This is a genomic window from Shimia sp. (assembly GCF_022448905.1).
In the GTDB taxonomy this organism is placed as follows: Bacteria; Pseudomonadota; Alphaproteobacteria; order Rhodobacterales; family Rhodobacteraceae; genus Shimia.
On record NZ_JAKVCW010000004.1, the window covers coordinates 56,435 to 169,115 of the forward strand.

Annotated in this window: 113 protein-coding genes, 3 tRNA genes and 1 other RNA gene (1 of these 117 only partly in view); 57 read left to right on the top strand and 60 right to left on the bottom strand. The window is 57.7% G+C overall.

Annotation, left to right across the window (positions count from 1 at the left end):
- From MK208_RS05345 to MK208_RS05365, 5 genes are all read left to right on the top strand, one after another.
- Nucleotides 1-146 carry the final stretch of an MBL fold metallo-hydrolase gene (locus MK208_RS05345; protein ID WP_294115231.1) on the top strand. 757 nt of this gene lie to the left of the window's left edge, so the window shows 146 of its 903 coding nt (coding positions 758-903); its start codon lies beyond the left edge, outside the window; it ends in the stop codon at nt 144-146.
- Nucleotides 147-257: 111 nt separating this feature from the next.
- Nucleotides 258-332 (top strand) — tRNA-Asn (locus MK208_RS05350).
- A 295-nt stretch (nt 333-627) separates the two neighbouring features.
- Nucleotides 628-1,470 (top strand): peptidylprolyl isomerase, encoded by an 843-nt coding sequence (locus tag MK208_RS05355; protein WP_294114671.1) that lies wholly within the window; start codon nt 628-630, stop codon nt 1,468-1,470.
- Nucleotides 1,467-2,477, top strand: coding sequence for a HupE/UreJ family protein (locus tag MK208_RS05360; protein WP_294114672.1), 1,011 nt, complete (start codon nt 1,467-1,469; stop codon nt 2,475-2,477). The genes MK208_RS05355 and MK208_RS05360 overlap by 4 nt, the downstream gene beginning before the upstream one ends.
- Nucleotides 2,478-2,550: 73 nt before the next feature.
- On the top strand, nt 2,551-3,516 hold the full coding sequence (locus MK208_RS05365) for a hypothetical protein (protein ID WP_294114673.1): 966 nt from the start codon (nt 2,551-2,553) through the stop codon (nt 3,514-3,516).
- A gap of 1 nt (nt 3,517) precedes the next feature.
- Here MK208_RS05365 and MK208_RS05370 read toward each other — a convergent pair.
- Nucleotides 3,518-3,607, bottom strand: a tRNA-Ser gene (locus MK208_RS05370).
- Nucleotides 3,608-3,713: 106 nt separating this feature from the next.
- Between MK208_RS05370 and MK208_RS05375 the strand changes: the two genes are divergently transcribed.
- The 9 genes from MK208_RS05375 to MK208_RS05415 all read left to right on the top strand — a co-directional run bounded on the left by MK208_RS05375 (nt 3,714) and on the right by MK208_RS05415 (nt 10,998).
- Complete coding sequence (locus MK208_RS05375) at nt 3,714-4,583, top strand: DUF2059 domain-containing protein (protein ID WP_294114674.1); 870 nt, start codon at nt 3,714-3,716, stop codon at nt 4,581-4,583.
- Nucleotides 4,584-4,789: 206 nt separating this feature from the next.
- Nucleotides 4,790-5,395 (top strand): 50S ribosomal protein L21, encoded by a 606-nt coding sequence (locus MK208_RS05380; protein ID WP_294114676.1) that lies wholly within the window; start codon nt 4,790-4,792, stop codon nt 5,393-5,395.
- A 22-nt stretch (nt 5,396-5,417) separates the two neighbouring features.
- On the top strand, nt 5,418-5,687 hold the full coding sequence (gene rpmA, locus MK208_RS05385) for a 50S ribosomal protein L27 (RefSeq protein ID WP_209062735.1): 270 nt from the start codon (nt 5,418-5,420) through the stop codon (nt 5,685-5,687).
- 84 nt (nt 5,688-5,771) lie between these two features.
- Nucleotides 5,772-6,365, top strand: a complete 594-nt coding sequence (locus tag MK208_RS05390; RefSeq protein ID WP_294114681.1) for a LysE family translocator — start codon at nt 5,772-5,774, stop codon at nt 6,363-6,365.
- 13 nt (nt 6,366-6,378) lie between these two features.
- Entirely contained in the window at nt 6,379-6,918 is a 540-nt protein-coding gene (locus MK208_RS05395; protein ID WP_294114683.1) for a GNAT family N-acetyltransferase, read from the top strand.
- 4 nt (nt 6,919-6,922) lie between these two features.
- Nucleotides 6,923-7,462, top strand: a complete 540-nt coding sequence (locus MK208_RS05400) for a GNAT family N-acetyltransferase (protein ID WP_294114685.1) — start codon at nt 6,923-6,925, stop codon at nt 7,460-7,462.
- 54 nt (nt 7,463-7,516) lie between these two features.
- Nucleotides 7,517-8,569: a GTPase ObgE gene (obgE, locus tag MK208_RS05405; protein ID WP_294114686.1), complete on the top strand. Its 1,053-nt coding sequence runs from the start codon at nt 7,517-7,519 to the stop codon at nt 8,567-8,569.
- Nucleotides 8,557-9,663 carry a glutamate 5-kinase gene (gene proB / locus MK208_RS05410; RefSeq protein WP_294114687.1) on the top strand — a complete coding sequence of 369 codons (1,107 nt, stop codon included), beginning with the start codon at nt 8,557-8,559 and terminating at the stop codon, nt 9,661-9,663. The genes obgE and proB overlap by 13 nt, the downstream gene beginning before the upstream one ends.
- Before the next feature lie 66 nt (nt 9,664-9,729).
- Nucleotides 9,730-10,998 (top strand): glutamate-5-semialdehyde dehydrogenase, encoded by a 1,269-nt coding sequence (locus MK208_RS05415; protein WP_294114688.1) that lies wholly within the window; start codon nt 9,730-9,732, stop codon nt 10,996-10,998.
- Nucleotides 10,999-11,069: 71 nt separating this feature from the next.
- Here MK208_RS05415 and MK208_RS05420 read toward each other — a convergent pair whose 3' ends face one another.
- Entirely contained in the window at nt 11,070-11,666 is a 597-nt protein-coding gene (locus MK208_RS05420; protein WP_294114692.1) for a histidine phosphotransferase family protein, read from the bottom strand.
- Nucleotides 11,667-11,695: 29 nt separating this feature from the next.
- Here MK208_RS05420 and MK208_RS05425 point away from each other — a divergent pair, with 29 nt between their 5' ends.
- From MK208_RS05425 to tsf, 5 genes are all read left to right on the top strand, one after another.
- A complete protein-coding gene (locus MK208_RS05425) occupies nt 11,696-11,890 on the top strand; it encodes a DUF3553 domain-containing protein (RefSeq protein WP_294114694.1) in 195 nt (64 codons plus the stop codon).
- Between the two features lie 122 nt (nt 11,891-12,012).
- Nucleotides 12,013-12,792, top strand: coding sequence for a GNAT family N-acyltransferase (locus tag MK208_RS05430; protein WP_294114697.1), 780 nt, complete (start codon nt 12,013-12,015; stop codon nt 12,790-12,792).
- Nucleotides 12,789-13,616, top strand: a complete 828-nt coding sequence (locus MK208_RS05435) for a lysophospholipid acyltransferase family protein (RefSeq protein ID WP_294114699.1) — start codon at nt 12,789-12,791, stop codon at nt 13,614-13,616. The genes MK208_RS05430 and MK208_RS05435 overlap by 4 nt, the downstream gene beginning before the upstream one ends.
- Before the next feature lie 202 nt (nt 13,617-13,818).
- The gene (gene rpsB / locus MK208_RS05440) at nt 13,819-14,589 is read left to right on the top strand and encodes a 30S ribosomal protein S2 (protein ID WP_294114700.1); all 771 of its coding nucleotides are present in this window, start codon (nt 13,819-13,821) and stop codon (nt 14,587-14,589) included.
- 80 nt (nt 14,590-14,669) lie between these two features.
- Entirely contained in the window at nt 14,670-15,545 is an 876-nt protein-coding gene (gene tsf / locus MK208_RS05445) for a translation elongation factor Ts (protein WP_294114702.1), read from the top strand.
- Nucleotides 15,546-15,678: 133 nt separating this feature from the next.
- On the opposite strand, the gene MK208_RS05450 is transcribed toward tsf, so the two are convergent.
- From MK208_RS05450 to MK208_RS05505, 12 genes are all read right to left on the bottom strand, one after another.
- The gene (locus MK208_RS05450; RefSeq protein ID WP_294114704.1) at nt 15,679-16,221 is read right to left on the bottom strand and encodes a hypothetical protein; all 543 of its coding nucleotides are present in this window, start codon (nt 16,219-16,221) and stop codon (nt 15,679-15,681) included.
- Nucleotides 16,222-16,543: 322 nt separating this feature from the next.
- The gene (locus MK208_RS05455) at nt 16,544-17,308 is read right to left on the bottom strand and encodes a LuxR family transcriptional regulator (RefSeq protein WP_294114706.1); all 765 of its coding nucleotides are present in this window, start codon (nt 17,306-17,308) and stop codon (nt 16,544-16,546) included.
- A 489-nt stretch (nt 17,309-17,797) separates the two neighbouring features.
- Nucleotides 17,798-18,487 carry a phosphate regulon transcriptional regulator PhoB gene (gene phoB / locus MK208_RS05460; RefSeq protein WP_294114708.1) on the bottom strand — a complete coding sequence of 230 codons (690 nt, stop codon included), beginning with the start codon at nt 18,485-18,487 and terminating at the stop codon, nt 17,798-17,800.
- Nucleotides 18,488-18,512: 25 nt separating this feature from the next.
- Nucleotides 18,513-19,208: a phosphate signaling complex protein PhoU gene (phoU, locus tag MK208_RS05465; protein ID WP_294114710.1), complete on the bottom strand. Its 696-nt coding sequence runs from the start codon at nt 19,206-19,208 to the stop codon at nt 18,513-18,515.
- Between the two features lie 11 nt (nt 19,209-19,219).
- Complete coding sequence (gene pstB, locus MK208_RS05470) at nt 19,220-20,017, bottom strand: phosphate ABC transporter ATP-binding protein PstB (RefSeq protein WP_294114712.1); 798 nt, start codon at nt 20,015-20,017, stop codon at nt 19,220-19,222.
- A gap of 16 nt (nt 20,018-20,033) precedes the next feature.
- The gene (pstA, locus tag MK208_RS05475; protein WP_294114713.1) at nt 20,034-21,383 is read right to left on the bottom strand and encodes a phosphate ABC transporter permease PstA; all 1,350 of its coding nucleotides are present in this window, start codon (nt 21,381-21,383) and stop codon (nt 20,034-20,036) included.
- Nucleotides 21,380-22,852 (bottom strand): phosphate ABC transporter permease subunit PstC, encoded by a 1,473-nt coding sequence (gene pstC / locus MK208_RS05480; protein WP_294114715.1) that lies wholly within the window; start codon nt 22,850-22,852, stop codon nt 21,380-21,382. Before pstC ends, pstA begins: the two co-directional genes overlap by 4 nt.
- Nucleotides 22,853-22,920: 68 nt before the next feature.
- Entirely contained in the window at nt 22,921-23,973 is a 1,053-nt protein-coding gene (locus MK208_RS05485; RefSeq protein ID WP_294114717.1) for a substrate-binding domain-containing protein, read from the bottom strand.
- Nucleotides 23,974-24,114: 141 nt separating this feature from the next.
- Nucleotides 24,115-25,191: an ATP-binding protein gene (locus MK208_RS05490; RefSeq protein WP_294114719.1), complete on the bottom strand. Its 1,077-nt coding sequence runs from the start codon at nt 25,189-25,191 to the stop codon at nt 24,115-24,117.
- A gap of 122 nt (nt 25,192-25,313) precedes the next feature.
- A complete protein-coding gene (locus MK208_RS05495) occupies nt 25,314-25,835 on the bottom strand; it encodes a gamma carbonic anhydrase family protein (RefSeq protein WP_294114721.1) in 522 nt (173 codons plus the stop codon).
- Nucleotides 25,835-26,476 carry a guanylate kinase gene (gene gmk / locus MK208_RS05500; protein WP_294114723.1) on the bottom strand — a complete coding sequence of 214 codons (642 nt, stop codon included), beginning with the start codon at nt 26,474-26,476 and terminating at the stop codon, nt 25,835-25,837. The genes MK208_RS05495 and gmk overlap by 1 nt, the downstream gene beginning before the upstream one ends.
- A gap of 4 nt (nt 26,477-26,480) precedes the next feature.
- A complete protein-coding gene (locus MK208_RS05505; protein ID WP_294114725.1) occupies nt 26,481-27,359 on the bottom strand; it encodes a YicC/YloC family endoribonuclease in 879 nt (292 codons plus the stop codon).
- A gap of 252 nt (nt 27,360-27,611) precedes the next feature.
- On the opposite strand from MK208_RS05505, the gene MK208_RS05510 reads away from it, so the two are divergent.
- The gene (locus MK208_RS05510; RefSeq protein ID WP_294114727.1) at nt 27,612-28,310 is read left to right on the top strand and encodes a PAS domain-containing protein; all 699 of its coding nucleotides are present in this window, start codon (nt 27,612-27,614) and stop codon (nt 28,308-28,310) included.
- Between the two features lie 143 nt (nt 28,311-28,453).
- Here the strand turns inward: MK208_RS05510 and MK208_RS05515 are convergent, their stop codons facing one another.
- The 14 genes from MK208_RS05515 to MK208_RS05580 form a co-directional block, all read right to left on the bottom strand.
- Nucleotides 28,454-29,173 carry an alanyl-tRNA editing protein gene (locus tag MK208_RS05515; protein ID WP_294114728.1) on the bottom strand — a complete coding sequence of 240 codons (720 nt, stop codon included), beginning with the start codon at nt 29,171-29,173 and terminating at the stop codon, nt 28,454-28,456.
- Complete coding sequence (locus MK208_RS05520; protein ID WP_294114730.1) at nt 29,170-31,605, bottom strand: DUF3772 domain-containing protein; 2,436 nt, start codon at nt 31,603-31,605, stop codon at nt 29,170-29,172. Before MK208_RS05520 ends, MK208_RS05515 begins: the two co-directional genes overlap by 4 nt.
- Before the next feature lie 14 nt (nt 31,606-31,619).
- The gene (locus MK208_RS05525; protein ID WP_294114732.1) at nt 31,620-32,657 is read right to left on the bottom strand and encodes a cysteine synthase A; all 1,038 of its coding nucleotides are present in this window, start codon (nt 32,655-32,657) and stop codon (nt 31,620-31,622) included.
- Between the two features lie 57 nt (nt 32,658-32,714).
- Complete coding sequence (locus tag MK208_RS05530; protein WP_294114733.1) at nt 32,715-33,839, bottom strand: NUDIX domain-containing protein; 1,125 nt, start codon at nt 33,837-33,839, stop codon at nt 32,715-32,717.
- 3 nt (nt 33,840-33,842) lie between these two features.
- The gene (locus MK208_RS05535) at nt 33,843-34,277 is read right to left on the bottom strand and encodes a TrgA family protein (protein ID WP_294114734.1); all 435 of its coding nucleotides are present in this window, start codon (nt 34,275-34,277) and stop codon (nt 33,843-33,845) included.
- Nucleotides 34,274-35,485, bottom strand: coding sequence for a cyclopropane-fatty-acyl-phospholipid synthase family protein (locus MK208_RS05540; protein ID WP_294114735.1), 1,212 nt, complete (start codon nt 35,483-35,485; stop codon nt 34,274-34,276). The genes MK208_RS05535 and MK208_RS05540 overlap by 4 nt, the downstream gene beginning before the upstream one ends.
- Nucleotides 35,486-35,548: 63 nt before the next feature.
- Nucleotides 35,549-36,958 (bottom strand): deoxyribodipyrimidine photo-lyase, encoded by a 1,410-nt coding sequence (locus MK208_RS05545; RefSeq protein WP_294114738.1) that lies wholly within the window; start codon nt 36,956-36,958, stop codon nt 35,549-35,551.
- Nucleotides 36,959-37,022: 64 nt separating this feature from the next.
- Nucleotides 37,023-38,243 carry an aminotransferase class V-fold PLP-dependent enzyme gene (locus MK208_RS05550; protein WP_294114740.1) on the bottom strand — a complete coding sequence of 407 codons (1,221 nt, stop codon included), beginning with the start codon at nt 38,241-38,243 and terminating at the stop codon, nt 37,023-37,025.
- An 83-nt stretch (nt 38,244-38,326) separates the two neighbouring features.
- Nucleotides 38,327-38,743: an HIT family protein gene (locus tag MK208_RS05555; RefSeq protein WP_294114742.1), complete on the bottom strand. Its 417-nt coding sequence runs from the start codon at nt 38,741-38,743 to the stop codon at nt 38,327-38,329.
- A gap of 76 nt (nt 38,744-38,819) precedes the next feature.
- Entirely contained in the window at nt 38,820-39,812 is a 993-nt protein-coding gene (gene acuI, locus MK208_RS05560; protein ID WP_294114744.1) for an acryloyl-CoA reductase, read from the bottom strand.
- Nucleotides 39,813-39,901: 89 nt separating this feature from the next.
- Nucleotides 39,902-41,005: a dimethylsulfoniopropionate demethylase gene (locus tag MK208_RS05565; RefSeq protein ID WP_294114747.1), complete on the bottom strand. Its 1,104-nt coding sequence runs from the start codon at nt 41,003-41,005 to the stop codon at nt 39,902-39,904.
- Nucleotides 40,996-41,517: a DinB family protein gene (locus tag MK208_RS05570; RefSeq protein ID WP_294114749.1), complete on the bottom strand. Its 522-nt coding sequence runs from the start codon at nt 41,515-41,517 to the stop codon at nt 40,996-40,998. The genes MK208_RS05565 and MK208_RS05570 overlap by 10 nt, the downstream gene beginning before the upstream one ends.
- 5 nt (nt 41,518-41,522) lie before the next feature.
- The gene (locus MK208_RS05575; protein WP_294115232.1) at nt 41,523-42,158 is read right to left on the bottom strand and encodes a DUF1326 domain-containing protein; all 636 of its coding nucleotides are present in this window, start codon (nt 42,156-42,158) and stop codon (nt 41,523-41,525) included.
- A gap of 80 nt (nt 42,159-42,238) precedes the next feature.
- On the bottom strand, nt 42,239-43,009 hold the full coding sequence (locus tag MK208_RS05580; RefSeq protein ID WP_294114751.1) for a DUF2182 domain-containing protein: 771 nt from the start codon (nt 43,007-43,009) through the stop codon (nt 42,239-42,241).
- An 80-nt stretch (nt 43,010-43,089) separates the two neighbouring features.
- On the opposite strand from MK208_RS05580, the gene MK208_RS05585 reads away from it, so the two are divergent.
- The 12 genes from MK208_RS05585 to MK208_RS05640 all read left to right on the top strand — a co-directional run bounded on the left by MK208_RS05585 (nt 43,090) and on the right by MK208_RS05640 (nt 51,000).
- On the top strand, nt 43,090-43,818 hold the full coding sequence (locus tag MK208_RS05585) for an FCD domain-containing protein (RefSeq protein ID WP_294114753.1): 729 nt from the start codon (nt 43,090-43,092) through the stop codon (nt 43,816-43,818).
- Between the two features lie 217 nt (nt 43,819-44,035).
- Entirely contained in the window at nt 44,036-44,401 is a 366-nt protein-coding gene (locus MK208_RS05590; protein WP_366010542.1) for a twin-arginine translocation pathway signal, read from the top strand.
- A gap of 10 nt (nt 44,402-44,411) precedes the next feature.
- Nucleotides 44,412-45,008 carry a ferric reductase gene (locus MK208_RS05595; RefSeq protein WP_294114755.1) on the top strand — a complete coding sequence of 199 codons (597 nt, stop codon included), beginning with the start codon at nt 44,412-44,414 and terminating at the stop codon, nt 45,006-45,008.
- Nucleotides 45,009-45,086: 78 nt separating this feature from the next.
- Complete coding sequence (locus MK208_RS05600) at nt 45,087-45,740, top strand: TenA family protein (RefSeq protein WP_294114757.1); 654 nt, start codon at nt 45,087-45,089, stop codon at nt 45,738-45,740.
- Between the two features lie 124 nt (nt 45,741-45,864).
- Nucleotides 45,865-46,214, top strand: a transfer-messenger RNA (tmRNA) gene (ssrA, locus tag MK208_RS05605).
- Between the two features lie 229 nt (nt 46,215-46,443).
- Nucleotides 46,444-46,875, top strand: coding sequence for a nuclear transport factor 2 family protein (locus MK208_RS05610; protein WP_294114759.1), 432 nt, complete (start codon nt 46,444-46,446; stop codon nt 46,873-46,875).
- 51 nt (nt 46,876-46,926) lie between these two features.
- On the top strand, nt 46,927-48,183 hold the full coding sequence (chrA, locus tag MK208_RS05615; protein ID WP_294114761.1) for a chromate efflux transporter: 1,257 nt from the start codon (nt 46,927-46,929) through the stop codon (nt 48,181-48,183).
- Nucleotides 48,184-48,263: 80 nt separating this feature from the next.
- Entirely contained in the window at nt 48,264-48,734 is a 471-nt protein-coding gene (locus MK208_RS05620) for a ClpXP protease specificity-enhancing factor SspB (protein ID WP_294114763.1), read from the top strand.
- 170 nt (nt 48,735-48,904) lie between these two features.
- The gene (fumC, locus tag MK208_RS05625; protein ID WP_294114764.1) at nt 48,905-50,299 is read left to right on the top strand and encodes a class II fumarate hydratase; all 1,395 of its coding nucleotides are present in this window, start codon (nt 48,905-48,907) and stop codon (nt 50,297-50,299) included.
- A 118-nt stretch (nt 50,300-50,417) separates the two neighbouring features.
- A complete protein-coding gene (locus MK208_RS05630) occupies nt 50,418-50,555 on the top strand; it encodes a hypothetical protein (RefSeq protein WP_294114767.1) in 138 nt (45 codons plus the stop codon).
- A gap of 47 nt (nt 50,556-50,602) precedes the next feature.
- A complete protein-coding gene (locus tag MK208_RS05635; RefSeq protein WP_294114769.1) occupies nt 50,603-50,773 on the top strand; it encodes a DUF4169 family protein in 171 nt (56 codons plus the stop codon).
- Nucleotides 50,770-51,000: a ribbon-helix-helix domain-containing protein gene (locus tag MK208_RS05640; protein WP_294114771.1), complete on the top strand. Its 231-nt coding sequence runs from the start codon at nt 50,770-50,772 to the stop codon at nt 50,998-51,000. Before MK208_RS05635 ends, MK208_RS05640 begins: the two co-directional genes overlap by 4 nt.
- Nucleotides 51,001-51,034: 34 nt before the next feature.
- Here MK208_RS05640 and MK208_RS05645 read toward each other — a convergent pair whose 3' ends face one another.
- Nucleotides 51,035-51,445 (bottom strand): SufE family protein, encoded by a 411-nt coding sequence (locus MK208_RS05645; RefSeq protein WP_294114773.1) that lies wholly within the window; start codon nt 51,443-51,445, stop codon nt 51,035-51,037.
- A gap of 148 nt (nt 51,446-51,593) precedes the next feature.
- Between MK208_RS05645 and MK208_RS05650 the strand changes: the two genes are divergently transcribed.
- A complete protein-coding gene (locus MK208_RS05650; RefSeq protein WP_294114775.1) occupies nt 51,594-52,097 on the top strand; it encodes a hypothetical protein in 504 nt (167 codons plus the stop codon).
- Between the two features lie 44 nt (nt 52,098-52,141).
- Here the strand turns inward: MK208_RS05650 and MK208_RS05655 are convergent.
- A tRNA-Ile gene (locus MK208_RS05655) sits at nt 52,142-52,218 on the bottom strand.
- A 35-nt stretch (nt 52,219-52,253) separates the two neighbouring features.
- On the bottom strand, nt 52,254-53,186 hold the full coding sequence (locus MK208_RS05660) for a LysR family transcriptional regulator (RefSeq protein ID WP_294114777.1): 933 nt from the start codon (nt 53,184-53,186) through the stop codon (nt 52,254-52,256).
- Nucleotides 53,187-53,318: 132 nt separating this feature from the next.
- Between MK208_RS05660 and MK208_RS05665 the strand changes: the two genes are divergently transcribed.
- From MK208_RS05665 to rnd, 4 genes are all read left to right on the top strand, one after another.
- Nucleotides 53,319-54,278 (top strand): MBL fold metallo-hydrolase, encoded by a 960-nt coding sequence (locus MK208_RS05665; RefSeq protein ID WP_294114780.1) that lies wholly within the window; start codon nt 53,319-53,321, stop codon nt 54,276-54,278.
- A 108-nt stretch (nt 54,279-54,386) separates the two neighbouring features.
- Nucleotides 54,387-55,436 carry a phosphoribosylformylglycinamidine cyclo-ligase gene (gene purM, locus MK208_RS05670; RefSeq protein ID WP_294114782.1) on the top strand — a complete coding sequence of 350 codons (1,050 nt, stop codon included), beginning with the start codon at nt 54,387-54,389 and terminating at the stop codon, nt 55,434-55,436.
- On the top strand, nt 55,433-56,026 hold the full coding sequence (purN, locus tag MK208_RS05675) for a phosphoribosylglycinamide formyltransferase (protein ID WP_294114785.1): 594 nt from the start codon (nt 55,433-55,435) through the stop codon (nt 56,024-56,026). Before purM ends, purN begins: the two co-directional genes overlap by 4 nt.
- Before the next feature lie 85 nt (nt 56,027-56,111).
- Nucleotides 56,112-57,269 (top strand): ribonuclease D, encoded by a 1,158-nt coding sequence (rnd, locus tag MK208_RS05680; protein ID WP_294114788.1) that lies wholly within the window; start codon nt 56,112-56,114, stop codon nt 57,267-57,269.
- Nucleotides 57,270-57,292: 23 nt separating this feature from the next.
- Here rnd and MK208_RS05685 read toward each other — a convergent pair whose 3' ends face one another.
- Both MK208_RS05685 and MK208_RS05690 read right to left on the bottom strand, forming a co-directional pair.
- Entirely contained in the window at nt 57,293-57,766 is a 474-nt protein-coding gene (locus MK208_RS05685; RefSeq protein WP_294114792.1) for a phage holin family protein, read from the bottom strand.
- A 10-nt stretch (nt 57,767-57,776) separates the two neighbouring features.
- The gene (locus tag MK208_RS05690) at nt 57,777-58,028 is read right to left on the bottom strand and encodes a hypothetical protein (protein ID WP_294114794.1); all 252 of its coding nucleotides are present in this window, start codon (nt 58,026-58,028) and stop codon (nt 57,777-57,779) included.
- 614 nt (nt 58,029-58,642) lie between these two features.
- On the opposite strand from MK208_RS05690, the gene MK208_RS05695 reads away from it, so the two are divergent.
- Nucleotides 58,643-58,972 carry a TfoX/Sxy family DNA transformation protein gene (locus MK208_RS05695; RefSeq protein ID WP_294114796.1) on the top strand — a complete coding sequence of 110 codons (330 nt, stop codon included), beginning with the start codon at nt 58,643-58,645 and terminating at the stop codon, nt 58,970-58,972.
- Between the two features lie 139 nt (nt 58,973-59,111).
- On the opposite strand, the gene ndk is transcribed toward MK208_RS05695, so the two are convergent.
- Nucleotides 59,112-59,534, bottom strand: a complete 423-nt coding sequence (gene ndk / locus MK208_RS05700) for a nucleoside-diphosphate kinase (RefSeq protein ID WP_294114797.1) — start codon at nt 59,532-59,534, stop codon at nt 59,112-59,114.
- 133 nt (nt 59,535-59,667) lie between these two features.
- Here ndk and MK208_RS05705 point away from each other — a divergent pair, with 133 nt between their 5' ends.
- The 3 genes from MK208_RS05705 to MK208_RS05715 are packed head-to-tail and all read left to right on the top strand — an operon-like array spanning nt 59,668 to nt 62,770.
- On the top strand, nt 59,668-61,518 hold the full coding sequence (locus MK208_RS05705) for an ABC-F family ATP-binding cassette domain-containing protein (protein ID WP_294114799.1): 1,851 nt from the start codon (nt 59,668-59,670) through the stop codon (nt 61,516-61,518).
- 42 nt (nt 61,519-61,560) lie between these two features.
- Nucleotides 61,561-62,184: a MarC family protein gene (locus MK208_RS05710; RefSeq protein ID WP_294114801.1), complete on the top strand. Its 624-nt coding sequence runs from the start codon at nt 61,561-61,563 to the stop codon at nt 62,182-62,184.
- Between the two features lie 4 nt (nt 62,185-62,188).
- Nucleotides 62,189-62,770: a TIGR02281 family clan AA aspartic protease gene (locus MK208_RS05715; protein ID WP_294114803.1), complete on the top strand. Its 582-nt coding sequence runs from the start codon at nt 62,189-62,191 to the stop codon at nt 62,768-62,770.
- A gap of 9 nt (nt 62,771-62,779) precedes the next feature.
- Here MK208_RS05715 and MK208_RS05720 read toward each other — a convergent pair whose 3' ends face one another.
- Nucleotides 62,780-63,247 (bottom strand): DNA polymerase III subunit chi, encoded by a 468-nt coding sequence (locus MK208_RS05720; RefSeq protein WP_294114805.1) that lies wholly within the window; start codon nt 63,245-63,247, stop codon nt 62,780-62,782.
- Between the two features lie 3 nt (nt 63,248-63,250).
- On the bottom strand, nt 63,251-64,717 hold the full coding sequence (locus MK208_RS05725) for a leucyl aminopeptidase (RefSeq protein WP_294114808.1): 1,467 nt from the start codon (nt 64,715-64,717) through the stop codon (nt 63,251-63,253).
- 143 nt (nt 64,718-64,860) lie between these two features.
- Between MK208_RS05725 and lptF the strand changes: the two genes are divergently transcribed.
- The 7 genes from lptF to MK208_RS05760 all read left to right on the top strand — a co-directional run bounded on the left by lptF (nt 64,861) and on the right by MK208_RS05760 (nt 73,657).
- The gene (lptF, locus tag MK208_RS05730) at nt 64,861-65,979 is read left to right on the top strand and encodes an LPS export ABC transporter permease LptF (RefSeq protein ID WP_294114809.1); all 1,119 of its coding nucleotides are present in this window, start codon (nt 64,861-64,863) and stop codon (nt 65,977-65,979) included.
- On the top strand, nt 65,976-67,073 hold the full coding sequence (lptG, locus tag MK208_RS05735; protein ID WP_294114811.1) for an LPS export ABC transporter permease LptG: 1,098 nt from the start codon (nt 65,976-65,978) through the stop codon (nt 67,071-67,073). Before lptF ends, lptG begins: the two co-directional genes overlap by 4 nt.
- On the top strand, nt 67,070-69,247 hold the full coding sequence (lptD, locus tag MK208_RS05740; RefSeq protein ID WP_294114813.1) for an LPS assembly protein LptD: 2,178 nt from the start codon (nt 67,070-67,072) through the stop codon (nt 69,245-69,247). Before lptG ends, lptD begins: the two co-directional genes overlap by 4 nt.
- A gap of 25 nt (nt 69,248-69,272) precedes the next feature.
- Nucleotides 69,273-70,517: a peptidylprolyl isomerase gene (locus MK208_RS05745; RefSeq protein WP_294114814.1), complete on the top strand. Its 1,245-nt coding sequence runs from the start codon at nt 69,273-69,275 to the stop codon at nt 70,515-70,517.
- Nucleotides 70,514-71,482, top strand: coding sequence for a 4-hydroxythreonine-4-phosphate dehydrogenase PdxA (pdxA, locus tag MK208_RS05750; RefSeq protein WP_294114815.1), 969 nt, complete (start codon nt 70,514-70,516; stop codon nt 71,480-71,482). Before MK208_RS05745 ends, pdxA begins: the two co-directional genes overlap by 4 nt.
- Before the next feature lie 75 nt (nt 71,483-71,557).
- Entirely contained in the window at nt 71,558-72,400 is an 843-nt protein-coding gene (gene rsmA / locus MK208_RS05755; protein ID WP_294114817.1) for a 16S rRNA (adenine(1518)-N(6)/adenine(1519)-N(6))-dimethyltransferase RsmA, read from the top strand.
- 408 nt (nt 72,401-72,808) lie between these two features.
- Nucleotides 72,809-73,657: a hypothetical protein gene (locus MK208_RS05760; protein ID WP_294114819.1), complete on the top strand. Its 849-nt coding sequence runs from the start codon at nt 72,809-72,811 to the stop codon at nt 73,655-73,657.
- Here the strand turns inward: MK208_RS05760 and MK208_RS05765 are convergent.
- The 4 genes from MK208_RS05765 to MK208_RS05780 are packed head-to-tail and all read right to left on the bottom strand — an operon-like array spanning nt 73,654 to nt 79,494.
- Nucleotides 73,654-74,496 carry a UPF0280 family protein gene (locus MK208_RS05765; RefSeq protein ID WP_294114820.1) on the bottom strand — a complete coding sequence of 281 codons (843 nt, stop codon included), beginning with the start codon at nt 74,494-74,496 and terminating at the stop codon, nt 73,654-73,656. The genes MK208_RS05760 and MK208_RS05765 overlap by 4 nt on opposite strands.
- Nucleotides 74,493-75,947, bottom strand: coding sequence for a 6-hydroxynicotinate reductase (locus MK208_RS05770; protein ID WP_294114822.1), 1,455 nt, complete (start codon nt 75,945-75,947; stop codon nt 74,493-74,495). Before MK208_RS05770 ends, MK208_RS05765 begins: the two co-directional genes overlap by 4 nt.
- Nucleotides 75,944-78,655: a molybdopterin cofactor-binding domain-containing protein gene (locus MK208_RS05775; RefSeq protein WP_294114824.1), complete on the bottom strand. Its 2,712-nt coding sequence runs from the start codon at nt 78,653-78,655 to the stop codon at nt 75,944-75,946. Before MK208_RS05775 ends, MK208_RS05770 begins: the two co-directional genes overlap by 4 nt.
- Nucleotides 78,652-79,494, bottom strand: a complete 843-nt coding sequence (locus MK208_RS05780; RefSeq protein WP_294114826.1) for an FAD binding domain-containing protein — start codon at nt 79,492-79,494, stop codon at nt 78,652-78,654. Before MK208_RS05780 ends, MK208_RS05775 begins: the two co-directional genes overlap by 4 nt.
- 122 nt (nt 79,495-79,616) lie before the next feature.
- On the opposite strand from MK208_RS05780, the gene MK208_RS05785 reads away from it, so the two are divergent.
- On the top strand, nt 79,617-80,066 hold the full coding sequence (locus tag MK208_RS05785) for a MarR family transcriptional regulator (RefSeq protein WP_294114828.1): 450 nt from the start codon (nt 79,617-79,619) through the stop codon (nt 80,064-80,066).
- A 79-nt stretch (nt 80,067-80,145) separates the two neighbouring features.
- On the opposite strand, the gene MK208_RS05790 is transcribed toward MK208_RS05785, so the two are convergent.
- From MK208_RS05790 to MK208_RS05815, 6 genes are all read right to left on the bottom strand, one after another.
- Complete coding sequence (locus MK208_RS05790; protein ID WP_294114829.1) at nt 80,146-80,841, bottom strand: ABC transporter ATP-binding protein; 696 nt, start codon at nt 80,839-80,841, stop codon at nt 80,146-80,148.
- Nucleotides 80,828-81,550, bottom strand: a complete 723-nt coding sequence (locus tag MK208_RS05795; RefSeq protein ID WP_294114831.1) for an ABC transporter ATP-binding protein — start codon at nt 81,548-81,550, stop codon at nt 80,828-80,830. The genes MK208_RS05790 and MK208_RS05795 overlap by 14 nt, the downstream gene beginning before the upstream one ends.
- Nucleotides 81,547-82,482, bottom strand: a complete 936-nt coding sequence (locus tag MK208_RS05800) for a branched-chain amino acid ABC transporter permease (RefSeq protein ID WP_294114833.1) — start codon at nt 82,480-82,482, stop codon at nt 81,547-81,549. Before MK208_RS05800 ends, MK208_RS05795 begins: the two co-directional genes overlap by 4 nt.
- An 8-nt stretch (nt 82,483-82,490) precedes the next feature.
- Nucleotides 82,491-83,417 (bottom strand): branched-chain amino acid ABC transporter permease, encoded by a 927-nt coding sequence (locus MK208_RS05805; protein ID WP_294114834.1) that lies wholly within the window; start codon nt 83,415-83,417, stop codon nt 82,491-82,493.
- 53 nt (nt 83,418-83,470) lie between these two features.
- Entirely contained in the window at nt 83,471-84,775 is a 1,305-nt protein-coding gene (locus MK208_RS05810; RefSeq protein ID WP_294114836.1) for an ABC transporter substrate-binding protein, read from the bottom strand.
- 107 nt (nt 84,776-84,882) lie between these two features.
- Nucleotides 84,883-86,304, bottom strand: coding sequence for a hypothetical protein (locus MK208_RS05815; protein WP_294114838.1), 1,422 nt, complete (start codon nt 86,302-86,304; stop codon nt 84,883-84,885).
- A gap of 40 nt (nt 86,305-86,344) precedes the next feature.
- Between MK208_RS05815 and MK208_RS05820 the strand changes: the two genes are divergently transcribed.
- The 3 genes from MK208_RS05820 to MK208_RS05830 are packed head-to-tail and all read left to right on the top strand — an operon-like array spanning nt 86,345 to nt 91,014.
- Nucleotides 86,345-87,130, top strand: coding sequence for a copper chaperone PCu(A)C (locus MK208_RS05820; protein WP_294114840.1), 786 nt, complete (start codon nt 86,345-86,347; stop codon nt 87,128-87,130).
- A 60-nt stretch (nt 87,131-87,190) separates the two neighbouring features.
- Nucleotides 87,191-89,254, top strand: a complete 2,064-nt coding sequence (locus tag MK208_RS05825; RefSeq protein ID WP_294114841.1) for a hydantoinase/oxoprolinase family protein — start codon at nt 87,191-87,193, stop codon at nt 89,252-89,254.
- Nucleotides 89,251-91,014 (top strand): hydantoinase B/oxoprolinase family protein, encoded by a 1,764-nt coding sequence (locus MK208_RS05830; protein ID WP_294114842.1) that lies wholly within the window; start codon nt 89,251-89,253, stop codon nt 91,012-91,014. The genes MK208_RS05825 and MK208_RS05830 overlap by 4 nt, the downstream gene beginning before the upstream one ends.
- Before the next feature lie 27 nt (nt 91,015-91,041).
- Here the strand turns inward: MK208_RS05830 and MK208_RS05835 are convergent, their stop codons facing one another.
- Nucleotides 91,042-92,256 (bottom strand): acyl-CoA dehydrogenase, encoded by a 1,215-nt coding sequence (locus MK208_RS05835; protein WP_294114844.1) that lies wholly within the window; start codon nt 92,254-92,256, stop codon nt 91,042-91,044.
- A 237-nt stretch (nt 92,257-92,493) separates the two neighbouring features.
- Between MK208_RS05835 and MK208_RS05840 the strand changes: the two genes are divergently transcribed.
- Both MK208_RS05840 and MK208_RS05845 read left to right on the top strand, forming a co-directional pair.
- Complete coding sequence (locus MK208_RS05840; protein ID WP_294114846.1) at nt 92,494-93,063, top strand: cupin domain-containing protein; 570 nt, start codon at nt 92,494-92,496, stop codon at nt 93,061-93,063.
- A 9-nt stretch (nt 93,064-93,072) separates the two neighbouring features.
- Nucleotides 93,073-94,185 (top strand): CaiB/BaiF CoA-transferase family protein, encoded by a 1,113-nt coding sequence (locus MK208_RS05845; RefSeq protein ID WP_294114847.1) that lies wholly within the window; start codon nt 93,073-93,075, stop codon nt 94,183-94,185.
- Here MK208_RS05845 and MK208_RS05850 read toward each other — a convergent pair.
- From MK208_RS05850 to purC, 12 genes are all read right to left on the bottom strand, one after another.
- Nucleotides 94,182-94,871 carry an ABC transporter ATP-binding protein gene (locus tag MK208_RS05850; protein ID WP_294114848.1) on the bottom strand — a complete coding sequence of 230 codons (690 nt, stop codon included), beginning with the start codon at nt 94,869-94,871 and terminating at the stop codon, nt 94,182-94,184. The genes MK208_RS05845 and MK208_RS05850 overlap by 4 nt on opposite strands.
- The gene (locus MK208_RS05855; protein WP_294114850.1) at nt 94,868-95,623 is read right to left on the bottom strand and encodes an ABC transporter ATP-binding protein; all 756 of its coding nucleotides are present in this window, start codon (nt 95,621-95,623) and stop codon (nt 94,868-94,870) included. The genes MK208_RS05850 and MK208_RS05855 overlap by 4 nt, the downstream gene beginning before the upstream one ends.
- Nucleotides 95,616-96,599 (bottom strand): branched-chain amino acid ABC transporter permease, encoded by a 984-nt coding sequence (locus MK208_RS05860; protein WP_294114852.1) that lies wholly within the window; start codon nt 96,597-96,599, stop codon nt 95,616-95,618. Before MK208_RS05860 ends, MK208_RS05855 begins: the two co-directional genes overlap by 8 nt.
- 1 nt (nt 96,600) lies before the next feature.
- Entirely contained in the window at nt 96,601-97,518 is a 918-nt protein-coding gene (locus MK208_RS05865; protein WP_294114855.1) for a branched-chain amino acid ABC transporter permease, read from the bottom strand.
- A gap of 150 nt (nt 97,519-97,668) precedes the next feature.
- The gene (locus MK208_RS05870) at nt 97,669-98,802 is read right to left on the bottom strand and encodes an ABC transporter substrate-binding protein (protein ID WP_294114857.1); all 1,134 of its coding nucleotides are present in this window, start codon (nt 98,800-98,802) and stop codon (nt 97,669-97,671) included.
- 299 nt (nt 98,803-99,101) lie between these two features.
- Entirely contained in the window at nt 99,102-102,410 is a 3,309-nt protein-coding gene (locus MK208_RS05875; RefSeq protein ID WP_294114858.1) for a ribonuclease E/G, read from the bottom strand.
- 446 nt (nt 102,411-102,856) lie between these two features.
- The gene (locus MK208_RS05880; protein WP_294114859.1) at nt 102,857-103,540 is read right to left on the bottom strand and encodes an HAD family phosphatase; all 684 of its coding nucleotides are present in this window, start codon (nt 103,538-103,540) and stop codon (nt 102,857-102,859) included.
- A gap of 116 nt (nt 103,541-103,656) precedes the next feature.
- The gene (locus MK208_RS05885; protein ID WP_294114860.1) at nt 103,657-104,991 is read right to left on the bottom strand and encodes a sigma-54 dependent transcriptional regulator; all 1,335 of its coding nucleotides are present in this window, start codon (nt 104,989-104,991) and stop codon (nt 103,657-103,659) included.
- Nucleotides 104,992-104,995: 4 nt separating this feature from the next.
- A complete protein-coding gene (locus tag MK208_RS05890) occupies nt 104,996-106,759 on the bottom strand; it encodes an ATP-binding protein (protein WP_294114862.1) in 1,764 nt (587 codons plus the stop codon).
- 36 nt (nt 106,760-106,795) lie between these two features.
- Nucleotides 106,796-107,464, bottom strand: a complete 669-nt coding sequence (purQ, locus tag MK208_RS05895; RefSeq protein WP_294114864.1) for a phosphoribosylformylglycinamidine synthase subunit PurQ — start codon at nt 107,462-107,464, stop codon at nt 106,796-106,798.
- On the bottom strand, nt 107,464-107,694 hold the full coding sequence (gene purS, locus MK208_RS05900; RefSeq protein WP_058240728.1) for a phosphoribosylformylglycinamidine synthase subunit PurS: 231 nt from the start codon (nt 107,692-107,694) through the stop codon (nt 107,464-107,466). The genes purQ and purS overlap by 1 nt, the downstream gene beginning before the upstream one ends.
- A 105-nt stretch (nt 107,695-107,799) precedes the next feature.
- Nucleotides 107,800-108,555 carry a phosphoribosylaminoimidazolesuccinocarboxamide synthase gene (purC, locus tag MK208_RS05905; protein ID WP_294114869.1) on the bottom strand — a complete coding sequence of 252 codons (756 nt, stop codon included), beginning with the start codon at nt 108,553-108,555 and terminating at the stop codon, nt 107,800-107,802.
- 156 nt (nt 108,556-108,711) lie between these two features.
- Between purC and MK208_RS05910 the strand changes: the two genes are divergently transcribed.
- From MK208_RS05910 to bmt, 3 genes are all read left to right on the top strand, one after another.
- Nucleotides 108,712-109,026 carry a DUF1476 domain-containing protein gene (locus tag MK208_RS05910; protein ID WP_294114871.1) on the top strand — a complete coding sequence of 105 codons (315 nt, stop codon included), beginning with the start codon at nt 108,712-108,714 and terminating at the stop codon, nt 109,024-109,026.
- Between the two features lie 163 nt (nt 109,027-109,189).
- A complete protein-coding gene (locus tag MK208_RS05915) occupies nt 109,190-111,079 on the top strand; it encodes a phosphatidylglycerol lysyltransferase domain-containing protein (RefSeq protein ID WP_294114872.1) in 1,890 nt (629 codons plus the stop codon).
- 94 nt (nt 111,080-111,173) lie between these two features.
- Complete coding sequence (bmt, locus tag MK208_RS05920) at nt 111,174-112,193, top strand: betaine--homocysteine S-methyltransferase (protein WP_294114874.1); 1,020 nt, start codon at nt 111,174-111,176, stop codon at nt 112,191-112,193.
- Between the two features lie 42 nt (nt 112,194-112,235).
- Here the strand turns inward: bmt and MK208_RS05925 are convergent, their stop codons facing one another.
- A complete protein-coding gene (locus MK208_RS05925) occupies nt 112,236-112,625 on the bottom strand; it encodes a thermonuclease family protein (protein ID WP_294114876.1) in 390 nt (129 codons plus the stop codon).
- Nucleotides 112,626-112,681 lie beyond the last annotated feature (56 nt).

Consider the following 112,681-nt stretch of genomic DNA (forward strand, 5'->3'; position numbering starts at 1 on the left):
CGGCCTCGATTTACAAAGACACACCCGCCGCTCTGCTGCCTGCCGCTACCCGGAACGTCTTTGCACACCTCGTTGATTTGCAAGGAAAAAGCCGAGTTTCGTCAACCGTAGAACTTAGCGCAGAGGCGATTTTTGAACTTCTCTAAAATTTTTTCGTCGAAATTCAAAAAACTTCGAAAAAGCCTCTGGACGTCCCCGAAAACCATAGTTATACCCCGCCACATCTTCAGAGACACACTCTGACAGACACAAAATGTTCCGGCGTAGCTCAGCGGTAGAGCAGTTGACTGTTAATCAATTGGTCGTAGGTTCGATCCCTACCGCCGGAGCCATAAAAAGCCTCTAACCTCAACGGGTTGGAGGCTTTTTTGCTTGTCGGGTTACGCAAAAACAGTTTCAACAATGTGGGTATTTGGCGTTCAGGATGTGCCTAAGGAGCGGGTCTCCGAACGTCTTGCAAGACCTCTGTACAGATCGCTTTGGTGCAGAGTACAGTCGTTATGTGAAGCTTGCCTGATGAGTTGAGGCGCAGACGGCACTTCTTTGAAAAACCTTGATTTTCATTGCATGCAGGTTTGAAGTTGCGCGAGAGTTTCTGCCGACCTGTCACAAATTAGAGACCTGAGCATGGCTTTATATAAAGAACCTTTTTTGCATTTCGCTGCCTTGGGCATTGCCATTTTTGTTTGGTTTTCCGTGCAGCAGCCTGCGGAAATCGCAGAACCTGAGGCAGATGAGATTGTGGTCTCCGAGCAGGTGTTTGCGGCTTTGGCGTCACGATTTCAGGCGCAAAAGCAACGTGATCCCACGTCGGACGAGGCACAGGCGTTGATGGATCAATATGTGCGGAGTGAAGTTCTGGTCCGGGAGGCGCGGGCGCTTGGCCTAGACAGTGGGGATGGGGTTGTGCGCAACCGTCTTGTTCAAAAAATGGCGTTTCTTATGACTTCTGCGGCGCAGTCGGCGGTGCCAGAAGACGCGGTTTTGCAGCAGCATTTGACCGACCATGCCGAGAAGTTTCAAACGCCGGCAATGGTGAGTTTTGAGCAGATTGGCCTGAAGCCTGGCACGCCTTCGGAAGAGATCGAGGATTTGCTGATTGGCTTGAATGCGGGTGAGGCACCACCTGAGGAAGGGCTGTCTTCGCTCTTGCAACGCTCCCTTTCCAACGCGGGGCTCAATCAAGTGGATGGCAGTTTGGGACGCGGTGTTTTTGCGCAACTGGAAGCCTTGCCTGTGGGGCAGTGGGCAGGTCCTGTAACCTCCGGGTACGGTCAGCATGTGGTTCGCGTGATTGATTATGTACCGCCGCAAACACCGGATCTGGCCGATGTGCGAGATCTGGTTCTGGCAGATTGGCGCAGCGCGCTCGCCAATGATTTGCGTGAGGCGCAGGAGGCCGCTCTCATGGAAGCCTACACGGTCTCGCGCCCCACTGTAGATACCTTGCAAAACTGGATTGGCCAATGATCCGACTGCGGCATTTTCTGTTTCTGGTCAGCTTGTTGCTGACTGTTGGCAAGGGTGGAGCGCATGAGCTCGATCCCGGGTATTTGGACATCCGCGAAGTCGACGGCGGCGTCTACACGATATTCTGGCGCAAGCCGGATGTGCGTGGTCTGCCCATGGATATTGACGCACAGCTACCGCCAAGCTGCACGCCCAACGTTGGTCCTGAGGTGGTGTCCGATGGGGCGGGCTGGCAAACCCAGTGGACGGCGCTGTGTCCGGCAGGGCTGCAAGGACAAGCGCTGGAGATTGCAGGATTGGATCGTCAGAACACCGACGTCCTGGTGCGCTTTCAACCTTTGGATGGCATCTCATCCACCACGCGCCTCACCGCAACACAGCCGCAGTTTGTGATCCCGCATGCCCAAACCAAACTGCAAGTGGGGTGGACCTACGCTGTGTTGGGCTTTGAGCACATACTGGAAGGGTGGGACCATCTTTTGTTTGTCTTTGCACTGGTCCTGTTGATCCGCAGTAAGTCCCGTCTGATCGGTGCAATCACAGCATTCACAGTGGCGCATAGCATCACGTTGGCGCTGGCCGCGCTGGGGCATGTGTCCATTCCAGGCCCGCCATTGGAGGCGATCATTGCTCTGTCTGTGGTGTTTCTGGCCATAGAAATTCTCAAACGAGACGATACAAAATCGCGGCTGTCAGAGCGTGCCCCTTGGATGGTGGCCTTTGCTTTTGGGCTTTTGCACGGCCTCGGTTTTGCCGGTGCTTTGCAGGATATCGGTCTGCCGGAGGTGGACATCGCTTTGGCTTTGCTGACCTTCAATCTTGGCGTTGAGGCCGGGCAATTGGCCTTTGTGGGCGTGATCCTGGTCACTATTGCCGTACTGAGGGTGCTGATGAAGTCGGTGGATTTGCTGTCTTACCAACTGGTCAGTCGCGCCAATCTGGTGGCAGGCTATGCCATTGGCAGTGTTGCCACATTCTGGTTGGCGGAACGGATTTATGGGTTTTAGCGGGCAGGCTTTGTCGGGTTTTAGGCGCTCTATATGTGCGGCAATTATTGCGGCGTTCACGGCGACACCTGCCGTGCCTTGCGCATTTCATGGCTATGAACCCAAGCCCACGTTGGTGGAGCGTTTAATCAACGCTGACCAAGTTGTGCTGGCGCGTCCAGGGGCTGCAACACCGTTCCGATTTGACGTCACAACGCAATTGCGCGGGGATGCGCCGTTGGGGGCTTTGCCATTTCTGGTCGACAGCACCACACGGCGATTGATGCGGCTAAAGCCACAGGCACATGTGCTCTTTGCCCGTGACGCAGACACCGAGGTCTGGCATCGCCTCGCCACTGTGGATGCGGAAATTGATCCGGTGATGCACGACATCTGGAGCGCGCTGCCGCACTGGCAGGACGACCCGGCCATGCGGGCAACCTACTTTTCCAAACTTTTAAACCATCCCGACAGGCGGTTACGCGAACTTGCGCTGAGGGAGCTTGATCTTGCGGCCTACGGCACGTTGCGCGAACTGGATATTGACGTCGACGCAACTGCGTTGCGGTCGCAACTTGATGTAATCACTGAGATGGATCTGCGCGCGATCCGCATTCTTTTGATGGGCTTTGCTGCACCTTCGGCGGATCTTTCTGCGTTTCTTAGAGACAGGATCACCAAGGGCGTGACGCATGACAGCGACATGTTAGGCGCCTATGCGCTGAGCTTGATTGCGCTTGAAGGGCAGGGCGGTCTGCGCTGGTTGGCGGACAGGCATCTTTCCAGCCCGCATAACACTTACAACACTCACAGTGCGATGGTGCAGGCGTTGGCCATGCACTTTGAAACCGGCGACTCCGCCTTGCGTGAAACGATCGAGGAAATTTTGTCGGTGCGGGTGCTTTTTGACCTAGACCTAGCATATGTTGTGTCGCTTCAGTTTTCTGCCATCGCCGCCAACGCGGGGCTGGAGGTTCCGGAGAGCGAACTGGACGAAGATCCCTCATTGGAAGCCCTCAAGGCGATTGAGGTCAGCAAGTTGATTCCATTGCAGAATTAAGTGGCGGAGAGACAGGGATTCGAACCCTGGGTCCCCGTGAAGGGACAACGGTTTTCGAGACCGCCCCGTTCGACCACTCCGGCACCTCTCCGTCCGATAGACCGTGGTCTTGGTGAGGGCGTCGTTTAATCGGGATTGTGATGTGGCGCAAGTGGGATTTGCATTGTTTTGTGCAACAAATGATTTAGCTTAACCCCATGCAAAAGACTTCTGCCCGCGTGGCCCCGTTTGATGTTCTGAAAAACCAGCTGCTCTTGTTGGTCCTGTCGGCTATGACCTGCCTGTTTGCGCTGGTCTCGATGGCGCAGGCGGCCGATCGCGCCAATGTCGAAGCTTTTTTGAAAGTCACCGGCTTTGATGTGGCGATTGACTCGATCGCATTGTCGGCAACCTCCGCGCCGGACCTTTTGGGGATGAACCAGGGGGACTTCGGCGCGCAATGGACCACTGTCGCGGAAGATGTGTTTGACACCAAACTAATGCAGAACCGGGCGCTGGATATCCTGGAGGCCACGCTGGAGGATGATCTTCTGGCGCATGCGGCGGCTTTCTATGCCTCGGATTTGGGCCAGCGTCTGGTGGAAGTAGAAAACAGCAGCCACATGGCGGACGATCAAGAAAAAGAACTGGTTGGTAATGCGATGCTGGCTGATCTGGAAGCCAAAGATGATCCGCGGATCGATCTGTTCCGCCGAATGAGTGTGGCGATAGACCCAAATGACATCGGCCCGAAGGCGATGACTGAAATTCAGGTGCGCTTCATTTTGGCTGCTTCTTACGCCGGGGTGATTGATTTGCGCACCGACGAGGACGGGCTGCGTGCGCTGCTGAATGAGAACGCCGAAGAGATGGCCGAAGTCATTGAAACCTCTTCGCTGGCCAATGCCGCATACACCTACCGGGATTTCACTCTGGAAGAACTGGTGGAGTATACAGAGGCATTGGAGCACCCCGACATGATGACCGTGTATGAGTTGATGAACGCGGTGCATTTTGAGGTCATGTCCAACCGCTTTGAGGCTCTGGCCTTGCGCATGGGCGACATTCAGCCAGTGCAGGACCTCTAAGGCGTCAGACGCCCTTAAAAAACGGGTTGACTTAAAAGGTTTTCCACAGGATAAGCGCGCATCCGGCGTGAAGTGTGCACTTTGCGCCTGATTTTATTGTAACACAGCCCCTAAAAGGGGCGCGCTGTTTGAGGTGGCATCTGCCAAAACGCCGGAGCTTACGGGCAAAGGGACCGAAGGACGCGACAAGATCGAAGGAATAGGACATGTTCGCAGTCCTGAAGACCGGCGGCAAACAGTATAAAGTACAGGCAGGCGACGTCCTGCGTGTCGAAAAACTGGCTGCAGACGCTGGCGAAAAGATTCAATTCAACGAAGTGCTGATGCTGGGGGGTGACTCCACCGTGGTTGGCGCACCTTTCGTTGAAGGCGCAGCCGTGCAGGCAGACGTGATCGACCAGATCAAAGGAGAAAAGCTGATCAAATTCGTGAAGCGTCGTCGTAAGCACAGCTCCAAGCGCACCGTGGGCCACCGTCAGAAACTGACACTGGTTCGCATCACCGACATTCTGGCCTCTGGCGCAGACAAATCCGGCGTAAAAGCCGCGATCGGTTCGGGTTCCGTTTCTGCGCCTGCAGAAGCCGCTCCAGCCAAGCCTGCGAAAACTGCTAAGAAAGCCGAAGCACCTGCCGCAGACGCAGCTGCAGACGATCTGACCGCCATCAACGGTGTTGGTCCGGCCGCTGCCAAAAAGCTGGTAGAAGCAGGCATCTCCACCTATGCTGCTCTGGCAGCGGTGGACGCAGAGACTTTCGAAGGCACCAAAGTGAAGCCTGAGTGGGTTGAACAAGCCAAAGAACTGGCGAAGTAAGAGACTATAGGAGACTAACGATATGGCACATAAAAAAGCTGGTGGTAGTTCCCGTAACGGTCGCGACTCCGCAGGTCGCCGTCTTGGCGTGAAGAAATACGGTGGCGAGAACGTCATCCCAGGCAACATCATCGTGCGTCAGCGCGGCACCAAGATGTGGCCGGGCGAAGGCGTTGGCATGGGCAAAGATCACACCATCTTTGCAACCGTCGACGGCAACGTGAAATTCCACAAAGGCCTCAAAGGCCGCACCTTTATTTCGGTTCTCCCGGTGGCGGAGGCCGCTGAATAAGCCGAACCCGTAAAGGTTATGAGACATACAGGGGGCCGGCTGACAAAGCCGGCCCTTTTTCTTTTTTGAGTTTTGAGATCCGACATGAGCGTCGCTGTGATCAGTTTTAGCGTTTTTGCCGCAAGTCAGGTGGGTACACCTGGACCTGCGAATATGGCGCTATTGGCCACCGGCGCGCGGTTTGGCTTTAAGGCAGCGCTGCCCTTTGTGGTTGGCGTGGCTTTGGGCAAACAGCTGATCATCTGGCCGATCGGGTTTGGTCTGATGGAACTGGCCGAGGCGGTGCCGGAAGTCTTTGCAGCGCTTAAGTGGATCAGCGCCGCGTACATTTGCTGGCTCGCCTGGAAAGTCGCCAATTTGCGGCTGTCCCCAGACAGTGGCGAGAGTGAACAGCCGCCCGGTTTTGCTGCCGGTCTGCTGGTGCACCCGCTCAATCCCAAAGCCTGGGCCATGATCGTGGCGGGTTTCACAAATTTTGTCACACCCGCGACACCTGCCTTGCAAGCGACAGCGACCATCGCCATCTGCCTATTGGCGGCACAGGTGGTTTTTCATCCGATCTGGACCTACGCCGGAGACCGGATCGCCCGCACTGTGGCTGGCAAGCCCGCGGAAAAATATTTGATGCGCACTTTGGCTGCTTTGACAGTGGCTTCAGTGCTTTATGTGGTTCTTTGAGGAGGAGACCGCGATGAAATTGGACACCATCGTCAATCAGCCTGTTATTGAAGCAGAGCGTTTTGTTTTGCGCCCGCTGCGCCGGTCTGACCAGGGGCTGATCGAGATGCACACCGCGGATCGGGAGTTGGCGCGACTGACCGCGTCGATCCCGCACCCTTTGCCGCCGGGCTATATCGAAGCCTTTATCAACCGCGCGCAATCCGACGGACGTGTTCAGGACGTTTGGGCCTTTGACGGTAGTGCGGATGGCCAACCTGAAGTCATGGGCCTGATCGGTTTGACCCGCATTGATGAGGGGCAGGTCGAGATCGCCTATTGGATCGGCAAAGCCTTCCGCAACACTGGGTTGGCCTCAGAAGCGGTCCGAGCGATGATTGCGGCCAACCCGCTCAACAGCACAACGATCTTTGCCTCAGTGTTTCAGGACAACCCGGCCTCGGCCCGCGTGCTCACCAACTGCGGGTTCCAGTACCTTGGCGACGCCGAAAGCTTCTCTCTGGCGCGTGATGCGACTGTTCCAACCTGGACGTATAGTTTGAAACTGGATTGATGCGATGGACATCAAAACACAGCGGCTGGTTCTGCGCCAACTCTGCCCAGACGACGCTGGTTGGATTACAGAAGAAATCGCCAAGCCTGAGGTTCACCAATGGCTGACCTCGGTGCCTTGTCCTTTTCAGCGCGCACATGCCCGGGAGTTTATTGCGAGTTTTGCTGCTGAACCCGGCGCACGCATCATCGTTGAAAACGGTCGTCGGATCGGCCTGGTGTCAGTAAAACCAACCTCGCAATCCGCTGGGGAAAATGAAACTAGCCCGGAACTTGGATATTGGCTGGTGCAATCGGCTTGGGCGCGCGGGATTATGACAGAAGCTTCTAGCGCGCTAATTGATTGGTACTTCCAAAACTTCGACCAATCCGTAGGGTCTGGTTGGGTTGAGGGCAACGCAAGGTCAGAACAGGTTTTAAGTAAACTGGGCTTTATTCCGACGGGAGAAACGCGCCCTGAACCGTCACCCTTCAAAGGCGCTGACGTGCCGGTCGTGCGCGCAGAGCTAACCAAAGCGGCCTGGGCCGCCCGACATCATCCTTGAGAACCTCGCAATTCCCCGTTATTCGGCTGGAAACGCAAACCGAAAGTGACCTCTATGAAATTCTTAGACCTTGCCAAAGTCTACATCCGTTCCGGCGGCGGCGGCGGGGGCTGTGTGTCCTTCCGGCGCGAGAAATACATCGAATACGGTGGCCCTGATGGCGGGGACGGCGGCAATGGCGGCTATGTCTGGGCTGAAGCGGTTGAAGGGCTCAATACCCTGATCGACTTCCGCTATCAGCAGCACTTCTTTGCCAAAAACGGTCAACCCGGCATGGGCAACCAGCGGACCGGCAAAACCGGGGATGACATCATCCTGCGCGTACCAGTAGGCACCGAAATCCTCGACGAAGACCAGGAAACCGTGATTGCCGACCTGACCGAAGTGGGGCAGCGCGTGTTGCTGGCAAAAGGCGGCAACGGTGGCTTTGGCAATCTGCACTTCAAGTCATCTACCAACCAGGCGCCACGCCGCGCCAACCCGGGTCAGCCGGGGGTGGAGCGCACCATTTGGCTGCGACTGAAGCTGATCGCAGACGTGGGCCTGCTTGGCCTGCCAAACGCAGGCAAATCCACGTTCCTGGCGGCCACCTCAAATGCACGACCCAAGATTGCGGATTATCCCTTCACCACTTTGCACCCCAACCTGGGTGTCGTGGGTGTGGATGGCGTTGAATTTGTGGTTGCCGACATTCCCGGCCTGATCGAAGGGGCCAGCGAGGGCAGGGGCCTTGGCGATCTGTTCCTTGGCCACGTCGAGCGTTGCGCCGTGCTTTTGCATCTGGTGGACGGTACCTCCGGCACGCTTTTCGAAGACTACAAAACCATCGTGCAGGAAATCACCAACTACGCCGACATTCTTGCGGACAAACCCCGGGTGACGGTGCTCAACAAGATCGACAGCCTGGACGCGGAAGAGCGGGAATTCCTCAAGGAAGAACTCGAGGCCGTGGCTGGTGGCGAGGTGATGCTCATGTCCGGTGCCAGCCATGAAGGCACCACAGAGGTTCTGCGGGCTTTGCGGGCGCAGATCGACGATGACCGCTTGCGCCAGAAGATTGAAGAGGCTGAAGAAGCCGAGGAGGAAGAGGCGCCGTGGCAACCCTAAGCACTGCAAAACGGGTTGTGATCAAAATCGGGTCGGCACTGCTGGTTGACCGGACTTCTGGACTATTGAAAGATGCGTGGCTGAAGGCCTTGGCCGAAGATGTCGCCATGCTCAAGGCGCGTGGCACCGATGTGGTTCTGGTGTCGTCCGGCTCCATCGCCTTGGGCCGCGGCGCGCTCAAACTGCCCAACGCGGATCTGTCTCTGGATCAATCCCAAGCCGCCGCCGCCGTGGGTCAAATCCGCCTTGCCCGCGCTTACGAAGAAGCGCTTGCGCCTTATGAGATAACCACCGCGCAGGTTCTGGTCACGTTGGAAGACAGCGCCAATCGCCGCCGATATCTCAACTCCCGCGCCACGCTGGACCAGCTCCTGACTTTGGGCGTTGTACCTATCGTGAATGAAAATGACACGGTGGCGACTGATGAAATCCGTTATGGAGACAACGATCGACTGGCTGCACAAATCGCACTGACCACCGGCGCAGATCACCTGATCCTGCTCTCGGATGTGGACGGGTTCTATTCCGACAACCCCATGACCAACCCCGACGCCAAGCGCTTTGAGGTGGTCGAGACAATCACGCCAGACATCGAAGACATGGCTGGCGAAGGCGTGTCTGGATTGTCCAAAGGCGGCATGATCACCAAGCTGATGGCGGCAAAAACCGCCACTGCGGGAGGTTGCGCCATGGCAATCACCGAAGGCTCTGCGCTGCGCCCCATTCAGGCACTCGAAGAGGGGGCCAATGCCACGTGGTTCCTCGCGCAAGGCACACCCCAACTGGCCCGCAAACGCTGGATCACCTCGATGAAGCCGCAAGGCACCCTTGTGGTGGACACTGGCGCAGCGAATGCTTTGACGTCCGGTAAGAGTCTCTTGCCCGCAGGTGTCACCACTGTGAATGGGGACTTCAGCCGCGGCGATCCAATTGAAATCCGCGATGCTTCCGGCCACCGTTTGGGGCAAGGGCTGGCTGCTTACTCTTCCCACGAGGCCGACAAAATCAAAGGCCGTCACAGCCGCGACATCGAGGCGCTTCTGGGATACCCAGGCCGCGCCGCGCTTATTCACAGGGACGACCTCGCCCTATAGGTTTCTTCTAACGACAAATATCCTCGCCGAAGGCGAATTTACCAACCCTAGCAAAGGACTGAGACGATGAAAGACATCGCAGACATCCCCGCCCTGATGGCCCAGATTGGCGAGAACGCCAAAGCGGCAAGCGCGGAGCTGGCCTTTGCCCCGCCGGAAACCAAACGCGCGGCGCTGGAAGCGGCGGCCGATGCCGTCTGGTCCCGCCGCAATGAGATCATCGAAGCCAATAAGAAAGACCTCGAATTCGGCCGCGACAAAGGCCTCTCGGATGCGATGATGGACCGTCTGATGCTGGACGAAGACCGTATCCAAGGCATCGTCACCGGTCTGCGGACAGTTGCGGCGCAAGATGATCCCGTTGGCGAAGTGCTGACCGAGTGGGACATGCCTTCGGGCCTCAACATCCGCCGCGTACGTACTCCGCTCGGTGTGGTTGGCGTGATTTATGAAAGCCGGCCAAACGTGACTGCCGACGCCGGCGCGCTCTGCCTGAAATCCGGCAACGCGGTGATCCTGCGCGGTGGCTCAGAGAGCTTCCACAGTTCCGGTGCCATCCACGCTTGCTTAGTCGACGGTCTCAAGTCTGTAGGACTGCCGGAAGAGTGCATCCAGCTTGTGCCCACCCGTGACCGTGCGGCTGTGCAGGAACTGCTGACCATGGTTGATACTGTGGATGTGATTGTGCCGCGCGGCGGCAAAGGCCTGGTGGGTCTGGTGCAGCGCGAAGCCCGCGTGCCAGTGTTTGCGCACCTCGAAGGCATTGTGCACATCTACATCGACAAAGATGCCGATCCGAAGAAGACCCTCGATGTGGTCCTCAATGCCAAAACCCGGCGCACTGGCATTTGCGGCGCAGCAGAGTGTCTTTTGATCCATCAGGACATTGTTGACGGCCTCGGCACCGAGGTGCTCACACTTCTGGCGAAAGCAGGCGTCATGCTGCATACGGACAGTGGTCTGCCAGTGGTCGAAGGCCGCACCACGCCCGCAACCGCGGACGATTGGGGTAAAGAATACCTCGACATGGATATCGCCGCCAAAGTGGTTTCGGATGTGGACGCGGCCATCGCGCACATCCGTCAATTTGGCTCCAACCACACCGACTGCATCCTGACCGAGAATGACGCCACCGCGTCGCGCTTCTTTGAGCGTCTGGATAGCGCCATCCTGATGCGCAACGCCTCCACGCAGTTTGCCGATGGCGGTGAGTTTGGCATGGGCGCGGAGATCGGGATTGCCACCGGCAAGATGCACGCCCGTGGCCCGGTGGGCGCAGCACAGCTGACAAGCTTTAAATATTTGGTGGAAGGCGACGGCTCGACCCGCGCTTAAGCGACAGGGAAATCAAAAAGAAAAGGGCGCCACCATCGGCGCCCTTTTTTGCTTTTTCTCCTGATGGCCGTTTAGAACGTCACTTCCAGACTCATGTCGGTGAGTTGCACCCCAAGGCTTCGGCCCAACAGCTTGGCCCCCTCTGGTAGCAGACCAAATTGAACCTGTGCTGGGACCAGATCGGCGGGCACCTCGCCCTTGCCAACCGGATCCCAAAGCGCCGTGTCCGCGCGCAGTTTTTCGCTTTCCGCCAAAAGCAACCACTTGTCGCCTTCTTTGGTCACGGTCACCGTGCCGCCAAAGGGCATCGAGGTGTCAAAACACATCAAGGTCAAAAACGCGAGGCGAAGTTCGGAGCGGGACACAGCACCCTCGACCTCCCAATAGGTGGACACGCGGGAGCTCGCAGCCAGGCCTTGAATGATCGACTGAATCTCGGCTTCGCCCACCATCTGCGCATCGCTTGGCTGTCCAAAGGCCACGCGGAACAAACGGATGCGGGCATTTGCGTTGCTCACGCTGTCAGAGATCATTTCCATTTCCGGGCCCTTGGCGTCGCCGGTTAACGCGATCAATTCCAAGCCGTTTCCAATCGCGCCAACGGGGCTGATCAGATCGTGGCAGATCCGCGACCCTACCAATGCTGCGAAATCCGTATTATGTGACATGCAACTTTCCTTTACTGCATGAGCGCCCGATGAGCGATCTTAACTCTGACCTCAACGCCTTCCTCGAACCTGGCATGTTGGTGACGCACCCAAATCAGCCCGAATGGGGCGTGGGGCAGGTTCAGTCCAACATTCGCGGCAAAATAACCGTGAACTTCCGAGAGGCTGGCAAAGTTGTAATCGATGGTACGCGTGTCCTGTTGATGCCAGCCACAGAGACGTAATTTGGTTAACAATTAGTGCACGAGTGGTGGAAATCGTCAACAGATCAGTTGCTTGGCAGGTGGTTGATTTCCGCCGATGTGCCCAATAAAACGCCTTCAAACAAAGAGGATACCGCCGCCTGATGAGCGCGCATACCCCGGATTTTAAGGTTAAGCTCGCTGAGACCGAGGCGGAGCTTCAAGCTGCACAGCGGCTGAGGTATCGTGTGTTTGTCGAGGAACTGGGCGGATCAGGCCCGCTGGTGGATCACGGGGCACGGCTGGAGAAAGACCAGTTTGATCCGTATTTTGACCACCTGATCCTGAAGGATCTGGCTCTCTCGGTGAACCCAATGGATCAGGTTGTCGGCGTATATCGTGTCCTGCGTGATGATGCAGCGGCTAACCTTGGCCGGTTTTACTCTGAGGATGAATATGACCTCAGCGTTTTGAAGTCTTCTGGCCGTAAGCTTCTGGAACTGGGGCGCTCCTGTCTGCATGGAGACTATCGTGGCGGGGCGGCCATGTTTCACCTCTGGAACGCGCTTGCTGGCTACGTGGCGGAACATGACATCGAAGTGCTGTTTGGCGTGGCGAGCTTTCATGGCACCGACGTGGCTGCCTTGGCGCAACCTTTATCGCTGCTGCACAACCGCCACCTTGCACCGGAGGACATCCGCCCCCGTGCCCAGGCGGATGTGTTCCAGGCCATGGACCTCGTACCTGAGGATCACATCGATCGCCGCGCGGCCATGTTGGCTGTGCCGCCGCTCATCAAAGCTTATCTGCGCCTGGGCGGTTTTGTGGGTGAGGGTGCCTACCTCGACCATGCCTTTAACACCACGGATGTTTGTCTCATTCTGGATACCGCCCGCATGAACGAGAAAAACCGCGCGCTTTATACCAAGGAGCGCAATCTGTGAGCGTTTGGGAAAGTGAAGAGGGCTATCCGGAGCCGTTGAAGCTGGGATTTTGCGGCGTTCTGCGCGCCATTCTGCGCGGACTTCCTTTGGCGCTCCTCGTGTTTGGGTGTCTGCTGCTTCTGCTGCTCCTTCGCCTGGTCGAAAAGCCTCTGTTTGGCCTACGTCGCCCCTGGACGCCCTTCATCACCCAGTTTGTTTGCCGAAACGCCTTCCGCTTAATGGGCATTCGCTTTGCCGTTCAAGGCACGCCGATCCGAGACCGTGGCGCTGTTGTGGCCAACCATTCCTCGTGGTTGGACATCTTTTCGTTAAACGCGGCGCAGCAGGTGTATTTCGTGTCCAAGGCCGAAGTGGCCAAGTGGCCCGGTATCGGCTGGTTGGCCAAAGCCACCGGCACTGTGTTCATCCGTCGTGACCGCCGCGAGGCCCGTGCGCAAAAACAGATCTTCGAAGACCGCCTTCTGGCTGGTCATCAGTTGCTGTTCTTCCCCGAGGGCACAAGCAGCGACAGCTTGCGGGTTTTACCATTTAAAACAACGCTCTTTGAAGCGTTCTTTGATCCGCGCTTAAAGGATTTTATGCTGATCCAACCGGTCACGGTGCACTATCAGGCGCCCAAAGGCGAAGAGGCGCGTTTCTATGGCTGGTGGGGTGATATGGACTTTGCGCCGCATCTTTTGTCCACCTTGGCCGCCCCACGTCAGGGGCGCATCGACGTGATTTATCACCCGCCTTTGAAGGTTGCAGATTACACCAACCGCAAGGCGCTGGCCAAATCGGCGGAGGACCAAATCCGCACAACGCTGAAAGAGCGCTTTGAATAATCGGTGTCGCCCTGCATTTAATGGGCGATACCCCCTTGCGCGCGGCCATTTCCTGCTGTAAACGCGCGCCATTCAAACCCGCAGGCGGGGTTTGGGTCGGGCAGGGGAGACATCCCTGCCAATCCGCCGGTTGGAGCTTCCTTATCTAAGGGCGCTCTCACTTCTCCCCGCCAAGGCGTAAACCGGAAAAGGAAATACAAGCATGGCTCTTCCTGAGTTCTCCATGCGCCAGCTGCTGGAAGCAGGCGTACACTTTGGTCACCAAACACAGCGCTGGAACCCGCGCATGGGCCCGTTCATCTACGGCTCCCGCAACGGCATCCACATCATGGACCTGACCCAGACCGTTCCTATGTTGGACCAGGCTCTGACAGCCGTACGTGACACTGTTGCAAAAGGCGGCCGCGTTCTCTTCGTTGGCACCAAGCGTCAGGCCGCAGCGCCTATCGCAGACGCTGCAGAGAAATCTGCACAGTACTTCATGAACCACCGCTGGCTCGGCGGCACACTGACCAACTGGAAAACCGTGTCCCAGTCCATCAACCGTCTGAAAGAGATCGACGAGAAACTGGCATCCGGCGCAGAAGGCCTGACCAAAAAAGAGCGTCTGGGCATCGAGCGGGACCAGGAGAAGCTGCAAGCGTCCCTCGGCGGTATCCGCGACATGGGCGGCGTTCCTGACCTGCTGTTCGTCATCGACGTGAAAAAAGAAGCACTGGCCATCGCCGAAGCCAACAAACTGGGTATCCCAGTTGTGGCTGTGGTTGACACCAACTGCTCCCCTGACGGCGTTGACTACATCATCCCAGGCAACGACGACGCATCCCGCGCGATCTCCCTGTACTGCGACCTCGCAGCACGTGCGGCGCTGGACGGCATGACCGCACAGCTGGGCGCCGCAGGCGTGGATCTGGGCGAGTTCGAAGCTCCGGTTGAAGAAGCCGTGGCCGAAGAAGCTGCCGCAGAAGCGTAAGCTTCCGCCGTTACACATTTGACATGGGGGCAGGGTACACCCGCCCCCACATTCCCAATTTCTGACGAGGAGAGCCAAAGATGGCGATCACAGCAGCAATGGTTAAAGAACTGCGCGAGATGACCGGCGCAGGCATGATGGACGCGAAAAAAGCGTTGACCGAAACCAACGGCGACCAGGAAGCAGCAATCGATTGGCTGCGCACCAAAGGTCTGGCGAAAGCGGCCAAAAAATCTGGCCGTACCGCAGCCGAAGGTCTGGTGGCCGTGAAGGTTGAAGGTGGCAATGGTGTTGCCGTTGAGGTGAACTCCGAAACCGACTTCGTTGGCAAAAACGCTGACTTCCAGTCCATGGTTGCCAACATCGCAGGCGCAGCCATCAACGTGTCCGACGTTGACGCGCTGAAAGCGGCTGATCTGGGCGGTAAGACCGTTGAAGAAACCGTGACCGACGCCGTTGCCACCATCGGTGAGAACATGTCCGTACGCCGCATGGCGACTGTCGAAGGCGACGTTGTGACCTCCTACGTGCACAACCCAGCAACCGACGGCATGGGCAAAATCGGTGTTCTCGTGGCGCTGAAAGGCGGCGACGAAGCATTTGGTAAGCAGGTTGCCATGCACATCGCAGCGGCCAACCCACAGGCTCTGGGCGAAGACGACCTGGACCCAGCGGTTGTTGAAAAAGAGAAAAACGTTCAGATCGAGATCGCACGTGAATCCGGCAAGCCGGAGCAGGTGATCGAGAAGATGATCGTGGGCCGCATGAAGAAATTCATGGCCGAAGTCACCCTGCTGGGCCAGAACTTCGTAATCAACCCAGATCTGACCGTTGCCGCCGCAGCGAAAGAAGCTGGCGCTGAAATCGTTGGTTACGTCCGCATGGAAGTGGGCGAAGGCATCGAGAAGAAAGAAGAAGACTTCGCAGCAGAAGTGGCCAAAGCCGCTCAGGGCTAAGCCCACCTGTACAAGTTTAGAGAGGGCCGCTCCAATTTGGGGCGGCCTTTTTTTGTGGGGAGGGGCATACGCTCACCCCGACGGTCGCAAAGGGTTGGGGAAGCGTCAGTACGACAAAGGTGTGTTCATATCTTTATCTTCTGGAGTTACGAACAGGGTGAGGGCTCTTACCACCTAAAAGTTCTGGATAGAAAACCGCACAACCACAACTTTCGAATGTAGACACAACTGGGTCTTGAAGCCGTGCGCCAAGGTCTTCCAGATTTGCAGTAAACTCGGCCCATGAATATACCAGAGCGGACATGTTCATTTCGACAAGCGCTGCTTCAATGGGGCCAGGGTCAGCTGCAAAATGTCCTTGAGAGTCCAATTCTATGTGGTCGCAAAATCGCTTATCTTTACCAAAGCAAGCCCCCCTATAGATGACGTTTATCGATCGGCCTGATTGGCAAAATTCCATTTTGAATCCGGCAGAGACCGTAGCGGTATGACCGTCCATGGTGGAGTGTCTTGACATGACCACGCCGTTGCCAAGGTCACGATGACCGGAGACGGAATAGTTGGCTGTGGCGCTGGGATCTCTCAGCATGTTGAGACGGTCAACGCAAGGCATTGCGAAAGTAAGCTGTGCCATAAAAGTCAACGCGAGCATTGCGGCAAATACTATGAAACTCATGGTCGTTACGCTTTCGTCAAATGCTAGGCGATTGGCAATTCGCCACAAAAAACGGCGTCACCAGGAGATGACGCCGTTCCTTTTCTCCGGCCTCCAAAACATGGGGATGGGGAGGCCACCGAAAAATGTCAGATCCTGGCCGAAATAAACCGATCGCCGACACCGGGTTGATTACCGGTCGACCTAGAGAGCTTCGATATTGCGAAGGTCAAAGTCGATATGTTCCAAAGGCCAAAGCCACCACTCACGGAACAATGTCATTTTGACATTCTGACATTTAACCAACAAGTCAGGATTACCATACTAGTGACGCTATTATGCGTCAGTTGTGCCCTTCAAGCAAGTAAATTTGCTTTAGGAAGGAGGCCTTCAGCAAAGCCTGGGCCGTGGTTTCCACATTCATCGCATCCCGAGCAAGACGCAAGTGTTTTTCTACCGTTGCTGGTGTGCGCCCAATCAGCAGCGCAATATCCTGAATGGTTTTGCCATCTCCAACCCATTCCAGAACCTCTCTTTGACGCTTGGTCAGCTCGCGTTCAGGGTTGGTGTAGGGTAGGGACTGGATCTTCAGATGTGCCACGTTGTTGATCAATGTGATTTCCCGGCCGCGTTTTTCCCAAAGCACATCAAGGGCTTCCTGGGTCACATCAGCCCGCGCGCCTAAAGAGATTGCGCCTTTGGTGCGCGAGGAAACGGTCGGAAAACTCACGGTATAGCCGGCCTCCAGCCCATAGGCCCGGTTAAACTCGAACACCTCGCGCTGCTTTTCGGTCAACTCGTCCGCGTCATAAGCTTCCCGAGCCCGGCGCCAGCTTTGGGCGCCGGTGTTCTCCAAAGTCCATTTCATCATCGGTCCGTTGAAGTACAAACCACCACCAATGAACTGATCGAGATAGTTGCGGTCATAAGTCGACAAAATGAAGAAGTCCGCAACATCGCCCAGCGACATGCCACTCCGGTAGTTGGTGTAGCCGTAAATGATCTTATCGAAGCCAAAGGTTTCTAGTTTAGCACAGTGTAAATCCCAAAGCGCTTCAAGGCTCGTTTGATTCATTACCTCTTCGATATAGTCGATCGTGTCGTTCATTTTGACCTTCTTTTACACATAACGCGGGGCTGCTCAGCCACGTGAGGCAGATCCGATACAGAACTTATTGTGGGGTTTTAACGCACAGCTCATCCCCATGAACTTGACTAAGACGTTAGTTAAACACGTGTGAGATGTCTATAGGTACGACCGTTGTCTTTTTCCGGTAGGTCCGTGGACTTAATGTGCGCGCTTTATGTGTGTTTTTCGGGATCGAGTATTTGGGGGGGGGATTTTCGGGGTTAGGCTAAGTTGTGCTTTGGCATATGTTCAAGCAAGGGTTTTGAGCGTTACGTCTGCGACCAAAGTTGCATCACGTCACAGCACTATAATTTACATAATACCTATTATGCGATTAAGCTATTTGAGCTTGAAGGACGCAAAATTTGTCTTAAGCGCCCTTCCTGAGCATGGTATTTCGTCTAAGTCGCGAACCTTGATAGATTAAATTTTTAGGTAGTTAGCGGTTTTACCTGATGCGCAGTTTGTCTAGCCCAACGCATATCCGGCGCCGCGGACCGTGCGCAGTGGATCCTCGCCGCCATGTACACACAGTGCTTTGCGCAAACGACCGATGTGCACATCAACCGTCCGGCTGTCGACATAGATGTCCCGGCCCCACACGCGGTCCAAAAGTTGCTCCCGGCTCCACACGCGCCCAGGCTTTTCCATGAAGGTCGCCAGCAAGCGGAATTCAGTTGGACCAAGCCGTAGCGCCTCCTCATTGCGGGTCACCCGATGGGTTTCCGCATCAAGGATAATGTCCTCATAAGTCAGCGTCTGCCCAACAGACGAAGGTCGCACACGCCGTAGCTGGTTACGTACCCGTGCCATTAACTCCATCACCGAGTACGGTTTCACCACATAGTCGTCCGCACCGGTTTCCAGTCCGCGGACGCGGTCCACCTCTTCAGAGCGCGCAGACAACATAATCACGGGGATGTTCTGCGTTTCCGAGCGTGTCTTCAGGCGTCGACAAATCTCAATGCCTGATGTGCCTGGCAGCATCCAGTCGAGCACAATGATGTCCGGCTGTACCTCTTGCACCATCAAGAGCGCGGTATCGCCATCGGCCGCGGCTTCCACGTCAAAACCTTCTGCCTGCAAGTTGTAGCTCAGCACCTCACGCTGCGCTGGTTCATCTTCAACGACGAGAACGGTGGGATGATCTTTTGCCATCTGCTTTATCCTCTAAAGGCTCCTGTTACGCGTCCAGCCGGGTGGCTTTGGGACGGGCTTCTTCCGGCATGCTGCCGGTCACCAGATAGATCACCTGCTCGGCAATCGCGGTCACGTGATCCCCCATGCGTTCGGTGTTTTTTGCCATAAAATGCAGGTGCATACAGGGTGTGATGTAGCGCGGATCTTCCATCATGAAGGTCAGGAATTCGCGGAACAAAGCGTTGTACATTTGGTCGACGCTCTCGTCGCGCTCGAGCACATCGCGCGCCAAATCCACGTCGCGCTGAATAAACGCATCCAGCACGTCTTTTAGCATCAGCTGCACCTCATGCGCCATGCGTTTCAGTGACCCATTGGCGCCCTCAACCTGCTCCATATGCACCAGAACAGAAGTCCGCTTGGCCATGTTTTTTGCATAGTCGCCGATGCGCTCCAAGTTGCCGGCAATCTTCATCACCGACAGCACTACACGCAAATCCACCGCCGCAGGCGCGCGCAGTGCGATCAGGTTGGCGCAGCGCTCGTTGATCAATTCTTCAAGCCCATCAATGGCTTTGTCAGCCGCCCTCACCTGCGCCGCGAGCTCTTCATCGCGGGTGGACATGGCGTTGGCGGCTTCGCCAATGGCAGCCTCCACAAGCCCGCCCATTTTCATCACATGGGCCTGAATGCCTTCCAGATCACGGTCAAAGGCGGACACAATATGTTGGTCGTTCATGGTCTCTCTCCTTAGCCGATCCGGCCAGTGATGTAGCTTTCTGTGCGCTCATCTTTGGGGTTGGTGAAAATCTGGGAGGTGTCGCCATATTCCACCAGATTGCCGAGGTGGAAGAAGGCTGTCTTCTGGCTCACACGTGCGGCCTGCTGCATGGAGTGGGTCACAATCACCACAGAATACTGATCACGCAGCTCGTCGATCAGTTCTTCGACCTGGGCTGTGGCAATCGGGTCCAGCGCCGAACATGGCTCATCCATCAACAGCACTTCCGGCTCGGTTGCCACGGCGCGGGCAATACACAGACGCTGTTGCTGACCACCGGACAGACCGGTGCCTGGCGCGTGTAACCGGTCTTTCACTTCGTTCCAGATCGCACCACGGCGCAGGGATTTCTCCACGATTTCATCCAATTCGGCTTTGTTCTTTGCCAAGCCATGGATGCGCGGACCGTAAGCGATGTTGTCATAGATTGACTTCGGAAATGGGTTTGGCTTCTGGAACACCATGCCCACTTTGGCGCGCAACTGCACCGGATCGACGCGTTTGTCGTAGATGTCTTCGCCGTCAATTTTGATGTCACCTTCAACGCGACATACATCAATTGTGTCGTTCATCCGGTTGATACAGCGCAAAAAAGTCGACTTGCCACACCCTGATGGACCAATGAAAGCGGTCACGGCTTTGGCATCAATATCCACGTTCACGTCTTTAATCGCGTGGGTGTCGCCATAATACACCTGCACATTGCGGGCGGAGATTTTGGTTTCGGTCTGGTTCACGTCGGTCCCCAGTTTTTCAGTGTCATACATGAGAGAGTTCCTTCGCTTACCAACGGCGTTCAAACCGGCGGCGCAGGAGTACTGCAAGAGTGTTCATAGAGATGAGGAAGATCAAGAGAATGATGATCCCGCCCCAAGCGCGTTCATAGAATGCCGGGTCTGCCCGCTTGGCCCATTCGTAGATCTGGGCGGGCATGGCCGAGTTTGGCGAGAGCAAACCTTCGCCCACAGTCTCCGGCATGTTGGAGGCGATGAAGCCAATCATCCCGATCAACAGCAGTGGCGCGGTTTCGCCCAAGGCTTGCGCCAAACCAATGATCGTGCCGGTCAGGATGCCCGGCGCCGCCAGTGGCAGCACGTGGTGGAACACTGCCTGCATTTTGGAGGCCCCTACCCCCAGCGCCGCATCGCGGATGCTTGGCGGTACCGCTTTCAGTGCTGCCCGGGTCGAGATGATGATGGTCGGCAAGGTCATCAGCGTCAGTACCAGTCCGCCGACCAGCGGCGCGGATTGCGGCAGGTGCATATAGTTGATGAAAACTGCCAGACCCAGAATACCAAACACGATGGACGGCACAGCTGCGAGGTTGGAGATGTTCACCTCGATGATGTCGGTGATCCAGTTCTTAGGCGCAAACTCCTCAAGATAGATCGACGCCGCCACACCAATTGGCAACGCCAGCACCAGCACCACCAGCATCATGAAGAAGCTGCCCACCATAGCTACGCCAATACCTGCGGCCTCTGGGCGCTGGTCAGACGCGTCAGCACCAATGATGAAGTCGATGTTGAAGGTTTTCTTCAATGCGCCAACTTCGATCAGCTGATCCACAAGGTCGAGCTGTGCCGGCGTGATGTTCTTGTCGTTGGCAATACTGTCCCGTGTCACCCGGCCTTTCATGTAGCCGTCCACGCGGCTGTTGGCGAGGAAGCGGAACTCGATGGTCTGACCAATCTTGTCCGGATTGGCGATCACATAGTTGCGCAGCTGGCTCGCGGCGGATTTGGACAGGATCTTCGTCATGTCTTTGGACTTGAGATCGGTCTCAATACCATTGGCCTCCACTGTTTTTTCAAAGGCGGATTTGATCAATGGTGCGTAGCCGAAGGTGGTGACCTTCTTGATCTTTTCCAGATCACGTTCGCCAGACTTGTCCAGCTTGCTTTCCAGCAGCTCGACTTCCATGGACACAAAGGTTTGCGTAAACGCACCAGTGCCTTTGGACAGGATGGTGTAGAGCAGCGTCACCAGCATCAACAGGCCAATGCCAATCGCAATCATGCCGTAGAGCTTGAAGCGGCCTTCGGCGGCATTGCGACGCTTGGTGCGTGCATCCAGTGTGTGCAGCGAGCCTTGGGGCGCAACGGCGCCTGTGTTTTGCGTCGCGTCGGTCATTCGTATTGCTCCCGATATTTGCGCACGATGTAGAGCGCCAGCACATTGAGGCCGAGGGTCAGAACAAAGAGGGTCAGGCCAAGGGCAAAGGCCACCAGCGTTTCTGGGCTGGCGAAGTCACCATCCCCGGTTAGCTGGCTGACGATCCGGGTGGTGATAGTGGTCATGCTTTCAAACGGGTTGAGGCTGAACTTGGCAATCGCCCCTGCCCCCATCACCACAATCATGGTTTCGCCAATCGCGCGGGAGGCCGCCAACAGGATCGCGCCAACGATGCCTGGTAGGGCCGCCGGGATCACCACCTGGCGGATGGTTTCGCTCGACGTGGCGCCGAGGCCAAGGGAGCCATCGCGCATCGCCTGAGGCACCGCGTTGATGATGTCATCAGACAGCGAACTCACAAAGGGGATCAGCATGATGCCCATGACCACGCCCGCGGTTAGCACAGAGGTCGCACCTGACATCCAGTCCACGCCCAAGGAGCCGGACTGACCAAACAGGTTCACCAACATTGGCCCCACGGTCAGCAGCGCAAACAGACCATATACAATGGTTGGGATGCCGGCGAGGATCTCCAGAAGTGGCTTGGCAAAGGCACGGGTCTTGGGGCCAGCATATTCGGACAGATAAATCGCCGCAAACAAGCCGATCGGCACCGCCACCAAAAGCGCAATGAAAGAGATATAGAGTGTGCCCCACAGCAGCGGCAGGATCGACAGCTCACTGTCTCCGCGGAAGTTTGGCGCCCAGGTGGTGCCAAAGAAGAAGTCACGCCAGTTGTGCAGACCAAAGAAGTTGATGGTCTCAAACAACATCGACAGCACAATGCCCACGGTGGTCAGGATCGCCAACGAGGCCGCCGCCATAAGCAAGGCCAGAACCGCGCGTTCCACCACGTTCCGCGCACGATAGTCGGGATTGGTTTTGCTGAAGGAAATGCCAAAGCCAATCACGGCCAGCGCCAGAACGATCAGGGTGCGCATTGTGTTGCCGGTCACGGCGGCGCTGCGATAGGACTTCGCCGCTGCCAAAACCTCGGGACGCACATCTTGGCCTAAGGCCACGCCCAACTCACCTAAACGCGCCCGCACATCCACAACGGTGGCGTCCATGGCGTCGACTTCAGCCAAGCTCATCGCTCCCCCTGCAATCGCGGTGTTCAGCCCGTCCGCCACGCGGCGCACATCCGACATCACCAGGTTCAGGTTGGAGCCTTCCGGGATCATTTCCGGTGCAATCATGCCAGACACAGACCGCTCAATCAGCGTCGGCTGCGCCAACAACCACACCAGCAACACCGCCAGCGCAGGCACCGCCACGCTCAGCGCGACATTGGTGCCGTAGTAGATCGGCAAGCTGTGCAGAGCGCGGACATCGCCCCCCGCCAATTTCAAAACACGTATCCGTCCAATAAAATACCCCGCCGCGGCGAGGGCGAGGACCAATAGGACAAGCCAGGAAAGTGGCATCTGTGGGCGCCTTTGTTCAGGAAAAACTGAGCGGCACGAACCGTCGCGCCGCCCGATCTAGGGAGTGATTACATGTTGGAGCCGAGCACGGCTTCATCTGCAACAGCGTTCTGGGTGTCGGCCAGCTCTGGGTCGGACACCAGACCATACTCGGCCAGAGGACCGTCTTCGCCCGCGATCTCGTCCGCGATGAAGAACTCAGCGTATTCTTTCAGGCCGGGGATCACGCCGATGTGCGCTTTCTTCACGTAGAAGTACAGCGGACGGGACACTGGGTACTCACCGGTTGCGATGCTCTCGGTGGATGGCACGATGCCGGACATGGTCGCAACCTGCAGCTTGTCTGTGTTGTTCTCATAGAACGCCAGACCAAAGACGCCGATGCCGTCTTTGTTGCTTTCGATGCGTGCCAGGGTCTCGGTGTAGTCGCCGTCGATGTCCACAGACACACCGTCGGTGCGCAGGGAGATACAGGCTTTTTCAGCCGCTTTGTGCTTGGCTTTGTCGGTGTCACCTTCGGCCGCTGCCAGCAGCACATCAAACGCGCCAGTGGCTTCACAGCCTGCCAGGATCACGTTGTCTTCAAACACTTCACGGGTGCCGTGCTTGGTGCCCGGGATGAAGGCTTGCAGCGCTTGTGCCGGGAAGTTCGCGTTCACGTCGGCCCAGGTTTTGTTTGGGTTGGCAACCATCTGACCGTCCACGAGGATTTCGTTGGACAGCGCCAGGAACCAGTCGCTTGGGGTGTATTCAAAACCGTTGCCGTTGATGTCGGAGGCAAACACGATGCCATCATAGCCGATGCGTACTTCGATGATGTCGGTCACACCGGCTTCGGCACAGGCTTTGATCTCTTTGTCTTTGATCTTGCGGGAGGCGTTCGCCACGTCGATGGTGTTTTCGCCAACACCTTCACAGAAACGCTTCAAACCAGCAGAAGATCCACCGGATTCAACAACCGGGGTTGGGAAGTCAAAATTTTCACCAAAAGCTTCCGCAACAATGGATGCGTAAGGCAAAACGGTGGAAGAACCGGCGACCTGTACTTGGTCACGCGCGGCGGCAGAAGTGGCGGCAACGGCCGCGATGGCCAGAGCAGAGGCAGTCAGTTTGACGGACATAAGTGTAACTCCATTTGATCCAGACTGTTCGTCGACAGTCTCGAGCGACGATCTAAAGTGCCTGGTCAAAGCTTTTGTGACGCGTATGTAACAGCCGTGTGACAAATCGCGTTTTTTGTGACGCCCAAGTAAAAAGATGTCCTAGGCGGCAGGGAGTACCACACTGAAAACACTGCCTTTTCCTAAAGTGCTCTCAATCTTCAATCGGCCGCGATGGCGGTTAATGATATGTTTTACAATTGCGAGTCCCAGCCCCGTGCCGCCCATTTCCCGAGATCTGTGAGAATCGATTCTGTAAAACCGCTCGGTCAGGCGCGCGATGTGAATGCTGTCGATGCCGGGACCGTTGTCTTTCACCGAGACCATCCATCCGTCGCCGCGTAAGCCAGCTTGCGATTGCACTTGCGTGAGGCTGACCGCCACCTGCGTGCCCTGCCCGCCATATTTTAGCGCGTTCTCCACCAGATTGGTGATGACCTGCAAGAGCTGGTCCGGATCGCCCGGCACCACAACGGGGGAATCTGCATCCTGGTAAGTCACGGCGCTCTGGTTGCTCTCCGCCAGCGGCGACAGGTTGCGGATCACTGCGCGGAGGATCTGGTCCAGATCGACTGGATCGGTGGGCCGCATGCGTGACACCTCTTCCACACGGCTTAAAGACAGCAAGTCTCCGACCAATCGGTTCATCCGGCTGGCCTCTTCAGACATGATGCCCAAGAAGCGCTCCGTCGCGGCGCTGTCGCCCCGCGCAGGTCCCTGCAGAGTTTCCACGAACCCTAGGATGGCCGTCAGCGGTGTACGCAGCTCATGGCTGACATTGGCAACGAAATCCCGGCGCATCTGATCAAGCTGCTGGACCTCAGTGACATCCTGAAAACAGATCATCACCCCTTTGGTGCGCATGCTCGGCGCGACCAGTCTCCCACCAGAAGCTGCCACCAAATCCACCGGTGACACGTTGACGTCAAAACGGTGCTCCTGCGGCCCATCGTTATGCGCGTAAATCGCCCGATGGCTTCTGCCATCTTTCAAACAGGCATCCACGGCGCTATTTAGACTGGGCTGGCGGAACACCAAAATCAGCGGCCGGTCATCATCCGCATGGGGGTTGAGCTTCACCGCCGCCTCGTTGCCAGCCAGTATGCGGGCCTCCGCGTCAACCAGCACCGCCGGCAGCGGCACAGCCTCTAGGTAGCTCTTGTAAAAATCATGCGGCATGGCCCCGCTCCCGTCCGTTCCGTCTTGCGCTGCCCGGCAAGGGGCACATCAACCCCACGGCTCAAACCGTTTTACTGTAACAGTTTTATGACAGATCAGTTTCGGCAGGGCAAAATCGGCCGTCAAACTTCGCGCAGACCGGCTTTGAAGCGTTTGGCGTTGTCCTGATAGTGCTTTGCCGACATCGTCAGACCGGTAATCGCAGCCTCATCTAACTGACGCACGACCTTGCCCGGCGCGCCCATCACCAGACTGCCGTCCGGGATTTCCTTGCCTTCTGTGATCAACGCTCCTGCGCCTATCAAGCAGTTTTTCCCAATCTTCGCGCCATTGAGCACCGTGGCGCCCATGCCAATCAGGCTGTTGTCACCAATGGTGCAGCCATGCAGCATCGCCTTATGGCCAATTGTACAGTTCTTACCGATCCTCAAAGGATACCCGGGATCGGTGTGCATCACTGTGTTTTCCTGCACGTTGGAGCCTGCGCCCACCGTGATGGTCTCATTGTCGCCGCGCAGCGTGCTGCCAAACCAGACGGAGGTGTCCGCCTCGAGCACCACATTGCCAATCACATTGGCATCCGGGGCAACCCAGCTGCTGTCGTCCAGCTTTGGCGCAACACCGTCCAACTCATACATCGGCATTAGGACATCTCCTGAAATTCGTTCTGCAACCCGTTCACATGGCCTTGCAAGGCGGGCTGTTGCTCGCGGCGCATACGTTCCGCCGCAATAATGGTCTTCAACTGTGCCTCTGTGGCGTCCAGATCGTCGTTCACCAGCACATAGTCATAGGAATGCCAGTGGCTGATCTCGTCCCAGCTTTTTTGCATCCGCTTATCGATCACGTCTTCACTGTCCTGCGCCCGGCTCACCAAACGGCGGTGCAGCTCTTTGATGGAGGGCGGCAGAATAAAGATCGAGAGCGCGTGTTTGCCCAAATCAGAATTGCGGATCTGTGCCTCGCCCTGCCAGTCCACGTCAAACAACACGTCATTGCCGTTTTCAATTGTCTCGCGCACCGGACCGGCCGGGGAGCCATAGAAATTACCAAACACGTGGGCGTGCTCCAGCATTTCGCCGTCAGCCACCTGCGCTTTAAACTCGTCTTCTGAGAGAAAGTAATACTCGCGCCCATGTTCCTCACCGGGACGCGGTGACCGTGTGGTGGCAGAAATCGAGAAACTCAAACCCGGGTCCCATTCCATCAACCGCAGCGCGAGCGTTGATTTCCCCGCGCCAGAGGGAGAAGACAGAATGATGAGCAGGCCACGTCGCTGTGTCATGTGATTATTCCACGTTTTGAACTTGCTCTCTCATCTGGTCGATCACGGCCTTGAGGTCCAGCCCAATCCGCGTCAAATCCACCGACTGTGCCTTGGAACACAGCGTATTGGCCTCGCGGTTGAATTCTTGCATCAGAAAGTCGAGCTTACGCCCCACGGGGCTACCTTGCGCCAAAAGCTCCTTTGCCGCCTGCACATGCGCCCGCAGCCGATCCAACTCTTCCATCACATCAGATTTCACCGCCAAAACAGCCAGCTCTTGCGCCAAGCGGCTTTCGTCCAGCCCGTCGGCATTCTCCAGAACTCGCGCCAAATTGGCTTTCAGTGTGTCCGCCGCCTCTTCACGCCGGGCTTCGGCTGCTTCCGCGGCCTGCTGGGTCAAGTCAGACACCTGTTCCAACTGATCGGCCAACACCGCTTCCAGCGCCTGCCCTTCTTTGGCACGCATGTCTTTGAAGCTGGCAATCAGCTCCGGCAGTTGCGCGGTGATCGCCGCCAACAACGCCTTGCTGTCGGTTTCCTCGACCGCCTGCTCCATCACACCGCGTTGCGACAGTAGGTCACTGGCCTTGGACGGGGCCAGCGAAATGCCTTTGTCCATGGCCCGTTCTTCCACTGCTTGGAGTGCGGACAGCACCGCCTCCAATTGCGCGGCGTTTACCGCCAGCGCTCCGGTTTCGTCATCGCGATTGACCCGCAGCGACAGGTTCACCGATCCGCGCGCCATACCTTTGGACAATGCCCCACGCACCGCAGGTTCCAGCCCCTCGATCCAATCCGGTACGCGCAGGCGCAGATCCAGCCCTTTGGCGTTCACACTGCGCAGGTCCCAGGTCCAGCTGTGCCCCTGCCCTTCCCCCTTTAGGCTTGCGTATCCGGTCATCGACTCCAGCACGGGCCGTCCTCCTGCAATTTCAGTTGCGTGACAGCTAAATCTATTCCTGGGCGAAGAGCAACGTTAACGGCGCAACCGGTTAACCATTGAAATCATTTTTTATCGCAAATCCGCTAAAATGTGAGATAACTGATTTACAAGTTGTTTATGACTTTGAGCAAACGGCCCAAAGAGACCGGCTCAAAGACGGACTGTAAGGTACGAAGATCAGATGCAGAAGTTTTTCCTGGGGGGAAGAGCATGAGAATTTTTGGTGACGGAAAATCCAGCGCGGCAAAGGTGCACAGCATCGCCGTAATGCAGGATGTTAAAGCTTACTGGGACGGTCTTCGCGACGGGCACCCGGTGCCCTACCGCAGCGACGTGGACCCACGCCAAATTCAGAAAGTGCTCAAGCACGCGTTCATTCTTGCACGCATCGCACCGGGCATGGCGCGCTTGCGGGTCTCTTGCAACACGCTCACCGATGTGATGGGCATGGACATGCGCGGCATGCCCATGTCCGCGCTGATCAACGAAGCGTCCCGCGACAGCTTTGGTCAAGCATTGGAAAAAGTCTTTGCGGCACCGGCGATTGGCCGTCTGGAAATGAGCACCACCCGGGGTTTCCGCCGCAACGGTCTCAACGCCGAAATGATGCTCCTGCCGCTGCGCTCTGACAGTGGCGAAGTGAACCGTATTCTGGGCGCAATCACCGTAGACGGCGATCTGGGCCGCGCGCCTCAGCGGTTTGATCTGGAAGGCAGCTTCCTGCGCCGGATCGACATGCCAAGCGCCAAAGTTTCCTCGGATGCCGTGGCCGCGCCACAGCCTCAGAAAGTTGAAATCACAACGCCGGCTGGGATGCAGCCCGCGCAAGAGCACGCCAAAACACCGGCCGCGCCGCGCCTCGTCCCCACCCGGCACCCCCATCTTCGGGTGGTTGTGTCAGACGGCTAGAAGAAATCTGGTCTCACAAAGAAGGCGGGGTCTATTGGTCATGGCACCCCGCCTTTTTTTGTGCCTGCACATTACGTAAAGCAAAAGCCGCAGCCTTTTGGCCTGCGGCTTTTCTGTTTTCTCAACCTAATAGCGAAGCGCGGTCAGGCATCCAGATGCAGATACACCCGCCGGTTCTGCTTGCCCTTCTTCTCGATTTTGCCAATCCGCACCCGGCCAATTTCGCCGGTGCTGGCCACATGTGTACCGCCGCAGGGTTGCAAATCTACCTGCTCGTCCTCGGTGCCAATCCGCACCAACCGGATTTTTCCGGCGCCTTTGGGCGGGGCCACGGACATGGTTTTCACCAATCCCGGATTGGCTTCCAGTTCCGCATCGGTGATCCAGTCTTCGGTGACGGCCAAGTCGCGATCAATCAGCGCGTTGAGCGCATCACTCAGCGCCTGTTTGTCCTCCGGTGCTTCCGGCATATCAAAATCCAACCGGCCTTTTTCCGCGCCAATGGACCCGCCTGTCACCGGCAATGGAATAACCACGGACAACAGATGCAGCGCGGTATGCACCCGCATGTGTCGGTGACGCCGCCCCCAATCCAACACCTGTTTCACATCCGTGCCAATTGGCGGCAGTTCCTCCGGTGCAGACGGCACCAAGGCAATTGCGCCATCCAGCGTTTTCACAGTGGTGGCAATTTCGGTACTGTGTCCGTCCCATTTCAACACGCCACTGTCGCCCGGCTGTCCACCGCTGGTGGCATAAAACAAAGGCGCGTCCAGCAGGATGCCGCCTTCCGGCGTGTGTCCAATCACCACGCCAACCGCTTCTTTCTGATAGGCGTCTTCCAAAAACAACAGTTTGCTCATCGGCCGTCTCCGTCCCCATCTCCGTCCGCGCCGTCCATGTCATCCAGGTCCGGCGGTGTTGGTGTTGCGCTTACGGGTGTAGAACTCTGCGCCACAGGCTTAGCAGGTTTATTTGCCGCCGGAGCTTCGCCGCGCAACGTTTCAGGATTGCGCAGCCAAATATCCCGTTGGGCAAAGGGTATCTCGATGCCCTCTTCCACAAATCGACGCGCAATCTCGTGATTCAAATCACTCTTCACCGTCAGCATCCAGTTCACATCGCGCAGGATCGCGCGGATTTCAAAGTTCAGTGAATCCGCACCAAACCCTTGAAACACCACTGCAGGCGCCGGATTGGCCAATACCATTGGGTGCGCCTCGGCAATCTCACGCAATATTCCTTCCACCCAGCGGGTGTCCGTGCCGTAGGCCACCCCAACCGGTACAATCACCCGCCCAACGGTATTGCCGCGGGTATAGTTGGTCACAGTGCCGGAAATCAGGTCGCTGTTTGGGATCACCACATCCGTGCGATCAAAAGTTTCGATCCGTGTCGAGCGCACCGAAATGTCGCGCACATAGCCCATCTGCCCATTCACATCGATCCAGTCACCCTCGCTCACAGGGCGTTCAATCAACAGGATGATGCCGCTCACAAAGTTGGAGACGATGTTTTGCAGGCCAAAACCAATCCCAACAGACAGCGCCCCGGCAAAGAGCGCGATGTTACCAAGATTGATCCCCGCAACTGTCAAGGCGATCAGCGCCGCAAGGAAGATGCCGATGTACCCCGCGCCAGAAACCACCGCAGTTTGCCCGCCTGCATCCAGTCGCGTCTTTGGCAAAATGTTGTCGCGTAAAAAGCTCTGGGACAGCCGGGTCACCGCATGGCCAAAGGCGTAGACCACAATCAGCAGTAGGATGTTTTCCGGCGATAAGATCAGATCGCCAAACTGCAAGCCATCCGAGATATTGCGCCAGATTTGCTGCAAGTCCGAAACCTGCGCGCCCCAGCACATCAGGAACACAGGCAGCGACAGGATCACGATGCCAATGCCCGCCAGAACGGCGGCCAACGGGCTTTCGTCGTCGTCACGCCCATTCAGGGCAGAGAAAATCTTTTGAATGACCCGCTGCGCGACCAGCAGGAAAGCCACCAGAAATACAGTGCGCGTGCTGGAAAACACCAGATAGCTCGCGCCACGGGTCAGGCCGATGGTCGCCAATACGCCCCCGATCAGCGACACCAGAACCGTGTAGCGCCCAAGGAGTGAGATCAATTGACCTATCGCGGTCAGCGGTCCGTCCTCTTCGGCCCGCATCGATCCTGCGTGGCTCGAAACCAATCTACCTAGCAAGCCAAGGAAGTATGCCGCGACCACGGTGGTGACAAAGAACACCACTGCTTCGGTGCCGCGCGTCCAGCTCTCATAGCGGGCGAGCTCCACAAACAGCGAACTCAGTGCCAGCATGGCGCCCAGCACCGTGCTCGCTCGCCGCCCCTTACGCTTTTCCGCTTCGGTTAGGTTGACCAGCAACAGCGGCCGCTCATTGCGTGAAAACACCCGTTCTCCCAGCCAGCGTGCGGTCAGCAGCTCAAAGGTCATCAGCGGCAAAATGGAAAGCACCACATCGCCACGCAGCCCGGGCAAGTCGGTGGCGTAGACTGCTTTGGAAAATGCAAACACGCCCAACATTGGCAAAACAACCTGACCGTAGGACAGGCAGAACACCGCGATCCAGCGTGTCGCCGACAGGTGCACACGGTCGCGGATCATGCTCTGCAGCGCCCTTTCGGTCCAGCGCATGCCCCGCGTCAGAAGGACAAAGGCAATCGCGAGAAAAAACAGCATACGCGGTAACGATTTACGCAACTCATTGCGCTGTTTTTCATGCACCCAGCCGGTTTGGAACTCCAACGCTATCAAACGGAAAGAGTCGCTCAACTCGCGGGCGGCTGGCCACCAAAGGTCTGGATTGAGTGGAAACGGGCCCGGCTCCAGCAGGATTTGCGTCTGCCGTTCTCTCAGTAATACATCGATGGACCGGATCAGTTCCTGTGCCTCGGTCAGCGCCAGTTCCGCGCGCCGAACGGGGGCTTTAGCCTCTGACAACGACAACTCCAATTGTCGCCGTTCCTCAGCCACATCCTCAGCCTCACCGCCTTCCGGCACCGGCCCCAGGCGCTCCAACTGTGCCTCAAGCGTGGTGACGGATATCCGAGACCGTGAACTCTCGTCACTGAACTCTTCGCTCCACAACGACAGCTGATCGCGCAGCGTGTCCATCGCCGCTTCAGAGGCGCGATCATTGTCGATGGCTTCGGCAGCGCGGTCCGCGACCCGCCGCCATTCACCATAATCAGGCGGCAAAGCGCCTTGCGCCCAAACTGCGGTTACCCAAACGGTCAGAACCGTGACCGCAACACTCAGAAACCTAATCAGTGGGCGCATGGTGTGAGGCTGCCTTATATGTCTTCAAATACACCCGGAATGCTGCTTGGGCCTTTGTTGCCCAGCCATGCCGGGGTCGGCAGGCCTTTTTCCTTAAGGAACTCCGGGTTGAACAGTTTGGACTGATAGCGCGTGCCGTAATCACAAAGGATGGTAACAATGGTGTGGCCCGGACCCATTTCCTTGGCCATGCGCACGGCACCCCCAATGTTCACACCAGACGACCCACCGAGACACAGGCCTTCATTCTCCAGCAGGTCAAACACATAAGGCAGCGCTTCTTCATCTGAGATTTGATAGCTCATGTCCGGTGTGAAACCTTCAAGGTTGGCGGTGATGCGCCCTTGACCAATGCCTTCGGTGATGGAGCCACCTTCGGATTTCAGCTCACCGTTGGTGTAGAAGTTGTACAGCGCCGCGCCCAGTGGGTCCGCAAGACCAATTTTCACGCCCTTGGGCTGCAGGGCTTCGGCGACGCCCGCCAAGGTGCCACCCGACCCCACTGCACAGGTGAAGCCATCCACTTTGCCTTCGGTCTGCGTCCAGATTTCCGGGCCGGTGGTCTCAACGTGGCTCTGACGGTTGGCGACATTGTCAAATTGGTTGGCCCAGATCGCGCCATTTGGCTCGGTCTTCGCCAGCTCTGCTGCCAAACGACCGGAATAGCGCACGTAGTTGTTGGGGTTTTTGTAAGGCGCCGCAGGCACCTGCACCAATTCAGCACCCGCCAGACGTAGCATGTCTTTCTTTTCCTGCGATTGCGTCTCAGGGATCACAATCACGGTTTTGAACCCCATGGACGCGCCCACCAGTGCAAGGCCAATCCCGGTGTTGCCAGCGGTGCCTTCGACAATGGTGCCACCCGGCTTCAGATCCCCGCGCGCAATTGCGTCTTTGATGATGTAAAGCGCGGCACGGTCCTTGACCGATTGGCCGGGGTTCATGAACTCCGCCTTGCCATAAATCTCACACCCGGTCTCGTCGCTGACTTTGTTCAGGCGGATCAAAGGGGTGTTGCCAATCGCTTGGGCCAGATCACGGGCGATATGCATGTTGCGCGGTCCTTTATAGATGTCTGAAATCCTGTGTAGGCAAGGCGCGGGGCAAACTCAAGCAATCCCGCGCAGCCTGTCGCGATGTCGCGCCAACCACAGCGCGGCCAGTACCAACGGCGCATTCACAATTTGTTTCCTGTCCACCATCTGCATCAACGCGTCAAAGCTGTAGACGTAAGAGCGAATGTCCTCTGCCTCCTGCTCCAACCCGGAGACCCCTTCCACATCATCTGGCAGGTCGGCCAACCCAACGAAAATATTGAAGTATTCCGTGCTGCACCCAGGGGATGCATAACAGTTGGCCACCTCATGTAACTCCGCGAGTTCCAGTCCGGCTTCCTCTTGCGCCTCCCGCCTGGCACAGCTTTCCGGGCTTTCTTCCGCATCCAGTCGGCCTGCGATGGGCTCCAATTGCCAAGGCAAATCATCGCCACGCGCAAACGGTCCGGGGCGGAACTGTTCGATCAACAAAACGCGATCTCGCACCGGATCATAAGGCAGCAAAATCACCGCATCGGTGGCGACAAATACTGCGCGCTTCACTTTCTCACTTTGTGATCCGTCGTACCGTCGGAAGGTCAGGCCATACTCCTCCAGCGTAAAGTACTCCGCATAGGGTCTCGACAGCGACACATCGCCTACATCCCCCGCCGTCATGCCGCTTGGACTCACCGCATCATTGCGCCGTTTGGCCTGCATCTTTGCCGTGGCCCGCGCTTTGATCAGAGGCAACATCCAATCCACTTTGGCCCGCGACCGTTGTCCAAAGTAACTCATTTCCTCAACGGCGCGCAGCACCGTGACTTCGCCAAAACGTGCCGCCCAATTGTCCAACGACCATGGCCCGTCAGGAACCCAACCTGCGTTGTCACTTTTGAACACGCGAGCCGGGTGCTCGGTCCCGTCAACGGTGACGGAAACATCCGTCAAATCATAGTCATAGCTGCCTTCATAAAACCGCAGCCGCTCAACTTCCGTATCGCTCAAGTCGCCAATGAACAGCCCTTCGGCCTGCCCACCCGAGGGCTTCAAGATCGGAAAATCCTGCCCTTTCACAGCAAACACATCATGTTTGGAAAGACACCCTGTGCGCAGGTCCAGCGACTCCTGATCTTTGCCAAGCACAGCCGCCAGCAGAGGCACGTGTCGCAACGTGCCGTACACAAATACATTTGTCATGGATTATCCCCAGTTACGCGCGGCGTAGTTTGTAAAAATGCCACTGATCACGGCGCCCATGAGCAAAGTGATCAGAACGCTGGGGTGCAGCAGATAGAGCCCATACTCCAACGCCACCGTCACGGCGCGTTCCATCGCTTCCACGGGCTCGTCCAGGCGTCGACGCATGGCCAGCCGGAACATTTCGATCAGCCCAAACAGCACCAATCCCCAAAATACCAACGCCGCCACGCCCACCAGGCCAAGCTCCAAAGAGCGGCTGCGCCCCGCGCGCCGCCCCATTACGCGCCAGCCGACAACCAAGCCTACTCCAGCGCTTATCAAAGTCATGTTGCCGAAGTTTGACCCCTCCGGCATTTGTGGTTTCACAAATTCTGCCACCAGCCCACCAATAATGGCGAGGCAGGAGGCAGCTACTAGCTTATTTGATGAGATCATGTACCAGGCTTTGCGATCGTGATTTGTGTCACGTCGCAGCTTCCACTGCGAAACGCCGCAGCACAAGAGGTCAGATAAAAATTCCACATACGGCGGAAGCGCTCATCAAAGCCCATGCCCTGAATCCGGTCCCAATGATCGTTAAACGTCTCATGCCATCGACGCAGAGTCTGGCTGTAGCTTTGACCAAACTCAATGGAGCCCGCCACGGTAAGGCCGGCCTTCTTGACCTCTTCACGCAAGGCGGTTGGACTCGGCAACATGCCGCCCGGGAAGATGTACTTCTGAATGAAATCAACACCTTTGCGATACTGCTCAAACCGTTGTTCGGTCAGCGTGATAATCTGAAGTGTGGCCTTCCCACCGGGTTTCAACCGGTCGCGCACCGATTCAAAATAGACCGGCCAGTATTTCTCGCCCACCGCCTCGAACATCTCGATGCTGGCAATCCCGTCGTAGGTCGCAGTTTCGTCGCGATAGTCCTGAAGCTTGAAGTCGACCATGTGAGAAAGCCCAGCCTTTTCAATTCGTTCTTCGGCGTACTTCAACTGCTCTTCGGAAATCGTCAATCCGGTGACTTTCAAACCCCGCTCCTTGGCGGCGTATTCGGCAAACCCACCCCAGCCACAGCCAATTTCCAGCACATGATCGCCGGGTTTCACCCCCATCTGGTCCACCATGCTGGCGTATTTGGCGGTCTGCGCATCCTCCATGCTTTCCTGACCGGTCTCAAAAATGGCGGAGGAGTAGGTCATCGTGTCATCGAGCCACAGCCCGTAAAACTCGTTGCCCAGGTCATAATGATAGCTAATGTTTTTCTTGGCCTGCGCTTTGGTGTTGGTGTTCATCCAATGGCGCAGCCGTTCAAAGGCGCGCACAAAAAACATGCCGGGAAACCCGTCGCGCAGTGTGTCATTGTCAGTGCGCAGGAAATCACAGAAGGCTTGCAAATCCGGGCTGCTCCACCAGCCTTCCAAATAGGCTTCACAAAACCCAAGCTCGCCTTCCCGCATCAGGCGGGCAAAAGTGTCGTCATTGTGCACGTGCATCTCACACACCGGCCCGGGTTTTGGTCCTTCCGCCCGGAACTTGCGCCCGTCTTGCATGACAAAATCAATTCGCCCGTGGTTGATCTTCTGCGCGGTTTCAAACACCGCGGCAAAATACCGTGGCAGGTTTGCTTCCCCTTTGGTCGATGTCAGGTACATAGTGTCCCCCTCTTCCCTGTGTGCCCTAAATGCTAAGCGCGACCAGCGCCTTACGGCAAGTTTTTATTGTGATTTGAAGGTTTCATAGGCTTTGAGCGCGGCGTCTCGCCCTGCGCTCAAAGCCACGATTGGTGCTGCGAGCGGTGTTTCAAACACCGGCAGCCAACTGCGCGGGATTGCCTGCATAAATGCCTGCGCCCCCTCTGATTGCGGATCCAGCCAGTACCGACGGTAATCCCTATCACCGTCAAATTTCTCGGCCTGCGTGTCCGGATTGAAGATGCGGAAATACGGCGCTGCATCGGGGCCGCACCCGGCCACCCATTGCCAGCCCATGGCATTAGACGCCGGATCCCAATCCACCAGACAGTCTGCAAACCAGGCAAGCCCCAAACGCCAGTGCATCCTCAGGTGTTTGGTTAGGTAGCTCGCCACAATCATGCGTGCCCGATTGTGCATCTTGCCGGTCACATAGAGTTCCCGCATGGCAGCATCGACCACCTCGATACCCGTGCGCCCCTGGCACCAAGCGAAAAAGAACGGGTCGCTGGCGTTTTCATGCCAATGAAACAGCGCCCAGTCTTCCCGCCAGTTCTTTTTGTCCATGTCCGGATAGTGCCACAACAAATGCCAGGCAAACTCGCGCCAAACCACTTCCTTCAGGAAATGCTCCGCACCAGCAGCCCCTTCCTGCATGCGCCGCCGCCCGCCGTGCCACATCTGCGCGGGGCTGATCTCACCAAAGGTCAGCGCATCGGACAGGTCCGACGTCGCAGCCTCGCCAAGAAAATCCCTCTGCGCCTTATAGCCATCGGCTTTGGTTTCCAGAAAGCACGCCAGCTTCGCTTGTGCGGCCTCTTCGCCCGCTTGCACCTGTCCGGCGACAACCTCAAACCCAGACCTCATATCTACACCCAGCTGCCAGTCTTCCAGCGCATCGCTCTCTGGCCATTGCGTCGGCGCGACCAACTTAGGGACTGGCAAGCACGGGGCCACGTCCCGATGCCGCACGGCTTTCCAAAACGGCGTATACACCCGATACGGCCCGCCCTGCCCGGTCTTCACGGACCACGGCTCAAATAGCAACGCGCCGATGAAACTCTCCGCTTTTAGCCCAGCGTCCTTGGCTGCCACTTTCACCTCAGTGTCACGTTCAACCGACGCCGGATCATAGGCCCGGCTCCAAAAGATCGCATCCGCACCACTCTCCGTAGCCAGCTCCTGCAACACCGGCCAGGCTGCACCTCGCCGCAGGACAAGGCGCATCCCCCGCGCCTCAAGATCCTGCGACAAGGCTCTCAGCGACAGCAGCAAACGCAGTTTTGCCGCCGCACCGAGGCTTTCAAATATGGGATCGAGCACAAACACCGGCAAGACGGGCCCGCGTGCTGCGGCCGCTGTCAAAGCGGCATGATCACAAAGCCGCAAATCACGGCGAAACCACAAAATGGTCAGGGATTCAGGTGTTGTCATTAGGTTGCCCAAGCCCCGCCTTCAGTGTCCTTTCAAACACTTACGGCGCCGCGTGGGCCATGGATCACAAAACTGCGTCGAGCGCAGCGATCAATTTCTGCACTTCGTTTTCGCTGGTGTAATGCACAAAGCTCACCCTCAAAACACCGTGATCGGTATCAACATGCATGCCCTCAAGCGCGCGGTTGGCGTAAAAATCGCCACCGCCCGCCATCACGCCGTGGCCGGCCAGTTGCGCAGCCAGGGCCTCACCCGGCGCATTGGCCACCAAAGCCACCGTCGGCGCCCGTTTGGCCGCGTCTGTCGGCCCGATCAGCCGCACCGAGTTCTTGGAAGCAGCGTAGTCCAACACCGGCTGCAGAAGCTTTACTTCATGGTCCCGCATCAGGTCATGCACCGCCGCACCGGTGGCCACAGGCGTTTCCCCCATGATCCCGTGATGGGCCGCCAAAGCCTCAATATAGTCTACCATACCCGCGCTGGCCGCAACTTGTGCATGATCCGGCCCCGCCGGTGTGAACCGCTTATACAGGCTGTCGCCGTTGAAATAGTGCCCTTGGTTGGGCAGCATGGTCCCGATATTGCGCCGGATCACCATGATGCCCTGATGTGGGCCATAGGTTTTGTAGGCGGAGAACAGATAGATATCCGCCCCCATGCCGCCCACATCCGGCAGTCCATGCGGGGCATAGCTCACGCCATCAACGCAAACAAACGCCCCCGCCGCATGGGCCAATGCGGTGATCTTGGCCACCGGATTGATCTCACCAACAACGTTGGAGCAATGCGGAAAACACACCAGGCGCACCCGATCATCCAGCAGCTCCATCAGCTTTTCAGGATCGAGATGACCGGTTTCTGGATCAATCTTCCATTCGCGGATCTCAATGCCGTCTTCTGCCAACCGCCGCCACGGGCCAGAGTTGGCCTCATGATCCTGATTGGTCACAATGATCGCATCCCCCGGGTCCATCCACTGCCGAAACGCCTGCGCCAAAACATAGGTATTTTGCGTGGTTGACGGCCCAAAGGAGACCTCCTCCGTCTCCACCCCCATGAGGGCTGCCAGACGCGCACGGGCTTCGTCCATTTCCGCCCCGCCAAGTTCGGAGGCCCGATACGGCGCATAGGGCTGCACCTTGCGCTCGCGGTAAAACCGGGTCAGTCGGTCAATCACCTGTGAGGAGGTATAGCTGCCACCCGCATTTTCAAAAAACGCTTGTCCCTCAAGCGATTGTTCTGAAAACGCCGGAAACTGGCTGCGTACAAAATCTACGTCAAGCATCGGATACCTCCCCTGAATTGACCCGCACCAAACCGCCGTTTCCCGGCGGGGTCAAGCCGGGAAACAGGCGCACGCCGCGACGTTTACGCCAGCGCCGCGCGGATTTTGTCAGCCTGCGCTTTGAGCACGGCAAAATCCGCCATCGTGCCCGGTGGGCGCAGCTTCACCCCCTCGTGGCGCGGCAACACGTGGTAATGCAGGTGAAACACCTCCTGCCCCCCGGCTGCCTCGTTGAACTGCTGCACGGTCACGCCTTCAGCGCCAAAGGCCTGCATCACCGCATGGCCCATCTTTTGCACAGTCTTCAAACAGGCAGTCAGCTGTTCTGGTGTGGCGTCCAGCATGTTGCGGCAGGGTGATTTCGGAATGATCAGACAATGCCCATCCGCGCGCGGCATGATGTCCATAAACACATAGGTGTCGTCATCCTCATAAAGCTTCTCGCTCGGGATTTCGCCCCGCAGGATTTTTGCAAAAATATTGTCGTTGTCATAGTTCATGGCGCACCACCTCCTTCAGACATGCAAAAGGCGGGCAAGTTGCCTCACCCGCCTGTTTCACAGTGTTTTCGCGCTGTTAGGCGTTCACGTCAACCACAACGCGGCCCTGCACCTGACCTTGCAGAATGTCAGCGCCCAATTGCGGCAGATCAGACAAGGTGGCCGGTTTGACCATCGCCTCGAGCTTGTCCATCGGTAGGTCTTTGGCAATCCGCTCCCAGGCGCGCAGGCGGTTGTCATAGGGCTGCATCACGGAGTCGATGCCCAAAAGGTTCACACCGCGCAGCAGGAATGGGATCACCGTTGCGGGCAGCGCTGCCCCACCGGCCAAACCCACAGCCGCCACAGAGCCCCCGTACTTCATCTGACCCAGCACCCGCGCCAACATCGCACCACCTACGGCATCCACACAACCCGCCCAGGTCTCGCTTTCCAGTGGACGCTTCACGGTCTCATTGAGCTCTTCTCGCGCCACGATCTGCGTTGCGCCCAGCGATTTGATGTAATCGCCGCTCTCGGGACGCCCGGTCACACCGGCCACTTCATAACCAAGGTTTGCCAGGATCGCGACCGCCACAGAGCCTACACCGCCCGCGGCACCAGTCACCAGAACCGGACCATTGCCGGGCTTCAACCCGTGATCTTCCAGCGCCATCACCGACAGCATCGACGTGAAACCAGCAGTCCCAACAGCCATCGCCTGCTGCGGGGACAGTCCTTCCGGCAATGGCACCAGCCAATCCGCCTTCACCCGCGCCTTCTGGCCATAGCCGCCCCAATGCGCCTCACCCACGCGCCAGCCGGTCAGCACAACTTTGTCGCCGGGCTTGTAGCGGTCATCATCAGAGGCCTCGACGGTGCCAGCAAAGTCGATCCCGGGCACATGCGGATACTTGCGCACCAAACCGCCGCCCTTGGCCGACAGGCACAGCCCGTCTTTGTAGTTCACCGTGGAGTACTCCACTGCCACCGTGACCTCTGCGTTGGGCAGGTCGTCCAGCGTCAAATCCTTGATCGACGCGCTTGCCAAACCTTCGTCGTTTTGGTCCATCACCAGTGCTTTGAACATCTCATTTCTCCTCTCGCGCCAGGCCGCCGCCCAGCTTTCTCATTCCCAAAATATCCTCGCCGAAGGCGGTCCAGCCTCGGCCACCTCCGCTATTGCCAGAAGGCCTCATAAACCGTTGCAGGCCGCACCCCATCCGGTGTCACCACATCCACCTCGGTGCCGGATTTCCAATGGGTCATCCGCACCATGCCGATCGCCACATTGGTGGTGAAATCCGGCGACCAGGCCGCACTGCTCACATTGCCCACGTGATCGTCGCCATCCATGATCGGCCACAGCTGATCACAAGGCGGCACCGAAGCGTCATGGATTTCAATAGGCCGGATCTGACGTACCGGCCCTTCCTGCGCCACGCGCAGCAAGGCATCCCGGCCAACACAACCAATCGCGGTGTTGGTGTTGCAAAACCGGCCCAAGCCACATTCATGTGGCGTGTTGTCATCGGTCATGTCGTTGCCATAACTCAACAACCCACCTTCGATCCGCTCAATCAGGTTGGGGCACCCTGCATAGACATCGAGGTCTTTGCCCGCTTCCATGAGGGCATTCCAAAGCGGCATGCCGATGTCGCTGCCCTCGACGTAGATTTCAAATCCACCCTGTTTGGAATAGCCAGACCGCGCCACCACAAGGCTACGCCCCTGAAACTCAAACCAGCCAAAGCGGAAGAACCGCACATCGCGCACTTTCTCTCCAAACACCCGCGCCATCAGATCGTCCGCCTTCGGACCCTGCACCGCAAGCGGACTGACGTCTGGCTCATCCACCAGCACATCCAGTCGATAGCCATAGGCGATGCCTTTGACCCACAACAGCAAATCGCTGTCGGCAATCGAAATCCACCACCGATCTTCGGCGAGTTTCACCGCCACCGGATCGTTCAACATGCCACCGGTCTCATCCACGATCGGCACGTAATAGCACTGCCCCGGCAACATGCCGCGCAGATCGCGCGGCGTCAGCATCTGCATCAGCTTGCTCGCATCCGGCCCCCGCACTTCCACTTGGCGCTCGACTGCCACATCCCAAACCTGCACAGCCGTTTTGAGGTGGCGGTAATCCTCTTCCACAGAGCGAAACACCGTCGGCAGCAACATGCGGTTATAGACCGTGTAAGCTTTCACACCGGCCGCCTCGACGCCGTCCGAGAACGGCGTGCGCCGCAGCCGCCGTGATGGGGAAATCAGAGCCATGAAACCTCCTCAGGCATCAAAACCAAATCCGTGTCTTCTGTGTTGCGATCATAGCCGGTTAGCATGGTATGCACTTGGCCGCGGTGGTGGGTCTGGTGGTTGAACAGATGCACCACACACAGCGCCATCGGCTTGTGCATGTCCTTTTTCAGCATCTGCGCATGCCAGCTCAAATCCCCACTCAAGCTTTCGGCGGTAACACTTTCTGCCCACTGCACAATTCTCTGATCCATGCGGGTGCGTTCCTGCGCCCAGATCGCAAACGTCGGGCACAGCTCCGCATGTTCAGTTGCCGGCTTGGACGGCCCATCCCCGCCGTCCAAGCGGCTCATCCACAGGGCATCACCCCAGAGGATGTGATTGATTGTCGCCATGACCGAGCCAAAAAACGCACCGTGATCGGCCCGCAATTCCGCCTCGGTCAGGGTTTCACACGCCGCACGCATCGTCTGGTTTTGCCAGGCGTTATACTTGGCCATCATCTGGCAGTATTCCGGCGTGATCATCGACATGGCCGTTACCGAGGTCCGTGCCAGTCGATCTGGCAGATCTCAGCAGAGCGCCCGCCAAAATCCCAAACCCGGCCAAAGGCACGCACGCGGCCTTTGGAGGCTGTCGCCACCGTGATGTCTGGCCCCATCCAGTATTTTGTGTTGGAGATCACAATCTCCTCATCTTTGTTTTTGCCTTCAACCGGATAGACCACACCCTCGATCTTCTTGCCGACGGTGATGTGGCGGGTTTTGCCGTCCTCGGACGTGTCATAAGACACAGGCTGACGCTCCACGCCAATGATCTCTCCCACCAGAACCTGGAACAGACCGGTGGTGCCTTTGGCTTTGCCGCTGAAGATATCCACCAGCGCGTTGTAAGCCTCGGGGCTGGCGCGATCATCAATGAACAGCGCCACTTTCCAGTTGCCACGGCTCATCATGCCCGGGATCTCGATCAACAGACCGATGTTCAACCCGGACAGGTCGACGTCGCCATACTGACCTTCGTCAATCCGCACACCGCCCCAGGTCTGACAATGGCCCTCTGTGGGTGGATGCAGGCCGAGGCTCACCACGCAGGGGCAGAACACCGTACAGTTACAGTTGAGGATCAGCTCCCCTTTGATGGTCCACGGAATGGTGCCCAGTCCGGATTTCATCGCGTCCGGATGGCGGTTGTCGATCTTGGCGGGCGCTTGAATGCGATCCGATGCCATAATGAGTCCTCCTTAAGTGTGCTTCACAAGGCGCCCGCCGCCACATAGGCCGCGCTGCACAACAGCACGAGCCCCAGCGGCTTTGTCACCCAACGCCCGACGTCGGGCAGTTTCTCAAAAATCATGATCAGCGTGGCCAGCCCCATGAAGGCGATGTTCATCACGCCGCCCACAAAGGCCAACTGCATCAACGCCCAGCAGCAGCCCAGACAAATCAGCCCCAAGCGTAGTCCGTTTTTCCAAGGCCCCTCGTCCCAATGCTGCATAAAAAACGTCATTGGCATGCGGCACTTGGACAGGCAGGCCTCCTTCATGGGGGAGAATTGATACAGTCCCGCTACCACCAACAAGAACGCGGAGAAAAACGCCGACCGGCTTTCCCCCAATGCGCCCAGCAGTCCCGCCTGAAACAACACCATCTGCAGCCCTGCGGCCAGTATGGAAAACCCGATCCACACCGCCAGATAGCCGCCCACCAGCGCAGAAAACTTCGCGCCTGGCGCTTGGCGCGCCAGATCATCGTAGGTGGCAAAGGCTGGCAAAGCCGTTGGGGCCATCATCGCGGCGCTCATCACGATCCACATCAGCAACACGCGAGCAAAGCCGCTGGCATCCGGCGTGATCGTGCACAGGCTGACCCAAAAATCCGCACCATAAATCGCGTTAAGCTCCCGCATTTCTGCTGGAATAGCCATCAGGAACAGCACAGCCCACGCGGCCAGAATACTGCCAAACAAGGCGAGCCAATGGGACCCGGTCATGGAACGAATGCGATCTGCGATCATCGTCGACATTCCTCCTCTTGCCGCGACTCACTTCTTGGGACTAAAATGTCAGACAATTAAACGCGCAGCAAACACTAAATGTCAGACAATTGAAAATAGACCCCAAGAACAAAGCCGACCTCTCCGCACAAATCGCCAAAGCCATCCGCGATGCGATTATCTCCGGTGACATGATTGTCGACGAACGCCTGCCCTCGGAATCTGAGCTGGCTGACCAATTTGACGTCTCTCGCCCCACCGTGCGCGAGGCGCTCAAACGCCTGGCGGCGCAGAACCTGATCCGCACCCAACGCGGCGCCACCGGCGGGGCCTTTGTGCGGCGCCTGTCATATGATGAGGCTTACGCGCAGCAAATCACAACCAGCACGCTTCTGCTGTCTATGAACGCAGTGGATTTTGAAACCGCCTGCGAAGCCCGCTTTGCCTTGGAGCGCGCTTGCGCGCCCTTGTCGGCCCAACGCCGCACACCAGATCATCTCGCCACGATGCGCGCGGAAATCCACCGCCAGGCGCAGCCGGGCCTCTCCGACGAGCGCTTCTGTGACAGTGACGTGGCCTTTCACCGCGCGCTTGTGGATGGCGCCAACAACCCGGTCCTGTCTTACCAACTCGCCGGCGCCGTGGAAGCCATGCAGCCCCTGATGAATATGATCACCTTCACACAGCGCAACCGCGATGTGATCATCGGCCTGCACACCCGCATTGCCGACGCCTTGGAAATGCAAAACAGCGCGGACGCCGATGAGGCCCTAGCGGAACTCACGGCTTACACGCTCACGCTGGGTGAAGAGGCCATGGAGGCCCGCGCACGGCGATAAACGCATGGGCACTCACAAACATGTGCACTGAAAATCTCAACGCCTGTGGCACACTGCGGCAAGGACCACCACCCCAGCCGTGCCACAGGAGTTTGCCATGTACACGCCCTACTACAATCGCCGCTGTTTTTTGATTGGTGCTGGTCTATCCACTGCTCTGGTCGCCTCGGGGATGTCTTCACCTGCTCTCGCACAGTCTTTGAAACCAACTCAAACGATGCGGGGCGGTTCAAACAACTACCGTCCAAACGCGCCTTTTGTCGAAAAGCTTGGTGATGGGTTTCATATTTCCGGCAAAGTCCGTCTGGCGGGTCAAGGCCAACCCATTCAAAATGCCCGTATCCAAATCTGGGCGGCAACCACGATTGGCGGAGAACGCGAACCGCGCAACCATGGATCCGTTCTCACTCAGGCAGACGGGTCCTATCATCTGGAAATGCACCAGATTGTGCCAAACTTTGGCCAACCGCACGCACATCTTGCCTATGATGACGGCACCTTCAAAACGGTCTTTCTGCGCCCTTTTATGCCAAGTGCACGAGACACATCGCTAAACGTCGACTTTGTCCTCACGCGGGCATGATCTTCCCATAATGGCCAAGACAGCTTTGATCTGGAGTGCGTTGGTCCTTGCTTTGCTGTTGCCTTTGGTGATCGCAGCGCAAAGCCCGTATCTTGAATATAGAGAGTCGACATACATTGCGGCCGGGTTTGCTGGCATACTTGGACTCATACTGTTCCTTTTGCAGCCGCTGCTCGCAGGCGGCCATATTCCTGGGCTCAGGCCTCGCACCGCACGTATTTGGCATCGCGCCACAGGCAGCGTCATCGTTCTCGCGGTGGTGGCACATGTCGGCGGCCTTTACCTGACAAGCCCACCGGATACGCTTGACGCGCTGCTCCTCGTCTCCCCGACACCGTTTTCTCTTTACGGAGTCGTTGCGCTCTGGGGCATGATCATCACGACCGTCCTAGTTATGTTACGGCGCCACTTGCCCTTGCGTTTTCTGCATTGGGCTATTCTTCACAATGTGCTTGCTGAGATCATTGTTATTTCAACCGTCGTGCATGCACTGCTGATCGAAGGCACCATGGGATCGGTCAGCAAATGGATAACATGCCTCGCTGTAGTCGGGACGACGCTTTGGGTCGTCTGGGACATGCGCGTGGTTCGCCGCTGGCGTAGGTAATAAACCTGCTTGCACCCAACACGGGATGCGGGTTTTCTCCGCCCAAACGGTTTCAAAGCCGCTCAACAGGAGACTCACATGCGCCCGACCGACCATCTGCGCACCCTTGCGGGTGACGATTGGACCGCCGCCACCACGCACCCGTTCTGTACCGAACTGGCAGAGGGCACCCTGCCCCTGGAAAAAATGCGCTGGTATCTGGCGCAGGACTATCAGTTTGTCGGCAACTTTGTGCGCCTGCTCGCCAGCGCCATTGCCCATGCACCCACTTTGGCCGACTCGGTCCCCGCCGCACAATTTCTGGCGCTCGTGACCGGTCCGGAAAACACCTACTTCTTGCGCTCCTTTGAGGCACTCGACATGAGTGACGCAGAGCAAAACGCGCCACCTGCCCCGCCCACCGAAGGCTTCAACGCGTTGATGGCCGAAGCCGCCGCCTCAGGTCGTTATGAGTTGATGCTCGCCGTGTTGGTTGTGGCCGAATGGGTCTACTTAAGCTGGGCCACCCCCGTGCACCCACCCAAAGACGAGCTGCCATTCTATTTTGCTGAATGGATCACGCTGCATGCTGGCGAAGGCTTTGAAGGTGTCGTGGAATACCTGCGCTCTCAACTGGACGCCGTGTGGCCAACTCTGTCCACTAAGGCGCAAAGTGAAGTGGAAGCGCTCTTCCTGCGGGCCGTGAAGCTGGAACGGGATTTCTGGGACGCCTCCTACGCGGATCATAGTTAACGCAGCTTAACCTTTGGGGGCGCAACGCACGGTCCGGTAACCTCAGCCGGGCCGTCAGATACCCCACCTCCGCGATACAGTCGCTATACAGACAATTTACAGACGTGCCAAAAACCGGTTAACGGCGCTTGCACCCCCCGCGCAACACCACTATCTATGGGGTGTTCCCTGGGGAACTATGGACATAAACGCGCTTGTAATAAACGGATCGGACCCGGGGGCGGTACCCGGCGTCTCCACCAAACATCCTTCATTTGGGGATCATGGGGACGAAATAGGATCGACGGACGTCTAAAGAAGTTAGCTTTGTCTCGGCTGTCTGCCACCGTTATCGGCGAAAACTGTACAATTGCAAATGACAATCGTGCTCCGGTAGCAGTCGCTGCGTAAGCAGTGCCTAACACCGAAATCTAAGTCCTGACGCTAGCTGCCTCAGGCGGGGTCCGCAGGAACCTGGCAACAGAATCCTGCACTTTTCCACCCAAACTTATTAAATTAACCGAGTCGCTTATTGGGTGTGGAAGGCGTTAATTTTTCAACGAAAAATGGTTAATTTGAGGCTCGGCATTAATACTTCGGCGTCAAAATTGCTTTATTTGTTAAAAATCGCAATTTCGCCACGATTTGACCTTTCTTTTTAACCTTTCGCTTACTCTTTGGACCGTAGCGTCTGCTTTGGGGATACAACTGGAAGGCACTCAAAATGTCTGTAGATAAACAGCAAGTAATCGAAGATTGGTTCCGGCGTGTTTGGGTAGAAGCCGATATGGACGCCATCGACGAGATGTTCCGTCCTGATAGTAAAGCCGAAGGCGTTTTGCCGGGCTTTGATGTGGGTCCGGACGATTTCCGGGAAATGGCAAGCATGTATCTGGCCTTGGTCGAAGATCCTATTGTCTGTGTGGAGAAGGTCATGGTGGACGGCGATTGGGCCGCAGCCCTCTGGACCATGAGCATTCTCAACCCGGTCAGCGGCGATCGCATCACCGGCTTTGGTCAACTCTTTGTGCGTTTTGAAGGCGCGCTCATGGTAGAAGCTTATAATAACTTTGATTTGGTTGCCTTTTTCGAGAAAATGGGCTTCCTCCCGGAGCAGACCATGGCCATGTGTCTGACTGGGCAAAAGGTCGCCTAAAGCCACCAAAAACACCTTGCATCCGAGGTATCGTGCGCTAGCCATAGAGCCATGACGCAGATGCCCTCTTTCTCCGACTTACTGCGCGTCTTCGGACGCATCGGCCTCCTGTCTTTTGGCGGCCCCGCAGCACAAATCGGATTGATGCACCAGGAGCTTGTCGACCGCTCGGGGTGGCTGAAAGAGAAAGAATTTCTCGGCGCCCTGTCTTTCTGTATGCTTTTACCTGGCCCTGAAGCCATGCAACTCGCCACATTCTGTGGCTGGAAGTTGCGCGGCACGCTCGGCGGCGTTATCGCTGGCAGCCTGTTTGTGCTGCCCGGTGCCGCTTTGATCTTCTCTTTGGTTGCAGGCTACGCCGCTTTTGGCGACCTCCCATTGGTCGCCTCAGCCTTTCTTGGCGTCAAAGCCGCGGTTGTGGCGATCATCGTGCAAGCTTTGTTAGGTTTGTCGCGCAAGGTACTGACAAATAGAACAAACGCGGCAGTTGCACTGGCAAGCTTCGCCGCGTTGTATTCAGCGATCCTGCCCTTTCCGGCCGTCATTGTCCTGGCTGCGGCTTTGGGATTTGTTTTGTCCCGGCAGTCAGCAACACCGGACTTAGACACCAGCCGAAACCACGTTGCAAACCCGTGGAGGCAAACTGTCACCGCTGTCGTTGTTTGGGGGCTGCTTTGGCTGGCTCCCGTGGTCTTTGCAGTGTCTGCCGGTGGTTTCCTCAAAGACATTGCGCTGTTCTTTTCGCAACTGGCCGTGGTCACGTTTGGCGGCGCTTACGCTGTGCTGGCCTATATGGTGCAAGCTGTGGTGCAGGACTTCGGCTGGCTCACCACCGATCAAATGATGGATGCGCTTGGCTTGGCCGAAACCACCCCTGGCCCGTTGATCCTCGTCACCCAGTTTGTCGCCACGCTGGCTGGCCAACTTCAGGGCGGGGCCAGTCTTGCGCTGACCGCTGGCCTGCTGGCGCTGTGGTGCACCTTTATCCCCTGTTTTCTTTGGATTTTTGCCGGCGCGCCGCACGTCTCTCGGATTTTGTCTAACCCACGCCTCAGCTCTGCACTCACCCTGATTTCCGCCGCCGTACTGGGTGTGATTGCCAACTTGAGCCTGTGGTTCACACTCAACCTCCTGTTTGCCGAAACCACTTCAAGCCCCATCGGCGCCCTGCCCGTCCTGGCCAGTTTTGATCCCATCGCCGGTGTCCTGACCGTCGCGGCAATCTTTGCGATGCTGAAGCTGCGCCTGCCACTTCTTGTTGTGCTAGCGCTCTCAACCGTCGTCGCGATGACAATTGGTCTGCTTTAGGCCAACTTTTTGCGCTGGATCATCTTTCGTTTCCCGCGCAATGGTCTATTGTCAACATAACAGACTATCGGAGCACTGCCATGTCCGGGACCATCGACTACGGAAATCTCATGCATCGCGCGATGCGCAGCTTGATTCAGACGGTTTTGGCCGATGTTCAACAGAACGGCCTGCCCGGCGAGCACCATTTCTTCATCACTTTTGACACCCAGCACCCGGACGTTGAAATTGCGGAATGGCTGTCGGACCGCTACCCCGGCGAAATGACTGTGGTGATGCAGCACTGGTATGACAATCTGACCGTCACAGACGAAGGCTTCGCGGTGACGTTGAACTTCGGCGACGCGCCAGAACCTCTTTATATTCCTTACAATTCTATCAAGACCTTTGTGGACCCCTCGGTGGAATTTGGCCTGCGGTTTGAAACCCAGGACGAGGACGAAGCCGAAGACGTGCTTGATGAGCTGCCTGAGGAAATCAACCTCGAAGAGATCGTCGAAGAGCCTCGAAAGGACGCCGAAGTGGTGTCTCTGGACAGCTTCCGTAAGTGATCCTTTTGGCCATACGTGCCGCATTTTGGACTTCACGCCTACCTGGACACAAAACCTCGGCAAAAAGGGCCGATTTGCCGCGCCTTGTTAGCGGTATCCCACGGTATACAGTATTGCACTTTGCCCCACTTCCGGTATGACACTCCTGACATTTTTTACCGGAGGTCGTCATGGCAGATACCCGTACTGAAACCGACAGCTTTGGCCCACTAGAGGTCCCTTCCGACAAGTATTGGGGCGCACAGACCCAGCGCTCGATCATGAACTTCCCAATTGGTTGGGAAAAGCAGCCCGTCGCCATCGTGCGCGCGCTTGGCGTGATCAAGCAGGCTTGCGCCATGCAGAACAAAGCCACCGGCAAGATGGACGCGAAAATCGCGGACGCCGTCATTCAGGCTGCGTCCGAAGTTGTTGCCGGTAAGTTTGACGACAACTTCCCATTGGTGGTTTGGCAAACCGGCTCCGGTACCCAGTCCAACATGAACTCCAACGAGGTGATCGCAAACCGCGCAATCGAAATCCTCGGCGGTATGATTGGCTCCAAAGACCCAGTGCACCCTAACGATCACTGCAACATGGGCCAGTCCTCCAACGACACCTTCCCAACCGCCATGCACATCGCCGCCGCGATGACAGTGCGCGACGTACTTCTGCCGGGCTTGAACAAGCTGGCAGAGGGTCTGGAAGCAAAGTCCGAAGAGTTCAAAGACATCATCAAGATCGGCCGGACCCACACCCAGGATGCGACCCCGCTAACTTTGGGCCAGGAATTCGGTGGTTATGCACACCAGATCCGTCAGGGCATCGCCCGTGTCGAGGCAGCTCTGCCAGGTATCTATGAACTGGCACAAGGTGGCACCGCGGTGGGCACCGGCCTGAACACCCAACCGGGTTGGGGTGAAGCCGTGGCAGGTCATATGGCCGAGATCACCGGCCTGCCCTTCGTCACTGCGCCAAACAAATTCGAAGCGCTTGCAGCGCATGACGCCATGGTCTTCATGTCCGGCGCTTTGGCCACTGTAGCGGGCGCGATGTACAAAATCGCCAACGACATCCGCTTCCTGGGCTCCGGCCCGCGCTCCGGTTTGGGCGAATTGATCCTGCCGGAAAACGAGCCAGGCTCCTCGATCATGCCAGGCAAAGTGAACCCAACCCAGGCCGAAGCGATGACCCAAGTCGCCGCCCACGTCATGGGCAACAACGCCGCCATGACCTTTGCTGGCTCTCAAGGGCACTTCGAGCTGAACGTCTACAACCCGATGATGTCCTACAACCTGCTGCAATCCATGCAGCTTTTGGGCGATGTGGCGGACAGCTTCACTGAGCGTATGCTAAACGGCATCAAAGCCAACGAGCCACGCATCGACAAGCTGATGAAAGAAAGCCTGATGCTGGTGACAGCTTTGGCCCCAACCATTGGCTATGACAACGCGACCACCGTGGCCAAGACCGCCCACAAAAACGGCACCACGCTGAAGGAAGAAGCCATCGCGCTTGGCTTTGTCGATGAAGCGACTTTTGATGCGGTTGTGCGCCCAGAGCAGATGATTGGCCCCAAAGACTGATCTCTGACAGCAAAAACAATTCAAAGGCGGCTCAACCCTGAGCCGCCTTTACTTTTTTCGACGGAAAAATCATGGCCAAGCGTTTGAAATTCAACAACAGCCACCCTAGGTAACTGCCATGAAAAAACAGAGCATCCGTCCCCTCCACCTGATCCTCATCCTGATTATGGGTGGACTGTCCCTGGCCACGACGCCGGTGTTCGCCATGGTGATTGACGAGATCACCACCTGCGAGGCCGAGGCCATCTTCTCTTAAACATGGACTGTCTGGGCAATCTCACGTTTTGCAAGTAACCTGCAGACATGAGTGTGGTGAATCTCAACAAGTTCCGCAAAGCCAAAGCCCGCGCTGACGAAAAAGCGCAGGCAGATCAAAACGCCGTGAAATTTGGCCGAACCAAAGCTCAGAAAAAACTGGAAGGTTCGCAGGCAGAGAAAACCCGCCGGGATCTGGACGGAAAAGAACGCGAATGAGCCGGCCAATCAAGCGCTCTCTCACGCTGCGTGGTCACCGCACTAGCGTGTCCTTAGAGGATGATTTCTGGCGCGCCTTTCGCGACATTGCGGAAGAAAAAAACATCCCAATCAATGCGCTTGCCGCGCAAATCGATGCGGAGCGCGATCTGGACGCCGGGCTTGCCACGGCGATACGCCTCTACGTTCTCGCCTATTTCCGCGGCCAAGCTTCAGTCGGTTCCTAAAAAACACCCGCCGGAGCACTGCCCAAAAGGTGTTTTAAGCGGCCTCTGTGGCGACCAGACGAATCCGCTGGATCATCGCCCGCAAACCGTTAGAGCGCTGTGACGACAGATGTTCGTTGAGTCCCAACCGCTCCAATTCGGCTCGTGCATCGACGGCAATTACCTCGGCAAGGCTCAAGCCGTTGTAAAGCTTGCGCAACACCGCAATCAGCCCGCTGACAATCATTGCGTCGCTGGCGCCGTCAAAGTGGAACACGCCGCCCTCAATGGTCGGATGCAACCACACCTGACTGGCACAACCATCCACCTTGGTCGCAGGCACCCGCAGCGCCTCATCCAGCACCGGCATGTCTTTACCCTGCTCGATCACATAGCGATAGCGGTCTTCCCAATCCTCGATGAACTCAAAGTCCTCGACGATATCTTCAAAGGCCTCGGCTGCCATGGTGGGATCACTCCTACAACTTCAAACGGTGCCTTCTCACCTATGCCGCACAATCAAAAAGGTCCAGCCCCTCACCCCCAGCCGCATCAGAAGCTTTTCAAGGCGATACGAATAGGTTAACCCATGGGGCAAAGAATGAGGCCTATCGATGCGCACACCTGTCGTACTTTTGTTGACCGCCACTCTGGCGTTGTCCGCCTGTCAATCGCGCTGGAACCCAGCCAACTGGTGGGACACCGACGGGGCAGCTGCCGCTGCGGATGTGAACCCCCTGATTCCTGAACAAACCGAAGACGGCCGGTCGTTCTTCACTACCCAGGAAGAGCAGGATTATCGTGGCCTACCAATCGATAAGGTGACTTCTGTCGAAGTGCACCGCGTCACTGAAGGGCGCCTGATCATGGCGATAGGCGTTTCTTCAGTACATGGCACGTCAGACGTGCGTTTGATTCTGCCTGAAACCGGCGCGTTGGATGGCGGTGTGCTGACGCTGGAGCTCTTGGGGCGCCCGCCAATTGAACCCGTAGTTGGTGGGTCCGACCAAACCCGTGAAGTGACCACAGCTGTGGTCCTGACCGATCAGGAAATGGCAGGCGTGCGCACCGTTCGCGTTAAGGCCTTGACCAACAGCATCGACCGACGCGCACGCTAAGTTTGCAATCCAAGCTTCTGAAACTGAATGATTTTGGCGGATTTTGGTAGGCCCGGCAGGACTTGAACCCGCAACCAAAGCGTTATGAGCGCTCTGCTCTAACCAATTGAGCTACAGGCCCGCCAAGTGCTTGGTTATGAAATGCCGCCGGTGTCGTCAAGCGGTCAGTTTGTCTGCCACCAGTTTGATATCCGTTTGGCGGCGCAGCGCAGCCAATTTGTCGACAAACGCATTGATCACCAAATCTATTTTTGAGCCCGGTATGGTCTTGGTTGGCGAAATCGCAAAAACGTCTTTACTCGGTGCTTGATACTCGGGAAGCACCACTTCGTAGACCCCTTCGTCCAGTTCCTTTTGTATCAGCATGCGCGCCGCGCGGGTGTAGCCCATTCCTGTGGCCACGGCCTTTAGTATGATTTCAGGATCATCCGCAGTAAATCCCACGCGAATGGGTGCCTGATAGGATTGTCCCTCATGCCTAACATCAAAAAAGCCAGCTGTCTTGTCCTCGTGGTGCTGGATAAACTTCAAACGCTTCATATCGTCCGGCGTTTCCGGGCGACCGTGTTTGTCTAAGTAACTTGGTGTGGCAAAAAACACTGTCTCTAAAGACGCGATCTTGCGTCCAAATCCAGAGGTGTCGCCCAAGCGCCCGGCACGAATGGCAAGGTCATAGCCTTCGCGCACCACGTCCACCAAGCGATCTTCCATACGCAGAACGATGTCTAAATCCGGATGCGCTTTGCCGAGTTCAATCAGCACTGGCCCAAACACCACACGCCCCAGAAAATTACCTGTGTTGATCCGTATGGTGCCGGCCACATCGCCGTCTAATGCCTCCAATTCGGCCAACATCAACTCGTAGCGTTCTAAAAGCTTTTGTGCATGCTCCTGCACCAACACTCCCGCGCGCGTGGCAGACACCCCTTGAGGAGAGCGATGCAAGAGCTGTTGCCCAATGTGGGTTTCCAACTGGCGAATTTGCTGACTGGCGGCAGATTGCGAAATGCCGCGCTGCTGCCCCGCACCAGAGAGGCTGCCCTCCGCAAGCGCACTCACAAAGGTCTCCATTAGTCCCATCCGGTCCATGCTATAAGCGCTCCTTATGTCCTGTATCACCATCACATCGGTACTGCGGCCTAATTATCAAGCCTAGATATCCGAAACCAGCACAGTCTGGCTCAAAAATTTGCTTCAGGGATATTGGAGACCCTTATGTCTATGACCCGTAGAAACTTCCTGTTCACCGCGGCCGCAGCCCCTGCCGTTGCTGCTGTCCCCGCGCCAGTCGCGGCCTCGAAAACCATTGAAAAACCGTTCCAGGGCACGTATCGCTTCACCGTGGGGGATGCAACAGTGACCGCATTGCTCGACGGATATCTGGACGCAGCTCCGGCAATGATTCCCGGTTTTGATGAGGCTAATGTCAGCGCTGCGCTGGAAAAATCTCAGCAGAAACTCTACCCGGGCGGCGTGCGCATTCCGGTCAATGCGTTTATGGTGGAAGTTGGCGGGCGTCGCGTTTTGATCGATGCGGGAACCAGCTCTTTTCTTGGCGAAACTCTGGGTGATCTTAACAAGGCCCTGAACGCAATCAACGTCAGTGCCGACTCCATTGATATGGTCGCGCTGACCCACATTCACCCGGATCATTCCGGCGGGTTGATTGACGCCAAGGGTCAGGCTGTTTTCGCCAATGCGCAGATCGCAGTTGGGCAAACTGAATATGGCTTCTGGCATGACGATGCGATTATGGCGAGCGTGCCGGAAAGCTCGCGCGGGTTCTTCCAAATTGCCCGTAACACGGTCGCACCCTATGCGGACCGGATGATCCTCCACAACGGCGAACTGGACATCTTGCCAGGCCTGACCAGCTTGCCTTTGCCTGGCCATACACCCGGTCACGCAGGGTATCTGCTGCAGTCCAGCAACGAGCAGCTCCTGTTCTGGGGCGATCTGGTTCATATGACCGCGCTGCAGTTTGACAACCCGAACCTCACCATCGCCTTTGACACCGACGCTGCTCAAACGGTGGACACCCGTCTTGGCATGTTTGATCGGGCCGTAGCTGATAACCTGTTGGTTACGGGCTCACACCTCGATTTCCCGGGCCTCGGTAAGGTGCGCAAATCCGCAGACGGCTATGCGTATCAGCCTGCCCCATGGCAATACGGCGCGTGATGCTGCACTTGCAACGCCTGTTGACGCAGGCGGTGCATTCCCCTGTTCCAATCGCCGAGCCAATGCAGTAAGGACCACGCCAAGCATCGGATTGTAAGGACATACCCCATGAGCGACGGCAAAAACGGCATCACCTACGCGGATGCAGGTGTGGACATTGACGCAGGCAACGCATTGGTGGAGCGCATCAAACCCGCCGCCAAACGTACCACACGCTCCGGCGTGATGGCAGGTCTGGGTGGCTTTGGCGCCTTGTTTGATCTCAAGGACGCGGGCTACACCGATCCAATCCTCGTCGGCGCCACTGACGGCGTGGGCACCAAGCTGCGCATTGCCATCGACACCGGCAACGTGGACGGCGTCGGCATCGACCTCGTGGCCATGTGTGTGAATGATCTAGTCTGCCAAGGTGCTGAACCCCTCTTCTTCCTCGACTATTTTGCCACCGGAAAACTGGAAACCGAAACCGCCGCTCGGATCATCGAAGGCATCGCCGAAGGCTGTTACCAATCCGGCTGTGCCCTGATCGGCGGCGAAACCGCCGAAATGCCCGGCATGTATGAGGCAGGCGATTTTGACCTCGCAGGTTTCTCTGTGGGCGCCATGGAGCGCGGCGCAGACCTTCCAGCAGGTGTGAAAGAAGGCGACGTCCTTCTGGGGCTGGCCTCCAACGGTGTACACTCCAACGGCTACAGCCTCGTACGCAAGCTGGTCGAAGTTTCTGGTCTGAAGTGGAACGACACCTGCCCGTGGGACGACAGTCAAACTCTCGGCGCGGCGCTTCTGGCCCCGACTCGTCTGTATGTGAAGCAATGTCTCGCGGCGGTCCGCGCGGGTGGCGTGCACGCATTGGCCCACATCACCGGTGGTGGCCTGACCGAAAACCTCCCCCGTGTGCTGCCGGAAGGCCTGTCCGGCAACATCGATCTCGACGCCTGGGAACTGCCTCCCGTGTTCCAATGGCTCGCCAAGACCGGCGGAATGGAAGAGGCCGAAATTCTCAAAACCTTCAACTGTGGCGTTGGCATGATCCTGTCGGTTGAAGCCGACCAAGCAGAGGCCCTCACCGCGCTGCTGAAAGAGCAAGGCGAGACCGTCTACACGCTCGGCACTGTGCAAGCCGGTGGAGGCGTTTCCTACACAGGGTCCCTCCTGTGAAGAAACGCGTCGCGATTTTCATTTCGGGCGGCGGCTCCAACATGGTCCGCCTGCTCGAAGACATGGCATTGCCCGGCCACGCCGCCGAACCCGTTTTGGTGCTGGCCAACAGCGCCGACGCGGGTGGCTTGGCCAAAGCTGAAGCCATGGGCGTGAAAACCGTGTCAGTCGATCACCGCCCCTTCAAAGGCGACCGTCCAGCGTTTGAGGCCGCGCTTCAGGCGGAACTCGACAAAGTCCAACCGGACATCCTGTGCCTCGCTGGCTTTATGCGTGTTCTAACAGAAGGCTTTGTGGCGCCGTGGGAAGGCCGGATGCTCAACATCCACCCGTCGCTACTGCCGAAATACAAAGGTCTGCACACCCATGCTCGGGCATTGGAAGCTGGCGACAAAGAGCATGGCTGCACGGTGCACCTCGTCACTCCTGCACTGGATGACGGTCCAATCCTTGGCCAAGCCCGCGTGCCGGTTGAGGCTGGCGACACGCCTGACGACCTGGCCGCGCGCGTTTTGGTACAGGAACACAAACTCTACCCAGCGGTTCTGCGCCAATTTGCGGCAGGAAATACCACACCGATCACTCTTTAAGAGTGGATCAATTGCTTTCCTCTACGTTTGTGCGTAGTGCTGTTATCCACAGCTTTACAGAACACACTAAGAAGACACGCTGCATATGAAAACCCTCACGACGACCGAAGAGCTCGCGCAATTCTGTGAAATGGCGCGCAAAGAGCCTTATGTGACCATCGACACGGAATTCCTGCGCGAGCGTACCTACTATTCCAAACTCTGCTTGGTGCAGATGGCGATGCCCGGCGATGGCACGGATAACGCTGTGCTGGTCGATCCGCTGGTAGACGGCATGTCGCTGGAGCCGATGTATGAGCTCTTCCGCGACACCAATGTTGTGAAAGTGTTCCACGCGGCCCGTCAGGATTTGGAGATCTTCTTTGTCGAAGCGGGTGTGTTCCCAGATCCTCTATTTGACACACAAGTTGCCGCCATGGTCTGCGGCTTTGGCGAGCAAGCAGGTTACGAGACTTTGGTGCGCAAAATTGCCAAGCAGAGCCTGGACAAAAGTTCCCGCTTCACCGACTGGTCCCGCCGTCCGCTGACCGATGCGCAGAAAACCTACGCCATTGGCGACGTGACCCACCTGCGCAAAATTTACGAGTTTCTTTCCGCCAAACTGGCTGAAACCGGCCGCGCGCATTGGGTAGAGGAAGAGCTACAGCTTCTGACCCGCCCGGAGACCTACATCATCGATCCGGAGAATGCCTGGAAGCGCGTGAAAACCCGCACCACATCGCCAAAATTCCTCGCCATCGTGCGCGAGTTGGCGAAATTCCGCGAAGCCCACGCCCAAAGCCGCAACATCCCGCGCAACCGGGTGTTCAAGGATGATGCTCTGGTTGAACTGGCCTCAACCAAACCAGCCAACATGAATGATTTGGGGCGCTCTCGCTTGCTGTTGCGCGAGGCGCGCAAAGGTGAGATTGCCGATGGTATTCTTGCAGCCATCAAAGCTGGCAAAGAGTGTCCGCAGGATCAGATGCCGCGCCTGCCAAAGCGTGACGACAAGGTGCAGGTGAACCCGGCCCTGGCTGATCTTTTGCGTGTTCTGCTGAAAGCCAAAACCGAAAGCTCTAGCGTTGCACCCAAACTGATCGCCTCTTCCGCCGATCTGGATGCGCTCGCATCCGGCAGCCGCGACGTGCAGGCCCTGCATGGTTGGCGGCACGAGGTTTTTGGCGCAGATGCCCTACGTCTCTGTGAAGGCAAAGTGGCTCTCGCGGCCAAAGGCAACCACGTCAAAATCGTCGCCTTGTAAGCCAGTCCGCAAACGCGGTTGGCTCACTCCTTGGATTTCATGGATTTGACAACCGCCTTGGCGATTCCAGCGGCAACACCTGGCGCGATCCCGCCCAGCGGATTGGCTGCCATGGCCTTCACCGCGTCCACCGCCGATTTTGCCTCATCCGCCGCCTGACGCACCTCCGCTTCCAGGTCCTCAATCGCCATGTCACGTACTTCCGTGACCGCTGTGATGTCTTCCTCGACGCCGGACTTGGACGATGCCAAAGACACAAACAAGCCTGCGAGCACAAAGTTCACCACGCCGACAATCAAGGCTGCTGCAGCCGGTGTCATCACCTCTTCCAGCGTAAAGAATCCGGCCACGTTCAACATCACCAGCCCAATGCCCGCCACAACCAGCGCCATCACCATCAAACCGGTCTGACGTCGCAACACCGCCAGATGCCGCTGCGCGATCAATCTTTCGGACCGCAGGATGATGGAGATATTGCGCGAAATTCGATTGCTCATTGTCCTGCTCCTATTTCATCCGGCCAATCAGGTAGCCCGCGGCAAAAGCCCCCAGCGCAAACATCAAAGGCTGCTTGTGCGGAAACTCTTCCAACTCGGATAGGATCTCTCCGATGTCCGCTTCCAAACTTGGCGACTCGTCATCCATCTCTGGCTCTGCAACCACCTCAGAGGTTTCCTTGACTTGAGCCGCAGCATCCCGCGCCGCGAGCTCCGCCCGCAACTGCTTCAGCTCCGCTTCCAATTCCGCTTTTGTGGCCATCTTGCCGGTCCAATCTGTTGCTGAGGCATTTTAAAACTCTGCCCAATTACAGGGCTCCACGAGGTGGAAATGCCAACAAATCTCTTCAAATCACGTTGGTTTAACAAAGCCATCAACGCGATCTATGTGCAAGAGAAACAACCTTTAGCCTCCTGTATTCTTCACATAGACCGTGGGAACTTTGGGAGCGCGAAATCAGGAGTTAGGCGTAACCATTTGAGTACAAGCCAAAAATCCCCCCCCACAACTCACCTCAAGCCGCTTTCAAACCCGTACAAACCCAAATCACCTTTGCCTCAACTCTTAACCGATCCGCACAAAAACGCCCCATTTCCGGCATCACCGCTGCACCTTGATCCTTAAAATCATTCTTACATGTGCTGGCGATCTCCACGTTTGGGAAAGGGAGGTGTGCTGCATGACATCAAAGGAGGCATACCATGTCACAGTCCAAGAAAGACCAGCCACGTAAGCCGGAAAAACAGTCCAAACCGGCGCCAAGCAACACGCCAATCTTCAGCGATTGGGCAATGATCTAAACACGCCGCAATTTGCAGTTTAAATGCTGTGGGCATCGCTTGCCCCTGCCTGACCCTGCGGTCTAATGTGCCGCCATGTCAGAGCCAATTTCCAGCATTCGCAACCTGGGCCCAGCCTATGAAGAGGCCTGCGCCCGCGCCGGTATTTTTACTGCGGAAGAAGTCCGCACACTGGGCGCGGATGAAACCTACGCCCGTCTGCTCAAGACCGGCACAAAACCGCATTTCATTGGCTATTATGTTCTGGTGATGGGTCTGCAAGGCCGTCCGTGGAACGATTGCAAGGGCAAAGAAAAAGACGCCCTGCGCAAACGCTTTGACGCGCTCAAGGCCAAGTCCCATGACAAAGGTCGTTCAGACCTTGAGGCGGCGTTGAACATGATTGGCGTGATCGAAAAACGCTAAGCCTAAACCCCGCCTTCTCCTTCCCCAAATATCCCGGGGAGTGTGAGGGGCTGGCCCCTCACTCAACATCGCCACAAAAGAAAAACGCGAGAGGTTGCCCTCCCGCGTTTCCATGTCGTTCTCGGTAAAACCGGTAGGCTTAGCCCACCAGCTCCAGACCGGAGAAGAAGTATGCGATTTCAACCGCTGCGGTTTCTGGTGCGTCAGAACCGTGTACAGAGTTTTCGCCAACAGATTCTGCGAACTCGGCGCGGATGGTGCCGGCTGCCGCGTCTGCTGGGTTGGTTGCGCCCATAACTTCGCGGTTTTTCGCGATCGCGCCTTCACCTTCCAGAACCTGTGCAACGATTGGCGCAGACGCCATGAATTCGCACAGTTCGTCGTAGAATGGACGCTCAGCGTGTACCGCATAGAAAACGCCCGCTTGCTCTTTGGTCAGGTGGATGCGCTTCTGTGCAACGATGCGCAGGCCAGCTTCTTCGAACTTGGCGTTGATTGCGCCGGTCAGGTTGCGGCGGGTGGCATCAGGTTTGATGATCGAGAAGGTGCGTTCCAGAGCCATGTCTGTATCTCCATTAAAGTGAGGGCCAGACACCACGTCTGGCCAGCATTCGAATTGGCGCTCCGATACCACGGGTTTGCGGACTTGAAAAGCGATGATTGACGCCGTCGCAATACTGCGCCAAACCCGCCCCATGCTTAAGATTTCAGACATCTCCTATTCCGTCGAAGGCCGCCCCTTGTTTGAGGGCGCTTCCGCAACCATTCCCACAGGCCACAAAGTGGGTTTGATTGGCCGCAATGGCGCAGGCAAAACCACACTTTTTCGCCTGATCCGTGGAGAGTTGTCCTTGGAAGGCGGCGGCATCACCCTGCCCCAGCGCGCCCGCATCGGCGGCGTTGCGCAGGAGGTACCCTCCAACGACGTTTCGCTGATCGACACGGTTCTGGCGGCCGACACCGAACGGGCGGCCTTGCTGGCCGAGTCTGAAACCGCCACTGATTCCAATCGCATCGCGGAGATCCAGACCCGTCTGAGCGACATCGACGCCTGGAGTGCCGAGGCCCGCGCCGCCTCCATCCTCAAAGGCCTGGGCTTTGACCATGAGGATCAACAACTGCCCTGCTCTGCCTATTCCGGCGGCTGGCGCATGCGCGTGGCTCTGGCGGCAGTACTGTTCTCACAGCCGGATTACCTGCTGCTGGACGAACCCACCAACTACCTCGACCTCGAGGGCGCGCTGTGGCTGGAGAACTATCTGGTCAAATACCCGCACACCGTGCTGATCATCTCGCATGACCGCGAGTTGCTCAACCGCTCCGTCGGCGCGATCCTGCATTTGGATGAGCGCAAGCTGGCCTACTACACCGGCACCTACGATCAGTTTGCCAAACAACGCGCGGAGCAGCGTGCAGTGCAGGCCGCGGCGGCCAAGAAACAACAGGCGCAACGCGAGCACTTGCAAGCCTTTGTGGATCGTTTCAAGGCCAAGGCGTCCAAAGCCAAACAGGCCCAAAGCCGTGTAAAGATGTTGGAGAAAATGACACCGATCACCGCGCCTGAAGATGCGGCCCGTGTGGTGTTCACTTTTCCCAAGCCCGAAGAGCTGTCGCCACCCATCATCGCCATCGAAGGTGGCTCGACCGGCTATGGTGATACGGTGGTGCTCGATAAACTGAACCTGCGCATTGACCAAGACGACCGCATCGCCTTGTTGGGCAAAAACGGTCAGGGTAAGTCGACGCTGGCGAAGCTGCTGTCCAGCCGCTTGGAACCGATGAGCGGCAAGTTCACAACCTCCTCCAAACTGCGCATCGGCTTCTTTGCCCAGCACCAGGTGGATGAGCTCTACGTCGACGAAACCCCGATCCAGCACCTGATGCGGGAACGCCCCGCTGAAGGTCAGGCCCGTTTGCGGGCACGTCTGGCAGGGTTCGGCCTTGGCGCGGCGCATGCGGAAACCGAAGTGGGTCGCCTGTCCGGAGGTCAGAAAGCGCGCCTGTCGCTCCTGCTGGCCACCTTGGATGCGCCGCATCTTTTGATCCTCGACGAACCCACCAACCACCTCGACATCGAAAGCCGTGAAGCGCTGGTCGAGGCCCTCACCGCCTATTCCGGTGCCGTGATTTTGGTCAGCCACGACATGCACCTGCTGACTTTGGTGGCGGATCGCCTGTGGCTGGTCAAAGACGGAACGGTGAAGCCGTATGAAGAAGACCTACAGGCCTACCGAAAGCTGCTGCTCACCGCCGACAAGCCAGTCAGTTCCAAGCCAAAAGCCAAGCCAACCCCCAAACGCGCCAGCCGAGATGACATCCTCGCGCTGCGGGCGGAGGTGCGCAAATCCGAACAGCGCGTCGAGAAGCTCAATGATATGGCGGACAAGCTGGCCAAGAAGCTGGCCGATCCGACGCTCTACGAAGACGAGAAGCTCGGCGAGATGGAAGTTTGGCAAAAGAAATACGCCGAAGTCCGGGATGCCCAGGACCGCGCCGAAGATCTTTGGATGAAGGCACTGGAAAAGCTGGAAAAAGCAGAAGCCTGAGCGTAGCGTTTGTTTCACCACTGACTGGAGCTAAAAACCACCATGGACAGCGCCGCCTTCATCACGGCTTTTGTAACGCTTTTTGTGATCATCGACCCTATCGGGCTGTTCCCGATCTTTGTGTCCCTCACTCAGGGTGTACCGCAACGGGAACGCCGCAAAATCGCCATCCGCGCTTGTGTGACTGCTTTTGTCATCCTGTCGATCTTTGCCTTTTTGGGCGAAGCGGTGCTTGGCGGCATCGGCATTTCCATGCCTGCCTTCCGCATTGCTGGCGGCATTTTGTTGTTCCTGACCGCGTTGGACATGCTGTTTGAACGCCGCACCAAACGCCGCGAAGATCAGGCGGAAGAAGCCGAGGAAGACTATCCAGATCCATCGATTTTCCCGCTCGCCATTCCGCTGCTGTCCGGTCCCGGCGCCATCACATCGGTCATTCTGCTCGCGGGCCAAGACACCGGCATTCAGACCACTCTCTCGGTCCTCGCCGTGGCGGCGCTCGTCTTGGCCATTGTCTTCACACTGTTCCTGACAGCCAGCGCGTTGGAGCGCCTGTTGGGCCGCACAGGCATCACTGTCATCACCCGCTTGCTGGGCATGTTGCTGGCGGCCCTGGCGGTGCAGTTCATTCTGGACGGGCTCAAAAACTTCGGATTTGCAGGCTAACCCCATGGAAGACGTCTCCTTCGGAAACCTCGCCTACCTGCTGCTTTTGCTGGTTATGGTTTTGATCTGGACCATAGGCTCCGGTCGCATCAACCTTGGCCAAACGTTGCGTTACGGCGCCATTTGGGCGCTGATCTTTCTCGGCGCCATCGCCGCAGTTGGCATGTGGGAAGACATCCGCAGCACCGTTACCCCCACTCAGGTGGTTTTGGCCGACGAAGGCCGCATCGAAATCCCACGTAGCAATGACGGCCACTACTATGCCACACTGTCCGTGAACGGTGCGGAGGTGAATTTTGTAGTCGACACCGGTGCCACTGACGTGGTTCTGACCCAAGCGGATGCCCGCCGCGCCGGTCTGGACCCAGACAACCTGCCCTACTTTGGCCGCGCCATGACCGCCAATGGCGAAGTGCGCATCGCGCCGGTGCGGTTGGAGGAAGTGGCTTTGGGGGACTACGTCGACACAAATGTCCGGGCCAGCGTCAACGAGGGTGAGATGGGTCAGTCACTCCTGGGCATGAGCTATCTCCAACTCTTCGATCAGATCACCATCACCGGCAGCAAGCTTATTCTGACACGTTAAGGTTGACGCCTAACCGCCTCCGGATTCAGCTTTTTTCTGCCAATTACCAGTCTCTTCGGACCAGTATTGCGCCGCACAGCCCGCATCGGTCAGTGCCTTCCACTGACCCCGCGCATGTTGCACCGCCTCTGGGTCGTGCCCGTCAAACAGGATGCAAACCCGCTCCACCGCATTGACCTCTTCTGCGCTCACATCGGCGCCGTCCACGCTCATCACGCAGCCAATAGCATCCGGGATCTCCGGCGACGTGGTCAATAACACCGGCTGCAATGCATCATGCGGCCCGCCCGCCAAACCATGGGCCAGAAAACTTGTGTCCCCCAAAGCCCACAGTTTCTGATCCAGCCAATCCATCCGGCCTTCGTCGCGCCCTCGAACGACAATCTTCCACCCGGCCCCGCGCGCCTTTTCCAAAAGACGCGGCAGGGTGACCTCCATGGAATTCTGGGTCAGATGGTAGAAATAGGCCGCGCCCAAGGCTTAACCCTCAAACTTATCCGCAACCAAGCGGCTCAGTGCGCTCACGCCCCAACCGGTGGCCCCTGCTGGCGCCAGCGCAGTTTCAGCTTTCACGCTGGCCACCCCGGCGATGTCGAGGTGAATCCACGGCGTGCCGTCCTGCACAAACCGCTGCAGGAACTCGGCGGCAGTAATCGATCCCGCCGGACGGCCGCCAACGTTTTTCACATCTGCAATCCGCGACTTCAGCTGTTTGGCATAGCCTTTGCCCAGCGGCATCCGCCACGCGCCTTCGCCCTCGGCTTCTGCGGCCTTCAGGAACCCGTTGCACAGCGCGTCGTCATTGGAAAACACGCCAGCGTTTTCATGCCCCAAGCCAATGATGATCGCGCCGGTCAGCGTGGCCAAATCGATCATACCGGCTGGCTTAAACCGCTCTTGCGCGTAGTGCATCACGTCACACAGCACCAAACGCCCCTCAGCATCGGTGTTGATCACCTCAATGGTGTCACCTTTCATAGAGGTCACCACATCGCCAGGACGGGTTGCGCGGCCAGATGGCATGTTTTCCACCAGCCCAACCAGGCCCACTACATTGGCCTTTGCCTTGCGCAGTGCCAGAGCTTTCATGGCGCCTGCCACAACGCCTGCGCCGCCCATGTCCATTGTCATGTCTTCCATGCCTGCGGCCGGCTTCAGAGAAATACCGCCGGTGTCAAACACCACGCCTTTGCCCACCAGTGCCAACGGCGCCGCGTCTTTTTCGCCGCCGTTCCACTGCATCACCGCAACCTTGGATGGGCTCTCAGAGCCTTCCCCAACGGACAACAGCGCGCCCATGCCCAACTCTTTGAGCTTGTCTTCTTCCAGAACCTCAACCTCAAGACCAATGTCTTTCAGCGCAACCAGACGATTGGCAAACTCTGTTGTGGTCAGAACATTTGCCGGCTCGTTCACAAGGTCACGGGTAAAGAAAGTGCCTTCCGCAACGGCCAACAAAGGTGCAGCGGCCGCTTCCACCTCGTCCGGCTTGCTCACCATCATGGTCACAGCACGCGCGTCCTCTTTGGCGTCTGCAGTTTTGTGATCATCAAAGCCATAATCGCGCATGGCGATGCCAAAAGCGATTTCTGCCGCTTTCGGGTTCGTGCCTGCGAGAACAGTCAGCGCGGCATTGCCACGGACCTTCCCAAGACCCGCACCAGCTTTGCGGGCGTCCTCGACGGAACAACGACGCGGCAGGATCACAACGTCCACAGCCTCAGCCGCTACGCCCGCCGGATAGGACAAGCTGAACACAGTGCCGAGGCTGGCGTCTTCGGCCTTGTCCTCCCGCAGACGCTCTACGGCGCCACGGGTCAAGCGGTTCAGGCGTCGCGCGCCCTGATCCAGATTGCCTTCTGCCGGTACAAAGACCGCAATGCGCCCTTCCACACTGCCAATTTCATCCAGTTTGGTCTCTTCAAAAGAAATCGTCACAGGGCGCATCACATACCTCCAAAATCGCGTTTTGAAACACCTAACGCGCGCCTTCTCGCTTGACCAGAGCACATCGCCAGATAGCAGTTTCGCCACCCGGATATTTCCCCTAAAGTGCCGCTCAATAATAAGGTTCGGGGGATTCTTAGCAGGTGAGCAGATTCGACAGATATATCCTGTCGCAACTCCTGACTCTGTTCGGTTTTTTTGCGCTGATCCTTGTGTCCGTCTACTGGGTCAATCGTGCGGTGTCGCTGTTTGATCAACTGATTGCCAGCGGCCAAAATGTCTCCGTCTTTCTGGAATTGTCGGTCCTGACGCTACCCAACGTGATCCGTTTGGTGCTGCCCATCGCTGTGTTTGCCGGCACGGTCTATGTGACCAACCGCTTGTCGAGCGAAAGTGAACTGACTGTCATGCAGGCGACCGGCTTCAGCCCCTGGCGCCTTGCGCGCCCTGTCGCAATTTTCGGCGTAATCACCGCCCTGATGCTGTCCGCCCTGACCCATTTTCTGGTACCGACAAGCAATGCCGAGTTGAGTAAGCGGCAAAAAGAAATCACTGAAAATGTGACCGCCCGCCTGCTGACCGATGGCACCTTCCTGCATCCCGCAGATGGCGTGACGTTCTACATCCGTGAAATCACCCCAAACGGTGTGCTCAAGGACGTGTTTCTGGCCGACCACCGGTCCGAAGGTCGTTCCACCTCATACACCGCGTCCGACGCCTATCTGGTGCAGGATGAAAGCGGCCCTAAGCTCGTTATGGTTGATGGGTTGGCGCAACTGCACCGGCACGACACTGACACGCTGATGACCACTAACTTTGCTGACTTTTCCTATGACATCAGTTCCCTGATTGATCCGGGGTCTGCACCGCGGGTTTCAGCTAAGCACTTTCCGTCTTGGGAAATCATCGGAAACAAGGAAGCCATTGCACAGGAAACGGGAGAGAGTATCGGAGGCATTACCGAGGATTTACATGATCGGTTTGCGATGCCGCTCTCCACGATAAGTTTCGCCTTGATTGGCTTTGCCATGTTGCTGGCTGGCGGGTTCAGCCGTTTTGGGGTGTGGCGACAAATTATCGCCGCCTTTGTCATTATTGTCATTCTGGAAGCCATGAAAAACGCCATTGCCGATCCGGTCCGCGCCAACCCGGAGCTTTGGCCATTGATGTATGTGCCAAGTTCTCTTGGCTTCGTAATTGCTGGTATTCTGCTTTACCTCTCCGCCAACCCTATTCGGTGGCGCCGGAGGGCTGCAACATGACCGTGCACATTTACTTCGCACGTAAGTTCCTCTGGATTTTCATTGGCATCTGCACTGTGTTCTTTGTGTTGACCGTGTTGGTCGACATGATGGAGCAAATCCGCCGCTATGATGTGGAAACCGTAGGTTTTGGCAAAGTCCTGAACCTCACCTTGCTCCGCACGCCGGAAAGCCTCTACCAACTCATGCCACTGATTGTGATCCTCGCCACGATCGCGCTGTTCATCAATCTCTCCCGAAGCTCTGAACTGGTTGTGGTCCGCGCCGCCGGGCGCTCCGGCATTGTTTCGGTGCTCTCGCCCACCACAGTCTCCTTGATCATCGGCCTTTTATCCGTGACCACGCTCAACCCCATCGTGGCCGCCACCTCTGTGCAATATGAGCTGCAAAGCGACATGCTGAAATCCGGCGGCCGCAGCGCATTGTCACTGTCGGATGAGGGCATTTGGTTGCGTCAGGGCGGCGAAGCGGGCCATGCAGTAATTCACGCCGGTAGCACCAACGCCGATGCCTCTGTCTTTCTCGACATCACCATTGTCACCTACGCGCTGGAAGGCGGACCGCAAAAACGCATTGAAGCTGATTCCGCCCGTTTGGTGGAAGGCGGCTGGGAACTGTCCAACGTGCGGTCTTGGCCGCTAGTTGTCGGCATCAATGAAGGCGCAGAACCGACACGTGAAGACGCGGTGACTTTCCCAAGCACCCTGACCGCAGATCGCATCCGCGAGCGCTTCGGCACGCCGTCCTCCATCTCGATCTGGAAACTCCCGGCGTTTATCGAGGAACTCAACGACTCCGGCTTCTCTGCGCGCCGCCATCAGGTCTGGCTGCAAATGGAACTGGCCCAACCGCTCTTCCTGATGGCCATGGTTCTGGTGGCCTCTGCCTTCACCATGCGCCACACCCGTTTTGGCAGCACCGGCATCGCCGTGCTGACCTCGGTGTTGATTGGCTTTAGCCTGCATTTCATCCGAAACTTCGCCCAGATCCTCGGAGAAAACGGTCAAATCCCAGTGATGCTCGCCGCTTGGGCGCCGCCGATTGCAAGTGTGCTGTTGGCTCTTGGCCTGCTGTTGCATATGGAGGACGGATGACGATCTCTCCGCGCTTCCTGTGCCCCGTTTTGGCCGCAACGGCCCTCATTTTGGGACAGCCTTCAGAAGCCCCTGCCCAATCCGCACAGCCATCAGGCGCCACACAGCAAGCCGCAAAAAAGGAACCACAAAACGTGGTTCTTGTGGCGGATTCGGTCAACCTGACGGCCGACGGCCTGCTGATCGCCCGCGGCAATGTCGAGGCGCTGACAGATGACGTACGCCTGATCGCCAAGGAAATCACCTACAACGACAAGACCGGTGAAATTTCTTTGGTTGGCCCGATCCGCATCACCCAGGGCGAGTCCATATCCGTGGTCGCCGATGCTGCCGAGTTGGACGCCGAACTTCGCAATGGTCTCATCCACAGCGCCCGCGTGGTCATGGCGGATCAGGTGCAACTGGCCGCCGCCCGCTTAACACGGGTTGAAGGTCGCTACAGCGTGCTTGACAAAACCACTGTAAGCTCTTGCCACGTTTGTGAGAATGGCGAACCTCCCCTGTGGCGCATCCGCGCCCGTCGCGTGGTGCACGACCAACTCGAAAAACAACTCTACTTTGACCACGCGAGCGTGCTCGTGCGGGACGTGCCCGTGTTCTACTTCCCGCATTTGCGCATGCCGGACCCAACGTTGGACCGGGCGCAAGGCTTTTTGATCCCGGAATTCAACCACTCAAGTCTGCTGAGTTACGGCGTGAAAGTGCCGTATTTCATCCCTTGGGGCACCGATCGCGACTTAGTGCTCTCGCCCTATCTGTCCTCCAAAACCCGCACTATGGAGTTCCGCTACCGTCAGGCCTTTGAACGCGGCGGCATCCAGCTCGACGGCGCCATTTCGGACGACGACATCAGAACCGACATCATCCGTGGCTATGTCTTTGCCGAGGGCCTGTTCCAATTGGGGCAGGACTACAAACTGACGTTTGATCTAAAGGCGGTGTCAGATGACACCTATCTAACAGACTATGATTATTCGGATGAAGACCGCCTCAACAGCGACATCACCATCGCCCGCGCCAGCCGGACGGAAAACACCCGCTTTGCCGCCTACCACTACCAAACGTTGCGCGAAGATGAGGACAACGACGAAATCCCGTTCCTTGTACTTAAGGCGGAAACCGAACGTCGGTATCTCAACATATGGGGCGGCGAGTTGCGCACCAGCGTTGAAGCGCACGCTCACCAGCGCCGCTCTACAAAAGATGGTGACGCGGGACGGGACGTCGGCCGGGCCAATGCAAATGTACAATGGCTTGGCGACTGGACCCTAGGCAATGGACTGCGCACAGGTGTTACAGGCGCAGTGGCATTTGACGCCTATCGTACCGAAAACGACAGTTCGGTAAGCACCTTTGACAGCGGATTTGCGCCCTCTGTCGCGGCTTATATGCGCTATCCAATGATCAAATCCGGTCAGGACGGCGCAAGCTACATTCTTGAGCCGGTGGCACAGGTGGCGTGGACCGGCGGCGACATGCTGGATGTCGCCAATGACGAGAGCACCCATGTGGAATTTGATGAAGGCAATCTCCTGTCTTTATCCCGGTTCCCGTCCTATGATCGGCGCGAGCGTGGGCTGTCATCAGCTCTAGGCATGAACTGGTCCCGCGTCAGCGCCACCGGATGGCGGGGCAACCTGACATTTGGCCAGGTTTTCCGTCAGGAGGTGCAACCGGACTTTTCCAAGAGCTCAGGCCTATCCGGCACCTCATCCGATCTTCTGATCGCCGGACAACTTAGCAACCAAAGCGGATTGCTGTTTACGGGACGTGCGTTGCTGGACAACCAGGGAGATCTGGACAAAGTCGGGGCGCGTCTGGGATGGACCAACGACCGTCTGTGGCTGGACGCCAGCTACATCTGGCTGCAAAAAGACCTCGCAGAATCCCGCGACAAGGACATCTCCGACATGAAATTTGATGGTAGTTACCGCATCAACCGCCACTGGACCGGTATGATGGATTGGCAGTTTGACGCCGTCAGTGGCGAAACGTCCGAGGCCGGTCTTGGCCTAGAATACCGCAACGAATGTCTACGCGTTGAGCTTTCGCTCTCGCGCCGGTTCTCAACATCCTCTACCGTGCAATCGAGCACCAAAGTGGGCTTCAACGTGGCCCTGCTTGGATTTTCGGTCAATTCAAACGATAAGAGCTACGACCGCAAATGCGGCTGACCTACAGGAAGACGACGTAAAGATGATGCCACGCAAGATGATCCGCTCCGTATTTCGCGCCTGTGCCAGCACCGCCGCCGCTTGTGCCACGATAGGCACCGCAGCGTTGCCTACCGCCGCTCAAAATGCCTTTAGCCCAGCAATTTTTGTAAATGACTCGGTGGTCACCCACTACGAAATCGAACAACGTGCCCGCCTGCTTCTGATCATGAGCGCCCCAGGCGATCCCCTGGAACTCGCGCGCGAGCAATTGATCGAGGATCGCCTCAAAGGGCAAGCCGCGCGCCAGGCTGGAATCGTGGCCTCTGAAGAAGGCGTGACCGCTGGGCTGGAAAACTTCGCCAAACGCGTGAACATGAAACCTGAAGATATGATCAAGGCGCTCGCGGCGGAAGGTATTTATGAGGAGGCGCTGCGCGACTTCATTACCTCACAAATTGAATGGGGTGGCGTCGTGCAATCTCGCTTTGGCGCCAACGCCGAAGTCAGCGAAGAAGAAATCGACCGCGCCATTGCTCAAAATAGTGGTCAAGGCGGCGTCCGCGTTCTGCTCTCCGAAATCATCATTCCAGTCACTCCGCAAACCCGTCCGCAAGTGGACAGTCTGGCATTACAAATTTCGGAACTCGATAGCTTTTCAGAGTTCGAAGCGGCTGCGCGGATCTATTCTGCTTCGGGTACCAAGGACCAAGGTGGACATGTCGACTGGATGAATGTCACCAACCTTCCAGCCCCGCTTCGACCCGTGGTAACATCTCTTCGCAAAGGAGATGTGACGCCCCCTTTGCAATTGCCCAACGCCGTGGCCTTGTTCCAATTGCGCGGTATTGCGGAAACCGGTCGCCGCTCCCCACGCTACTCTGCTGTTGACTACGCCAAGTTCTATATCCCAGGTGGCCGCACCGAAGAAGCCTTGCAAGAAGCAGCCAAAGTGCGCGCCTTAGTTGACAAATGCGACGATCTCTTTGGCGTAGGATTTGACCTGCCAGCTGAGCGTCTGTTCCGGGAAACTCAAAAGCCCAACGAAATCCCGCGTGATGTTGCGATTGAACTTGCCAAACTTGATGACAATGAGATCTCGACAAACCTGACCACGGCGGATGGGCAAAATCTGATTGTGTTAATGCTGTGTGGTCGCACCGCTGAGATCAATGACAAAGACCTGTCCCGTGAAGATGTCGCCGCATCCCTGCGCAACCTGCGTCTGGAAAGCTATGCCAACAGCTACCTCAGCCAATTGCGCGCACAGGCCCGGATCACCGAAAAATGAGCTGCGCGCCCATTGCTTTGACCTGCGGCGAACCGGCTGGCGTTGGTTTGGAAATTGCCGAAAAGGCCTGGTCCGCGCTCAAGGATGATCTGCCGTTTATTCTGATTGCAGACCCGGCACATTTGCCGGGCTCCGTGCCACATCAGCTCCTGCAAAGCCCGCAAGACGCCATTGAAGTAATGCCCAACGCGATGCCGGTGCTACCACATCCATTTGCCGCAGAACGTACACCCGGCACAACTCATCCCGACAACGCTGAAGGTGTCATCGACGTCATCGCCCATGCGGTGGACCTCGCGATGAGCGATGAGGCCAGCGCGATCTGCACCCTGCCCATCCACAAAAAGGCATTAAAAGACGGCGCCGATTTCCCCTATCCCGGCCACACCGAATATCTCGCCGACCTTGGCGGCGTGGAAAATGTGGTGATGATGCTGGCCTCGGACATACTGCGCGTCGTGCCAACGACAATCCACATTCCCCTGGCGGATGTGCCTTCTGCGCTCACACCAGAGTTGTTGGTAGAGACCATCCGGATCACCGCGAAAGGGCTTCAAACCCAGTTTGGCATTCCAAACCCGCGTATTGCGGTGGCTGGCCTGAACCCACACGCAGGCGAAGGCGGCGCCATGGGGCACGAAGATGCCGCTGTGATTGCGCCTGTCCTCGACAAACTGCGCCGTGAGGGGTTTGATCTCTCCGGTCCACTGCCAGCCGACACCATGTTCCACGCCGCCGCCCGCGCGCGCTATGATGTCGCGATCTGCGCCTACCATGACCAGGCCCTGATCCCGATCAAGACGCTGGACTTTGACGGCGGCGTCAATGTCACTCTTGGCCTACCGTTCATCCGCACCTCACCGGATCACGGCACCGCCTTTGACATTGCTGGCACCGGCAAAGCCAACCCGTCCAGCACCATCGCGGCCCTGCGCATGGCAGCGCGAATGGCACAAAGCGCTTGACCCTTCATTTGGCGGGAAATATCCCCGCCGGAGGCATCTATCCGCGGCGCAGCCGCCCAAACCAAGGCTAATTGCATGAGCGCCATTGATGATCTTCCCCCGCTGCGTCAGGTGATCGAGACCCACGGCCTTTCCGCCCGCAAGTCCTTGGGCCAGAACTTCTTGCTGGATCTCAATCTCACCGCCAAAATTGCCCGCCGCGCAGGCGAATTGACCGATTGTGACGTGCTGGAAATTGGCCCCGGCCCGGGTGGACTGACCCGTGGCCTGCTCGCCGAGGGGGCCCGCAAAGTCCTCGCGATCGAGAAAGACCACCGCTGTATGCCAGCCCTGGCAGAGATCGAAGCCGCCTATCCCGGTCGCCTGGAGGTCATCAACGGCGACGCTCTGGAAGTCGATCCCTTGAGCCACCTCACACCACCTATTCGCGTGGCTGCCAACCTGCCCTACAACGTCGGCACCGAACTTCTGGTGCGCTGGCTCACCCCAAAAGAGTGGCCGCCATTCTGGCAAAGCCTGACCCTGATGTTCCAGCGCGAAGTGGCCGAGCGCATCACCGCGCAGCCTGGCTCCAAAGCATACGGACGCCTCGCCATCCTGTCGCAATGGCGCGCCAACGCCAATATCGTCATGTCCCTGCCGCCCGGCGCGTTTTCGCCGCCGCCCAAAGTGCATTCCGCCGTGGTGCATCTCACTGCACTGCCGGAGCCACGCTATCCCGCAGACGCCCACACCTTGTCTCGGATTGTGGCCGCTGCATTCAATCAGCGCCGCAAGATGCTCCGCGCCGCGCTGAAAGGCCAGGCGCCAGACATCGAAGACCGTCTGATCGCCGCTGGCATCAAACCAACCGACCGCGCCGAAGTGGTCAGCCTGGAGCAGTTCTGCGCCCTTGCGCGGGTGATGAAAGAAAGCTGAGCCGCGCACAGGCCGTCATTGTCTTACTTTCACACAAACTCGGCCGGTTTTCACAAAGCAACCTCCGGTCGCATCGTTATGTCTGAACCACGCAACGCGATGCCTGTGACACGCTCACATAACCGCGCTGCGTACCCCTGTTGCCCGTGCCGCTCCCTCCCTCCGTTTGCTTGGCACGGGCCACTTTCTCAATAGCCAAGCCTACCAATCGTCAAGGCGGCTACCCTCGCTGCTTGACGGCGAAATCCTGCCAATAAATCTGTCACTTGGCCAATTTTTGCAAATGGCAGGAATTCTCATAACCTTGGCAAAACCTCCCCATTCTCCTGCCTTTGCAGGCCACTTATATTAGGCCTGAAAGATCCAGCCTTCCCCTTACCACAACCCACCGATATGCGCGCACAACGCATGGCTGTGTCACCTATTCGGGCACTTTCCCCCTGCCAATACGTAGCAGCGGTAGGCAGGATTTATCTATCAGTCCGCCGTTCTACCCAATCGGATGCAACCATAGAATGTGAGGTTCCTTTGGCCAAAGACGTGATCCCAAATCCTCAGCTTGCCCCTGCCGACACCACTTTGGTGCGCAGCACACGCACGGCCAATTTGGACATGTTGCAGGTCTCAAACCAGGACACCTCTGCGCCCATCCTTCTGTTGCCCGGCCCGACGGAAGAAGATGCCGAGACCACCGCAAGTCTGGCACAAGACCTGCGCCACTTGATGTCTAACACGGGACCCACCATTTATTTGATCCGCTGGAAGTCCTATTGGGCACCGCAGGGACAAACCCGTTTTGCACCCCTGGTGCGGGACCTGAAAGAAATCCTGAATCATCTGACCAAGGCCACGGCTGCGCCCCATATCATGGCCCTTGGTCACGGCGCACTTATTGTGTTGCACGCCAATGGGAATGACGCCGTCTTTGATCCAAAGAATTCACTATCCAGTCTCAGTTTTATGTACCCAAGGTTGGACATTCAGGGACGAAAGCCTCGCCTTCACCCTGTTATTTTTTTACACAAAGTCAGCCTTATAGGATCTGAACTTGATGTCAAAACCATCGCGCCATCACTGGTGAAACGCGTCTCCCGATCATCGGTTGAGCTTTTTGAAGTCGAAAATGAACACTGGTTTGTCCGGTCTCAGATCAGCGCCGATCCGGCGGTTTTCCCGGACCAAACGCCACGCGGATATGCGGGCAATTGGCTGCGCAGTTGGTTAGATTGGCTGCCACAAGACAACGCAATCCGCTAAGCGGCGGCAATGGCCTTGCCAAGGCTCGGATCACCAAAGGCAACCACCTGACCCTGCAGAGCCAGCACGCCGCCCCAAATCCCGGCCGACGGGCTTAACCGAAGCGCGAACGCCTTGCCACGCTGCAAAGCTGCAAACATATCCGGCGGGCTCAAACGTGGTACATCTACCGTGACCAGCCTGTTTCCCAGATCACTGTCCAATTGCTGGCTATCCGCAACGGCCCGTACAATGCCTGGATGCCCCGGCACGTCCACTTCGTTGGCGATCAACGTCGCGGCCACATCCGCCAAGGCCGCCGAGCTGGCCAAGACCGTCACCGCATCCGCAATCCCAAACGACAGGCTCCGCCCGCGCCACCCGGACGTGGCAACGCCGCGGACACAGCCCGACCCGTGCAAGGTTGCACGCGCGATGCCGCCGCCCAGATCGGCCACCATCGCTTCATTTGGTCCCAGAACCAGCGCCACATCACCGCCGTTGTTGACATCGGCTTTGTCAATATTTGGGGCCTCGGCAATCACGCGCGCGATCTCATCCGCCACCGCGCCTGCCACAGCAGCCATCGGCGTCACAAAGCCCGGCAAATGCCACTCAACCGCCCCCTGCATGGCACGCGCAATGCCGCCATGAAAACACGCTTGCAGATCCGCAGCTTGACGCAATTTGGGGAGTTCATCCACCAGCTCTTGCAACACGGTCTGAAACCGCAGCGCTGCGCGTTGATACGCAACTGTTTGGCCCGCGCCCCAGATTTCTACAATCAAATCAATGGGCCCATGATGCAGATGCATCCGCTTACCATCCGGTAACCAGGTGATCTGCGCCCCACCTTTCATGGCTTTTTCAACTTGGTGGGCACGATATGCGTGCTGCGCGCATATTGGCCGCCGCCTGCCAGAACGTCGCTTACGCTCCGGACCTGCTCCACGTGCCCGCCCAGCTTCTCGTACACCTCTTGCGACACTGTAAACTCCAACGGCGCAACGATGGCTGGCGTGGGCACCATGCCAAATGCTCCATCCGGCATCTTGGTCACATCCGCCATCAAAGTGATGCCGCCGCCCGGCCAGACGTAAGCCGGCGCCCCGCCAACCGTGACCTTGGCGTTCTGATCCTGCACCGCACGGGTCAACTTGACGGGGTTTTGTGTGACCCCGGATCGCAACGACCCGCCAGCCCCACCCATGAACATCACGGTGCACAGCGCTGGCTCACAGTTCTCCGCAATCAACGCAACAGACGGCGCCAACGCCTCAGGCATCGGGCGTTTTTGCGGCACCAGATCGGCGTCCAACTCATAGTATTCCGCATGTTCGCCAGTGGTGCTCACCATCAACAACGTCAGCCCCTCGCGCGCACCTTTTTCCGGCCGCCACGGTCCCAGAATGTCGAGCGGATCCTCAATGTCGGTGCCACCCCAACCCAGTCCCGGTTGCGCCACCTGAAAATACCGCCCCGGCGTGCTGCGCCGTCCTTTGATGCGAATACCCGTGTCAGGCCAATCAATCACTTTGCCCGCCTGATGCTCGCTGACCACGCCGGTGATATGGTCATCCACCACAACAACTTCGTCCACTAAGCCTTTCCACTGGCTCGCAAACATCCCGATCGTGGCGGAACCACAACCAACCCGCATCCGGTCTTCTTTTGTGCCATCAACAATTGGCGCGGCACCGGCCTGAACAACCACTTCCGCCCCATCATCCACTTCCAAAACAACTGGCGCGCGGTTCAGGAGTTGCAGCAGTACATCGCATGTGACACGCCCTTCCGCCTTGCTGCCGCCGGTCAGGTGATCCACACCGCCGAGGCTCATCATTTGCGACCCGTACTCAGATGTTACCATCAGCCCCACGGCCTCGCCCTGACTGCGCACCACCGCACCTTCTGTGCCCAAATGCCGGTCGGTATCAATCTTCACCTTCACGCCGCAGTAGGAGAAAATCGCCTCTGTCACGACAGTGACAAAATCCACACCGTCAATGTCACGGCTCACCAAAAATGGTGCTGGCTTGAAATCCGGATAGGTCGTGCCCGCGCCCACAGCGGTGACAAACAAATCGTCAGTGGACAGTCCATCATGCCAATCGCGCCCTAAGAATGGCCGCACCTCGGTCCCGGCTTCAATTGCACGGTCTAACACCGTTAGCGGATCACAGCGTACAATCTCGCCATTGATATTGGCATAACGATCACAGGCCCCGATCCGGCCCTCCGCCACATAACACATCACCGGACAGGCATCACATCGGATCTTCTCCTCGCGCTGTCTCGGTGTCCGGCTCATGACATGACCGCCTTGATCGCCGCCAACACCCGATCGGGCCGCGCCGGCAATTGCGCCAACACCGCGCCGGTGGCATGGCGGATCGCATTCAAGATCGCGGGTGCTGTCGGGATCAACACGTGCTCCCCCAAGCCTTTGGCGCCCATGGGGCCCTCTGGATCAGGTATCTCAATCAGGTGAGATACGACCTCCGGCATGTCCCCCGTGGTCGGGATCAGATAGTCATGCAGGTTTTCGGTTTTGCCAGGATGAAACTCCTCCATCAGAGCCATCCCTAGCCCCTGCGCAATCCCGCCTTCGATCTGCCCTTCGGCCAGCAAGGGGTTGATCACCTTACCCAAATCATGCGCCGCGGTGATCCTGAGGACCTTCACCGTCCCCAGCGCCACATCCACCTCAACCTCCGCCAGTTGCGCGCCATAGCCGTAAACCGCATAGGGCGCGCCCTGCCCGTTTTCGTCCAAAGCCTCTGTTGGCGGATCATAGGTTTCCTCCGCCCACAGCACATAGCCATGCGCTATCTCAGGCAAATCCCGCAGTGCAATGTCCCGCCGCGCCGCACCGTCTCGCAAGGACAAGACGCCCCCCGACAAAGACATCTCCGCCGCCGCACCCATGTTGCCCAGCTGCAAAATCTGCGCCCGCAATGATTGCGCCGCCAAGACTGCTGCTTTGCCGCTCACCACAGTCTGCCGACTGGCCGAGGTCTTCCCACAGTCCGGTGTCACTGCTGTATCTGAATCAATCAACGTGATCTGATGCACCGGCATACCCAAAGCGTCCGCCGCCATCTGCGCAATCACCGTATTCGCACCTTGCCCAATGTCCATCGCGCCTTGGTGTAAGCAAATCTGACCATCAGATGTGATCCCGATCCGCATTGTCGAGGGATTTGGCAAAGCCGTATTTCCGCAGCCATACCAACAACTTGCCACGCCAACACCGCGCAATGTCTTGCGCGGCGAGGCATTCGCGCCCGCCGCTTCAATCAAAGCCGCATCCCAACGTGGCTGCAGCGCCTCCAAGCAGGCCCCGATGCCTACGCCGGCGAGCTCCTGGCCACACACAGTCGGAACACCATCAGACAGCGCATTCAATCGGCGAAACGCCAGCCGGTCCATCCCCACCTGATCCGCCAGTTGATCAAACAACTGTTCTTGCAACGCCGCCGCCTGAGGCACCCCAAACCCGCGAAACGCGCCCGCAACTGGTCCGTTGGTGTGTACCGCACGCGCTTCGGCATCATAGTTCGGGATCACATATGGCCCGCTGGCATGCACCGGCACGCGCACCGCCACGGTGGGCCCCCAGCTGGCATACGCCCCGGTATCAAACGCGCCATCAAAGGCCATCCCGACCAACCGCCCATCCGCATCGGCGCCAATTTTGGCTGTCATTTCAGCAGGATGGCGCTTGGTACTTGCAGCCATGCTTTCCGGCCGCGAGTAGACCATCACACTGGGCTGACCGGTCAGTAAGGTCACCAATCCAACCAGCGGCTGCACCGATAAGTCCAGTTTTGCGCCAAACCCACCGCCCGTGGCCGCAGGCCGGATGCGCACACGTTCTTTCGGCAGACCAAGGACTTTGGCGGCGCTCTCCTGATCCAAAACCGGCGCTTGTGTGCAGGCCCGAATGTTGAGCACCTCGCCCTCCATCCATGCTGCGCCAGCCTCCGGCTCGATATAGGCATGTTCCACGTGGCCGGTGCGCAACGTCCCCTCGACAACATGTGCTGCCATATCAAGTGCAGCCTTTGCATCTCCGCGCCTAACAACGCCCGCAATCAGCTGATTGTCCTTACGCGCGGCATGCAAAAGTTTCACCTCAGGATCGGTTGCACTTCGCGTCTCCAGAACCGGTACCAAAGCCTCCCAAGCCACCGGAAACGCATCCCACTCCAATGCCTCTACAACCGCCTTTGGTCCAGCAACCAAAGCCACGGCCTCACCAACCATACGCGCGGTCTCTTCTGCAAGCGCAGGCTGGTCAGCAAAGCGCTCAATCACGCCAAAACAATTCACGCCGGGAATGTCCTGAGCCGTGAAAACGCGTACGCCTTGCGCAGCGGCCCAAGCCTCCAAGTCCCCAAAGGCAAACCGCGCCGAGGCATACGGGCTGCGCACCGCCCGCACATAAAGCGCGCCGTCTGGAACCACGTCCGCCCCAAAGGCTTCACGCCCCATCACCTTTGCCACGCCGTCCAACCGCTCCACGCGCGCGCCGACGGCTGCGCCCGCCTCTGGTTCCGGCCCCGCGCCGCTACCCGCCGCATCCAGCACCGCGTCGATGATTTTTGCGTACCCCGTGCAACGGCACAGGACGCCCCCTAACGCGGTTTCAACATCGTCTCTGTCCGGCGTTGAATTTGAACGCAGCAGGGCCTCCGCCGCCATCACCATGCCCGGCGAACAGATCCCGCATTGCGCCGCCCCATGCCGCAAAAACGCTTTTTGCAACGCGCTTGGCCCGGCGACGCCCACACCCTCAATGGTTTCAACTTTACGCGCAGCCACCCGCGCCACCGGCGTCAAACAGGCGCACACCGCCGCACCATCCACCAACACCGTACACGCCCCGCAATCGCCTGCGTCACAGCCCACTTTTGTACCGCGCAAGTGCAAATCCTCTCGCAACACTTGCGACAAACGTCGCCCCAATGGCACGTCCACAGACCGAGGTTGCCCATTGAGATCAAAGGAAATCATGGAACCTGCTCCAGCACATCTGCGATCGCCCGCTGCACCAGTTCCAGCGCCGCCGCCTCCCGATAGGCCGCATCTCCGCGTACATCCGAAATGGGCGCAAGAACATCCTTCAAGTGCGCAGGACTTACCAATTGGTCAGCTCCTTCTGCACTTGTCCCAATCAATGCTGTTTCCAACGCCGAAGCTCGTTTTGCCACAGGCCCACAAGCGCCCACGCAAATCGCTGCGTCAGTGATTTTTCCGTCTTCCACGGCCAAGCGCACCGCGACCATAGCAATCGAAATCACCAAATGTTTGCGTGCCCCCAATTTCAGGAATCGGCTGTGTCCATGCACGCTCTTGGATGGGATCAAAACAGCACTGACCAACTCATCGGATTGCAGCACAGTTTCCCGTGGACCGGTAACAAACTGCGCCAAATCCACCACGCGCTCGCCGCGCTCGGACACCAACTCAACCTGAGCATCGAGCGTCAACAACGGCGGCATGCCATCTGCCGCTGGCGAGGCATTACAGATATTGCCCGCGACTGTGCCCGCATTTTGTACCTGCGCCCCGCCAACCTCACAGGCCGCCTGTTGCAGCATGTCAAACGCGCGTGGAAGCCGCGCATGTACAATATCCCGCCAGGTTGTTGCCGCGCCAATCCGCCAGCCAGAAGCAGTTTCAAAGATGCCCCGCAGCCCTTCAATGGCCGTGACATCCAAGACATCGCCGCGAAGGTCTTGTGCTTCGGTGGCGGCAAAAACGTCGGTACAGCCCGCCACCGGCCGCGCGCCGGTTGTCGCCAAAACAGCGAGCGCATCTTTCAACTTGCCGGGGCGATGATAAATCCCCATGGTGACCTCTCAAATCGTCAGGGCGCGGCACAAAAACTTGTGTGTATACCAATGGATTTTGCGGCAGCACTGGCACATCTGTCAACAAACCCCAGCGCGTGTCCGCAACAAGGCCCTTTGTGATGACCTCTCAAATCCCAAATATGACCCCATCCGAAGCCGCCGATGGTTACGCTCTGGATGAGCAGGTTGGCTTCCTGATGCGCCGTGCCAATCAGCGGCATTTGGCGATCTTTGCAGAGGGCATTTCCGAGCTGACCCCCACCCAATTTGCCGCACTTGCCAAGCTGTGCGAGCTGGGCGCGGTGTCTCAAAACGCCTTGGGCCGGGCCACCGCCATGGACGGCGCCACCATCAAAGGCGTCGTGGATCGCCTGCGTGCCAAGAATCTCGTGACCAGCTCTCCCGACCCGGACGACCAACGTCGTATTCTGCTGAAGCCAACGGCCTCCGGCTGGGATCTGTTTGAAGCCGTCGCGCCCACCGCGCACGCCATCACCAAAGACACGCTGGCCCCGCTCAATGAGGCGGAACAAACCATCTTTCTTTTGCTGCTTCAAAAACTGACTTAATCGCCAGAGCGCACGCCAAATTTGCACCTCCGCAAAACAGTCGCGATACAGACGCAATACCGACGTGGTTTTTGAGGCTTCAAACCCCAAGATGATGCGCCAGTTTTTTCGGCTCAGTGGCCACCGCGTCACGGCTCAAAACCCCACACATTCGCCCGTTCTCGAGCAGCGCCACCTGATCGGCTAGAGCCACAATGGCGTCCATCCGCTGCTCCACAAGAACAACGGCGACCCCCTGATCGCGCATCTGCTCCGTCGCGTCTCGAATGGCTTCAATCATGGAAGGTTGCAGCCCCTCGGTAGGCTCATCCAACAGCAATACCTTGGGCCGCAAACACATCGCCCGTCCCATCGCCAACATCTGTTGCTCGCCCCCACTTAGCGTATTGGCGCGTTGACCGTACCTCTCTTCAAGTCTCGGAAAAAGCTGGAGTACTTCCTCTAGGACAGAAGCGTCCTTACCATTTGTCAAGCGCCCCACCGCCAGGTTCTCACCCACGGTCAGCTCGCCAAACAGCCGCCGTCCTTGCGGCACGTAGCCTATGCCTTGTTGCGGCACTTTATGCGGTGCCAAATCGGACAATAGGACGTCTCCCAAACGCACCGCGCCAGCCATCAGTGGCAGCAATCCCATGATTGCTTTCACCGTGGTTGTCTTCCCGGCCCCATTGCGCCCAACAAGGCACAAGATCTCACCCGGCCGTGCCTCAAACGACACCTCCCGCAACACCTGCGCGCGCCCATACCCGGCAGAGACCCCTTCAAGCCGCAGCATCGCCGCCTCCCAGATAGACCGCCTGCACCTCGGCACTGGCTTTGACATCGTCAGGCGTGCCCTCGAAAAGAACCTTACCGGCGTCCAAAACCGTCACAAAATCAGCAACTTGCATGACCACATCCATATTGTGCTCAATCAGCAAAACGGTGATGTTTCCGCGCAACTCATCGATCAATGTATTGAAAGCGGCCACCTCACCGTCCGCCAATCCTTGCGTTGGCTCGTCCAAAATCAACAGTTTCGGAGACTGCGCCAATCCCATGGCAATTTCCAACAACCGCTGATGCCCATAGGACAAATCCCCGGCAACCTCAGATCGTCGGTCCAAGAGGCTAACGCGGTCCAAGGCCACATTCACCGTTTCAATCACGCGCCGATTTTCCGAAACCTTCCGCCGCGCCGCCAGCGCTACGTTTTCCAACACACTTAAGTTTGGAAAAACCGACGTGATCTGAAAGGTATAACCCATACCCGCCGCAATCCGCTTGTGCGCGGGCCAAACCGTCACGTCCTGACCGTCAAATGAAACGGCTCCCGACGACGGAGCAATACGTCCGGACAACATGCCAACGAGTGTGGTTTTTCCTGCCCCATTTGGTCCAATCAAGGCTCGGACCTGGCCTTCAGGGACAGAGAGCGATACGTCCTCAACAGCCACCAAGCCATTGAAGTGTTTACTCAACCCTTTCGCAGACAGCAAACTCATGGCAACCATCTCCAGACCCGGCGGCGCAGTTCACCCATCAATCCTTGAGGCGCAAAAAGCGTGAGGAACACCAACACCACACCAGCGATCAGCATGTAGGCCGTGGTGATCCCGGAGCTGAGGTCAATCAGGTAGAACATAAACAGCGTGCCGATCAACGGACCCAACACCGTGCCCGCGCCACCCAAGAGCACCCAAAGCAATGGGAAAATGGAGTATTGAACAGAAGCAAACGACGCGCCCACATAGCCAAACAACAACCCATAGCTGGCTCCGGCCAGTGCGGACAAACTGGCGGACAACACGACGGCGGCCAGCTTATATCGTGCCACGTCATACCCAAGCATTCGGGCCCGATCTTCATTTTCACGAATGGCAATGAGAACTTTGCCAAAGCGGGATTGCACAGCCAGGTAACACATTATGAAGACGGCGCAGAAGACTGAAAAGGCTGCAAAATACCGTACCGTTGGATCGGAAAGATCCAAAGACAGTAGCACGCGATCTGCCTGCGCAATCACAAAGCCTTCGTCGCCGCGCGTGTAAGCGCCAAAGTACAACACAGTCAGATAGCCAGCTTGGGCAAACATCAGTGTCACGATCATGAAGGCCACGCCTTCGGTACGTAACGCCAATGCACCAATGACCGCACCGACCAGTGCGCCCAGTAGAATGCCAACCATCAAGGCAATGCCCGCGCTCAAGCCAAACTGCGACATTGCCAGTCCCATGCCATATAGCCCGGCAGCAAAGAACAACGCGTGACCAAGGCTCAACAACCCCGTGTAGCCGAATAACAAATTGTAACCCATCGCGTAGCTGGCCAGCACCATGATCCGCGCCAGGTTGCCGTGATGGTAAGCGGGAAGCACAAACTGCAAGGCAAACAAAACAACCAAGACGCCACCATGAAGCAGCAACGATTTCTGCATGCCTCCCATCATGCCTTTCGGGCTCCGAACAAGCCTTGCGGGCGGAACACCAATACAAGCGCAACCAATAGCGTCGCGAGGATTTTTGCAAGTGTCGGAGAGAAGAAAACCGAAATAATTCCGTCAGATAACCCAATCAGCAGAGCGGCCAGGACCGTACCGGGTAAGCTGCCCAGCCCCCCGATGATGACCACAATAAAGCTCAGCAACAGCGGATCATGCCCCATCAAGTAGTGCGCCTGTTGGATAGGCACGATCAGCACCGCAGCCAAAGCCGCAATGCCGGCCCCAAGGCCAAACACCAGAGCGTAAACCCGCTCAACCGGGATGCCAAAAGCCAAGGCCATATCGCGATCTTGTTCTGTGGCGCGCATCAAGAGCCCCAGCTTGGATCGCGTCATCAAGAGCCACAATCCAATCAATACCAGGACCGCTGCGCCGATCACGGCCAGTTTGTAGCTGGTGATCGAAAGGCCCCAAGGCCAATAAAGACTGATCTTCCCATCGACAAACTCAAACCATGGCAAAGCAATGCGCGTGTTAAACGGCGGCACAACTGGCCGCGCATCTGGCCCATAGGTCATCAACGTAACCTGCTGCAAAATATACAGGATACCAATTGTCGCAACGATCGTGCGTTCAGGATCGTAGTCAATCCTCTTCAGGATGGTCATGTCCGTGATCGCAGCCAAAAGCCCAACCAAAACCGGCACGACAATAAGCGCCACGACAAAGCCAAAAGCGGCTGAGCCGCCCAGTATATGGGTCACCCACCAGGCCAAAACTGCGCCAAGCATAAAAAACTCACCATGGGCGACATTCACCACCCGCATCACGCCAAACACCAGCGCCAATCCCGACGCCGTCAACGCCAGAACCGCCGCAGTGACAGCGCCCTCCAATGTGGCGAGCATCAAATAAGGTCCAAAATCCATCTACACCCCTGCCTCAATATGGGCGCGACACAGACGCCGCGCCCTAGCTCTCATCAGAGGGCCTGCGTGGTGTAATCCACCTCGTCCGGATAGAACGTGTCCTCAATCGACGTGGTGTGCACCAAAAGCAGTTTTCCATCGACCACCTTGGTGATGTACTGATGCCCAAATACTTGGTGGGTTTTGCCGTTGAAGATCTTTGCGCCCTGCGGATGCGCGTTGGAATGCGGCATGTCGGTCATGGCTTCCACAGCCTCAACCAGCGCAGCCCGGTCCTGCGGCCCGCGGTATCCGGCGCTCTCCATACCCGCTTTGACCACGTGCAACGTTTCCCAGCAGCCAAACATGTGCGCATAGGTCGACACGTCTTTGGGATCGCTCACAGAGGCACCATTGGCATCCACACCAACACGCTCGCGGAAGAAGGCGTCATATTCGGACTGATCTTCCTGCGCATAGCGCGGATTGCCTTCCCAAAAGTAGGTGCCATCCAGGAATTCAAGCCCTGGGCTGCCAATGTCCACCGCTTCCAGACTGTCGATAAAGCCAAACATCTCAGGGCGTTGCGGCCCAAAGAACTCGCCCAGCTCCTTCACAAAGGTCAGCACGGCCGGCCCCACCATGACATGGTAAATCACCTCCGTGTCGCGCGGAATTTTTGGGAAATACTTGGTGAACGAGGTTTCTGTCGGCGGGATCGCAATATGTTCCAGAACCTCCCCCCCCTGCGCCTCAATCGCCGCAGTGAAGTAGTCGCGATGGTCATGGCCAAACGCGAAGTCTGGGAAGATCATCGTGACCTTCTTACCAAGGTTCTCTGCCACAAATGGCGCCATCGCCTGCACCTGGCTTTTCACGTCAGTGATACCTGGCTGGAGAGTATAGCGGTTCAACATCCCACTCGCCACATGATGGCCTTCAGACACCACAAAATACGGCAGTTTCAATTCTCCTGCGCGCGGCGCAGAGCCAATCACAACATGGGAGAACAGAGTCCCAAAACCGATGTCACAGTTGTGCTGGGTGGCAAATTTTTCGACCACTTCCGCCCCACGTTTGGGATCGGTCCCGTCATCTTCGGCCACAATTTCCAGCGGACGCCCGTTGATCCCACCTTGCTCGTTGATCAGGGCCGCTGCGGCTGTGGTTGTGCGATCATACCACCGCCCATAGGCGGCGCCGATACCGGTCCGGTGCACCTGAAAACCCACTTTGATTGGCTCGGACGTTTTTGCGCCTGCGTAGCGCGCCCATAGCGGCATGGCAGCTGCGGCGCCCCCGCCAAGCGCCAAAGTCTTGAGCGCATCACGGCGCGTTGGCTGCGCGCCTGTTACTGGTACGGTCTTGGATTTGGTCATCACTTTACCCCCTGTGTTCACATGGTCTGTGACCGAAAATTCCGTTACTCTTCACAGCTGTTAGAGTGCGAATGAATGACGGTTCTGTCTAGAGGGCGCGTGTTGTGTCAGAAGCCGCGCGGCGATGCAAGCAGCCAAAGGCCAAAAAATGTGTAGCAAATCATAAAGATAGCGAGGGGCACCTGAGACAGCAGCGCCGCACGGCCAGTGCCGAAGTGTTTCACAGCCACGGCATGAGCCAGTAAAACCGCCACGATATGGCCAATCACAACGCCACCCGCCTGACACAGCCAGAGGACGCGCACACTCTCTTGAGTGTTGAAAAACCCAGTGGTGACGTAGACCTGTCCGAGCCCCAATAGATCCTGCCCCCGCGCCCAAGGATCTGTCGCCGCGATCAACGCATATTGCGCCTCCACAAGAAAGCTCGTGAAATAATGGGCAAAGTGGTAGCCAAGCGCGATGGGCAACACCGTCGGCGCGAACAGACAAAACGCCTGACCTAGTCCAATGTCGGTAATTTTACCAAGCTTCAGGCCCATCCAAAGCGTCGCAACAAAGACCACAACCAACAGCAGGTTGCTAAGCGCCAAGCCGCCGAGCGTTTGCCAGACAACGGCTGACCGCCCGGGAAACTCCAACGGGTTCAGGCCAAGTTGCGCCAACCACCAGAAAGTCTCATTCACACCGTCAAAGCTGCCACTGCCGAGAACCAACAAACAAAGTAACGCCGGACCAAAGGCCAGCTTAGTATTCTGCGCAATCTGCCATCCCCAAAACCCGATAGCTCGCCGACTGCCGCGACGTCCCAACGGCGCCAAACGCGCATAAAGACGCATCACCATGCTGATGCCTTCTGCACTCAACATCCAACGTGGCCCAAACAGCAGTGCGCCAATCAGATGAAACATCCAATAGCCCAGGACCGCTCGGGCAAGCCGGGCCGGATCGGAGGGTGCGATGTCGGCAAGTAAAAAGGCGACAAAAGCCATAAAGGACGCCAGTCCAACGGCATGGCCAATTTGCGGTGGAAACCGCAGCAGCGGTTGGAATCCAATCAAAGGACGCAACACACGAACCACCCCTGACCACGGATTGATCCAGCGCCAGATGTCGCCAACAAACCCTTGCACAAACACCAAGCCAACCCACCAAACCGTCCAGAGTGTCAGCGGCAGCGGATTGGCCAATGGGTCCCGCGGTCCCTCCAAACCGATGTAAACCAGCCAAAGTAGAAAAACGCTGGATAGCAAGCTGGTAACAGTCGGCAGACCCCACATTTGCACCCGCCAAAGCCACAGCGGCCGGAACAGGTTTCTGACTGCGTTGTCCGGCAGAAACACCAGCATTGCGACGGTGAGTGCCACAGCCAAAACACCAGACGCGATATACATATCCGTCGGCAGCAGCAGCACAAAACCACCCTCCGAAGTATGTGCCTGCGCCGCGGTGCCAACCGTTGTAACACCTGCAAACACAGAGAATAACATGCGTTTCCGAAGCTTGTTTACGGGCGGAGTGTGGGACATCGTGGCTATCATACGGCGACTATAGCGACGGGCAAAAGAGATGAAAGCGCGAAAGATTTTGGGTTTTGGGGCCGTCTTCGGAGCAGTTTTTGCCGCCGGAATTGTGTTCCTAAAGCCCGCAAAGTCACCTCAAATACTGCTCTCCAACGCCACCGCCGCGCCCTTGGAAACCGACCCCAATCAACTGGCGGTCTTTGTGAAAATCGACAACGCTGGCCAACCGGAAACGCTTCTCTCTGCCAGCTCACCAGAAGCCCAAACCGCTACCCTAAGCGAGCGATATGGACCGCTTGCCGTTCCGGCAGATAGTACAGCTTCCTTGGCCGCAGATGGCGTATTTCTACAACTCAACGACCTTTCTGGATCACTGGATGATGGCCGCACGGTCCCAATTTCACTAACCTTTGCGCATGCCGGAACGCTCACCACTCGCGCTCGGATTATCGCGCCGCAAACCAAAGGTGACGCTTCCAACTACGGACTTTTCGGTATCGGTGACATCTGTCAGGTCGGCGACGGCGAACCGGCGCCAAATATCTCCTTGGAAGCCACGAAAATCGAGGCTGGCTGGAAAGTCTTGGTCACGTCTGAGGACTTCGAATTCACGCCAAACCTTGTCGACGGCCCGCACGTTCCCGGCACGGGTCACGGTCACATTTACCTCAACGGCTTGAAGCTTGGCCGCCTCTATTCAGCAGAGACAACAGTCGGCCACTTACCACCTGGTCAGCACGAGATTCGCGTGACTTTGTCCACAAATGACCACCGCGCCTATGTTGTTGGCGACGCTCCTGTCACCTCTTCGATTCGAATTCACAGCGATTGACAGGTAAATATCCCAGCCTCCATCATTTGCATGCAAATGGATTTGCACGGAGGATCGCGGGTGGCCGAATCTGAAAACACGCAAACCGGCACGGTCGTGGGCGTCGATGTCGGCGGCACCTTTACCGATCTTGTGGCGCTAAGCTCGGAAGGTCTCCGCCTCGCCAAAGTGCCCAGCACGGTCGAAGATCAGTCCCAAGGCGTCCTGAACGCACTGGCATCGGCCAACTGCGAAATTGCTGCGCTTGATCTTATTGTGCACGGCACCACGACCACCACCAACGCCGTTCTTGAGCGCAAGCTGGCCCGCACAGGCCTGATCACCACGCAAGGATTTCGCGACATTCTGGAGCTTGGCCGCCGAACCCGGCCACAGGCTTATGGGATGTTTGGTGAATTTAAGCCCCTCATCCCCCGCGATCTGCGCTTTGAAGTACCGGAACGCATGGACAGCGACAGCAACATTCTCACGCCCCTCGATATCGAAGCCGTCAAAACGGCGGCCAATACTTTGCTGGAGAAAGGATGTGAGGCTGTCGTTGTGCACTTCCTGCATTCCTACGCAAATCCCACGCATGAACTGCAGGCGGTAGAAGTGCTGCACAAGCTCTGGCCCAACGACTACATCACCGCCGGTCATGCCTTATTGTCGGAGAGCCGCGAGTATGAGCGCGGCGTTACGGCAGCGGTAAACGCATCCGTGCAACCGGTGCTCAGTAATTATGTGGACCGCCTGTCTCACGCTTTAACAGACCAAGGCTATGCTCGAGACTTGCTGATCATGAATGGCAACGGCGGCATGGTCAGTGCACAGTCGGTTTCCAAGGAAGCCGCCAAAACCGTGATGTCTGGCCCAGCGTCTGGAGTCATGGCAGCCGCGTTCACAGGCCGCGCGGCAAATGAACCCAACCTGATCACCTACGACATGGGCGGCACGTCAACGGATGTGGCTTTGATCCGGGATGCCACGCCCTCCGTCTCCAACGAAATCGAAGTCGAATACGGCATGCCCATCCATGTGCCGATGGTGGATGTGCGCACGGTTGGCGCAGGTGGCGGCTCAATTGCCAAGATCAACGCAGGCGGGCTTTTGGAGGTTGGCCCTGAAAGCGCTGGCGCAACCCCCGGCCCGATCTGCTATGGCCGCGGCGGCACGCAACCCACAATCTCTGACGCCAACTACCTTCTTGGCCGTCTACGCCCATCAGGCCTATCACTGGACGAACAGTTACAGCGGTCCAAAGAGGTCCGTCGCGCTTTTACCGAACACCTTGCCCCGGCCTTGAAATGCTCCGCTGTCGAAGCCGCCGAAGCTGTTGTGCAGGTGGCAAATACGAAAATGGCCGGCGCAATCCGAATGGTGTCGCTCTCTCTTGGCGCCGATCCTCGCGATTTTGCGCTGTTTGCGTTTGGCGGTGCCGGCCCTTTGCACGCCGCAGCTTTGGCAAAAGAACTCGACATCCCACGCGTACTCATCCCGGCCCGACCTGGGCTCACCAACGCCCTGGGCTGCGTGGTGGCCGACTTGCGACATGACTTTGTGCGCACAATCAACACGCCTTTGTTCGACCTGCCATCGGGCAAGCTAGCTGACATTTTTGGCACATTAATATCCAAGGGAAAGGCTCTGATTGCAAAGGAGACTATCTCTTTGGACAGCGTAGACACCATCCTCTCTCTCGATATGCAGTTTGTCGGCCAGACCCACCTTCTCCGCGTTCCGGTTGTCGACCAGCAGATGTCACTCGACGCACTGCAGGCGCTCTTCGAAGACGCGTATTTGAGCCGGTTTCAGGTTGCGCTTGACGACATGCCCGCCGCAATCGTGAACGTAAACTGCTCCATTTTAGGCCGCCGTCCACCTTTAGACCTCTCATTGCTCTCCTGCCCCACGTCCCGCGCGAAAACTCTGGGAAGCGCCCAAACCGATACCCGAAACGTATTCTTCGGAAACACCTGGTTGGAAACCCCCGTCTGCAATCGGAAGGCACTGCCAAGCGACGCAGCCATAAGTGGCCCTGCCATCATCGAACAAATGGACACCACAATTGTTGTTCCGCCAGAGGATCACGTCACATCGGATGCCGTTGGGAACCTGATCCTCCATGTGGGAGGTGGCGCATGACGCTAGACCCGATCACCCTCACCGTCATTCAAGCCGGGTTGCAACAGGTTTGCGACGAAATGGATCTGGCGTTCTCCCGCGCGGCTTTTTCTCCAGTGATCGCAGAGGCCAACGACCGCTCCGACGGCATCTATGCCGCCTCTGACGGCGCTCTGATTGCGCAAGGAACCGCAGGCTTGCCTGTGTTTGTCGGCACCATGCAACATTCCACACGGACCTTGATCGAAATGATCAACTCCAGCGATGTCGCGGCGCCCAACCCGGGCGACATCTATATCGTCAATGACCCCTACTTGGGCGGCACACACCTGATGGACGTGCGCTTTGCCAAACCGTTTTACCGTGACGGAGAAATCTTCTGTTGGCTGTCCAACACAGGTCATTGGCCGGACACAGGCGGAGCCGTGCCTGGTGGATTTTCCGCGTCCGCGACGGCCGTTGAGCAAGAGGGGTTGCGCTTACCGCCCGTCAAGCTGTTCAAGCAAGGAGTTCTGGACAAAGAGATTTTTGCAATTATCCAGTCCAACATTCGCGTGGCCGAGCAACGCATTGGCGACGTGCAAGCACAGGCCGCGGCCCTGCTTGTCGGTGAAACCCGTCTCGCGGCCCTGCTCGACCGTTACGGCGACGCTACCGTTTCCAACGCAATCTCCGAACTCAACATGCGCGCTTCTTCCCAAATGCGCGCCTGCTTGAAGAACATCCCCAACGGGATCTACCGCTCCCAAGCCTACGTGGACAGCGATGGCGTGGTGAACACGCCGTTGACCATCGCGCTCAATGTCACCAAAACCGACGAAGAGCTGACGTTTGACTTCCAAGGCAGCAGCCCGCCCTGCTTGGGTCCGATGAACTCGGTGCGCGCCACAACGCACAGCGCAGTCTATCTCGGCATGCGCCATATCTTCCCCGACGTGCCCATGAACGCTGGCGCTTTTGCACCTTTCACTATCACAGGCATCGAAGATTCATTCCTGGATGCCAAATACCCTCGCCCGGTCTCTGGCTGTGCCGCCGAAGTATCTCAACGCATCGCCGAAGCGGTCTTTGCCGCGCTCGTTCAAGCCATCCCCGAAAAAGTCACAGCGGCTCCCGCTGGGACCAGCGGAAACTTTGCGCTTGGCGGTTTTGATCCCACGCGCAGTCGCAACTACGTCATGTATCAAATCTCTGGCGGCGGTTATGGCGGCAATGCCCAGCACGACGGCCTCTCAAACGGCTGCTCAACAATCGGCATTTCCAAGGCACCACCCATTGAAATCATGGAGCAAGCCTACCCGGTGCTCTATCGTCATTACGCCTTACACGAAGGCTCCGGCGGCGCAGGTGAACATCGTGGGGGTTTTGGTCTGGACTATGAGGTCGAATTGCGTCGCGGTGAGGCCAAGGCCAGCTTCGTCATGGACCACGGACGCTTTGGTCCGCAAGGTGCTCGCGGTGGCTGTGACGGCGAGGTCAACAAGGTCACGGTGTATCGCGATAGTGCGCCCTACACGCCCGAACACTTGTCAAAGGAACAAGACATTCCGCTAAATGCAGGTGACCGGGTGCACGTGCAAACGCCTGGCGGAGGTGGGTATGGCAATCCGTTGGAGCGCGACCCTCAACTGGTTGCCGAAGACGTCCGCTTGGAGCGCTATTCCCCGCATCAGGCAAAGATTCTATTTGGCGTGGTGATCACATCATCGTTTGAGGTGGACCGCGCGGCAACGTCGTCTCTTAGAAGAGAAAAGCGCGCCACCCTCAGTGACGCGCCTTAACTTTACGACATTACAATCTGAAAAGTATCAGAAAAATGCCTGCAGACCGGTCTGCGCACGCCCAAGGATCAGTGCATGCACGTCATGTGTGCCTTCATAGGTGTTCACCGTTTCCAGGTTCACCATGTGACGGATCACACCAAATTCCAGGCTGATGCCATTGCCGCCGTGCATGTCACGAGACAGACGCGCAATATCCAGCGCCTTGCCACAGTTGTTGCGCTTGATGATCGACACCATTTCCGGCGCCGCTTGGGCCTCATCCATCAAACGGCCAACCCGCAGCGCCGCCTGAAGACCCAGCGAAATCTCGGTCTGCATATTGGCCAGCTTCAGTTGGAACAGCTGCGTCTGAGCCAAAGGCTTGCCAAACTGCTTACGGTCGAGCCCGTACTGGCGCGCCGCGTGCCAGCAGTACTCCGCTGCCCCCATTGCGCCCCAGGCAATGCCGTACCGCGCACGGTTCAGACAGCCAAACGGCCCTTTCAACCCTTCGACATTTGGCAACAGCGCATCTTCTGACACTTCCACATTGTCGAGCACAATCTCGCCGGTAATCGACGCGCGCAGCGACGCCTTGTGCATGATCTTTGGCGCGGACAGGCCTTTGGTACCCTTGTCCAGAACAAAGCCACGGATTTTGCCGCCGTGCGCATCGGACTTGGCCCAAACCACAAACACATCCGCGATTGGGGAATTGGAAATCCACATCTTGGCGCCATTCAGCACGTAACCGCCGTCCACTTTCTTGGCGGTGGTCTTCATGCTGCCCGGATCAGAGCCCGCATCCGGTTCGGTCAGACCAAAACAGCCAATCCACTCGCCAGACGCCAGCTTCGGAAGGTACTTCTTGCGCTGTTCTTCAGAGCCATAAGCGTAGATCGGATACATCACGAGCGAGCTCTGCACCGACATCATCGAGCGATAGCCGCTGTCCACACGCTCCACTTCACGCGCGACCAACCCATAGGTCACATAGCCCGCTCCGATGCCGCCGTATTCTTCAGGAATGGTGGTGCCCAGCAGGCCCATCTCGCCCATCTCGGCAAAAATCGCCGGATCGGTCTCTTCCTTCTCAAACGCCGCAGTCACCCGAGGCGCCAGCTTCTCATCACAATACGCGCGCGCGGCATCGCGCAACATGCGCTCATCTTCTTCCAGCTGGCTTTCAATCAGAAACGGGTCTTCCCAGTTGAACGAACCCAATTCCGGTTTGGACTGTGGTGCCAGATCCTTGGCCATGGTATCTCCTTCCGTCCGCCCACACAGGGGCGCAAAACATCAATTTCCGTTGCCGCCCAACATGTCCGACCCTGCCCCTGCGTCAAGGCAACCGAGGACAAACGTCGCAACGTCGCGAAAACTTTCTTGCCTTCTATTGCGCAGAATATTGAGCATTGCTAGACCTTATTGATCAAAGTTTCGTTGCGTCCTGTTGGCGCAGTATACCACAGCCACAGGCCCAGAGCGGAGGCTCCGATGAGCGACACGTTTGACATAGGTGATCGCCTTAAAAAATTACGCCTATCTGCGGGATTAAGCCAGCGTCAGCTGGCGCAATATGCTGCCGTACCGCATGGGCAGATATCCATGATCGAAACCAACCGATCCAGCCCCTCTGTGGCCAGCTTGCGCAAAATTCTGGGCGGTATGGGCATGTCGATGGCCGAGTTTTTTGAGCCGGAAACCCATGAACCGGGTCAAGTCTTCTTTGGTCCAGAGGCGCTCTCTGACCTTACGTCACAACTGGGCACTGAGGCTTCGAAACTGACCCTCAAACAGGTAGGCAACGCCAAAGACCACGGCTTGCAAATCCTGCGTGAACACTATGCCCCAGGGGCTGACACCGGAGAAACCATGCTATCCCACCCCGCAAACGAAGGCGGCATCGTGCTCTCGGGCGAAATCGAAGTGACCGTAGGCAGCCAAACCCAAATCCTGCGCGCAGGGGACAGCTATCTGTTTGACAGCCGACAACCCCACCGCTTCCGCAATATCTCTGACAAACCGGCGGAGGTGGTTTCCGCCTGCACGCCGCCCTATCTCTGAAGGCTTCCCATGACCCCACTCAAAGGTCTCAAAGTTGTAGAACTCGCCCGCATTCTGGCTGGCCCGTGGATCGGCCAATCACTCGCCGACCTTGGTGCTGAGGTCATCAAAGTGGAAGCCCCCCAGGGAGACGACACGCGCACCTGGGGCCCACCCTTTATCGAGCGCGACGGCGACAAAACGGCCGCCTATTTCTATGCCGCCAATCGCGGCAAGATCTCTGTGGTGGCAGATTTCCGTACCGAGGAAGGCCGCGCACAGGTGCTGGAGCTGATCAAAGACGCCGACATCCTGATCGAGAACTTCAAAGTCGGCGGTCTGAAGAAATACGGCCTGGACTACGATACGCTGTCCAAAATCAACCCACGCCTGATTTACTGCTCTATCACCGGCTTTGGTCAAACCGGCCCCTATGCCTCCCGCGCTGGCTATGACTTTCTGTTGCAAGGCATGTCCGGACTGATGTCGATCACCGGCGAGCCGGAGCGGCAACCACAAAAAGTCGGCGTTGCCGTCACAGACGTCGTAACCGGTCTCTATGGCACCATCGGTATTCTGGCGGCCGTCGAACAACGCCACACCACCGGGCGCGGACAGCATATCGACATGTCCCTCTTGGATTGCGCCACCGCTATGCTGGCCAATCAGGCGATGAACTACCTCGCCACCGGGGACAGCCCAAACCGTAAAGGCAATGCGCATCCCAACATCGCGCCTTACCAGGTGGTCCCCACATCCGACGGTCACATCATCATTGCTGTTGGCAACGACGGTCAATTCCAACGCCTTTGCGGAGTGCTGTCGCGCGGCGATTTGGGTGACGCGCCCGATTATGCCACCAACCAACTGCGGGTCGCCAATCGCGACGCCCTCACCGCGCAAATTGAATCAGAAACCAGCAAATGGTCCTCAGCAGAACTTTTGGCGGCACTCGAAGAAGCGACTGTTCCCGCCGGTCCAATCAACTCCATTGAACAGGCGTTGACCGACCCACAAATCGCGGCCCGTGGAATGGTGGTGGAGGCCGAAGGTGTGCGCGGCCTGCGCGGCCCATGGGTGTTTTCCGACGCGCAGCTGTCCACAGACCGCACCGCGCCGGTTTTGCCTAAATCAAAGCCCTAGACGCCAAGATAGCGGTCGGTCTCTTCCGGCCCCAAAGCGTCAAAACCACCGGTCCAGACCGTGCGCCCTTTTTCAAGGATCACCGCACGGTCGGCCACCTGCCCCAACTCTTTCAGGGATTTGTCGATGGCTATGATCGCCATGCCGGTTTCGGCTTTGAGCTTGGCGACTGCTTCCCAAATCTCCTGACGGATCACGGGTGCCAGCCCCTCGGTCGCCTCATCCAGAATAAGCAACTTCGGATTGGTCATCAGCGCCCTGCCAATCGCCAACATTTGCTGCTCTCCGCCAGAGAGCGACGCCGCGGACTGATCTCGCCGCTCTTCCAAGCGCGGGAACAACCGGCACACCGCCGCAAAGTCCCAAGCCCCTTTGCGGGCCGCCGCGATCAAGTTCTCATACACCGACAGATTTGCAAAACACCGGCGACCCTCGGGCACTAGGCCAATACCCAATCGCGCGGCCTTATAGGATGGCAAACCGCCAATATCCTGCCCGCCAAACTGCACTGCGCCACCCGAATTCTTCAGCATCCGGCACATGACTTTTACGGTGGTGGTCTTGCCCATGCCGTTGCGCCCCATGAGCGCAAGCACTTCACCTTCGCCAACGCTCAACGACACTTCGAATAGCGCCTGACTGGGGCCATAAAATGCCGCGACATTTTTTAGCTCAATCAAACTCATGCTGGCACCTCATCCCCCAGATAGGCCCGCCGGATTTCTGGATTCACTTTGATTTCCTCTGGTGTTCCTGTGGCAATCACTTCGCCATAAACCAACACGCTAATCCGATCTGCCAGCGCAAAAACCGCGTCCATATCGTGCTCAATCAACAGAATGGGCGCCTCTTTGCGCAACTCTGTCAAAAGTCCAATCATCTGCTGCGCCCCTTCTAGGCCCAGGCCAGCCATCGGCTCATCCATCAAAAAGGCCTTTGGCTTCAAGGTCAGCGCAACCGCGACTTCCAATTGCCGCCGCTGCCCATGGCTCAAATCCGCCGTGCGTGTTGCTGCAAACTCCGCCAATCCAACCTGCGCCAAGGCCGCCTTCGCCGCCGACACAAGCTGCGCATCTTTCATCACCGGCTTGAAAAACGACATCACATTGCCACGCTGCCCCAAGGCGCCAAGCACCGCATTTTGCAAAACCGTGTGCTCCATCGCCAAGGACGAGATCTGAAACGTCCGCCCAAGCCCTCTGCGCGCGCGCTCCGCTGAACCAACACCGGTTAGATCCTCATCCATCAGCCGCACTGTGCCGCTGTCAGAGGCCAAATGCCCGGTGATTTGCTGGATCAACGTCGACTTCCCTGCCCCATTGGGACCAATCAGCGCATGGATTTCCCCTTTGCGCAAATCCAGTGACACATCATTGGTGGCCTTCAGAGCGCCAAAACTTTTAAAAAGCCGCTCCGTACTCAACACCACATCAGTCATGGGCTTTCTCCCGACCTGCAAGGGCACCAATCACGCCGCCTTTTGCAAAAAGCACGATGCCAAGCAGCAGCGCGCCCAGGTAAACGTGCCAAAACTCCGACAATCCGCCCAGCGTATGCTCCAGAAGGATAAAAATCATCGCGCCAATCACCGGCCCAAACAGCCGTCCAACGCCGCCAATAATAATGAAAATGATGATCTCCCCCGACATCTGCCAGCTCAGCATTGTCGGGCTGACAAAGCGGTTAAGATCCGCAAACAACGCGCCCGCCAGACCAGTCACCGCGCCGGAAATCACAAAGGCCACCAACCGCAGATGATAGGGTTTCAGACCTACGGACAACACCCGTGTCTCATTCTGCCGCGCCGCGCTCAACGCCAGCCCAAAGGCTGATTTATGGATCGCATTCATCAGCAACAGGGCCAGACACAGGATCGCAAAACACAAGCCAAAGAACTGCATTGGCACCAGCGTGTTCAGCCCCGGAAACTCATTGCGCACATAGATCGACAGACCATCCTCACCGCCGTAAGCCGGCCAGCTGATCGCGAAGTAGTAGATCATCTGCCCAAAGGCCAGGGTGATCATGATGAAATACACGCCCGAGGTCCGCAGGCTCAACGCCCCAATCGCCAGCGCGGCCAGAGCACTTGTCACCATCGCTACCAGCCAAATCACCGGCATCGATTTTGTGCCTTCGATCAGAAACGGTGCTTCCATGATTGGCGCGTAAGACTGCGCATGGCTCGCCAGAATACCCATCGCATAGCCGCCAATGCCAAAGAACGCCGCGTGTCCCAGGCTCACCAAACCACCAGTCCCGAGCGCGAGATTCAACCCCACGCCTGCCAGCGCAAAGATCGCGGCACGTGTCGCCAGTGTAATAATAAAAGGCTCATCCGCCATCAACGCCCAAAGTGGCACCCCAAGCAAAACCGCCAGCGCGGCCACATTGATCCAGGTTTCCCGTGTCATCTCACGCCACCCCATATAGTCCGCGGGGACGGAACACCAAAACGCCCGCCATTAGGATGTAAATCAGCATCGACGCTAGCGCCGACCCCACCGACACCGCCGCCGATGGTTCAAGGAACAATGCGAAGATTTGCGGAAGCAAAAACCGCCCCATTGTGTCTGTGATCCCCACCAGCAAGGCGCCAACAAATGCCCCTTTTATCGAGCCAATGCCACCAATCACAATCACCACGAAGGCCAGGATCAGAACCGGTTCGCCCATGCCCACTTGCACCGACTGGATCGCACCCACCAAAGCCCCGGCAAAACCGGCCAACGCCGCGCCAAGCGCAAAGACAAATGTGTAAAGCTTGGCAATGTCCACGCCCAGGGCGGCAATCATCTCCCGATCGGCTTCACCCGCACGGATACGGATGCCCACCCGCGTGCGATTGATCAGGGCAAACATGCCAACCGCCACCAAGAGGCCAATAACGATAATGGACAGTCGGTACGCAGGGTACTCGATCCCGCCCGGCAAGGTCACCGGACCTGCCAACATCGGAGGCACATCCAGGAACAAGGGGAACGACCCAAACATCCAGCGCGTGCCCTCGGAAAAGATCAGGATCAACGCAAAAGTCGCCAGCACTTGATCCAGATGGTCCCGGTCGTACAAGCGCCGAATGATGGTCAGTTCAATGAGCGCCCCAGCCAGTGCCGCCGCCGCCAAAGACGCCATCAAGGCCAGCACAAAGGAGCCGGTTGCGGCCGCCACAGCTGCAGCGGCAAAAGCGCCAATCATATAAAGCGACCCATGCGCCAGATTGATCAGCCCCATGACGCCAAAGACCAAAGTCAGGCCCGCGCTCATGAGAAACAGCATCACGCCAAACTGTAGCCCGTTTAGCATCTGCTCTATGAATAGTAGTGTTGTCATTGCCCTCATTCAGTGCCAAAGCGGCACCCCTCCGCCAAAAGATCAGCGCAGAAAAGATAGTTTATTCAGGATATTGAAGACTGAACATCATGCACCTACCCCGCCAAGATGCATGGAGGTGGGAAGGCCCGAAGGCCTCCCCGAAGTCACTTACATCTTGCAGTCTGCCGCATAGGCATCCGCGTGGTTGCTCAGGCCAGTCGCAATGATCTTGTTGGTGTAAACGTCACCTTCCTTGATCACTTCGCGTACATAGATGTCCTGAACCGGATGGTGGTTGTCACCAAAGGCAAAGTCGCCGCGCACAGAGTCAAACTCCGCCGCTTTCAGCGCAGCACGGAACGCATCTGCGTCGGCCACATCCGCCTTGCCCATCGCAGAGATTAGCAGGTTGGCGGTGTCAAAGCCTTGCGACGCATAGAGCGACGGCAAACGGCCATACTCAGCCTGGAATGTTTCCACAAATGCCGCGTTGGTGGCGTTGTCGATGTCCTTGTTCCACTGGCTGGTGTTTTTCACACCCATCGCCGCGTCACCCACCGCTTGCAGGATACCCTGATCAAAGCTGAACGCCGGCCCCACCAATGGCAGGTCCACACCACTGGCCGCATATTGTTTCAGGAAGGAAATCCCCATGCCGCCCGGCAGGAAGAAATACACGCTGTCAGCACCGGACGCACGGATCTGAGCGATTTCGGCGGCGTAGTCAGTCTGCCCCAGCTTGGTGTACAACTCGCCAGCCAATTCACCATCAAAGAAGCGTTTGTAACCCGTCAGCGCGTCTTTGCCCGCCGGATAGTTTGGCGCGAGGATGAAGCTGTTCTTCAGACCGCTATCGTTGGCATATGCGCCAGCAGCTTCGTGCAAGTTGTCGTTCTGCCATGCGACATTGAAGTAGTTCGGATGACAGCCCTTGCCCGCAAGTGGCGATGGGCCCGCATTGGGCGACAGGTAGAATTTTCCCTGCGCCGTCGCGGCTGGCACCACGGCCATGGCGAGGTTGGACCAGATGATGCCGGTCAGCACGTCGACTTTTTCAGACTGGATCATTTTGTCGGCCAATTGCACCGCGATGTCCGGCTTGCGCTGATCGTCCTCGATCACAACTTCCAGATCATCCCGGCCCGCCTGCTTCACGGCCAGCATGAAGCCATCGCGCACGTCGATGCCCAAACCTGCGCCGCCGCCGGACAGTGTGGTGATCATTCCAACTTTCACATCCGCCTGCGCTGTTGCGCCTGCCAATGCCATTGCCGCGGCCAGCGCCGCACTCCGCAACTTCATTTTGTCGCTCCCTGGTTCTTTGTCTTTTCAATAGGAACCTTGGGCGTTCTGAGGGGCGTCCGTCAATAAGCTGGAGAAATTTTTTTTAAGCTTAAAATATCTTCAAGCATAAAAGGTATTTTTTCGTACCTTTTCCGGAAGATGTAAGCAGACCTTAAATCTCAGAAAACAGCCAGCTTAGAAATTCTCTGCCGGCGCACTAAACTTAAACATGTGCTCAAGGACCTCGGATCAAGCGTCTGAACAGCCTTTCACACGTCCAAAAGAAAACGCCGGGGTCTCCCCCCGGCGCTTCCAACTTACTTACCGCGTGACCACCAGCCGCGCCGCTTTGGCTTGGGTGGGGCTGCCGGTTCCGGCTCGGCCACCGCAACTTCGGTGACAGGTTCACCTTCGGCTTCCACTGGTGCCTCGGCGTCTGCTGCTGGGGCTTCAGCCTCTTCAGCTGCCGGTTCAGGAGCTGCCACTTCCGCAGCGGTTTCCGTTTCCGGCTCAGAGACAATTAGCTCAGCAACGTCCGCAGCCTCAGATTGCACTACTTCGGTCACAGGCTCCTGCGCTTCCACAGGCTCAGCTTCCGCGGCGTCCGCCGCAGGCGCCTCATCAGCGGCGTCCTCAGCACTCACCTCTTCCGATGCGGCCTCAGACTTCTTGCCGCGAGACCGGCTACGACGGCTCCGGCTGCGCTTCTTGGGTTTCTCTTCACCCTCCGCGGCCTCTTCTGCTGGCCTATCGTCGCCCCCCTCAGAGGCGTCTCCCTCTTCAATTGGATCGGCATCGCCTTCAGAAGATGTATCACCAGACGCGTCACCTTCGCCATTCTCGCCATTGCCCCGACGACGACGGCGGCGACGACGGCGTTTCTTCGGCTTGGCTTCGCCTTCCTCGCTTTCGGTTTTTTCTTCCGAAATCACTTCGGCGTCTTCCACGTCCGCATCATCAATCGCGTCCATGATCGAGATGTCACCGGACACAACCGGCGCCTCTGGCGCTGACACAACACGGGTCGCTGTCTTGAACTTCTCGATCGAGAAGTCAGGAGACACCAGATGTGGATCGGCTTCGATACGCACAGACAAGCCATAGCGCGCTTCGATCTGCGCCACATGCTCACGCTTCTGGTTCATTAGGTAGTTCACGATGGCCACTGGCGCTTTCACCAGAACCTCGCGAGACCGGCCACGCGTGCCTTCTTCTTCAATCTGACGCAGGATCGAAAGCGCCAGGTTGTCATCAGAGCGGATCAAACCAGTGCCGTGACACGCTGGACACGGCTGGGTGGTCGCCTCGATCATACCAGGACGCAGACGCTGACGGCTCATTTCCATCAGACCAAAGCCTGAGATCCGGCCCACCTGAATGCGCGCCCGATCGGTCTTCAGCTTGTCCTTCATGCGCTTTTCAACAGCGGTGTTGTTTTTGCGCTCGTCCATGTCGATGAAGTCGATCACGATCAGACCGGCAAGGTCACGCAGACGCAGCTGGCGTGCCACTTCTTCGGCTGCTTCCAGGTTGGTCTTCAGCGCGGTCTCTTCAATCGAACCTTCCTTAGTGGCCCGACCGGAGTTCACGTCAATCGCCACCAGCGCTTCGGTCACACCAATCACGATGTAACCACCGGATTTCAGCTGCACCGTCGGGTTGAACATGCCGGACAGGTAGCTCTCCACCTGATAACGCGCCAGCAATGGCAGGCTGTCCTGATACCGTTTCACGTTTTTGGCGTGGGATGGCATGATCATCTTCATGAAGTCTTTGGCAATGCGGTAGCCGCGCTCACCTTCCACCAGAACCTCGTCAATCTCACGCGAATACAGATCGCGGATCGAGCGTTTGATCAGGTCGCCTTCTTCATAGATTTTGGCTGGCGCCGTCGACTTGAGTGTAAGCTCGCGAATCTGCTCCCACAGGCGCTGCAAATACTCATAGTCGCGCTTAATCTCAGACTTGGTGCGCTTCGCTCCAGCCGTACGCACAATCAACCCTGCGCCCTGCGGCACATCAATCTCGTTGGAGATTTCTTTGAGCTTCTTGCGGTCCGCCGCATTGGTGATCTTGCGAGAAATGCCACCACCACGCGCGGTGTTTGGCATCAGAACACAATAACGACCAGCCAGCGACAGATAGGTGGTCAGCGCCGCGCCTTTGTTGCCGCGCTCTTCTTTCACCACCTGCACCAGCATGATCTGGCGCACTTTGATCACTTCTTGAATCTTGTAGCGACGCGGACGCGGCTTGCGCGGCGGACGAATATCCTCGCTGTCGTCTTCATCTGCGACAGATTCAATGCTCTCGTCTTTCTCAGACGCCTCGGAGCGCTTGCCACGACGACGGGAGCGACGACGGCCAGATTTCTTGCCCGTGTCTTCGTCATCCGAGGAAGCTTCAGAGTCCGCATCGGCATCCGCATCATCGGCACCATCTGCTGCTTCTGCATCAGCTTCCGGAGCGGCGTCAGCAACCGTTTCCTCTTCCTGAGCGGCGCTTTCAGAGGCTTCTTCAGAACTATCCGCCGCATCACCGGCCACTTCAGGCTCTTCAGCGGCAGGCTCTACTTCCTCAACTTGAGCGGTTTCTGCCTCTGCATCTTCCGGCGCCTCTTCCACGGCACTTTCTTCTACAGGCTCTACCTCAGAATCCGCATTTTCGTCACTTTCCGGCGCAGCCGCTTCGGTCTCTTCGACAGCCTCTTCCACCGCAACGTCGGCTTCTGCAGCGTCGTCGCCTTCCGGCGCAGCGCTGGCCTCGGTTTCAGTTTCTTCACCGGTTTCCGGGTCTTTGCTGACCACAGCGTCTTCACCTTCGGTGTTGGCTGCGATGGTCTTTGGACCTTCGTCTTTGTCCCCACCGTCCTCAGACGTTTCCTCAGCGGCAGCGTCCACAGGCTCTTCTGCGTCCGCAGTGTCTTCTGGTTCAGCGGCCTCGGAGTCCTCTGAGGTTTCGCCTTCCGCTACCGGCGCTTCCTCTGCAGCCTCTTCCTCAGCAACCTCTTCGGCCTCTGCTGACGCAACCCCAGCCGCTTCGGCGTCAACCTCAGCTTCGGCATCTGCTTCAGGCGCTTCTGCTTCTGCAGGCTCTTCAACTGGTGTTTCTTCCACCAGTTCCATCGGCGACAGGCCTTCGTCCTCGTCACCACCGGCATCTTCCACCAAATCAATGGTTTCCATGCCGGAGATTTCGGCAACCGGCTCTTCGGATGTCGCCTCAACCGCCGCGGTCTCGGCTGCCTCAGTGGCCACCTGATCCTCGGACTTCTTCTTGCGAGAGCGCGACCGACGGGACCGCGACTTTGGCTTTTCTTCTTCCTCGTCGCGCGCTTTCAGAGACTCGGCATAGGCCCGCTCTTCTTCCATAAGCGCCTCGCGATCCGCCACAGGGATCTGATAATAATCCGGGTGAATTTCCGAAAACGCCAAGAAGCCATGGCGGTTTCCGCCATAGTCCACGAAGGCCGCCTGCAGCGACGGCTCAACCCGAGTTACTTTTGCGAGATAGATGTTGCCAGCAAGCTGGCGCTTGTTTTCGGATTCAAAGTCGAACTCCTCAACCTTGTTTCCGTCCACCACCACAACGCGGGTTTCTTCCGCGTGGGTGGCATCGATGAGCATTTTCTTAGCCATGTTATCCGTTTGCACCCGCGCAAGCGCCGCGCCCCTCCCGGGGGATCGGGTCGATGAACTTGTCTGGGGTGTCTTGTCTGAGCGAGGGGATGCGCGCCGCCGATGGGGCCGCTTGCGGTCCCTGCTCGGTCTCTCAAATTACTCGCGCGCTTCATCGCGTTTCTTCTCCGACGCGGCAATCGGTGTGTCCGAGCCTGCGCCTGTTACATGCCCTCCGCCATGGCGGTGCGGGCGTCTCTACTGGTTCATTTTCATGAACCCAATCGGTCTGAGTATTGTGCCCGGCCCTCTGCCCCTCGGGGTCCTGTTGGGCCACCTGATACGCAACACTCAGCGAAACTCATCACGGCGCGCAAAGCCTGCGCAGACCGTTCCCCCACATAAAACCACTCCTGTGGAAAACACAATGGGGAATCGTCTGACGGATACCTGGCTTAGGTTAACGCCTTGTCAAAAAGCCCAATCTGGACAGCGGCATGGCCCAAATCTTGGGCGATCAACTGCCCCAAATCCGGCAGGGGTGTGTTTGGCGGACGCAGGTCCGGAATTTGCACCGTAAAACACCCGGCCCGCACCGCAGCTGTGGTGCCCAAATCACTATCCTCGAAAGCCACACAATGCGTCGGGTCCACTCCCAACCGGCGCGCGCCCTCCAGATAGGGCTCCGGGTCAGGTTTGTTGGCGGCCACCTCATTGCCGGTACAGACCGTGTCAAAAAACGGCAGGAGCCCCGCGGTCTCCAAATGATGCTGCGCCGCCGGTCCATGGGTGGAGGTCACAACCGCCATCGGTACCCCTTTCGCTCGGATCGTCCGAAGCACGTCAACAGCAAATGGCTTTACCGGCACGCCGTTGGTGACATTCTCCTTGTGCAGCGCACGCCACCGCTGGTCAAACGCCGCCACATCCGTGCTCTTAGGAAGAAACTTTTGCAACTGCGCAGTGCTATGCTGGCTCGACGTGCCCACCAACGCACCAAAAAACGCCTCGGCGTCTTCTCGCGCGATCTTGAGGTCATCCGTCAGTGTCACGAAGGCTGACAGAAACATCCGCTCCGTATCTAGAAGCAATCCGTCCATATCAAACAAATAGGCCGCCGGGGATTTCAACATCGTCATACCTAAAAAGCTCCGCAAATACCGTTAGCGCCATCGGTGCGCACCCTGTCACCAAACAGAAAATGCCGCAAGCCCTTCAGGGGGCTGCGGCATTCACTTAATCTATCGGCCTGAAATCAGAGGTAATCCGCACGCTGAAGACCGTATTTGGCCATCTTCTCGTTCAACGTCCGGCGTGGCAGGCACAGCTCTTCCATTACACCGGCAATGGACCCACGATGGCGGCGCATTGTGTTGTCAATCAACATGCGCTCAAACGCTTCAACGTATTCCTTGAGGGGCTTGCCCTCGGTGGTCACCACTGGCTGCATCTCCTCGTGATCGCTCATCAGCAGCGAGGCAATGGTGCCTTCACCACGACGGCTCTGCAGCACAGCCCGTTCCGCCAGATTGATCAACTGACGCACGTTTCCAGGCCAAGGGGCCTGCAACAGCTGCGCCGCTTCCTGCGCGCTCACCTTCGGCGCGTCACAGCCATATTCTTCGCTGAACTGCTCTGACAGGCGTGTGAACAGGCTCAGAATGTCTTCCCCCCGCTGCCGCAGCGGCGGCACCGTGATCCGCAAGGCCGCCAAGCGGTAGAATAGATCAGAGCGCAGCGCGTCTTCGCAGGTGCGGTCCTGCTCCTGCATATTGGAAATCGCCACAATCCGCGTTTCCGCCGGCGTGCCCTGCTCATTGATCACGTTGAGCAACTTCGCTTGCAGCGCATCACTTAGGCTCTCGATGTCTTCCAGCACCAAGGTCCCGCCTCGTGCCTCTTCCACCGCAGGCAATTGACTGTCTTCCGGGTTCATCGGCCCGAACAGCCGCTTCGCAAGCGCCTCTTCTTCAAAAGCACCACAGCTCACAAGCACAAACTTCTTACCAGCCCGGCTGCCAACCGCGTGCAGCGCATGCGCCACGAGCGTCTTACCGGTGCCGGTCTCGCCATCGATCAAAACATGCCCATCGGCCTGCCCCAGATCGAGAATGTCCTCTTTCAGACGCGCCATCACCGGGCTCGCCCCAATCAGCTTGTTCATAATCTGATCGCCGTCCGACAATTCGCGCCGAAGCGCACGCGCATCCAAGGTCAAACGACGGGCATTGGTGGCCTTTTTGGCCAGTTGCGTCATGCGATCTGGGTTAAATGGCTTCTCCAGGAAATCAAACGCACCCACGCGCATCGCTTCCACCGCCATCGGCACATCGCCGTGCCCCGTGATCATAATCACAGGCAGCGAACTGTCCGCGCCCATCAGCTTCTTCAGAAACTGCATTCCGTCCATACCCGGCATTTTGATGTCGGAAATCACAATCCCCGGATACTCTGCGCCAAGCGCCTTCAGCGCATCCTCGGCGCTGGGAAAAGTTTCAGTGTCATAGCCCGACAGTGCCAGCCATTGGCTGATCGACTGCCGCATGTCCTGCTCGTCATCGACGATAGCGATCTTCATGCTTTGTGCCACGAATTTACTCCGCTGCTTCAATATCTTCGTTCAAGATAGGCAGTTGAACTTCAAATACAGCCCCCTGCCCGTCTCCATTCCGCGCTGTCAGTCGTCCGCCAAGGTCGCTGACGATGCCAGAGCTGATTGCCAACCCCAAACCAACACCCTCACCGGGCTGTTTGGTGGTGAAAAACGGCTCAAAAAGGTTGTTCAAATCCTCGATGCCCGGCCCGTTGTCGCGCACCGTTAAAGTGGCGGTTTCCCCTGCTGCCAAAAGGATTTCGATCTCCGGATCTGCCACGGACTCCGTCGCATCCAGCGCGTTGCGCAAGAGGTTGATCATCACCTGCTCAATCCGCACCCGATCGCCCATCACGCGCACCGGATCCGTCGGCACGATCTTGCTTATGCGCACCTGCCGCTGGCGCAATTGCGGCTCCATCATCGACAAAGCCGAGGCCACAGCCTCCCCCATGTCAACCACATGGAACTCATCGCCGCCTTTTCGGGCGTAGGACTTGAGCTGCTTGGTGATCGCCCCCATACGCTCGATCAAGTCATCAATCCGCTGAAACGAGGTCAACGCCTCGTCTGGCCGATTACGTTTCACCAGAAGCTGCGCGCCGGCCAAATAGGTTTTCATCGCCGCCAAAGGCTGGTTCAACTCATGGCTCACCGCCGCCGACATCTCCCCAAGCGCCGCCAATTTGGAACTCTGCGCTAGGCTTTGTTCCGCCACCTCAAGGCTCTGCTGCATCCGCTCGCGCTCGGCGATTTCCCGCTGAAGCCTTTGGTTCAACCCGCGCAATTCCACGCTTTCCCGCTGAAACAAGGCCATGCGCAACGCACTTTTGCGCCCCAGCACATAGAATCCCAGTGCCAACAGGATCGCAAATCCCATAATCTCCAGCGCCAAAACCGCGTTCACTTTCTCCCGAACACCGGCGTAGCTCGTAAAACTGGTCATCTGCCAGCCGCGGAATGGAATACGTGCACCCATGCGCATCACGGCTTCGCCGCGAAGGTACGCATCCGCCGGGTCCTGCGCCCAATCCGCCGTCACCTTAATGGCCCGCTCAATTGCGCCCAAAGCCGGCTGCCGCGACAGCGCTTCCGCCTCGGTCAACCCGCGCCAGCGTGGCTCACTGCTCAGGATGATCGTGCCTTCGCTGTCTGCCACCAAAACCGCGTCCGAAATCCCGGCCCAGGCCCGCTCAAACTTGTGCAGATCGACCTCAACCGCGATCACACCAAGTGTTGCGCCACCGCTTTCCAACCGTCGGGAATAGATAAACCGGTAAGCCCCCGTCTCATCCTTGGCCGTGGTAAACAGGGTAACATTGGACCGTAACGCATTGATAAAGAACTCTTGTTCTCGATACAAAGTTCCCAGTCGCGTACGGTCCGTTGCCGCAACCGTGCGTCCGGTCTCATCCAGCATCAACAAGGAGGCCGCACCGATCTCATCTACAAAACTGATCAACCGCGCGGTGGAGCTGGAGAAATCCTGAGAATTCAACGCCCCAATCAACTCGGGGTCTTTGGCCAGCAGCTGAGGCACAATGGCGTTGCGTCGCAACTCGCTCAACAAGTTGCCAGAATATAGTGCCAACCGAAGCTCCGCCCGATTGCGCGTATTCGCTGTAAACCGATCTGTCAGAAAGCTGTTGGTGACCCAGATTGTCACCCCCGCGACCACGACCAACACCGCCAAGGTCACACGCGCCCGCCAGCTTGTCGTTGCCGGGCGCAGTTTTTCAGTGGTGTCGGAGGCGTGTTGCGTCATGCAAGAATATTACGCGGACGCGCCGACACCCTCAAGTCACGCTGTGGCAAACTGGTCCATCAACGCGCGGAACATTGCCACCCCGTCTGTGCCATTATGGCCGGTATCCGCCGCCCGCTCCGGGTGAGGCATCATGCCAAGCACACGCCGGTTCTTGCTGACCACACCGGCGATATCCGCAACCGAGCCGTTTGGATTGTCGGTATAGGTGAACGCAATCCGATCCTCATCACGCAGCTGAGCCAGCTTCTCGTCGGTCACAAAGTAGTTACCGTCGTGGTGCGCAATCGGCACGTTCACAACGTCGCCCTGGCTGTAGCCGGAGGTAAACGCAGTGTCAGCGCTGGCGACTTCCAGACCAACCGTACGACAGATGTACTTCAGGCCGGCATTGCGGCGCAGCGCGCCCGGCAACAGACCGGTCTCGGTCAGGATTTGAAAGCCGTTGCAGACACCCAGCGCATACCCGCCACGTTCGGCATGCTGGATAAGGGACTGACAGATTGGCGAATTTGCCGCAATGGCGCCACAGCGCAAGTAGTCTCCAAAACTGAAACCGCCCGGCACACCAACCATGTCGATGCTCTCTGGCAGCGCCGTATCTTTGTGCCACACCATGGTGACATCTGCGCCGGCCTGCTCAAATGCCACCGCAAGATCGCGGTCACAGTTGGAGCCCGGGAAAACAATGACCGCTGCTTTCATCAGCCCATCTCCACCCGGTAGCTTTCGATCACGGTGTTGGCGAGCAGCTTCTCGCACATCTCGGTCACAGTCGCCTCGGTGGTGCCTTCTGCCAGATCCAGCTCGATCACCTTACCCTGACGCACACCTTCCACACCATCAAAGCCAAGGCTGCCAAGGGCATGACGCACGGCCTCACCTTGTGGGTCCAGAACGCCGTTCTTCAGCATGACATATACGCGGGCTTTCATTTGGTCTCTCTCCAATTGGGCATGTGGCGGGACTGTCCCGCTTTTCTTGCCAAAATTCGTCATTCCCCGGCGCCCGTAACCGGGCGCGGGAGCCTTAGGTCAGGGTCAGTTTACAAGCGTCGGCTTGGGGCCGGTGCCTTTCGGCAGCACACCCAGACGGCGTGCGACCTCAGCGTAGGCGTCGGTCAGATTGCCTAGATCGCGGCGGAACACGTCCTTGTCGAGCTTCTGCCCGCTCTCAATGTCCCACAGACGGCAGCTGTCCGGGCTGATCTCGTCAGCCACAACAAGACGCTGGAAGTCGCCCTCATACACACGGCCAATCTCGATTTTGAAGTCGATCAGGCGAATTCCCACACCAAACATCACACCGCTCAGCCAATCGTTCACGCGCAGCGCCAGGCCAAGAATATCATCCATATCCTGCTGGCTGGCCCAGCCAAAGGCGGCAATATGCTCTTCCGACACCAAGGGATCGCCCAGGCTGTCGTCCTTGTAGCAGTATTCCACAATCGGACGCGGCAGCTGTGTGCCTTCTTCAATGCCCAGACGCTTGCTCATGGATCCTGCGGCGTAGTTGCGCACGATCACTTCCAGCGGAATGATCTCACAGTTGCGCACCAACTGCTCACGCATATTCATGCGCTTGAGGAAGTGGGTTGGCACGCCGATCTGACCCAGCCCCGTCATGAAATATTCGCTGAGGCGGTTGTTCAGCACACCTTTGCCATCAATGACGTCTTTCTTTTCCGCGTTAAACGCGGTGGCGTCGTCTTTGAAGTATTGCACAATGGTGCCCGGCTCAGGGCCCTCAAACAGAATCTTGGCTTTGCCTTCATAGATTTTTTTGCCGCGGGCCATGGCTACATTCCTTCTCTTCCGGGATGAGTCCCGAATTTGTCCGCCCTCTTAATGGATGGATAGCATTGTCGCAAGCATGGCTCTTGCACTTGCAGCATCCCTAACAGATGGTCATATCAGTATTGAGACATCCTAGAATTATGGAGGAGTTCAAAAATGAACGCATTTGATGACCGCGAAGCCGCCTTTGAGGCCAAATTTGCCCATGACGAAGAGATGAAATTCAAGGCCGAAGCCCGCGCCAACAAGAAGCTGGGTCTTTGGGCCGCTGAGTTGCTTGGCAAATCCGGTGCTGAAGCCGAAGACTACGCCAAAACCGTGATCTCTGCAGACTTCGAAGAGGCCGGTCATGACGATGTGATCCGCAAAGTTGTGGGCGATCTGGGTGACAAGGCCGATGAGCAAACCATCCGCGCCAAGCGTCGCGAAGCGCTTGCCGCGGCCAAAGAAGAGCTGGCCACCGAAGCTTAAAATTATACAGAATAGAAAAACTTACAGCGCGTGGGCTCCGGCCCGCGCGCTTTATTTAGCTCCAATTGTCTTTGTTAAGGCGGCCGAAACCACGCTTCAGATAGCGATTTGGGTCACTTGGGACAGGTAACGATTTGGGGCGGGAACCTTGAAGACACCAACGATGAAGACTGCGCAGACCGTTCTGCAGCGGATTTGGCCTTTTGCCTTTGGCGCGGTGTGCCTCTGGCTGCTTTCCGAACAAGTGGACGATGTGGACTACGGCACGCTTTGGGCCTCTGTTCTGTCCGCCACCCCGTGGCTATGGGGGCTGGCACTTACGTTTTCAGCTCTTAGTTTTCTCGCGGTCTCTCGCTATGACGTGATTGCTCAACGCCATTTCCAAATGCATCGCAGCGCGTCTGAGGCCATGACCGTTGGGGCCACTGCCATCGGTCTGGGGCAGACCTTGGGCGCCGGCGCGGTGGTTGGTACCTTTGTGCGCTGGCGCATGATGCCAGATCTGTCGCTCAAAGATGCCGCGCGCATCACCGCCTTTGTCACGGTGACGTTTCTGGCTGCCATGGCCGTGACCATCGCCCTTGCCGCGCTGGTCCTGCCCACACCACATGTGCCGTCTTTCCTGCCGCCAATCATTCTCGCGGTGGCGTTCCTTGTTGTGGTGCTGGCATTTGTGTTCCCGGTCTTGCCCCGACAGGGAAGCCGCCTCAGCCTGCCAACCCTGCCCGCCATGGCCGCGCTGCTGTCCCTCTGCCTGATTGACACCATCTTTGCCGCTCTGGCGCTCTACGTTTTGCTGCCACCGGACCTTTCCCTCAGCTTTGCTGTCCTGCTCCCGGTCTTCCTGATCGCGCTTGGCGCCGCCATCTTCTCCGGCACCCCAGGCGGTGTAGGACCGTTTGAACTGACGCTTCTAGCAATGTTGCCTCACCAACCAGAAGCCTCCCTGCTCGCAGGCGTCCTGGCCTTCCGCGCGATCTACTATGCGCTACCGGCGCTCCTGGCTGGTTTGGTTTTCCTGCGCCATCTCGCCAAGCCGCGTCCGGCCCGCACCCCGCGCCAACACCGCGCCTATGAGGCCTATGACAACGCGCCGCTCTCCACCGTCAGCCGCGCCGAACTGGGCGTGATCCGCCAAAACGGCGGCGCGCTCCTGTCTTGTGACGCAGGCCGCTACGGCGCAGTGCGCATTGGCCAAACTCTTGTGGCGCTTTTTGACCCCATCGAAGGCGACGCCCATGCTATGGCCCGCTCGCTCAAAAACGCCGCCCGCGCGCAAAACCGGATCGCCTGCAAATACAAAATCTCCGCCCGTCAGGCAGTAAAAACCCGAAAAGCGGGCTGGGCGGTGGTGCATATCTCCGACGAGGCTGTTCTCAAACCAAGCCAACACTCCACAGCGGGGTCCACCTATCGACAGCTACGCCGCAAGTTGCGCCAAGCCGAAAAGGCCGACGTAGAGGTGAACCAACCAGAGACCCACATGCTGCCGCTGGGCGACATGGCACAGGTCTCCGCCGCTTGGGAAGCCAAACACGGCATCCCCAAAGGTCTCACAATGGGGCGCTTTGAGGACTTCTATGTCGGCTGTCAAACTGTCTTCCTCGCGTATCAGGGCAATACCCTCGTCGGCTTTGTCAGCTTCCACGCCACCGCGCATGAATGGTGCCTCGACCTGATGCGCGTGCTGCCCGAAGCGCCTGACGGCACCATGCACCTGCTGGTCCAGAAAGCCATCGAGGCCGCAGCCGAAGCCGACGTACCCCGCCTGTCCTTGGCCGCAGCCCCTGCTCTGCCCGAAGGCAAAACCGCGCTGGAACGCAAAATCCGCAGCTACCACTTCAAACATGCAGGCGGCGCCGGCCTTCGTCAGTTCAAAGCCTGCTTTGCCCCCCGCTGGGAGCCGCTCTTCATGGCCGCACCCGGTCCAGCACAGCTCAGCCTGGCCGCGCTGGACCTAACCCGCGCTGTAAACCTACGCAGCGCACCTGCCACCCCCATCGCATGCGCTCAGCCAGTACAATCCGAAGGCTATCTATCCTCATCCTCATAATCGTCTTGCATCAAATTAAGTTGTGCCCCGGCCCCGCCCGTGGCAAATCGCTGCGCAAACGACACGCGGCACGCCGCGCCCTAAGGAGTATCCAATGACCAACGCCCTCTCCAAGCTTTTGGAAACCCGTGACTGGCTCATGGCCGACGGCGCCACCGGCACCAACCTGTTCAACATGGGCCTCAGCTCCGGCGACGCGCCAGAACTCTGGAACGCCGACGAGCCACAAAACATCAAAAAACTCTACAGCCTCGCGGTCGACAATGGCTCTGACATCTTTCTGACCAATTCCTTTGGCGGCAACGCCTCCCGCCTGAAGCTGCACGACGCCCAGAACCGCGTGCATGAACTCAACCGCCTTGCCGCTGAAATTGGCCGCGACGTGGCGGACGCCGCAGGTCGCCCAGTTATCGTGGCTGGCTCCGTAGGCCCAACTGGCGACATCATGGAACCCGTAGGTAGCCTGTCCCACGCCGACGCCGTCGAAATGTTTCACGAGCAGGCCGAAGGTCTGAAAGAAGGCGGCGCGGACGTGCTGTGGTTGGAAACCATCTCCGCACCAGAAGAGTACAAAGCCGCCGCCGAAGCTTTTGCCCTCGCGGACATGCCTTGGGTCGGCACCATGAGTTTTGACACCGCAGGCCGCACCATGATGGGTGTGACTTCCGCCGATATGGTGCAACTGGTCAACAGCCTGCCCAACAAGCCGCTCGGTTTTGGTGCCAACTGCGGCACTGGCGCGCCGGACCTCTTGCGCACTGTGCTTGGCTTCTCCGCCCAAGGCACCGAGACCCCGATCGTGGCCAAAGGCAACGCGGGCATTCCGAAATACCACGACGGCCACATCCACTATGATGGCACGCCAGAGCTGATGGCAGACTATGCCGTCATGGCGCGCGACTGCGGCGCGACCATCATTGGCGGCTGCTGCGGCACCATGCCAAACCACCTCAAAGCCATGCGCGAAGCGCTGGAAACCCGCCCCCGTGGCGAGCGTCCGTCGCTTGAGGCCATTGCCGAAGCGCTTGGCGGCTTCTCCTCTGCCAACGACGGCACCGGCGATGACGCCGCCGCCCCAGCGCGCGAGCGCCGCGGCCGCCGCCGTCGCGGCTAAGTCTGAAACACCCAAAAGGCGCCGTTCACCGGCGCCTTTTGTTTAACTGCAATAGCCGGCGCGCTTGATCCGGCTTTTCGCAGACGCCTTTTCCAAATGGCGATAGCGCCCTCCAGAGTAGCGCGCGCAATCCAACGCGTGGCCCGCCGCAATCACCGCTGCACCAATGTCCTGCCCGTTGGCGTAACACACGCCAATGTAGCGATCATACGACCGCTCTCCGGTCAAATCACAGGTCACCTCTTTGCCGCGCAGATAGTTCACCGTCCAGCGCTTGGCATCCTTGCCTGCACGGGTCTTAAGCTCCGGCGCATCAACCCCTTGAAAACGCACCGGTGTGCCGTCCACGACAATCGTATCCGCGTCGCGCACTTGCACCTCCGCCCATACCGGCGTGGCCACCAAAACGGCAGCCGCAATTAGTCTTTTCATTTTGGTCGTCAGTCTTCTGTGAGTGGTGGCAGCACCTTAGCAGGCGGCAACTGCCA

What these genes read in the sequence shown, in the direction of transcription:
- MK208_RS05795 (WP_294114831.1), bottom strand. Translation starts at nt 81,550, where the DNA reads ATGAGTTTGCTGTCTGCGAAAGGGTTGAGTAAACACTTCAATGGCTTG.
- MK208_RS05390 (WP_294114681.1), top strand. Translation starts at nt 5,772, where the DNA reads ATGAGCGTCGCTGTGATCAGTTTTAGCGTTTTTGCCGCAAGTCAGGTG.
- phoU (WP_294114710.1), bottom strand. Translation starts at nt 19,208, where the DNA reads ATGAACGACCAACATATTGTGTCCGCCTTTGACCGTGATCTGGAAGGC.
- MK208_RS05590 (WP_366010542.1), top strand. Translation starts at nt 44,036, where the DNA reads ATGCGGGGCGGTTCAAACAACTACCGTCCAAACGCGCCTTTTGTCGAA.
- MK208_RS05645 (WP_294114773.1), bottom strand. Translation starts at nt 51,445, where the DNA reads ATGGCAGCCGAGGCCTTTGAAGATATCGTCGAGGACTTTGAGTTCATC.
- MK208_RS05870 (WP_294114857.1), bottom strand. Translation starts at nt 98,802, where the DNA reads ATGAAGTTGCGGAGTGCGGCGCTGGCCGCGGCAATGGCATTGGCAGGC.
- MK208_RS05555 (WP_294114742.1), bottom strand. Translation starts at nt 38,743, where the DNA reads ATGAACTATGACAACGACAATATTTTTGCAAAAATCCTGCGGGGCGAA.
- MK208_RS05495 (WP_294114721.1), bottom strand. Translation starts at nt 25,835, where the DNA reads ATGCCGATGTATGAGTTGGACGGTGTTGCGCCAAAGCTGGACGACAGC.
- MK208_RS05725 (WP_294114808.1), bottom strand. Translation starts at nt 64,717, where the DNA reads ATGCGCCCTGTGACGATTTCTTTTGAAGAGACCAAACTGGATGAAATT.
- MK208_RS05550 (WP_294114740.1), bottom strand. Translation starts at nt 38,243, where the DNA reads ATGCTTGACGTAGATTTTGTACGCAGCCAGTTTCCGGCGTTTTCAGAA.
- phoB (WP_294114708.1), bottom strand. Translation starts at nt 18,487, where the DNA reads ATGGCAAAAGATCATCCCACCGTTCTCGTCGTTGAAGATGAACCAGCG.
- tsf (WP_294114702.1), top strand. Translation starts at nt 14,670, where the DNA reads ATGGCGATCACAGCAGCAATGGTTAAAGAACTGCGCGAGATGACCGGC.
- MK208_RS05375 (WP_294114674.1), top strand. Translation starts at nt 3,714, where the DNA reads ATGCAAAAGACTTCTGCCCGCGTGGCCCCGTTTGATGTTCTGAAAAAC.
- MK208_RS05360 (WP_294114672.1), top strand. Translation starts at nt 1,467, where the DNA reads ATGATCCGACTGCGGCATTTTCTGTTTCTGGTCAGCTTGTTGCTGACT.
- pstC (WP_294114715.1), bottom strand. Translation starts at nt 22,852, where the DNA reads ATGCCACTTTCCTGGCTTGTCCTATTGGTCCTCGCCCTCGCCGCGGCG.
- MK208_RS05775 (WP_294114824.1), bottom strand. Translation starts at nt 78,655, where the DNA reads ATGATTTCCTTTGATCTCAATGGGCAACCTCGGTCTGTGGACGTGCCA.
- purM (WP_294114782.1), top strand. Translation starts at nt 54,387, where the DNA reads ATGAGCGACGGCAAAAACGGCATCACCTACGCGGATGCAGGTGTGGAC.
- ndk (WP_294114797.1), bottom strand. Translation starts at nt 59,534, where the DNA reads ATGGCTCTGGAACGCACCTTCTCGATCATCAAACCTGATGCCACCCGC.
- MK208_RS05760 (WP_294114819.1), top strand. Translation starts at nt 72,809, where the DNA reads ATGGCTGTGTCACCTATTCGGGCACTTTCCCCCTGCCAATACGTAGCA.
- MK208_RS05420 (WP_294114692.1), bottom strand. Translation starts at nt 11,666, where the DNA reads ATGTCACATAATACGGATTTCGCAGCATTGGTAGGGTCGCGGATCTGC.
- MK208_RS05815 (WP_294114838.1), bottom strand. Translation starts at nt 86,304, where the DNA reads ATGTCCCACACTCCGCCCGTAAACAAGCTTCGGAAACGCATGTTATTC.
- pstA (WP_294114713.1), bottom strand. Translation starts at nt 21,383, where the DNA reads ATGACCGACGCGACGCAAAACACAGGCGCCGTTGCGCCCCAAGGCTCG.
- MK208_RS05890 (WP_294114862.1), bottom strand. Translation starts at nt 106,759, where the DNA reads ATGACGCAACACGCCTCCGACACCACTGAAAAACTGCGCCCGGCAACG.
- MK208_RS05915 (WP_294114872.1), top strand. Translation starts at nt 109,190, where the DNA reads ATGAAGACTGCGCAGACCGTTCTGCAGCGGATTTGGCCTTTTGCCTTT.
- MK208_RS05820 (WP_294114840.1), top strand. Translation starts at nt 86,345, where the DNA reads ATGAAAGCGCGAAAGATTTTGGGTTTTGGGGCCGTCTTCGGAGCAGTT.
- MK208_RS05490 (WP_294114719.1), bottom strand. Translation starts at nt 25,191, where the DNA reads ATGCCGCATGATTTTTACAAGAGCTACCTAGAGGCTGTGCCGCTGCCG.
- MK208_RS05530 (WP_294114733.1), bottom strand. Translation starts at nt 33,839, where the DNA reads ATGACAAATGTATTTGTGTACGGCACGTTGCGACACGTGCCTCTGCTG.
- MK208_RS05840 (WP_294114846.1), top strand. Translation starts at nt 92,494, where the DNA reads ATGAGCGACACGTTTGACATAGGTGATCGCCTTAAAAAATTACGCCTA.
- rpmA (WP_209062735.1), top strand. Translation starts at nt 5,418, where the DNA reads ATGGCACATAAAAAAGCTGGTGGTAGTTCCCGTAACGGTCGCGACTCC.
- MK208_RS05650 (WP_294114775.1), top strand. Translation starts at nt 51,594, where the DNA reads ATGCGCACACCTGTCGTACTTTTGTTGACCGCCACTCTGGCGTTGTCC.
- MK208_RS05520 (WP_294114730.1), bottom strand. Translation starts at nt 31,605, where the DNA reads ATGCGCCCACTGATTAGGTTTCTGAGTGTTGCGGTCACGGTTCTGACC.
- purS (WP_058240728.1), bottom strand. Translation starts at nt 107,694, where the DNA reads ATGAAAGCCCGCGTATATGTCATGCTGAAGAACGGCGTTCTGGACCCA.
- rpsB (WP_294114700.1), top strand. Translation starts at nt 13,819, where the DNA reads ATGGCTCTTCCTGAGTTCTCCATGCGCCAGCTGCTGGAAGCAGGCGTA.
- bmt (WP_294114874.1), top strand. Translation starts at nt 111,174, where the DNA reads ATGACCAACGCCCTCTCCAAGCTTTTGGAAACCCGTGACTGGCTCATG.
- MK208_RS05925 (WP_294114876.1), bottom strand. Translation starts at nt 112,625, where the DNA reads ATGAAAAGACTAATTGCGGCTGCCGTTTTGGTGGCCACGCCGGTATGG.
- MK208_RS05545 (WP_294114738.1), bottom strand. Translation starts at nt 36,958, where the DNA reads ATGACAACACCTGAATCCCTGACCATTTTGTGGTTTCGCCGTGATTTG.
- MK208_RS05600 (WP_294114757.1), top strand. Translation starts at nt 45,087, where the DNA reads ATGCGCCCGACCGACCATCTGCGCACCCTTGCGGGTGACGATTGGACC.
- MK208_RS05770 (WP_294114822.1), bottom strand. Translation starts at nt 75,947, where the DNA reads ATGAGCCGGACACCGAGACAGCGCGAGGAGAAGATCCGATGTGATGCC.
- purQ (WP_294114864.1), bottom strand. Translation starts at nt 107,464, where the DNA reads ATGAAAGCAGCGGTCATTGTTTTCCCGGGCTCCAACTGTGACCGCGAT.
- MK208_RS05800 (WP_294114833.1), bottom strand. Translation starts at nt 82,482, where the DNA reads ATGCAGAAATCGTTGCTGCTTCATGGTGGCGTCTTGGTTGTTTTGTTT.
- MK208_RS05665 (WP_294114780.1), top strand. Translation starts at nt 53,319, where the DNA reads ATGACCCGTAGAAACTTCCTGTTCACCGCGGCCGCAGCCCCTGCCGTT.
- MK208_RS05430 (WP_294114697.1), top strand. Translation starts at nt 12,013, where the DNA reads ATGAGCGCGCATACCCCGGATTTTAAGGTTAAGCTCGCTGAGACCGAG.
- MK208_RS05620 (WP_294114763.1), top strand. Translation starts at nt 48,264, where the DNA reads ATGTCCGGGACCATCGACTACGGAAATCTCATGCATCGCGCGATGCGC.
- MK208_RS05860 (WP_294114852.1), bottom strand. Translation starts at nt 96,599, where the DNA reads ATGACACGGGAAACCTGGATCAATGTGGCCGCGCTGGCGGTTTTGCTT.
- MK208_RS05635 (WP_294114769.1), top strand. Translation starts at nt 50,603, where the DNA reads ATGAGTGTGGTGAATCTCAACAAGTTCCGCAAAGCCAAAGCCCGCGCT.
- rnd (WP_294114788.1), top strand. Translation starts at nt 56,112, where the DNA reads ATGAAAACCCTCACGACGACCGAAGAGCTCGCGCAATTCTGTGAAATG.
- obgE (WP_294114686.1), top strand. Translation starts at nt 7,517, where the DNA reads ATGAAATTCTTAGACCTTGCCAAAGTCTACATCCGTTCCGGCGGCGGC.
- lptG (WP_294114811.1), top strand. Translation starts at nt 65,976, where the DNA reads ATGACCGTGCACATTTACTTCGCACGTAAGTTCCTCTGGATTTTCATT.
- pdxA (WP_294114815.1), top strand. Translation starts at nt 70,514, where the DNA reads ATGAGCTGCGCGCCCATTGCTTTGACCTGCGGCGAACCGGCTGGCGTT.
- MK208_RS05745 (WP_294114814.1), top strand. Translation starts at nt 69,273, where the DNA reads ATGCCACGCAAGATGATCCGCTCCGTATTTCGCGCCTGTGCCAGCACC.
- MK208_RS05395 (WP_294114683.1), top strand. Translation starts at nt 6,379, where the DNA reads ATGAAATTGGACACCATCGTCAATCAGCCTGTTATTGAAGCAGAGCGT.
- MK208_RS05595 (WP_294114755.1), top strand. Translation starts at nt 44,412, where the DNA reads ATGGCCAAGACAGCTTTGATCTGGAGTGCGTTGGTCCTTGCTTTGCTG.
- MK208_RS05780 (WP_294114826.1), bottom strand. Translation starts at nt 79,494, where the DNA reads ATGGGGATTTATCATCGCCCCGGCAAGTTGAAAGATGCGCTCGCTGTT.
- MK208_RS05660 (WP_294114777.1), bottom strand. Translation starts at nt 53,186, where the DNA reads ATGGACCGGATGGGACTAATGGAGACCTTTGTGAGTGCGCTTGCGGAG.
- lptD (WP_294114813.1), top strand. Translation starts at nt 67,070, where the DNA reads ATGACGATCTCTCCGCGCTTCCTGTGCCCCGTTTTGGCCGCAACGGCC.
- MK208_RS05695 (WP_294114796.1), top strand. Translation starts at nt 58,643, where the DNA reads ATGTCAGAGCCAATTTCCAGCATTCGCAACCTGGGCCCAGCCTATGAA.
- MK208_RS05610 (WP_294114759.1), top strand. Translation starts at nt 46,444, where the DNA reads ATGTCTGTAGATAAACAGCAAGTAATCGAAGATTGGTTCCGGCGTGTT.
- gmk (WP_294114723.1), bottom strand. Translation starts at nt 26,476, where the DNA reads ATGACACAGCGACGTGGCCTGCTCATCATTCTGTCTTCTCCCTCTGGC.
- chrA (WP_294114761.1), top strand. Translation starts at nt 46,927, where the DNA reads ATGACGCAGATGCCCTCTTTCTCCGACTTACTGCGCGTCTTCGGACGC.
- MK208_RS05805 (WP_294114834.1), bottom strand. Translation starts at nt 83,417, where the DNA reads ATGGATTTTGGACCTTATTTGATGCTCGCCACATTGGAGGGCGCTGTC.
- MK208_RS05565 (WP_294114747.1), bottom strand. Translation starts at nt 41,005, where the DNA reads ATGGCTCTGATTTCCCCATCACGGCGGCTGCGGCGCACGCCGTTCTCG.
- MK208_RS05880 (WP_294114859.1), bottom strand. Translation starts at nt 103,540, where the DNA reads ATGACGATGTTGAAATCCCCGGCGGCCTATTTGTTTGATATGGACGGA.
- MK208_RS05830 (WP_294114842.1), top strand. Translation starts at nt 89,251, where the DNA reads ATGACGCTAGACCCGATCACCCTCACCGTCATTCAAGCCGGGTTGCAA.
- MK208_RS05790 (WP_294114829.1), bottom strand. Translation starts at nt 80,841, where the DNA reads ATGCTGCGGCTTGAAGGGGTCTCTGCCGGGTATGGGCGCGCGCAGGTG.
- MK208_RS05765 (WP_294114820.1), bottom strand. Translation starts at nt 74,496, where the DNA reads ATGAAAGGTGGGGCGCAGATCACCTGGTTACCGGATGGTAAGCGGATG.
- MK208_RS05485 (WP_294114717.1), bottom strand. Translation starts at nt 23,973, where the DNA reads ATGTCCGTCAAACTGACTGCCTCTGCTCTGGCCATCGCGGCCGTTGCC.
- rsmA (WP_294114817.1), top strand. Translation starts at nt 71,558, where the DNA reads ATGAGCGCCATTGATGATCTTCCCCCGCTGCGTCAGGTGATCGAGACC.
- MK208_RS05640 (WP_294114771.1), top strand. Translation starts at nt 50,770, where the DNA reads ATGAGCCGGCCAATCAAGCGCTCTCTCACGCTGCGTGGTCACCGCACT.
- MK208_RS05685 (WP_294114792.1), bottom strand. Translation starts at nt 57,766, where the DNA reads ATGAGCAATCGAATTTCGCGCAATATCTCCATCATCCTGCGGTCCGAA.
- MK208_RS05455 (WP_294114706.1), bottom strand. Translation starts at nt 17,308, where the DNA reads ATGAACGACACGATCGACTATATCGAAGAGGTAATGAATCAAACGAGC.
- MK208_RS05355 (WP_294114671.1), top strand. Translation starts at nt 628, where the DNA reads ATGGCTTTATATAAAGAACCTTTTTTGCATTTCGCTGCCTTGGGCATT.
- MK208_RS05715 (WP_294114803.1), top strand. Translation starts at nt 62,189, where the DNA reads ATGGAAGACGTCTCCTTCGGAAACCTCGCCTACCTGCTGCTTTTGCTG.
- MK208_RS05850 (WP_294114848.1), bottom strand. Translation starts at nt 94,871, where the DNA reads ATGAGTTTGATTGAGCTAAAAAATGTCGCGGCATTTTATGGCCCCAGT.
- MK208_RS05450 (WP_294114704.1), bottom strand. Translation starts at nt 16,221, where the DNA reads ATGAGTTTCATAGTATTTGCCGCAATGCTCGCGTTGACTTTTATGGCA.
- MK208_RS05535 (WP_294114734.1), bottom strand. Translation starts at nt 34,277, where the DNA reads ATGATCTCATCAAATAAGCTAGTAGCTGCCTCCTGCCTCGCCATTATT.
- MK208_RS05415 (WP_294114688.1), top strand. Translation starts at nt 9,730, where the DNA reads ATGAAAGACATCGCAGACATCCCCGCCCTGATGGCCCAGATTGGCGAG.
- MK208_RS05380 (WP_294114676.1), top strand. Translation starts at nt 4,790, where the DNA reads ATGTTCGCAGTCCTGAAGACCGGCGGCAAACAGTATAAAGTACAGGCA.
- MK208_RS05705 (WP_294114799.1), top strand. Translation starts at nt 59,668, where the DNA reads ATGCTTAAGATTTCAGACATCTCCTATTCCGTCGAAGGCCGCCCCTTG.
- MK208_RS05505 (WP_294114725.1), bottom strand. Translation starts at nt 27,359, where the DNA reads ATGACCGGATACGCAAGCCTAAAGGGGGAAGGGCAGGGGCACAGCTGG.
- MK208_RS05630 (WP_294114767.1), top strand. Translation starts at nt 50,418, where the DNA reads ATGAAAAAACAGAGCATCCGTCCCCTCCACCTGATCCTCATCCTGATT.
- purC (WP_294114869.1), bottom strand. Translation starts at nt 108,555, where the DNA reads ATGGCCCGCGGCAAAAAAATCTATGAAGGCAAAGCCAAGATTCTGTTT.
- MK208_RS05690 (WP_294114794.1), bottom strand. Translation starts at nt 58,028, where the DNA reads ATGGCCACAAAAGCGGAATTGGAAGCGGAGCTGAAGCAGTTGCGGGCG.
- MK208_RS05425 (WP_294114694.1), top strand. Translation starts at nt 11,696, where the DNA reads ATGAGCGATCTTAACTCTGACCTCAACGCCTTCCTCGAACCTGGCATG.
- MK208_RS05400 (WP_294114685.1), top strand. Translation starts at nt 6,923, where the DNA reads ATGGACATCAAAACACAGCGGCTGGTTCTGCGCCAACTCTGCCCAGAC.
- MK208_RS05710 (WP_294114801.1), top strand. Translation starts at nt 61,561, where the DNA reads ATGGACAGCGCCGCCTTCATCACGGCTTTTGTAACGCTTTTTGTGATC.
- MK208_RS05785 (WP_294114828.1), top strand. Translation starts at nt 79,617, where the DNA reads ATGACCTCTCAAATCCCAAATATGACCCCATCCGAAGCCGCCGATGGT.
- pstB (WP_294114712.1), bottom strand. Translation starts at nt 20,017, where the DNA reads ATGTATGACACTGAAAAACTGGGGACCGACGTGAACCAGACCGAAACC.
- MK208_RS05515 (WP_294114728.1), bottom strand. Translation starts at nt 29,173, where the DNA reads ATGAGCAAACTGTTGTTTTTGGAAGACGCCTATCAGAAAGAAGCGGTT.
- MK208_RS05510 (WP_294114727.1), top strand. Translation starts at nt 27,612, where the DNA reads ATGAGAATTTTTGGTGACGGAAAATCCAGCGCGGCAAAGGTGCACAGC.
- MK208_RS05570 (WP_294114749.1), bottom strand. Translation starts at nt 41,517, where the DNA reads ATGTCGATGATCACGCCGGAATACTGCCAGATGATGGCCAAGTATAAC.
- MK208_RS05810 (WP_294114836.1), bottom strand. Translation starts at nt 84,775, where the DNA reads ATGACCAAATCCAAGACCGTACCAGTAACAGGCGCGCAGCCAACGCGC.
- MK208_RS05525 (WP_294114732.1), bottom strand. Translation starts at nt 32,657, where the DNA reads ATGCATATCGCCCGTGATCTGGCCCAAGCGATTGGCAACACCCCTTTG.
- MK208_RS05845 (WP_294114847.1), top strand. Translation starts at nt 93,073, where the DNA reads ATGACCCCACTCAAAGGTCTCAAAGTTGTAGAACTCGCCCGCATTCTG.
- fumC (WP_294114764.1), top strand. Translation starts at nt 48,905, where the DNA reads ATGGCAGATACCCGTACTGAAACCGACAGCTTTGGCCCACTAGAGGTC.
- MK208_RS05580 (WP_294114751.1), bottom strand. Translation starts at nt 43,009, where the DNA reads ATGTCGACGATGATCGCAGATCGCATTCGTTCCATGACCGGGTCCCAT.
- acuI (WP_294114744.1), bottom strand. Translation starts at nt 39,812, where the DNA reads ATGTTCAAAGCACTGGTGATGGACCAAAACGACGAAGGTTTGGCAAGC.
- MK208_RS05865 (WP_294114855.1), bottom strand. Translation starts at nt 97,518, where the DNA reads ATGACAACACTACTATTCATAGAGCAGATGCTAAACGGGCTACAGTTT.
- MK208_RS05835 (WP_294114844.1), bottom strand. Translation starts at nt 92,256, where the DNA reads ATGGCCAAGGATCTGGCACCACAGTCCAAACCGGAATTGGGTTCGTTC.
- MK208_RS05540 (WP_294114735.1), bottom strand. Translation starts at nt 35,485, where the DNA reads ATGTACCTGACATCGACCAAAGGGGAAGCAAACCTGCCACGGTATTTT.
- MK208_RS05575 (WP_294115232.1), bottom strand. Translation starts at nt 42,158, where the DNA reads ATGAAATCCGGACTGGGCACCATTCCGTGGACCATCAAAGGGGAGCTG.
- MK208_RS05910 (WP_294114871.1), top strand. Translation starts at nt 108,712, where the DNA reads ATGAACGCATTTGATGACCGCGAAGCCGCCTTTGAGGCCAAATTTGCC.
- MK208_RS05875 (WP_294114858.1), bottom strand. Translation starts at nt 102,410, where the DNA reads ATGCTCATCGATGCCACCCACGCGGAAGAAACCCGCGTTGTGGTGGTG.
- MK208_RS05855 (WP_294114850.1), bottom strand. Translation starts at nt 95,623, where the DNA reads ATGACTGATGTGGTGTTGAGTACGGAGCGGCTTTTTAAAAGTTTTGGC.